The organism is Herbaspirillum sp. alder98 (assembly GCF_020179755.1).
Classification (GTDB): Bacteria; Pseudomonadota; Gammaproteobacteria; order Burkholderiales; family Burkholderiaceae_D; genus Herbaspirillum.
In genome coordinates this window covers 57,672-172,078 of the sequence record NZ_JAIUCY010000004.1, presented here as the reverse complement: position 1 = coordinate 172,078, position 114,407 = coordinate 57,672, and the positions used below count along the sequence as shown (strand labels likewise).

Sequence of the window (114,407 nt, the reverse complement as noted above, 5' to 3'; positions counted from 1 at the left end):
CGCAGGCAGCGCCCGAACCGACCATCCGCGCTGAACTCGAAGCCGGCCTGCTGGCACCGCAGGCGGTGGTCTCTCCCAAATATCTCTACGATGCGCTTGGCAGCAAGCTGTTCGAGGCGATCTGTGAACTGCCCGAATATTATCCGACGCGTACCGAGGCCAGTATTTTCGAGGCCCATGCGTCCAGCATTGCCGCCACCGTCGGCCAGGGCGTCACGCTGATCGACCTGGGGGCGGGCAATTGCGCCAAGGCGGCGCGGCTGTTTCCGTTGTTGCAACCGCGGCAATACGTGCCGGTCGATATTTCGGCCGATTTCCTGCACGAAGCGGTGGCCAGCCTGCGGCAGAAGTTTCCCGGGATTGCCATCGACGCCATTGCCCAGGATTTTTCGAGTTCGCTCAATTTACCGGCCACGGTTTCGCGGGAACGCCGGCTGTTCTTTTACCCCGGCTCGTCGCTGGGTAATTTCGATCCCGACCAGGCACTGCAATTCCTGCGCCGCCTGCGCCAGGCGCTGCAACTGGGTGAGGCCGGTGGGGTGTTGCTGGGTATCGACCTGGTCAAGCCGGCAGCGGTGCTCGATGCCGCCTATGACGATGCCCTGGGCGTGACGGCGGCCTTCAACCTGAACCTGCTCAATCATGTGAACCGCTTGCTGGGGGCCGATTTCAATGCCCGCCACTGGCAGCACCTGGGGTTCTACAATGCCGCGCAGCAGCGGGTCGAGATGCATCTGGAAGCGCGCCGCGACGTGATCGTGCGCTGGGAGGGCGGACGCCGCACCTTCGGCCAGGGCGAACGCATCCATACCGAGAACAGCCATAAGTTCACGCCGGACGGCATCGTCGATCTGCTGCAACGCGCCGGCTTCGGCGACTGCCGCATGTGGTTCGATCCGCAGCGCTGGTTTGCGGTCTGTCACGCACGAGCACGTTGAGCGAACGGCCCTGATATGCCTCAAGTCATCTTCAAGGAACAGGCGCTGGACGCCACCATCGATGCGGTCATCGACGCCGCCATGCATGAGCTCAACCATGAGCACGATCACCGTCCGCGCGATCAGTCGAGTGACCGCTACCGGCGCGTGCGGCGGCAGTCGCAGGTGATCGCCGAACCGCTGTCGGCCGAGGATTGCTGCGCGCAGTCGATGCCCGATGCCAGTCCCGTCAAGTGGCACCTGGCGCACACCACCTGGTTCTTCGAAACCTTCCTGCTGGAGCGTTTCGAGCGCGGCTTCTGCGCCTTCCATCCCCAGTTCAGGGTGCTGTTCAATTCGTACTACGAAGGCGTCGGCGAGCGGTTTCCGCGCCCGCAACGGGGTTTGCTGACACGGCCTTCGCTGGACGAGGTTCAGGCCTACCGCGCCGATGTGGATCAGCGCATGCTGCGGCTGATCGAGGCCATGGGTGCGGCGCCTTCAAGCGAATTCCTGCAATTGCTGGAACTGGGCCTGCAGCACGAGCAACAGCATCAGGAGCTGATGCTGACTGATATCCTGCACCTGCTGTTCGTCAATCCCCTCAAGCCGGCCTATCAACCGCTGCCCGACAACCTGAATGGCGAGTCGGGCGCGTTGCCGCTGGCGTGGCATCGGTTCGACGCCGGCGTGGTCGAGATCGGTCATGCCGGTGACGGCTTCTGTTTCGATAACGAATTGCCGCGCCATCGGCAGTTCGTCGAAGCGTATTCGTGTGCATCGCGATTGGTCAGCAATGGCGAGTACCTGGCCTTCGTCGAAGCGGGCGGTTATCGGGATGTGGCGCTGTGGCTGTCGGAGGGCTGGGACTGGCGCTGCCGTGAAGCAATCGAACACCCGCTGTACTGGCAGTCCGACGGCCAGGGCCACTGGCATGAATTCAGCGAATACGGCCTGCAACGTCTGGATCCGCAGCGCGCCGTCTTGCACCTGTCGTATTACGAAGCCGACGCCTATGCCCGCTGGGCCGGTGCGCGCCTGCCGACCGAAGCCGAATGGGAGCATGCCGCACCCAGGGTGCGAGGTCCTGCGCGTGAATTCTTCGGCGTGGCCTGGCAGTGGACTTCCAGCAGTTACGCGCCGTATCCCGGGTTTGCGGCGGCCCCCGGGGCGGTCGGCGAATACAACGGCAAGTTCATGGTGAACCAGTATGTCTTGCGCGGATCGTCGATGGCTACGCCGCTCAATCATGCCCGCTTGAGCTATCGCAATTTCTTTCCGGCGACGGCGCGCTGGCAATGCGCGGGCGTGCGGCTGGCGCGATCCGAATAGGTTTTTCGATTGGGCGCGCCAAGAAAAATGCCGACCTGTAGGTCGGCATTTTTTTGAGGCTTACATGCCGGGATCGCCGGCAGCATTCCTTTTTCAGGCGGCGCGTTCGGTCGCCGATTGGGCCTGGTTGGCGCTCTGGTCGATGGCGATCTGGCGGTTGATGGCGCTCAGCACGGCCTTGAACGAAGCGGTCACGATGTTGGCGTCGATGCCCACGCCGAAACCGGTAGGGGCTTCATTGAGGCGCAGTTCGATATAGCTGGCCGCGCGCGCATCGGCGCCGGCGCCGATGGCGTGCTCATGGAAGTCCATCAGCTTGATATCGAGGCCCAGCGCATGCACGAAGGCATCGATGGGGCCATTGCCGGTGCCGCGCACGGTGACCTGCTTGCCGTCGCGCACGATATCGACTTCGATGTTGATCGACTCGGCGCGGGCCGTGTCTTCCGACATGCGGTGGGCGCGGTAGACGTAGGGCGTTTCGCGCTCCAGGTATTCGCTCTTGAACACGCCATAGATGTCGCTGGCGTTGATTTCCTTGCCGGTGGCGTCGGCCTGGCGCTGGATGGCGCGCGAGAACTCGATCTGCAGGCGGCGCGGCAAGGCCAGGCCGTATTCCTGTTCCAGCAGGTAGGCCATGCCGCCCTTGCCGGACTGGCTGTTGACGCGAATGACGGCGTCATAGCTGCGGCCCAGGTCGGCCGGGTCGATCGGCAGGTAAGGTACTTCCCACAAGGCGTCGGGCTGTTGCTTGGCGAAGCCCTTCTTGATCGCGTCCTGGTGCGAGCCGGAGAAGGCGGTGAAGACCAGGTCGCCCACGTAGGGGTGACGCGGATGCACCGGGATCTGGTTGCATTCTTCGACCACCTGGCGCACGACGTCGATGTCGGAGAAATCGAGGCCCGGGTTGACGCCCTGGGTGTACAGGTTCAATGCCAGCGTGACCAGGTCGACGTTGCCGGTGCGTTCGCCATTGCCGAACAGGCAGCCTTCGACGCGATCGGCGCCCGCCATCACGGCCAGTTCGGCCGAGGCGACGGCGGTGCCGCGGTCGTTGTGCGGGTGCACGGAGATGATGCTGCTGGCGCGGTGCTTCAGGTTGCGGCACATCCATTCGATCTGGTCGGCGTAGACGTTGGGCGTGGCGCATTCGACCGTCGACGGCAGGTTGAGGATGATCTTGCGTTCGGGTGTGGCGCCCCAGGTTTCACAGACGGCGTCGCAGATATCCTTGGAGAAGTCGAGTTCGGTGGTGCTGAAGGACTCCGGCGAATATTCGAAGCGCCATTGCGTCTCGGGGCGGGCGTCGGTCAGTTCCTTGACCAGGCGGGTGCCGGTGACGGCGATGTTCTTGATCTCGTCGCGCGACATGTTGAAGACGATCTTGCGGAACGCCGGCGCCACCGAGTTGTACAGGTGGACGATGGCCTGCTTGGCGCCGGCCAGCGATTCGACGGTGCGCCGGATCAATTCTTCGCGCGACTGCGTCAGCACGATGATGGTGACGTCATCCGGAATGCGGTTTTCTTCGATCAGCTTGCGCACGAAATCGAAGTCGGTCTGCGATGCCGACGGGAAACCCACTTCGATTTCCTTCAGGCCGGTCTTGAGCAGCAATTCGAAAAAGCGCAGCTTGCGCTCGGCGTTCATCGGCTCGATCAGGGCCTGGTTGCCATCGCGCAAGTCGGTGCTCATCCAGATCGGCGGCGTGTCGATGACCTTGGACGGCCAGGTGCGGTCAGGCAGGTCGATGGCAGGGAAGGCGCGGTATTTGGCGGCGGGATTGCTTAACATCATGATGAACCTCGTTAGTCTTGTATGAGTATGGCGGTAAATGCATCTGCACAGTCTGATGTGGCCATCGGGCTGCCTGGCTGCCACTTGCACGTGGCCAGGCAGCCCGTCATAGAGCCAGAGGGGGCGGCTCCCGGCGCAGGCAGTCAATGACGTTGGCTGCGGTGAATTGTGGTGACTTGAAATGCATGATCGCGTCGCTTCGGTCGTGCTGCAACGAGAAAGTTATCGTTGCTGCTTGATTGGGTCCAGGTACTGCGGATCTGTTTTTGCTTGTCGTGCCGCGATGGTTCAGCGGTGTCGACGGTGGCCGCATTGGCCAGGGGATTAGCGCGAGGCTAGTAGTAGCGAAGCCGATAGCGGCACTAGCAGGGCGCTGGCGCTGGTCGGTAGCAGAGAGATTTTTGCTGCGGAAGTCATTGGAAGACTGTAGAAGATTGCCCTTCGGCTTGTCAAGCGCTATCTTCTTGACATGCGTAAATACGTGCCGCCCCGACATGCCGATGTTGTTAGAATCGGTTTTTGATAACCGGCCGGTCATTAATTATCAGTCATGTCGATTTGATAACTTCCGGCGGTATTGAACGCGGCCGGCGGTTTAGGCTCAAAGCGGGGCAGTGTGCTGCGCCGATCAATAACAACTGCCAGAAAGCCGACTCAACTTCATCCATGCACAAGCGCCCGGACCTGATCGTTTGCGAAGAATGCGATGCCGTCTATCACCGTCCCCAGTTGCGGGCAGGTGAGATAGCGCGCTGCCTGCGCTGCGACGCCGAGCTTGAGCGCGACACCGGTCGCCGTCTCGAGCGCCTGTTGCCGATGACCGTCGGCGCGCTGATCCTGTTTGTCATCGCCAACGCATTTCCGATCGTCACCATCGAGTTGCAGGGGTTGTCCAGCGATACCACGCTGCTGGGCGCGGTGATGGCGCTGGCGCACGATGGCATGTCGGAGGTGGCCCTGCTGGTGCTGGCCACGACGCTGCTCTTTCCGCTGATCCAGATGCTGGTGCTGTTTTACCTGTTGCTGCCGTCGTCGCGCCTGGAGCGCCCGCCCGGTTTCGTGCTCTTGCTGCGGCTGATGCAGGCGGCCCGGCCGTGGGGGATGGTCGAGGTGTTCATGCTGGGCATCCTGGTGGCGCTGATCAAGTTATCCAACATGGCCGAGGTGATTCCCGGCCCGGCGCTCTGGTCATTCGGGGCACTGACGGTGCTGTTGACGGTGGTGGTGTCGTTCAATCCACGCTACATCTGGCATATCTGCGAACAGAAGCAGGCCATGGCTGAGCAACTGCAGGCCAGGGAGCCGGCGCCGTGAAGCGTTATCACAGTGCCGGTGAAGAAACCGGCCCGGTGATCCAGGATGCGGCAGACCTGGGCGTGACCGGTTGTCATCACTGCGGCACCGTGTGGCAGGGCGCGCGCGCCGAAGACCGCTGCGGCGTATGCGATGCGCTGCTGCACCGGCGCAAGCGCGACAGCCTCAATCGTACCTGGGCGTTGCTGATCGCCGCCTGCATCATGTATATCCCGGCCAACCTGATGCCGGTGATGATTACCCGCACCCTGTTCGACGAGCAGCGCGACACCATCATGAGCGGGGTCATCTATTTCTGGACCTCCGGTGAATGGGGCCTGGCGGTGGTGGTCTTCGTGGCCAGCTTCCTGGTGCCGCTGTTCAAGCTGGTGTCGCTGATCGTGCTGGTGATCTCGGCGCGTAGCCGCAGCAGCTGGCAGCGCTTGCAGCGCGCCAAGTTATACCGGGTGATCGAGACCATCGGTCGCTGGTCGATGCTCGACGTATTCGTGGTCTCGGTTTTGACCGGGCTGGTCAAGATCCATGGTTTTGCCGATGTCCACGCCGGTATCGGCATCGCCGCCTTCGGCGCGGTGGTGGTGCTGACGATGCTGGCGTCGCTGGCATTCGACCCGCGCCTGATCTGGGACGATGTCAATCCCGACCACCGGCGCCCGCTTTCCGCTACCCAGGTTGCACCATCCAAAAAGAACGAAGGAACTGCATGACTGATCCGCATGACGAAAAACCGGCACTGCTGCAGCCCAAGCGCGAGCACCGGCGCAACTGGCTGCCATCGCTGGTGTGGCTCATTCCCATCATCGCCGCCATCGTCGGCCTGACGCTGGTGGCCAAGATCCTGGTCGATCGCGGTCCGGTGGTGACGGTCAGCTTCCGCTCCGCCGAAGGGCTGGAGGCGGGCAAGACCAAGGTCAAGTACAAGGATGTCGACATCGGCCAGGTACAAAGCATCAAGCTGGCCGAAGACCGTTCGCATGTGTTGGTATCGATCCAGCTGACCAAGGAAGCCTCGGGCTTCAATGCCGACGACACCCGCTACTGGGTGGTGCGCCCACGCATCGCGGCCTCGGGCATCTCGGGCCTGGGCACCTTGCTGTCGGGCGCCTACATCGGTGTTGACGCCGGCACCTCCGACGAGACCAAGAAGCAGTTCGAAGGACTTGAGCAGCCGCCGATCGTCACCCGCGATGCGTCGGGACGCCAGTTCGTGCTGCACGCCGACGATCTTGGTTCGCTCGATATCGGCACCCCTGTGTACTACCGCCGCATCAAGGTCGGCCAGGTGATGGCGTTTGATCTCGACAGCGATGGTCGTGGCGTGACGATGCGTATTTTCGTCAATGCGCCTTACGACAAGTTCGTGACCCAGGGCACGCGTTTCTGGCATGCCAGCGGTTTCGACGCCGAACTCAATGCCAGTGGCTTCAAGCTGCATACCCAGGCGTTGTCGACGGTGATCCTGGGCGGCATCGCCTTTCGCGAGCGTGACGAAGACGCGCACGACACGCCGGCCAAGGAAGGCGCCGAATACGCGCTGGCCGCCGACGAAGGGGCAGCCATGAAGGACCCGGACGGCGCGCCGGCCACCGTGCTGCTGTATTTCGACCAGTCCTTGCGCGGCCTGCAGCCGGGCGCGACGGTCGACTTCCGGGGCGTGGTGCTGGGCGAGGTCAAGAACATCGGCATCGAATACGACCGCGAGAAGGGCGCCTTCCGCATGCCGGTGCTGGTGACGCTGTATCCCGATCGCCTGGGACGTCGCTTCGCGCAAGAAAATGCCGATCCCCGCTATTCGCCGACGGAGCGCCTGAAGTTCCTGGTCAAGCGCGGCCTGCGGGCGCAACTGCGCAATGGCAACCTGCTGACCGGGCAGTTGTATGTGGCGATCGACTTCTTCCCCAAGGCCAAGGGCGCTCAGATCGATACCAGCAAGACCCCGATCGAATTGCCGACGGTGCCGGGTAGCCTGGACGAATTGCAGGCGCAGTTGTCCGAGATCGCCGGCAAGCTGTCGAAGGTGCCGTTCGACGAGATCGGAAAGGATCTGCAGGTCACCATCAAGAACCTGAACAAGACCCTGACCTCGGCCGAGCAGACGGTGTCGCGCATCAATAACGACATCGCGCCCGAGATGTCGGCCGCCATGAAGGACGCGCGCAAGACCTTGAATGCCGCCGAGCGCACCTTGTCCGATGATGCGCCGCTACAGCAGGATATCCGCCAGACGATGCAGGAGCTGTCACGGGCGGCGGCGTCGATCCGCGTTCTTACCGATTACCTGCAACAGCATCCCGAATCGCTGATCCGGGGCAAACAGGAGCCATGATGCCCGCCAATAAAAAGATCTCCATCATCAGCGCCGCGCTGGCCGCCATGGCATTGTCGGCCTGCAGCAGCACGCCGCCCACGCAGTTCTATACGCTGGCGACGTCGCCGGCGGCGGCCGTCTCGACGGCCGGCAATGCGACACAGCCGGTGTTTATCGAAGTGTTGCCGGTAGCGGTGCCGGAGCGCCTGGCGCGCCCACAGATCGTGGTACGCAATGATGCGACGCGGGTCGATGTGCTGGAAACCGAACGCTGGTCGTCGCCATTCAATAACGAATTGCGTGACGCGCTGGCCAATGGCGTATCACGCCGGCTGGGCGCCATCGACGTATCGCGCAGCGGTCGCCCGGCCGATGGCGTGAGCTATCGCATTGCCGTCGAGCTGCGCGACCTCGATGCGGTGCGCAATGGCCAGGTCCAGGCCGCATTCGGCTGGACCATCACCCGCTCGGATGATCGCAAGACGGCCGTGTGCCGGCTGAGCGTAGCCGAAGCTGTCGGTGGCGGGGCGGTGGCTGATGTGGTGACGGCGATGCAGAAGGTGGCGGATCGCGCGGCCGAGGTGATTGCGGCGAACGTGCGCGGCCTGCAGGCGGGGCAGGGACAGTGCGTGCCGTGACAGGCGCGATCTGGCGCCCCATATGAAAACGCCCGATGAGCAATCATCGGGCGTTTTTTTGTCGCAGCCGCCGGCAGGTGAACCTGCCAGTGCATATCTAATACTAGTTAGCGATTAACGATCGCCATAAGAACGACGTGGGCCGTCGGTACGGGCGCCAGCACCCTTGTAACCGCCACCGCCGCCGCCTTCGCGACGTGGGCCACCAGCGCCGCCGCCAGCACCGGCTGGCTTGCCGCCGCCGAAGCTGCGACCGTCACGGTTGCCGCCGAAACCACCTTCGCGATTGCCGCCGAAGCCGCCTTCACGTTGATGACCGCCGCCTTCGCGGCTGCCGCTGCCGAAGCGGGCACCGCCGCCGCCGGCGTTGTTGCTACGGCCATCGCCTGGACGCCAGTTGCCTGGCTTGCGTGGGCTGCGCGATGCGGATGCAGTCTTCTTTGGTTCGTGACCTTCGACCACGTCGACCGGGATCGATTGCTTGGTGAAGCGCTCGATGCGCTTGACGTGCATGCCTTCTGCGTGATTCACCAGCGAGATCGCGACGCCCTTGCGACCGGCACGGCCGGTACGGCCGATACGGTGCACGTAGTCTTCGGCGAACTTGGGCAGATCGTAGTTGAACACGTGGGTGATGCCTGGCACGTCGATACCGCGAGCGGCGACGTCGGTAGCCACCAGCACGCGCACCTGACCGCGGCGCAGGCTATTCAGGGTGCGGTTACGTGCGCCCTGGTGCATGTCGCCATGCAGCGCGGCGGCAGCGAAACCACCGATGTTGAGGCGGTCGGCGATGGTGTCGGCGTCACGCTTGGTGGCGGTAAACACCACGGCCTGATCCATCGTCACGTCGCGCAGCAGGTGGTCCAGCAGGCGATTCTTGTGCGACAGGTCATCCACGAAGTGGACGCGCTGCATGATGTTTTCATGGCGGGTGGCCGAACCGGCGATCTGGATCGTGGCCGGGTTGTTGGTGATGCGCTTGGCCATGTTGCCAACCACGCCATCCAGCGTGGCCGAGAACAGCATGGTCTGGCGGGTGTCAGGGGTGGCGGCAACGATCTTCTCGATGTCGTCGATGAAACCCATGTCCAGCATGCGGTCGGCTTCGTCCAGCACCAGGATCTGCAGCTGCGAGAAATCGATCTTGCCCGATTCCATGTGGTCGATCAGGCGACCTGGGGTTGCCACCAGGATTTCAGGATTCTTCGACAGCAGTTGCATCTGCTTGGGGTAAGGCATGCCGCCCAGGATCGACACCACGCGCACACGGCGCATGTACGAACCGTACTTGTCGGTGGCAGTGGTGACCTGCAACGCCAGTTCGCGTGTCGGGGTCAGCACCAGCATCTTCGGTTGGGCAGGGGTGAAACGTGGGCGCTCGCCGCGCGAACGGCTGGCCTGGCGTTCCTGATTAGGTGTGCGGGCAGCGCCGGCGCCTTCGGCAACTTGCGGCAATTCAGCCAGCTTGTGCAGCGAAGGCAGCATGAACGCTGCGGTCTTGCCCGAACCGGTCTGCGAGGAAACCAGCAGATCCTGGCCAGCGATGGCGGCAGGGATGGCTTTTTCCTGAACAGGGGTCGGGACGGTGTAGCCGGCTTCGGTCAGTGCTTTGATGATCGAAGGGTTAAGGCCAAGTGCTTCAAAAGTCATAATCTCTTTCGTGAATGTGAAACGTCAGACCCAATCGCTACGGGCGAGCAAAAACGCGCCTGGCTGATATGGCCTGAACGAAAAAAGCAACGCCAACCGACGAAATGACTATGAAAATACAAAGAAATTTCGGCACAAAAGCTTTGCGCCGGGACGGTGTCAATGAGCGACACCAGGGGCGGGAGGGCTTTTACTAAGAACTTGTCTGGATGACAGGTAAGGCTTGCGAAGCTGCTGGGGCAATCTACCGAGCACCATCGTCATGGACGAGAAACCCGGCTGATTCGCCTGTGTGCTGCATATTGCAACGCACAAGTCGAATCATACAGTAAAACATCGACTTTGGCATCATGCCAAAGCGTTAATGTTACACATTATTCTGCGATGCCACCCACCACGCGAGAAAAACCGCCATCGACGTAGGTGATTTCGCCAGTAATGCCCGATGCCAGGTCCGACAGCAGGAAGGCCGACGCATTGCCGACATCGTCAATGGTCACGTTGCGGCGCAGGGGCGCGGTGTCGGCGACGGCGCCGAGGATCTTGCCGAAGCCCTTGATGCCGCTGGCGGCCAGGGTCTTGATCGGGCCGGCCGAGACGCCGTTGACGCGTACGCCGCGCGGGCCCAGGGCTTCGGCCAGGTAGCGTACCGACGCTTCCAGCGAGGCCTTGGCCAGGCCCATGGTGTTGTAGTTCGGCACAACGCGTTCCGAACCGAGATAGGTCAGGGTCAGCAGGGCAGCGTTGGCGCTCAGCATCGGAGCGGCCGCCTTGGCCATGGCCGGGAAGCTGTAGGCCGAGATATCGTGGGCGATCTTGAAGCCTTCGCGCGAGAAACCTTCGAGGAAGTCGCCGGCGATAGCTTCGCTGGGGGCGAAGCCGATGGCGTGCACCAGGCCGTCGAGCTGGGTCCAGGACTTGCCGAGATCGGCGAACAGGGCATTGATCTGCTCATCGCTGCCGACGTCGCAGTCGAAGATGAGTTTGCTGTCGAATTCTTCGGCGAACTTGGTGATGCGGTCCTTGAAGCGTTCGCCGACATAGGTAAATGCCAGTTCGGCGCCTTCGCGCTTGCATGCGGTCGCGATGCCATAGGCAATCGAGCGGTTCGACAGCAGACCGGTGATCAGAATTTTTTTGCCTTGCAGAAATGCCATGATGACTCCGTTGGGTCCGTCGCGAAGGCCGCAACTGCTGCGCGCGCTTGCCGACGTTGATGGGTGCGGCGCCATGCTGCTTTCGCCGGCGCACGCTGGAACAGACCCGGATTGTAGGGGCTTGCGCAGCAGGCGGCAACCTCTGGCGCAGTCACCGCCGGCAAGCGAGGCCGGGAACCGATGCGCGGCGCACGCATCTCGATCATTGAAAATCGCATGAAGCCGGGCGCGGGCCTTGGGTACAATGCCTTCCGATACTTGCCATGCAACCCGCTGCCGGCACGAGACTTGCGTGCCGCCAGCCCGACACTGACATCACCGCCCACAAGAGCCGCCAACAATCGCCCGCATGGTCAAACCGTTTCCCCTCCTACGCCGCGCCCTGTGCTGCGCCAGCCTGCTTGTGGCCAGCCTGGCCGCGCATGCCGAGCACGCCTTTTCGTTGTACGACACGCCCAGGTACGGCCCCGGCTTTACCCATTTCGACTACGTCAATCCCGATGCGCCCCGGCGCGGCACGCTGTACCTGGCCAATCCGGACCGCCGCACCAGTTTCGACAAGTTCAATCCGTTCTCGCTCAAGGGCGTCTCCGCCGCCGGCGTGGCCGAACTGATGTTCGAGACGCTGACGGTGCAATCCTCGGATGAAGTCGCTACCGTCTATGGCCTGCTGGCCGACGATATCCGGCTGGCGCCGGACCGCATGTCGATCGACTTCCATCTCAATGCCCAGGCCCGCTTCAATAATGGCGACAAGGTCACCGCGGACGACGTCAAGTATTCGTTCGATACCCTGATGGCCAAGGGCGCGCCCGGGTTCAAGTCGATATTTGCCGATGTGAAGCGCTGCGTGGTGGTCGATGCGGCCACGGTGCGCTTCGAGTTCGCCAGCCAGAACCACGAGCTGCCGCTCATCGTCGGTAGCGTGCCGGTGTTCTCGAAGAAATGGGCGCAAGGCACGCCGTTCGACCAGATCCAGCTGACCGCACCGATTTCGAGCGGCCCTTACCTGATCGATAGCTACGATCTCGGACGCGCCATCACCTATCGCCGCAATCCCGACTATTGGGGCCGGCAAGTGCCGAGCCGGCGTGGCATGTACAACTTCGAGCGCATCGTCTATCGCTTCTATGCCGATGACGTGGCGCGCCTGCAGGCGTTCAAGGCTGGCGAATTCGACGTGGTGGTGGAATACAGCGCCAAGAACTGGGCCCGCAGTTATACCGGCCCGCAGTTTCGCGATGGCCGCATCATCAAGAAGGAGTTCAAGCACTCCAACGGCGCCGGCATGCAGGGCTTCGTGATGAACCTGCGGCGCGACCAATTCAAGGATGTGCGGGTGCGCCAGGCCATCGGGCTGGCGCTGGACTACGAATGGATGAACCGGCAGCTGTTCTACAGCCAGTACACCCGCATCTATTCGTTCTTCAACAACAGCCAGCTGGCCGCCACGGGCGTGCCGGAAGGCGATGAGCTGGCGCTGCTCAAGTCGATCCAGGCCCGTGGCGGCAAGATCGATCCGGCGGTATTCGGGCCGGCGCCGGTGCCGCCCAACACCAATCCACCAGGCTCGCTGCGCGAGAACCTGCGTAAAGCTCGTGCGCTGCTGGCCGAGGCTGGCTGGGTCTACAAGGATGGCGCGGTACGCAATGTCCAGGGCCAGCCGCTGTCGTTCGAGATCCTCGATGACCAGGGCGCGATGTCGCGCGTGGTCAGCGTGTTCGCCCGCAACCTGCGCACGCTCGGCATCGACGTCTCGCAGCGCACCGCCGACTACGCGCTGGTGGCCAAGCGCATGGAAGAGTTCGACTTCGACATGACCAGCATCCGTTTTCCCGATGTGAGCAGCCCCGGCAACGAGATGTTCGACATGTTCGGTTCCAAGGCGGCCGATGAGAAGGGCTCCAACAATGCATGGGGCCTGAAGGACCCGGTGGTCGACCAGCTGGTGCAGTCGCTGGTGGCGGCCGATTCGCGGGCGCGGCTGACGGCCGCCGCCCGCGCGCTGGACCGGGTGCTGCTGCACAAATACATCGTGGTGCCGCACTGGTACTCGTCGACCCATCGCATCGCCTATCAGAACCGCTTTGGCATTCCGGCCAAGGCGCCGCTGTATTACCAGGCCGATCCCTACGTGATCGCTACCTGGTGGGAAGAGAAGGCGCGATGAAAACACTCCCTGCGGCAAGCCTGGAACGAACATGAATATCTGGACTTATATATTGAAGCGGGTGCTGCTGATGGTGCCCACGCTGTTCGGCGTGATCGCCATCACCTTTGCGGTCATCCAGTTCGTGCCGGGCGGTCCGGTCGAGCAGGCCCTGATCGAGATGAAGGGACGCGGCGGCGCCGGTGAGGCCTCGGGCGGCGGCGTGGCCTCGGGCGCCGCCGGCTATCGCGGTCGCCAGGGCATCGACGAGGTGCGCGTGGCCGAGATCAAGAAGCTGTATGGCTTCGACAAGCCACCGGCCGAACGCTTCTGGAGCATGCTCAAGGGTTTCCTGACGTTCGACCTGGGCAAGAGCTTCTATCATCACGGCGATGTCTGGTCGCTGGTCAAGTCCAAGCTGCCGGTGTCGATCACGATCGGCTTGTGGACCTTCTTCCTGACCTATCTGATTTCGATCCCGCTGGGCATCGCCAAGGCGGTGCGCGAGGGCAGCCGCTTCGACGGTTTCACCAGCGCGCTGGTGCTGGTCGGGTATTCGATCCCCGGATTCGTGTTGGGGGTGTTCCTGCTGGTGGTGTTCGGCGGCGGCAGCTTCCTGCAGTGGTTCCCGCTGCGGGGGCTTACCTCGGATGACTGGCAGAGCCTGTCGCTGGTGGGCAAGGTAACCGACTACCTGTGGCATATCACGCTGCCGGTGACGGCCTCGGTGGCCGGCGCCTTTGCCGTCACCACCATGCTGACCAAGAATACCTTCCTCGAAGAGATCCGCAAGCAGTATGTGCTGACGGCGCGCGCCAAGGGCTTGTCCGAACACCGGGTGCTTTACAAGCACGTGTTTCGCAATGCGCTCATTCCGCTGGTGACCGGCTTTCCGGCCGCCTTCATCGGCGCCTTCTTTGCCGGCAGCCTGCTGATCGAGACGCTGTTCTCGCTCGATGGCCTGGGGCTGCTCTCTTACGAATCGGTGATCCGGCGCGACTATCCGGTCGTCATGGGAACGCTCTATCTCTTCACATTGATCGGCCTGGTGGTCAAGCTGCTGGGCGACCTCTGCTACGTCTGGGCCGATCCACGCGTGCAATTCGAAAGCCTGGACAAATGAGCGCAACACAGATTCCTCCCGCTTCTTCTTCGGCGCCATCGATCTCTCCCGGTCGCCGCATCTGGTTGCGCTTTCGCGCCAGCCGACGCGGCTACTGGAGCCTGGTGATCTTCAGCGTGCTGTTCGTCATCAGCCTGGGCGCCGAGCTGGTCTCCAACGACAAGCCGTTGGTGGCGCGCTATAACGGCCAGTTGATGTTTCCGCTGGTGCACGATTATTCGGACAAGAGCTTCGGCGGCGACTTCGATTCGCCCGCCGATTACCTCGATCCCTTCATTCGCCATCAATTCCAGAAGGACGGCAACTGGGCGATCTATCCACTCAATCACTACAGCTACGACACGCTCAATTACTTCGCCAAGGATCCCAACCCGGCCGCGCCGTCGGCCGAGAACTGGCTGGGCACCGACGATCGCGGGCGCGACGTGGTGGCGCGGCTGCTCTACGGGTTCCGGGTGTCGGTCCTGTTCGGACTGGCGCTGACGGCCATCGGCATCGTGCTCGGCATCGGGTTCGGCGCGCTGCAGGGTTACTTTGCCGGGCGCACCGACCTGTTCGCGCAACGCCTGCTTGAAATCTGGGGCTCGATGCCGGAGCTGTACCTGCTGATCATCTTCTCGTCGATCTTCCAGCCCAGCCTGGGTTTGCTGCTGATCCTGCTGTCGCTGTTCGGGTGGCTGGGCCTGTCGGACTATGTGCGGGCCGATTTCCTGCGCAACCGCAATCTCGAATACGTGCAGGCCGCGCGGGCTTTGGGCTTGCCCAATCGGCTGATCATCTGGCGCCATATCCTGCCCAACAGCCTGACCACGGTAGTGACCTTTCTGCCGTTTCGCATGAGCGGCGCGATCCTGGCGCTGACCAGCCTCGACTTCCTGGGCCTGGGCGTGCCGCCGTCCACCCCCAGCCTGGGCGAGTTGCTGGCGCAGGGCAAGAACAACCTCGACGCGTGGTGGATTGCGCTGTCGACTTTCCTGGTGCTGACGGTGATGCTGCTACTGCTCACCAACATAGGCGACGCCTTGCGTAACGCCCTCGACGTGCGGAGGAAGGCATGAGCCAGCAAGCGACGCAACATTTGCTTCAGGTCGACAACCTGGTGGTGCGGTTTGGCGGCAGCACAGTGGTGGACGACATCAGCTTTTCCATTGCCCCCGGCGAGAAATTCGCGCTGGTGGGCGAATCCGGTTCGGGCAAATCGGTCAGTGCGCTGGCGCTGCTCAAGCTGAACCAGGACGCCCAGTATGGCGGGCGCATCCTGCTCGATGGCCAGGATATCCTGCAGAAGAGCGAGCGCCAGATGCAGCAGGTGCGCGGCAAGGATGTGGCGATGATCTTCCAGGAGCCGATGACGGCCTTGAATCCGTTATTCACCATCGGTAACCAGATCGCCGAGGTGCTGATGCGCCACGAAGGCATCAATGCCCGCCAGGCCGCGTTGCGCACCGTCGAGTTGCTGGACAAGACCGGCATCCCGGAGCCGGCACGACGGGCGCGCGCCTATCCGCACGAGCTCTCGGGCGGACAGCGGCAGCGGGCGATGATCGCCATGGCGCTGGCGTGCAAGCCGCGCCTGCTGATCGCCGACGAGCCGACCACGGCGCTGGACGTGACCATCCAGGTGCAGATCCTTGAATTGCTGAATCAACTGCAACGCGATGACAACATGGCGGTGCTGATGATCTCGCACGACCTGAACCTGGTGCGCCATTTCGCCGACCGGGTCGGCGTGATGGAGAAGGGCAAGTTGCTCGAGAGCGCGGCCACCGCCGAACTGTTTGCCAATCCGCAGCAGCCCTATACCCGCAAGCTGCTGCAAAGCCGTCCGCAACGCAGCGTGGCCGAAGTCGCAGCCGATGCGCCGGTGGTGCTGCAGGCCGAGCAGTTGCGCTGCACCTATGCCATCAAGCAGGGCTGGTTCAGCAAGCGCCTGTTCCATGCAGTCGATGGCGTCGACCTGCAACTGCGGCGCGGCGAGACCCTCGGCATCGTAGGCGAATCAGGCTCGGGCAAGTCGACCCTGGGCATGGCGTTGCTGCGCCTGTCGGGGGCCAGGGTGGCCGGCGCGATCCGCTTCGAAGGCGCCTCCATCGCCGACAGCCGGAGCTCGGAGCTGCGGCCATTGCGGGCGCGCATGCAGGTGGTGTTCCAGGATCCCTATGCCTCGCTGTCGCCACGGCGCACCGTGTTGCAGATCGTCGGCGAAGGCCTGGCCCTGCACCACCAGGACCTGTCGCCAGAGCAGCAGCGCACGCGGGTGGTCGATGCGCTGGCCGAAGTCGGTCTGCCGGCGCATATGCTGGAGCGCTATCCGCACGAGTTCTCCGGCGGCCAGCGTCAGCGCATTGCGATTGCGCGGGCGCTGGTGCTGCAACCCGAACTGCTGTTGCTGGACGAGCCGACCTCGGCGCTCGATGTGACCGTCCAGCAGCAGGTGCTGCAGTTGCTGGCCGAATTGCAGCGCCGCCATGGCCTGGCCTATCTGTTCATCACGCATGACCTGGCGGTGGTGCGCGCCATGGCACATCAGGTGCTGGTGATGAAGGATGGCAAGGTGGTCGAGAGCGGCGAGACGGAAACCTTGATGGCGCAGCCGCGCCAGCCTTATACCCAGCGCTTGCTGGCGGCGGCTTCGTATGCGGCCGATGTGAGCGCATAGCCTCGCCGCCAATAAAAATGCCGTCCGGCGCAAACCGGACGGCATGACATGAAGCGGTACACAACAATATTGTTCTGATAGCGTTGGTGTGATGTTGCATGCAGCCAGGCTGCAGTCTCCTCCGGTATCTCCCGGATTTCTTCGTAATGACTTATTGCTTGCGGCCGCCGTTGCCGGCTGCCAGGGTGATCGGCTTGGCCGCTGCCACCTTGCGTGCCGGCGCGGCCACCTTGCGCACCGGGGCCTTGGCCGCAGCGACCTGGCGTCGTGCCGGGGCCGGTGCTGCGCGGTGCGTTGCCACCCGGGTGGGCGCGGCGCTGTGCACCACGTTCGGTACATTCAGCTGCAGGCTCTGGCCGGCGGCCAGCGTGTCGCGTTTGAGGCCGTTCCATTCGCGCAACTGGGCCACGCTGACGCGATAACGGCCGGCGATGCCTGCCAGGGTGTCACGCTTGCCGGCCTTGACGTAGATGCGGCGCGTCTCCGGCACATCCGGGGCGATCGCCAGGCGGGCATTGTCGGCGATCTCGGGCGTGAGGTCGGTATCGAGCGATGTGGTTTCTTCGGACTTCGGCACCAGGATGGTCGAACCGGCCTTCAACACCATGCGTGGCGGAATCTGGTTGACGCTGCGGATCACTTCCGGCGTGGTGCCGAACTTGCTGGCGATGGTTTCGATGCGCTCGCGGGCGCTGGAGACGGTGTGCGCGGTCCAGCTGGTGAAGGCCTGGGTCCACTTCGACATGTTCGACTTGAACTTCTCGGCATTGGTCTCGGGCAGCAGGATCTTGGTGTCTTCGCCGCCGATGATTACCGGACGGTTGAACTGCGGGTTGAGCGCCTTGAACTCGTCCAGTGACAGCTCGGCCAGTTGCGCCGCTACCTTGACGTCGATATTGCGTGTCTTGCCGATGGTGACGAAGTAAGGCTGGTTGTCGACCTTGGGCAGGGCGATCTCGAACGCGGCCGGATTGGCAATGATGTTCTTGACCGCCTGCAGCTTGGGCACGTAGTTGCGGGTCTCGTTGGGCATCTGCGCCGACAGCGTATTGAAGTCGATCGGCAGGCCCGCGGCCAGGTTGCGGTTGACCGCGCGCTGCACCGAGCCTTCGCCCCAGTTATAGGCAGCCAGCGCCAGTTGCCAGTCGCCGAACATGCCGTACAGCTTCTGCAGGTAGTTCAATGCCGCATCGGTCGAGGCCAGCACATCGCGGCGCTCGTCGGTAAACATGTTCTGCTTGAGGTTGTAGTCGCGACCGGTGGAGGGGATGAACTGCCACATGCCAGCCGCCTTGGCGGTCGACAGCGCCTCTGGATTGAAGGCCGATTCGATGAACGGCAGCAAGGCCAGTTCGGTCGGCATGCCGCGCTTTTCCAGCTCTTGCACTACGTGAAACAGGTAACGCGATGCGCGCACGGTGGTGCGCTGGATGTAGTCGGGGCGCGAGCTGTACCACTGGGTCTGGCTCTCGACCAGGTTGTTGTCCAGGTCGGGAATGCCGAAGCCCTTGCGGATCCGGGTCCAGATGTCGATGTCGTTCATCCCCGGCAGCGCATTGCCAGCCAGTTCGGGATTGATCGCATTGAAGGGAGCAGGGTAGATCGAGATGTCGTTGGCGTGGGAGAGCAGCGGGGTGCCAGCGCAGAGTAGTACGGCTATAGCGAGGGTCTTCAGTGTTCGCTGCATGTGGGCGATGTCCTGTGCCAGGGGCTAAAGAGTTGCAACAATTGCCATGCAGTCGCAGCCTGGCTCCATCGGAGGGCCGGCAAACTGCCGAGAAACAATGTCATCGGGTCAGACGCATAGGATGCGGCATCGAAACTGCTGAGGTCCTGCTGCACGAAACAGTGTCAGCAAGAGGCGAATTCTCACGTAAGAATAAGTAAAAAAACGCGCGCCAAAATGAGGAATTGAGCGAGTGTACGGAAGACCCTTTTCCGCAGTCAAGTAAAAAAATGCCCCTGTTACAAAGGAGTCTGTCGGATCTTCGTGCAATATGCCGCTTTTTTGTTGCAACGGAGGTCTACTTGTAGACATTCTTCCATTCGCGCAGCGCGGCGAAGATGCTAACTTCGTCCATGTTCGTCGAACGACCGCTCTCTTGCAGCGATGTTGCGATTTCGGCCTGGTCGCAGCGGAGGAAGGGATTGGTGGCGTGTTCCAGGGCGATGGTCGACGGCACCGTCGGCAGGTTGCGCTCGCGCTTGGCGCTGTCGGCGGCAATCCGCTGGTGCAGCGCTGCATTGCCGGGCTCGACTGCGGCGGCAAAGCGCAGGTTGGACAACGTATATTCGTGCGCGCAATAGACGGCGGTAGCAGGCGGCAGGCTGGACAGTTTGGCAAGCGACCGGTGCATCTGTGCCGGGGTGCCTTCGAAGATGCGGCCGCAGCCGCCCGCAAACAGGGTGTCGCCGCAAAAGAGCAGCTCGGCCGCTGGCGCGTGATAGGCGATATGGCCCAGCGTATGGCCTGGAACATCGATCACCTCCAGCGTGAGCGGCAACTGCGCCAGCGTGACCTGATCGCCTTCTGCCAGCGGGTGGGTCAGGCCGGCGATGTCTTCGCGCGCCGGGCCATAGACCGGAATGCCCGGGAAAGCGGCGGCCAGCGCCAGCACACCGCCGACATGGTCAGCATGATGATGAGTCAGTAGAATAGCGCCCAGCGTGAGGCGGTTCGCCGCCAGCGCGGCCAGGACCGGGGTGGCGTCGCCCGGGTCGACCACGGCGGCTTGCTGCCCGTCATGGATCAGCCACAAATAGTTGTCGTTGAAGGCCGGTACGGCCAGGACGGCCAATGCAGATTTCGGATCCCGGGTGGCTGGCGTGGCTGGCTGCTCGGTCATAGGCGTGATTGAATGATTGAAAATGCGCAAGCGCAGATTATAGACCTGGCCTCCTGGTTGCAGACTCCCACCGGGACTTACCTGCGCCAGTGGGAGCAGCAGCATCTCAATACCCTCACGGCTGACATCTTCGGTTTCAATGCGGTGCAGATCGGCTCGCCCCAGATTCATGCGTTGCAGGCCAACCGCATGCCCTATCGCTGGCTGACCGATAACGTGATGCCGGGCGAGAACCAGTCGCAACTTGAAATACCGCAGGTGCTGGTGCACGATTTCTGCGAGTTGCCCTTTGCGTCGCAGAGCCTGGACCTGGTGGTGTTGCCCCATGTGCTTGAATTTGCGGCCGAGCCGCACCAGGTATTGCGCGAGGTCGAGCGGGTGTTGATTCCCGAGGGGCAGTTGATCATCTGTGGCTTCAATCCCAGCAGCCTGTGGGGCTTGCGCCAGGCCGGCGGTCGTTTGACCGGCGCGCATTTCCTGCCGCGCGATGGCGAATTCATCCGCCTGCCCCGCCTCAAGGATTGGCTCAAGCTGCTCAACATGGAAGTCAACCGCGGCCATTTCGGCTGCTATGCGCCGCCCTGCGAAACCGAAAAATGGCTGGAACGCTTCGGCTTCATGGAAAAGGCCGGCGACCGCTGGTGGCCTTACTTCGGCGCCGTGTATATCGTGCAGGCGATCAAGCGCGTGCCCGGCATGCGCCTGGTCGGTCCGGCACTGAGCCGGCAGAAGGTCAAGGCGCCGCGCGGCGTGCCGGCCACCAACCGCATTCACAAGTCCGACGGCCGGTGATCGGGTATGATCGCGGCCTCGCATTGATGTATCAACAGGCAAGAGTATGGACAAGGTAGAAATTTATTCGGACGGCGCCTGCAAGGGCAACCCGGGGCTGGGCGGCTGGGGCGCATTGCTGGTGTTCAACGGCCAGGAGAAGGAAATCTTCGGCGGCGAGCGCAATACCACCAACAACCGCATGGAACTGATGGCGGTGATCCAGGCATTGACCGTGCTCAAGCGGCCCTGCGACGTGGTGGTGCACACCGACAGCCAGTACGTGCAAAAGGGCATCAGCGAATGGATCCATGGCTGGAAGGCGCGCGGCTGGAAGACCGCTGCCCGCGAACCGGTCAAGAATGCCGACCTGTGGCAGGCGCTCGACGCCGCCCAGGCCGAGCACAAGGTCGAATGGCGCTGGGTGCGCGGTCACAACGGCCACGCCGGCAACGAGCGCGCCGACCAGTTGGCCAATCGCGGCGTCGAGACCGCGCGCTGAGCCGGTCGCATCATCCCGTCAATCAGTTAGTCATCACCAGAGACAGCCCCATGCGTCAGATCGTCCTCGATACCGAAACCACCGGCCTGTCGCCACGCGCCGGTAACCGCATCCTCGAAATCGGTTGCGTCGAACTGCTCAATCGCCAGCTGTCCGGTCGCAATCTGCACTTCTACATCAATCCCGAGCGTGATTCGGAAGAGGGTGCGCTGGCGGTGCACGGCCTGACCACCGAGTTCCTGTCCGACAAGCCGACCTTCAAGCAGATCGCCGCCGAGTTCCTGGACTACGTGCGCGGGGCGCAGATCATCATCCACAACGCGCCGTTCGACGTCGGCTTCCTCGATGCCGAACTGGCCTTGCTGGGGCTGCCGAAGTTCAGCGAGCACGTCGACAGCGTGATCGATTCGCTGCAAATGGCCAAGGAGCAGCACCCCGGCCGCCGCAATTCGCTCGATGCGCTGTGCGACCGCTATGGCATCTCCAACGCGCACCGTACCCTGCACGGCGGCTTGCTGGATGCGGCGCTGCTGTCCGAGGTGTACCTGGCCATGACGCGTGGCCAGAACACGCTGACGATGGATCTCGGCGGCAGCGAAGACGATGCCGCCGGCGCGCTGGCGCTCGAAGCCACGCCGCTGGCCGACATCATCGTGCTGGCCGCCAGCGACGAAGAACTGGCCCTGCACGAAGGCGTACTGAACCAGTTGGACAAGGAAGTGCGGGGCGCCTGCGTGTGGCGTTTTGAACCGCCGCCACCGGAAGAGGCGACAAGCGCGGCACCTGCCTGACGCTTTGCGTGCGAACTATTTGAGGATTTTTTGAAGAGGACTTGCCCGCTCTGCAAAAATTATGTAATATCTTGCCTCTCGACGCATGAGCAGTAAGCGACGCAGAACAAAAATGGAAGGTTAGCTCAGGGGTAGAGCACTGCATTCACACTGCAGGGGTCGCAAGTTCGAAACTTGCACTTTCCACCAGGATTCGATAAAAAAGCCAGCCTTGCGCTGGCTTTTTTTCGTCCTGAAAAAAGCACTGATGGCTGGCGAACTGGTATATCGGGCCGATGCAGGTGGGTAATCCGAACGAGTCAATACTGCCCGAGCGCTAGCACGATTTGCCAACACCCCACAAAATCGGATATAAATGATAAGCATTATCAATATAACTCCGAGAATCCTTTCGTACCGCCGCCATGCCCGCCGCCGACTCACCCCTGCACCAAGACTTGCACGCGCTCTACAGCGATCATCATGGGTGGTTGTTCAAATGGCTGCGCTGGCGCCTGGGCAATGCCGCCGACGCCGCCGACCTGGCGCAAGATGCCTTCCTGCGGCTGATCGTCAAGCCTGAGCCGACCCGCTTCAATTCGCCGCTGCAGGCGCGTGCCTATCTGCGCACGATGGCGCAGGGACTGTGTACCGATCTATGGCGTCGGCGCGAGGTCGAACAGGCCTGGCTCGACGCGCTCGCGATGCAGCCCGAAGCACACGCCCCCTCCCTGGAGCACCAGGCCATCGTCATCGAAACCCTGATGCAAGTGGGCGCCATGATCGACCGCCTTCCTGAAAAAGCCCGCAAGGCCTTCGTGATGGCGCAGATCCAGGGCTTGCCCACCCCCGAGATCGCGACCGCGCTCGGGGTGTCGCAGCGCATGGTGCAAAAGTATCTGGCGCAGGCGATGCTGCAGCTGGCGCTGATCGACGCCGGCTTGAGCACTTGAACATGGCGCACCTGCACCCCGGGGAGGTCAAGGCGGACTTCGACAGCCTGGAGCAAGCCGCACACTGGTACGCTGCCCTCCATGGCGGTGATGAATCGCCCGAACAACGCGCAGCATGGTCCCGCTGGTTGCACGAAAAACCCGAACACCGCCGCGCCTGGAGCCACATCGAGGCCGTCAGCCTGCGCATGGCTCCGTTGCGCGCCGAGGGCGAGCGTGATGCGGCAGCGGTGGCCATCGAAGTGTCGGCCAAACGTCGTCACGGGCGCCGCCAGGCATTGCGCGGCCTGGCCGTTCTCGGCGCAGGCGGCCTGGCCGGGTGGCTGGCCTGGCGCACCACGCCCTTGCATGACGTGGTCATGGCCCTGAACGCAGATCACCGCACCGGCACCGGGCAATTGCACGACTTCACGCTGGCCGATGGCACGCGGGTCTGGCTCAACACCGGTAGCGCCGTCGATGTGGCGTTCGATCGGGAACATCGTCTGCTGAGGCTCAGGCGCGGTGAAATCCTGGTCGATACCGGCCATGAGGCACAACCCCGGCCCTTCTATGTCGACACCCGGTTCGGACGGCTGCAAGCACTGGGGACGCGTTTTACGGTGCGTCAGGACACGGACCATGTGCTGCTTGCGGTGTTCGATGGGCGGGTGCTGGTGCGTAATCTGGCAGGGCAGGAGGAAGTGGTGCCTGCAGGCAGCCAGCGGCGTTTCTCGGCCGATTCCGTCGGCCCCGAAGAGCCGGCTGAGCGCGCCCGCGAAGCCTGGACCAGGGGTGTCATTCTGGCCGAAGATATCCGCCTCGATGCGTTGCTGTCGGAAGTCCGGCGCTATCAGCTCGGGCACCTCGGTGTCGATCCACGCGTGGCCGACCTGCGCGTGGTGGGGCGCTATCCGGCCAATGATCTGCAGCAGACGCTGACCATGCTGGAACGCGATCTCCCGATCCGGGTGCAGCGTGTCCTGCCATGGTGGATTACGCTCGAACCACGATAGGCCATCACGCCTGAAAAAAATTCTCCGGATCGGTTCGCCTTTGGCGGGCTCGTTCGATTACCCAATCAAAGGAGCGCCGTCATTGCGATGCCGGCCTCCATGGGTCAATCAAACCAAGGGGGAAATCCAGTCATGCCGTCTCACCATTTCAACCGTCCGCCGTCGCGCAAGCATCTGGCGATCGTCATCCATCTGGCATTGGGCAGCCTGGTCACGCTCGGCGCGGTGATGCCGTCCACCGACGCTTATGCACAAGTGGCGGCCAGCGCGCCCGCCATGTATCGCTTCGATGTGCCGGCAGGGCCGCTGGCCGGGGCGCTGAATCGTCTGGCCGACCAGGCCAATGTGTTGCTGGGCGCGCCCGGCGCGCTGACCGGTGGCAAAGCCAGTCCGGGCGTGCAAGGCGCGCTTACGCTGGAGGCTGCGTTTCAGGCAGTGCTGGCCGGCAGCGGCTTGCAAGCGGTGCGCCAGGCCGACGGCAGTTGGTCGGTGCGCGAGGCTGCCAGCGGCGTCCAGGGCAACTTGCCGGCCGTCACGGTGTCCGGTGAGAAGACAGCAGCCACCGACCCCTATGCGGGCGGCCAGGTCACGCGCGGCAGTCGGCTGGGCGTGCTGGGATACAGGGACGCGATGGATACGCCCTTCAATACCTCCGGCTATACCGCCGAGCTGATCGAGAACCAGCAGGCGCGCAGCGTGGTCGATGTGTTGCAGAACGATCCCTCGGTGGTCATCGGCTGGCCGCGTGACAGCTATGTGGACCAGTTCAATGTGCGCGGCTTCAACGTCTTGGGCGAGGACTTCACTTACGATGGCCTGTTCGGCGTGTCACCGCCCGGCAAGGTGCCGGTCGAAATCGTCGAACGGGTCGAGATAGTGCGCGGGACCTCGGCGTTCCTGCGCGGTATCACGCCCATGGCCAGCATCGGCGGCGCCATCAACCTGGTTCCCAAGCGTGCCGCCGATACGCCATTGACCCGCCTCACGGCGACCTACGACGCCACCTCCAATATTGGCACCCACCTCGACCTCGGGCGTCGCTTCGGCGAGCGCAACCAGTTCGGCCTGCGCGTCAATGCCGTCTACCGCGATGGCAATACGGTGCGCAGCGGCAGCGCCAAGGAAATGGGGACGCTGGCCATCGGCACCGACTTCCGGGGCGACAAGGTACGCCTGTCGTTCGACGCCGGATTCGACACCCTGGATGTGAAGCGGGGCGAGTACTGGTACTTTCTCGACTCCAACAGCTTCGCCATTCCGGCGGCGCCGGACACCCGCAGGAACACGTCGCAGCAATGGAACCGCGTTCGCACCGATACCACCTATGCCATGGGGCGGGCGGAGTTCGACCTGGCGCCGCAGAGCACTGTATGGGTGGCCGCCGGTGGCCAGAACAACAAGCTGAAGGCGCATTTGCCGGAGCCGATCATCACCAGCGCGGCCGGCGACTTTACCGAATATTTCCAGTATCGCGCCCAGCAGCGCCGGTCGATCACCGGCGAGGCCGGCCTGCGCACGCAATTCGATACCGGTTCGGTGCGTCATACGATGAGCCTGTCGGCCACCGCCTTGCAGCAGAAGGTGTATGGCGACCGGGTGTTCTCGGGAACGGTGGACTCCAATCTCAATAACCCGGTGTATGTGGCCCAGCCCGACTTCTTTGCCAATCCAACCACCGCGCAATACCTGAACAACCTGCCATTGCAGTCGAAGAGCAACTTGAACAGCGTGGCGCTGGCCGACGACATTTCGCTGTTCGATGGCCGCCTGCTGGTCATGGGCGGGGTGCGCCACCAGAGCGTGGATGTGAAGAATTTCTTCCGTGGTCGCCAGCTCTCGGCCTATGACAAGAGCGCCGTGACGGCCGGCGCCGGCGTGCTGTTCAAGGCGATGGACAACCTCTCGCTCTACGCCAGCTATATGGAGGCACTGAACCAGGGGCCGGTGGCGCCCACCGGCACCAGCAATGAAGGCACCATCTTTGCGCCATACAAGAGTCGCCAATACGAGTTGGGGGTGAAGTACGAACTGGGCCAGCGCCTGATGGCTACCGTAAGCGCGTTCCAGATCGCCAGGCCCAACGGCCAGACCAACCTGCAGACGCTCGAGTACAGCCTTGACGGCGAGCAACGCAACCGTGGCCTGGAAATCGGCATGTCGGGTGAGGTGGTGCGAGGCGTTCGCCTGCTGGGCGGCGCCATGCTGCTCGATGCGCGCCTGACCCATACCGAGGGCGGTCTCAACGAAGGCAAGCGCGCCACGGGCGCACCACGCTATAACATGCGCATCGGCGGCGAATGGGATATCAATGATGCGCCCGGCCTGACGCTGACTTCCCGCGTCAATCACGCCGCCATGCAGTATGTCGATAGCGCCAACCTGCAGAGCATTCCGGCGTGGACCACGGTCGATCTCGGCGGGCGTTACAACTTCAGGCTCAAGACCGGCCAGGCCGTGACCTTGCGTGCTGACATTCGTAATCTGTTCGACAAGGCGTACTGGGCTTCTTCGATCGGTACCTGGTTGAATTCGGGCGCCGGTCGCACGCTGACGTTGTCGGCCGCGATCGACTTTTAAGCGGGGACCGCAGGCTGCATCCTGAACGATGGCGGCAAACGATCTAGAATAGCGGGCATCGCTTCGTCAGAAAGCAGACAACGTCAAGGGGACACGGAAGCGCGCTTCCGTGTCCCCTGATTTTTTTCGCGCCCAATTCCATGCCATCCCCATCGCCCGACTCCGTCACATCCTCCGATCCCGACCGCAGGCAACTCTCGCAGCGCGCGCTGTTGTGGATCGTGGCGTCCGGTTTCTTCATGCAGACGCTCGACACCACCATCGTCAATACGGCATTGCCGGCCATGGCGGGCAGCCTGGGCGAGCCGGTGCTGGCGATGCACCCGGTGGTGGTGGCCTATACCCTGACCATGGCTTCGCTGACCCCCGCCTCGGGCTGGCTGGCCGATCGTTTCGGCACCCGCCGCATGTACTTCGCCACCATCCTGGTGTTCGTGATCGGCTCCATCCTGTGCGCGACCGCCACCACCTTGCCGCAATTGCTGGCCGCGCGCGTGGTGCAGGGCATCGGCGGCTCGATGCTGTTGCCGGTGGGACGCCTGGCGGTGTTGCGCAGCGTGCCCGGTGCGCAATACATCGCGGCGCTGGCGTCGATCTCGATTGCCGGCCAGCTCGGGCCGGTGGTGGGCCCGGTGCTGGGCGGCTGGCTGGTGCAAAGCCTGTCATGGCACTGGATCTTCCTGATCAATGTGCCGATCGGCACCCTCGGCATGATCGCCGTGTTGCGCTACCTGCCCGATGATTCGTTGCCGGCCGCGCCGCGCTTCGATGTCCGGGGCTGCGCCTTGCTCTCGGGCTGCATGGTGGCTTTTTCGCTGGCGCTGGATGTGCCGTTCGATCAGCACCGGCTGGCCTGGAGCGCAGCGTTGATGACGATCGCGACCGTGGCGGTGTGGTGCTATGTCCGGCATGCCCGCCGCGACGCCAATCCCCTGTTCAGGCTGGGCCTGTTCGGCGAGCCCAACTTCAGCATCGGGCTGGTCGGCAACCTGGTCTGCCGCATCGGTTCCTCGGCGGTGCCGTTCCTGCTGCCGTTGCTGTTGCAGGTGCGATTGGGTTATACGCCATTGCAGTCGGGTCTGGTGCTGCTGCCGGCGGCCATTGCCGGCACTATCGCCAAGCCCTGGATTGCGCCACTGGTCAAACGCTATGGCTACGATAACTTTCTGCTGGTCAACACAGCCGTGGTGGGCTTGGCGATCGTCTCGTTTGCGCTGATCACCCCGGGCTGGCCGCTGGCGCTGGGCATCGCCCAACTGGCCATATTCGGCGCTGCCAACTCGATGCAGTTCGCGGCGATGAACAGCGTCACCCTCAAAGGCCTTGGCCGGGCCGATGCCGGCAGCGGCAACAGCCTGTTTTCGATGGTGCAGATGCTGGCCATCGGCCTGGGTGTGACCATCGGCGGCGCAATGGTCAACCAGTTCAAGGATGCCTCGGGTGCGGCCACCAGCCTGTCGTTCCAGATCACGTTCGTGATCGTGGGGCTCATCACGCTGGCGTCGGCGTGGGTATTTCGCCGTATGGATGCCCGCTATTTCACCTGAGTCCCGGGGCAGCGCTGACAAAACGCTGACTGCCATAAAAATGGAACATAATTCCCGGCGTGCGGCGCATGCCAGGAATCCCCTGATTGGCATCGGCGCCGCGCTTGAAATACGATGAACCGTGGCGCCGGATTTGGCGTTTTCCTTTAAGCCTTGAAGCCCTATGAACGTATTGTTGGTCGAAGACGATCCGGTGCTCACCGACGGCCTGTCGCGAGTGCTCAATTCGCACGGATTCACCGTGCATACCGTCAACAACGGCACCGATGCCCTGTCGCAGCGTTTCAATGCGTCGGTGCTGGTGCTCGATATCGGCCTGCCGGATATCGATGGCTTCGAGGTATTGCGACGGATGCGCTCGGCCGGCAACAACACGCCGGTGCTGCTGCTGACGGCACGCGACACGATTCCCGACCGGGTGCATGGGCTGGAGCTGGGGGCCGACGATTACCTGGTCAAGCCCTTTGCCACGCCCGAACTGGTGGCGCGCATCAAGGCGCTGATCCGACGCAGTGCGCCGCAGCCGGCGCAATTGCTGGTGGGCGGGCTGTCGCTCGATAACGCCACCAAGCGCGCCGAGATCAATGGCCGCCGCATCGAGCTGTCGCTGCGCGAATGGACCGTGCTCGAATACCTGATGCAGCACGCCTCGCGCGTGGTGTCGAAACAGCAGATCATCGACGCCGTGCTGCCCTGGGGCGAAGACTTCACCATCAATGCGGTCGAGGTGTATGTCTCGCGCATCCGGCTCAAGATCGCCGACTCGGGCGTCGCCATCCGCACCATTCGCGGGTTCGGCTACATGCTCGAAAAGAGCGACAGTTAAGCCGCCGCCGGCATGTCGGTTCCGCACGCCAGTATCCGGCGCAACCTGCTCAAATGGTTGATCGCGCCGCTGCTGCTGATCAATCTGGTTGGCGGCGGCGTGACCTATTGGCTGGCGTGGCTGCCGGCCCAGCATGCATTCGACCAGAACCTGATGGACTCGACCTGGGCCTTGTACGCCCAGGTGCGGCACCGCCAGGAGCACACCACCGCCGAACTCACCCAGCAGGCCGAACAGATCCTGCGCAGCAACCATTCCGACACCACCTTCTTCGCCGTGCGCGACACCGATGGCCAGATCGTGGTCGGCGACCGCGGCTTTCCGGCCATGGTCGAGAGCGACGTCTTCGACCGCCCGATCAGCTACGACGCCGAGATGCGCGGCGAACCGGTGCGCATCGCCGCGTTGCAGGTGCGGGTCAAGAATGGCGTGATCTCGATGGCCGTGGCCGAAACGGTGCGCAAGCGCAACCGGGCCCACTACACCATCCTGTTGTCGCTGCTCATTACCGAAGGCGTGCTGACCTTCATCTCGGTCACCGTGGTGATGCTGGCGGTGCGGCGCGGGTTGCGGCCGTTGCGCAGCCTGCAGCGCAATCTCGAACAACGCGGCCACGGCAAGCTGGGCGCCATCGATAGCGGCGGCGCGCCGATCGAACTGGTGCCGCTGATCGGCGCCATGAACGAGTTGCTGGCGCGTATCGCCAAGGGCGAGGAGGCGCAGCAGAATTTTCTGGCGGACGTGGCGCATCAGTTGCGCACGCCCCTGACCGGGCTCAAGCTGCAACTGGAACTGCTGCACGCCAAGCATGCCGACGAAGCCGATACCACCCGCTCGGTGACGATGATGAATTCGTCGGTCGAACGCATGATCCGCCAGAGTCGGCAATTGCTGGCCCTGGCGCGTTCCGAGCCGGGCCTGTTCGAGCAGCGCAAGCTCGAGATGCTGTCGCTGGACAAGCTGGTGGAAGAATCGATCCAGCACTTCATCGAGGAAGCCGACAAGAAGAACATCGATCTGGGATTCGACCTGGTCCCGGCGCGCCTGGCGGGCGACCGTTTCCTGTTGCGCGACCTGATCGACAACCTGATCGACAATGCGATCCGCTATTCGCCGGCCGGTGGCAGCGTCACGGTACGCTGCCTGGAACAGGACGACGCCACGCTGCTGACCATCGAAGACAGCGGGCCGGGCATCGCCCCTGAACACCGCGAACGCATCTTCGACCGTTTCTACCGCGCCAACGACAAGGTCGCCGGTAGCGGCCTGGGCCTGGCCATCGTGCGCGAGATCGCCCACGATCATGGCGCCACCATCACCCTGGCCTGCGGCGAGCAGGGGCAGGGTACGGTGATTACGGTGCGGTTTGCGCAGGCGGCCTGAGACCGTATTGCATTTTTGTTAATTATTTCTTCTTGGGAATAATGCGCAACGAGGGCGTCGAACCACCGCAGCACACTTATGTCTAACTGCCACTTTGACCCATCCGATCGGAGGCAGCATGAGCGACAAGGTATTGCAGAGCGGCACCCATATTGCCCGTTACGACGCACAGAAGAATCCCGACGACACCTTCGAGGCGCAAGTCTTCGTGCGGTTGTCCCGCGAGCCAGAGCTGGCCGAGACTTATATTCCCGTCGGCATCTTTCCCACTGAAGCCGAAGCGCTCGCCGGCGCTCGCGAACGCGCCGAGCGCGCCTTGAAGGAGCATGAGTTTTGAGCGCCGCCATCCTCACCCGGGCTGGCTGGCGTCGCGCCCTGGCCGCCGTGGCGGTGCTGGCCGTGGTGGCCGGCTGTGCCAGCAGCGGCGACAAGCTGTCGGCGACGCAGCCGTTCGAATTGCGCGGGGCCACCACGGCTGCGACCGAGGGCTGGATCAAGGCCGGCAGCAGTGATGTTCCCGGCACGGTGGTCTATCTGGCGCCGCGCGCCATCCTGGGCGCGGCCGATGTCGAACGCGCGACCGTGCAGAAGGATGCCGCTGGCCGCTCGGTGTTGCTGCTGCAATTCACGCCCGCCGGCACCGCACGGCTGACGGCCGGCACCCGTGAACTGGTCGGACGCCAGTTGGCCGCCGTGGTCGAAGGCCGGGTGACCAACATCGCCAAGGTGACCGAGCCGATGACCATTAACACCATGGCGCTGACCGGGTTTGCCAGCTTTGACGACGCCACCCGGGTGGCGCATGCCATCTCGGCGCGTCGTTAGGGCCTGTTCACATTAAATCTGCGAGATGCGCTGCCTGGGGGCAACCCTTCGGGAGAGGCCGGCAAGCATCGCCTGCCGTTGTTGCAGCTCCTTGCCGTAGCACCACTACGGCGCGTCGCTACGCCTAGCCAGACAACGCTTGCCGACCTCTCGCACTCGCAGATTTAATGTGAACAGGCCCTGGTACACCGAGGGCAGCTTGAGAACGGCTGAAACATGTTATGTTTCAGCCGTTTCGCCTTGTGCGCCCCCCATCTTCGCTTTCCTGCCGCCGCCCCTATGTCCGTTGCCCGCCATATTGTCCAGGTTCATCCCCGGTTGTTAGTGGCCGCTGCCGCTGGCCTTGTGGCCGGAGCATGCTGGCCATCCGGCTCGGTGGTCTCTCATTGCCTCATCGGGTGGAATGTCGGGGTCTGGCTTTACCTGTTCTTTCTGTGGTCGATGATGCTGCGGGCCGATGCGCAAGCCACCAAGCGCCGCGCCGAGCAGGAAGACGAAAGTGCGCAACTGGTGCTGGCGATGGTGTGCGTGGCGGCCGTCGCCAGCCTGGTCGCGATCCTGCTGGAGCTGGCCGGCGGCCAGGGCGAGCAGGGCAGGCTGGGGCGCTATGTGTTCACGGGCGCCACGGTATTGGGCTCGTGGCTGATGATCGGCACCATCTTCACGGTGCACTATGCACGCCAGTTCTATGCCGACGACGATGACCCATCGGCCTTGCCGTTGCGCTTTGCCGATGGCGTGGCGCGTCCCGACTACTGGGATTTTCTTTATTTTTCATTCACCATCAGCGTGGCCGTGCAAACCTCCGATGTGGGCGTGGCCACCCGTGCGCTGAGAAAGACGGTGCTGGCGCATTCGCTGATCTGTTTTATTTTCAATGCCGCCATCATCGGCTTGTCGATCAATATCGCCGCCAGCCTGGCCGGGGGCTGAGTGGGGACTGGGCGCCGGATTGAACCGAACGTCGCAAGCCCTGTCCTAGCCGGGTTCGGGCCATTGCCGCACTGCATGATGGCAGGCCGTACTGCTAATAAACAAGTATAATTTTTGGCACTTTTTGCCACGCAGAAATGCGTAGGGAGGGGGATCACGGTCCCTCGTCGGCTCATTAGAATCTATTAGAACGGAGCGCACCGTGCCGGTTTTTTCCAGCCAAGCCGAAGAACGCATTGCCACATTCAAGCGCCAGAGCAAGGGCGCATTCTCGGGGCCACCGCTGCCGCCCGGGCCACTGGTGGGGTTCGGCATCGCCATCCTGGCGGTGATCCTGATCTCGATCTTCACGCTGCAAGCCTCGATCACCCGTACCGAAGCGGCCGATGCCGTCTCGCACACCATCGACGTGCGCGAACAGCTGCAGGTGCTGATCTCGGCGATGAAGGATGCCGAAACCAGCCAGCGAGGTTTTTTGCTGACCGGCGCTGAAAGTTACCTGGCGCCGTACAACCAGGCCAAGGCGGCATTGCCCGGCGAATTCGACAAGCTGCGCAAGCTGGTGTCGGATAGCGCCGAGCAGTTGCAGCGGCTGTCGCAGGTCGAATCCATCACCCGTGAAAAGATGGACGAACTGGGTGAAACCATCACCCTGCGTCGCAATGGCGACGCCGCCGGCGCGCTGGCGGTGGTGCAGTCGGACCGCGGCAAGATGGCCATGGATCGCGTGCGGGCGGTCGTGCGCGAGATGGAAAACACCGAACGCAATTTGCTGGCCACGCGCCAGGGCGACTGGCAGGACGCGGTGCTGTTTTCCAGCATCGTCACCTGGGGTGGTTCATCGCTGTTGCTGCTGTTGATCCTGGCGTCGGCCGTGATGACCTCGCGTGACTATCGCAGCCGCGAAAAGCAGACCTGGATCCGTTCCGGGCAGATGGGCCTGGCGCAGCGCCTGCAGGGCGACCAGCGCCTGGAGCTGCTGGGTGAGAACACGCTCAATTTCCTGGCCAATTACCTCAATGCCCAGATCGGCGCGATCTACCTGCGCAAGAGCAGCGGCCAGTTCGAGCGCTTCGGCGGCTATGCCATGCCCGCCGGCGCAGGTGCGCTGGCGTTGCACGACGGCGAGGGCTTGCTGGGCCAGGCGGTCAAGCAGAACCAGGCGATGCATGTGCGCGATGTGCCGCAAGACTATTTCGCGGTGTCGTCGGCCACGGGGCAACTTGCGCCGAAGGAATTGCTGATCGTGCCGGCAGCCGCTGAAGGCCAGGTGCAGGCGGTGTTCGAACTCGGCTTCCTGCGTCGCATCCGGCCTGAAGAAGAAGAATTGCTGGCGCGCCTGTCGGACCAGATCGCGATTGCCGTGCGTTCGTCCAAGGATCGCAGCCGCCTGGAAGAACTGCTGGAAGAAACCCAGCGCCAGGCCGAGGAGCTGCAGGCGCAACAGGAAGAACTGCGGGTCAACAACGAAGAGCTGGAAGAGCAGGGCCAGGCGCTGAAGGCTTCGCAACTGCGACTCGAAACGCAACAGGCCGAACTGGAAGAAACCAACGCCCAGCTGGAAGAGCAGGCGCAACTGCTGGAAACCCAGAAGGACGATCTGGCCAAGACCCAGGTGGTGCTGGTGGACAAGGCCACCGAGCTGGAGCGCGCCAACCAGTACAAGAGCGAGTTCCTGGCCAACATGAGCCACGAACTGCGTACCCCGCTCAACTCGACCCTGATCCTGGCCAAGCTGCTGGCCGACAACAAGCACGGCAACCTGAGCGAAGAGCAGGTGCGTTTTGCCCAGACCATCTCGTCGGCCGGCAACGACCTGCTGGCGCTGATCAACGATATCCTCGACCTGTCGAAGATGGAGGCCGGCAAGCTCGATATCCTGCCCGAGCCGTTCGCGGTGGCCAAGCTGGCCGACGAATTGCGCGCGGTGTTTGCCGTGACCGCCCAGCAGAAGGGCCTGGCGCTGCGCGTGAGCGTCGATCCGGCTGCGCCGCCACAGATCGAAACCGATATCCAGCGCCTGAGCCAGATCCTCAAGAATCTGCTGTCCAACGCCATCAAGTTCACCGAGAAGGGCGAAGTGACCATGACCGTGCGGGATGCCGGGGCCGGTCATGTGGCCTTCGTGGTGCGCGATACCGGCATCGGCATCGGCGCCGAGCAGCACCAGTTCATCTTCGAGGCCTTCCGCCAGGCCGATGGCAGCACTCACCGCAAGTACGGCGGCACCGGGCTGGGATTGTCGATCTCGCGCGATCTCGCGCGCCTGCTGGGCGGCGATATCCAGGTCCAGAGCCGGGAGGGCGAGGGCAGCATCTTCACCCTGACGCTGCCGCGTGTGTATGCCGGCGACGGCGATGCGCCGTCGGGCATGTCCGGTTCGGCTACCCCGACACAGGCGTCGGGACTGCAATGGCCGGCGTCCACATCGACCTTGTCGCCCACCTCGGCCGGCGCGGTGGCCGCTGCCCCCGATGTGCGGTCGAACCAGACGCATCCGGGACGGGCCCTGACCGAGATCGCCATCGAAGACGACCGTCATCGCATCGAACCCAATGCGCGCCTGATCCTGGTGTGCGAGGACGACACGGCGTTCGCCCTGATCCTGCGCGACCTGGTGCATGAGATGGGCTTCCAGTGCGTGATTACCCACTCGGCCAACGACGGCGTGGCCGCGGCCGAGATGTACCGCCCCAGCGCCATCCTGCTCGACATGAACCTGCCCGATTTTTCCGGCCTGGGCGTGCTCGACCAGATCAAGCGCAATCCGCGCACCCGGCATATTCCGGTGCATGTGGTGTCGGTGGCCGACTATGCCCAGGAAGCGATGGAGCGCGGCGCGATCGGCTACGCCCTCAAGCCGGTGCAGCGCGAGGAACTGGTGAGCGCGGTGCGCAAGCTGGAGGCCAAGTTCCTGCAGGACCTGCGTCATGTGCTGGTGGTCGAGGATGATGCCCGCCAGCTCGACAGCATCCGCCAGTTGCTGGCGGGCGAGAACATCAACATCGTCGGCGTCAATACCGCCGGTGACGCGCTGCGCCACTTGCAGCAGGCCACCTTCGACTGCATGGTGATGGACTTGAACCTGCCCGACCTGTCCGGTTACCAGTTGCTGGAGAAGATGGCCGAGCAGGATCAGGTCGCGTTCCCGCCGGTGATCGTCTATACCGGGCGCTCGCTGAAAGCCGAGGAAGAACAGCGCCTGCGCCGCTTCTCGCGCTCCATCATCATCAAGGATGCGCGTTCGCCCGAGCGCCTGCTGGACGAAGTCACGCTGTTCCTGCACCAGGTCGAGACCAAGCTGCCGGCCGAAAGCCAGCGCATGCTGAAGGTGGCGCGCGACCGTGAGACCGTGTTCGAAGGACGCCGGGTGCTGGTGGTGGAAGACGACGTGCGCAATATCTTTGCCCTGTCGTCGGTGCTGGAGCCGAAGGGCATGAAGATCGAGATCGCCCGCAATGGCCTCGAGGCGCTGGCGGCGCTGGAGCGCAGCCGCGCTACCGACGAGGCGGCGATCGACCTGGTACTGATGGACATCATGATGCCCGAGATGGATGGCCTGACCGCCATGCGCGAGATCCGCAAGAAACCCGAATGGAAGAAGCTGGCGATCATCGCGCTGACCGCCAAGGCCATGAAGGACGACCAGGAAAAATGCCTGGTCGCCGGCGCCAATGATTACATCGCCAAACCACTGGATGTGGAAAAGCTGCTATCGCTGGTGCGGGTCTGGATGCCAAAGTAATTATTGGATACGGACATGACTGATAAACACTTCGACATCGAGATGCAATTGCTGCTCGATGCGATCTACCTCAAGTACCACTGCGATTTTCGTGGTTATGCTGGCTCGTCGCTCAAGCGGCGGCTGACCACGGCGCTGGGCCGCTTCGAGTGCGCCACGCTGTCGCAGCTGCAGGACCGGGTGCTGCATGACCCGGCGGTGTTCCCGGCGCTGATGGATTACCTCACGGTGCAGGTCAGCGAGATGTTTCGCGACCCGACTTATTTTTTGTCGTTGCGCGAGAAGGTGGTGCCGTTGCTGCGCACCTATCCTTCGCTGAAGATCTGGGTGGCTGGCTGCAGCACCGGCGAAGAGGTCTATTCGCTGGCGATCCTGCTGCGCGAGGAAGGTCTGCTGGAGCGTACCCTGATCTACGCCACCGACATCAACCAGGCCGCGCTGAAGAAGGCCGAGGCTGGCGTCTACGACCTGGAACGCATCCCAGGATTCACCAGCAATCACCAGAAGTCGGGCGGCACCACCTCGCTTTCGGATTACTATACGGCAGCCTATGGCGCGGTGGTGTTCGACAAGTCGCTGCGCCGCAATGTGGTGTTCTCGGATCACAGCCTGGCCACCGATAGCGTATTTGCCGAAATGCAGCTGGTGTCGTGCCGCAATGTGCTGATCTACTTCAATCGCCAGTTACAGGAACGGGCATTGGGATTGTTTCGCGAGTCGCTCTGCCGCAAGGGTTTCCTGGGACTGGGTTCGAAGGAATCGTTGCGCTTCTCGGCCCACAACAGCGCCTTTGACGAAGTGGTGCGCGAAGACCGTATCTTCCAGAAGAAGGGCGAGCTGTGAGCGCCGCCATCGATTGTTCAGCGGTCGAGGCAGTCGTCATCGGCGCCTCTGCCGGTGGCGTCGAGGCGCTGCTCGAGATATTGCCGGCGCTGCGCGCCGAGGCGGCGCCGCCGACCATGGTGGTGCTGCATATTCCGCGCGAGCGGCCCAGCCTGCTGGCGCAGATATTCGATGCCCGTTGCGCATTGCCGGTGCTGGAGGCGCAGGACAAGGACCCGCTGCAGGCAGCGACGATCTATTTCGCAGCACCGGACTACCACTTGCTGGTCGATGGCAGCCAGGCAGCGCCGCTGCTGGCGATGTCCAATGATGAGGCAGTGAATTATTCGCGGCCGGCGATCGATGTGCTGTTCGAATCGGCCGCAGACCATTTTGGCCCGCGCTTGCTGGGCATCGTGCTGACCGGTGGCAACCAGGACGGCGCGGCGGGCCTGCAGGCCATTCGTGCCGCCGGCGGCATGACGATGGTGCAGGACCCGGAGCACGCGCAGGCACCGTACATGCCCGAGCAGGCATTGGCCGCCGGACCGATAGATTATGTGTTGACGCTGGCGCAGATTGCCGATGTGCTGGCGTCGCTGAGCGTCAAGGGTGAAAGGAAAAGCAGGTGACTGACAATAACAAGGGACAGCCTTTGCCGCGCGTGAAGTTCTTGCTGGTCGATGACCTGGCCGAGAACTTGCTGGCGTTGTCTGCGCTGCTGCAGCGCGACGACGTCGAGCTGCTGCAGGCGCGCTCCGGATTCGAAGCGCTGGAGTTGCTGCTGGTGCATGACGTGGCGCTGGCGTTGATCGACGTCCAGATGCCGATGATGGACGGCTTCGAGCTGGCCGAGCTGATCCGCGGCAGCGAGCGCACCCGCAATATTCCGCTGATCTTCGTGACCGCCGGCACGCGCGACGAGCATCGCATGTTCAAGGGCTACGAGAGCGGTGCGGTTGATTTTCTGTATAAGCCGATCGAACCGCACATCCTGCGCAACAAGGCCGAGGTGTTCTTCCAGCTGTACCGTCAGAAGCAACAACTGGCGCTCGAATTGCGCGAGCGCACCGAAACCTTGCGCACCAACGAAATGTTCGTGGCCATCCTCGGCCACGATCTGCGCAACCCGCTGAGCGCGGTGATGATGGCGGCCACGCTGGTGCAGCGAACCTATAACGAAGAGGTCGCGCAAAAGGCGTCGCAGCAGATCCTCAACAGCGGCAAGCGCATGGCCAAGCTGATCGAGAACATGCTCGATCTTGCCCGCGCCCGCCTGGGCGGCGGCATTGCGCTGGCGCGCGAGCAGATGGCGCTGGGTGAGGTGACGGGCCGGGTGGCGCAGGAATATCGGGCGACTTATCCCGACTGCATCATCGACTGCGGTCGCATCGGCGACGACGCCGGTCATTGGGATCCTGAGCGTCTGGCCCAAGTGGTGGCCAACCTGCTCGGCAATGCCTTGCAGCATGGTGTGGCGGGGCAACCGGTGCGCGTGCACATCGATGGCACCGCTGAGCATGAAGTGCTGTTGCAGGTGTCCAACCGGGGCGTCATTCCGGCCGACGTGCTGCCTTCGATCTTCGACCCGTTCCGGGGCGGCGAAAGAACTTCAGGCGCCCGTAATGGCCTGGGCCTGGGGCTCTATATTGCCCAGCAGATCGTGACCGCGCATGGCGGTCGGGTCGACGTGGTGTCCAGTGAAGAGACGCAGACGGTGGTGACCGTCCACTTGCCGCGCCATTGAAGCAGATCGCCGACGCGGCGCAGAAGAGATCGGAAAGCTCAGACCTGCTCGCCCAGGGCGGTCTGGATCGATGCCACCACGTGGGCGCGCACCAGTTCCTGCAATGAGTGGCCGGAAAGGATGTTGTGCGAGATCGAGCCCACGCGCGACAGCGCTTCCCGCGCACCCCAGCTGACGCTGGCGCTCCACGCGATCGATTCGCCACCGCGATAGTCGGCGTGATACTGGTAGATCTTGCCGTCGCTGATGCTCTTGTAACTGCCTTCGCAGATACCTTCGTGCTGAATTGCGTCCATTGAATTTCCCCGGTTCCGCTGGTATGTCTTTTGGTGAGTTTTTGTTTGATGTCGTGAGATTAACGATCACACGGTGTAGGCACCATCGGGAAAACCCTGAAATTCAAGGTAAAAAAGCTTACCCCTTGCCGAGGGGTAAGCTTTTTGTCTTCTTTTTGTCTTTCATGCGACTTGTTCTAGGTCATCGTCGCGTTATTGCAGGGGGGCGGTGCCTGTTTCAGCGACCTTACTGCCACCCGTAACGCCGCGCATACCAATTCTTCATGACCTGGATCAGCACTGCATACGCCACCAGGATGGCGGCCAGCCAGGCGAAGTACGACAGCGGCAGCGCTTCCAGCTTGAAGTAGTGCGCCAGCGGCGACATCGGCAGGAACACGCCGGCGGCCATGATGATGAGCGTCATGCCCATCAACGGCCAGGCTGCGCGGCTCTGGAAGAACGGCACGCGGCGGGTGCGGATCATGTGCACGATCAGCGTTTGCGACAGCAGGCCTTCGATGAACCAGCCGGATTGGAACAGGGTCTGGTGGTCGGGCGAGTTGGCGCCGAACACGAACCACATCAGGGCAAAGGTGGAGACGTCGAAGATCGAGCTGATCGGGCCGAAGAACACCATGAAGCGACCGATGTCGGCCGGGTCCCAGCGCTGCGGCTTGTCCAGGAATTCGCGGTCGACGTTGTCGAACGGGATGGCGATCTGCGACACGTCATACAGCAGGTTCTGCACCAGCAGATGCAAGGGCAGCATCGGCAGGAAGGGCAGGAAGGCGCTGGCGATCAGGACCGAGAACACATTGCCGAAGTTCGAGCTGGCGGTCATCTTGATGTACTTGAGCATGTTGGCGAAGGTCTTGCGGCCCTCCAGCACGCCTTCTTCCAGCACCATCAGGCTCTTCTCGAGCAGGATCAGGTCGGCCGCTTCCTTGGCGATATCGACGGCGGTATCGACCGAGATGCCGATGTCGGCCGCGCGCAAGGCCGGGGCGTCGTTGATGCCGTCGCCCATGAAGCCGACCACGTGGCCCTGGTCGTGCAGCACGCGCACAATGCGTTCCTTGTGGGCCGGGCTCAGCTTGGCGAACACCGTGACTTTCTCGGCGGCCACGGCGAGTTCCTGGTCATTCATCTTTTCCACATCGCCGCCCAGCAGCATGCCGTCGACTTCGAGTCCCACCTCGCGGCAGATCTTGGCGGTGACCAACTGGTTGTCGCCGGTCAGGATCTTGACTGCCACGCCGTGCGCGCGCAATGCTGCCAGCGCCGGCGCGGTCGACTCCTTCGGCGGATCGAGGAAGGCGATGTAACCGACCAGCACCAGGTCCGATTCGTCGGCCAGGCCGTAGGTTTCCTTGGTGGGCGGCAGGTCCTTGGCGGCGACGCCGACCACGCGCAGGCCTTCGGCATTCAGGCGTGCGGTGGTGGCGTGGATTTCTTCCAGCAACGCGGGGGTCAGCGGCACCACGCGGCCGTCATGGCGGGCATGGGTACAGACCGAGACGATCTCTTCGACCGCGCCCTTGCAGATCAGCTCGTGATGGTCTTCGCGTTCGCTGACGACGACCGACATGCGGCGGCGCTGGAAGTCGAATGGAATCTCGTCCACCTTGCGGTAGGCCGAGGCCACCGACATTTCGCGCTGCAGCTCCGCGTGCTCCAGCACGGCCACGTCCAGCAGGTTCTTCAGGCCGGTCTGGTAGTAGCTGTTCAGGTAGGCGTATTGCAGCACTTCATCGTCGCGCTCGCCACGGATGTCGGTATGACGCTCGAGGAAGATCTTGTCCTGCGTCAGGGTGCCGGTCTTGTCGGTGCACAGCACGTCCATGGCGCCGAAGTTCTGGATCGCATCGAGCCGCTTGACGATCACCTTCTTGCGCGACAGCGCCACTGCCCCCTTGGCCAGGGTCGAGGTGACGATCATGGGCAGCATCTCGGGGGTCAGGCCCACCGCCACCGACAGGCCGAACAGGAAGGCTTCGACCCAATCGCCCTTGGTGAAGCCGTTGAGGAAGAACACCACCGGCGTCATCACCAGCATGAAACGGATCAGCAGCCAGCTGACCTTGTTGACGCCCGACTGGAACGCCGTGGGGCTGCGGTCGGTGGCGGTGACGCGCTCGGCCAGTGCGCCGAAGTAGGTGCGCTTGCCGGTGGTGACGACCACTGCAGTGGCCGAGCCGCTGACCACGTTGGTGCCCATGAAGCACAGGTTGTCCAGCTCCAGCGGGCTGGCCGTGTTGAGGTTGCTGGGGCTGGCGAATTTCTCGACCGGCAGCGATTCGCCGGTCATCGCAGCCTGGCTGACGAACAGGTCCTTGGCGGCCAGCAGGCGCAGGTCGGCCGGCATCATGTCGCCCGCCGACAGCAGCACGATGTCGCCCGGCACCAGTTGCCGGATCGGCACTTCGACCCGGCGTGCGCCGCGCGACTGCAGTTGCACGTCGAAATAACGGCGCGCTTCTTCGGCGATCTCTTCGCGCAGGTCATGGCGCATCACGGTGGCGGTGTTGCTCACCATTTCCTTGAGCTTGTCGGCGGCCGTGTTGGAGCGCGCCTCCTGCACGAAGCGCATCAGGGTCGACACCACCACCATGGTGCCGATGACAATCGCCGCCTTCATGTCTTCGGTATAGAACGAGACCGCCGCCAGCAGCGTCAGCAGCAGGTTGAAGGGGTTCTTGTAGCAGTGCCACAGGTGCACCGGCCAGGACAGCGGCTTTTCGTGCTCGACTTCGTTGGGGCCGACCTCGGCCCGGATCGCGGCAGCTTCGTTTTCAGTCAGGCCATCCGGGCGCGAACCCAGGCGTTGCAGCAGCTCGGCGCTGTCGCAGTGAGCAGCCTGGTTCAGTTGCTCGGCCAGCGTTTGCGGGACCTCGCGGGTCAGCGGGGCGCTACGGAACATGTCCATGCCCAGGCGCCGGAAATGGCGGTCCATGCCGCGGGCGCGGATGAAGGTGACGAAGGTTTCTTTCAACAGGTTCAGATTCATGATGCACTTCTTTTCTTGTTGTTTGCGCACGCTAGTCAATGGTGCGCAGGGCTTGCGATGGAGCGTTCGATTCAACGCTCGTCGTGTCGGCCGGGGCTGGCCTTGCCGGTGGGGTGGTTCATGGTGGTTCCTGTTGCATCACAGCCTCCGCTTAGGATTGGGAGGAGTGCCTGTCGTCGGTACCTGTGACGCGACGCAAGGAGCCGCCAGCACGGCGGATCTGTCAGCTAATCGTCAGCATATTCGTACCCAAGCGGATGCGTTTCCCGGCGCCGGGTTGGCGGGGAAGGCATGAGGCTGCCGCGAGGCAGCAAAGGGCAAGCGAAGCCGTGACGCTGTTTGCGTAGCGGTCGATCGTTGATCTGTCGTTGTGGGGAATGACGATGCGGGTGGGGCGCTGCGCATTGTCGTGCGCGGCCTGCATCGTTATGCCGTCATCTGCCTTGGGCAAAATGACGACAGGAGGGAGTCCTGCGGAAATCTTGCCTGGCTTAACCGGAAATTAACCGGCAACAACTGTCACCCGAACAAGTACCCATGAGAGGGACTCCATTTAATGAGAACGGACGAATTCTACGCTCGTGCTCAAAAATGGGTCAAGGCAATTTAGCCTTTAAAACTAACTTTTGTGCGATCGCAACATCATTCGGCTCGCATCACCCTCGCTGCTATGCAGCAACGAAAGTTGTACGGGATGCTTGTGTTATTGAGCATGCGGCCTATACTCGAATCAACAAGAGCATCGTAAAAGCCAAGTCCAGAGCCGGTTTCAGGCTCCTGTCAGGTTTTGTCAATCAAGTTTGATGACGCATTGTTAGTTACGCGAATCGTCATGCTGATCGATGCTTAGAATAATTCGAGAATGAGACAGGCCAATGAGGAGACGCATCATGCCTAATATCATCATGAACAACCTGGTGTTTTTTGTCCCGATGACGTTGGCGGGTTTGTTACTCTGCGGTGAAGTGCCGGTGGCCTCGCGTGCCATCCGCATGACACTGCGTACGGTCGGCGCGGTAGGTGGCGCGCTGATGGCGCTATTGGTACTGGAGGCTCTGCCGGTACTGATCTGACGGGCTTGATGGGCTCGTCTTGCCGCTAGCCGCGGCCGGCGGGGCATTGGCTACAGACCTGGGATATTCGATGGTCTGATTGAACAAGCCGATTGTCCCGCCTTGATTTCCCTAGGTCGATATCTTCACAGTGGCCTCGTGGCGGCCCCGAAGATGTCGGCCTTTTTTGCGTCCACGCATTCAGTACGCTGGCTGCGGCGAGCCAACGCTGGCTTCATCCCAGGCCACGACGCAGTCGCGGCCGTTCTTCTTGGCGCGATACATCGCATGGTCGGCCCGCTGCAGCCACACGTAGTGGGCTTCCATTTCACGCTCGAACGGGACCAGGCCGGCGCTCACCGTGCATCCGCGCAAGCCTTCCGGGATCATCTGGTGCCGGCGTACTTCATCGACCAGGCGCTGGGTCAGCTGCAGCGCTTCGTTGAAGCCGGTGTCGCGCAGGATCACCACGAATTCTTCACCGCCGTAGCGACCGATCGCATCCTGCTCGCGCAGATTGCTGCGCAGCAGGGCGGCAAATCTGCGCAGCACCTCGTCGCCCACCAAGTGGCCGTGGGTGTCGTTGATCGATTTGAAATGGTCCAGGTCCAGCAGCAACAGGCAGGCTTGGCGTGGGCGCACCCGGTTGCCGCAGCGCTCGAATTCCCAGATCAGCAGGTTTTCCCAGTAACGGCGGTTGAACAGTCCGGTCAGGCCGTCGGTCTGGCTGACGAGCTCGAAGGCGCGCGAGCGTTCGGCCAGCTTGCGCGACATGTCGTAAGTAGTCTTGCCCAATGCCAACGGATACAGCGCCAGCATCGGCAGGCTGGCGAGGATGGTGGTGATATTGGCGTGCGGCGCAAAGCTGAAGCCCAGCACCAGCCAGCCCAATGCAAAACCGGTCAGGTTGGCATAAAGGCCACGCATGAACAGGCGAATGCCGCCGGCGGCGATGTTATCCATCGAGACCATGGTGATGATCACCGCCGCCGGCACCAGGCTGCCCTGCATGGCGGCGACCCAGAAGCCGGCGTAGACCGAGTCGATCACCAGGTTGCGACGTTCGGCACGGTAGGGGATGTGGCAGCGCAGCGCCCACATCCGCGCCACTTGCGGCCACACCAGTGCGTGCATCAGGAGCAGGGTCCAGGCTAGCCAGCCGGCGGCATGTTCGTGCAGTCCGGCGCCGACACACACGAAACCGGTGGCCACGCCCACCATGCGCATGCGGTAGATGCGTTCGACAAACCGTACGCCGCGGCCGATCAGTTCTTCCGGTGGCGGATCGTCGGCACGGGTCGGTCGTTGCGCAAACAAGGTCAGCGGATTGAGCAGCGCCAGCAGCGACGGCAGGTCGGGCCGCCGTCGGCGTGATGGGTCGCGCGCTTTGCTGGTGTCTGTTGGCATATTCTTGATTTACTGCCGCCGCCGTCAGCCCCCTCAGGCTGGCGGATTGCGGGACGCGAATTATCGCATGGCCCCAATGCCGGGCGTGATGGCGTGTCACGGCAGATGGAGCGGCGCATCTCTCCTATAATGCGTGACCCGTCTCTTTGGTTGAATCATGTCACGTCTGTTTCGTATCTCTGGTGTTTCCCGGTTCCTGATCGTTACCCTGTCATTGCTTGCCGGCAACGCGCCGCTGGCGGCGCAAAGCCTGCCGCCGCCGGTGGTGGGCGCACTGCGGGTCGCGCATATCCCGCAACAGAATGTGGGGGTGCTGGTGCTCGATGCCGACAGCGGCACGCGGGCGCTGGTGTCGAACAACGTCAACCAGCCCTTCAATCCGGCCTCGGTCATGAAGCTGGTCACCACCAACGCCGCCCTCGAGTTGCTGGGGCCGACCTTTTCGTGGAAGACCCAGGCCTATGTCGATGGCGTGTTGAGCCAGGGCGTGCTGCAGGGGGATTTGATCATCAAGGGCGGCGGCGATCCCAAGCTGGTAATGGAAAACTTCTGGCTGCTGCTGCGCCAGTTGCGCGCCGCCGGCCTGCGCCAGATCAACGGCAACCTGGTGCTGGATCGTAGTTACTTTGCCGACAATCTCTACGACCCTTCGCAGTTCGACGGCGATCCGCAAAAGCCCTATAACGTCGGCCCGGATGCCTTGTTGCTGAACTACAAGACGATCGCTTATCGCTTTACCCCCGATCCGGCCGCCAACACCGTGACGGTCACCACCGATCCGCCGCTGGCCGGTTATGCGCTGACGCCGCCGCGCCTGACATCAGAGCCGTGCCCGGCTGACTGGCAGAACCGCCTGATGCTGGGCAATGAAGCCAGCGGCGCCTCGTTTGCCGGCAGCTATGCCGCCGATTGCGGTCCGCGCAGCTGGTACGTCAATCCGTATCGGATGTCGCACGTGCAATACGTGGGGCAGGCCTTTCAGCAAATGTGGGCCGATCTGGGCGGCAGTTTTTCGGGGCGCGTGGTCAATGGCGTGGTGACGCCGTCGGCGCGCCCGCTGGCGCAATGGCAATCGCCTACGCTGCCCGAGGTGATTCGCGATATCAACAAGTACAGCAATAACGTGATGGCGCGTCAGGTTTTGCTGACCGTGGCCGCCGAGATGAGCGGCCAGCCGGGCGACACCGTCAATGGCGCGCGGGTGGTGCGCTCGTGGCTCAACGACAAAGGCATCGACACCAGCGCCCTGGCCATCGAGAACGGCGCCGGCCTGTCGCGCATCGAGCGGGTCTCGCCGCTGTTGCTGGGCCGCATGCTGGTGCAGGCCTATCGCTCGCCGCTGATGCCCGAGTTCGTCTCGTCGTTGCCGCTGGTCGGCTATGACGGCACCATGCGGCGCCGCCTGAAGAGCCAGGGTGTGGCTGGCCAGGCGCATATCAAGACCGGCACGCTCAACGACGTGCGCTCGATTGCCGGCTATGTGCAGGCGGCCTCCGGCAAGAGCTATGTCGTGGTGTTTCTGATCAATCATGCGGCAGCGCCCAGTGGTCAGAAGGCCCAGGATGCATTGCTGCAATGGGTGTACGAGAACGGCTGAGAGCGCCGCCACTGGCCGCCGGCGCGATACAATATCGGATCTTTACCATCAAGGCACACCCGTGACATTCATCGACAAGCTCAACGGCGCGTGGAAAACGCGTAACTCCCTGCTGTGCGTGGGGCTGGACCCCGACGTCAAGAAGATTCCCGAGGAGTTGCGCGGCAAGTCCGATGCCATCTTTGAGTTCTGCCGCGCCATCGTCGACGCCACCGCTGACGCGGCCTGTGCCTTCAAGCCCCAGATTGCCTATTTTGCCGCGCTGGGCGCCGAAGACCAGCTGGAGCAGATCTGCGCCTATATTCGCCGCCATTACCCCGATATCCCGCTGGTGCTCGACGCCAAGCGCGGCGACATCGGCGCCACCGCCGAGCAATACGCGCGCGAAGCCTTCGAGCGCTACAACGCCGACGTGGTCACGGTCAGTCCCTACATGGGCTGGGATTCTGTGGCGCCTTATCTGGAATACAAGGATCGTGGCGTGATCGTGCTGTGCCGCACGTCCAATGCGGGCGGTTCCGATCTGCAGTTCCTCGATGTCGCGGGCCGGCCGCTGTACCAGCACGTGGCGCGCCTGGTGGCCGAGAAGTGGAACACCAATGGCCAGTGCGGCCTGGTGGTAGGGGCGACTTTCCCGCAGGAGCTGGCGCAGGTGCGCGCCATCATCGGCGACATGCCGCTGCTGGTGCCCGGCGTGGGCGCCCAGGGCGGCGACGTCGAGGCCACCGTCAAGGCTGGCCGCACCGCAGCCGGCACCGGCATGATGATCAACTCGTCACGCGCCATCCTGTATGCCGCGCGTGAACCGGGTGAAGACTACACCGCCGCTGCGCGCCGGGTAGCGCTCGAGACGCGGGACGCGATCAACAAGTACCGTTGATCGCGGTCGGCTCGACAGCCGACACCGTATGCGTCGGGCGGAGAATCAGGAAAATATTCTTGAGATGAAGCGAAAGACGCTGGGCCCTGACTTTCGTCAGGGCGACGGAATCGGAGTGATAAGTTATTCCGTCGCGCCGGCGGATAACGTTAGTCCGACAGCAACTTCAACAATCCCTTCAGCGAATGCACGACCGTCTGTTCGCGCACTTCGCGGCGGTCGCCCGCAAACACCAATCGTTCGGTATAAGTCTTGTCGCCCACGCGCCAGCCGAAGCAGACGGTGCCGACCGGCTTGCCGGGCACTGCGCCGCCCGGCCCGGCGATGCCGGTGGTCGAGACGGCCACGTGCGAACTGCTGTTGGCCACGGCGCCCTCGGCCATGGCGCCGGCGATTTCCTCACTGACCGCGCCATGCTGGGCGATGAGCGACTCGGCGATGTCGAGCAATTCGTTCTTGGATGCGTTGGAATAAGTGATGAAGCCGCAGTCGAACCATTCGGAAGAACCGGCGATTTCGGTGATGGCGTGCGCCACGCCGCCCCCGGTGCATGATTCGGCAGTGGCTAACAGCAGACCGCGGGCCTTCAGGGCCTGGCCTACGCGGGTGGCTAAGTCGATCGTGGTGTCCATGAATGTCATCCTCGGTTAGGGCCTGGGGCACTCAGGTGGTGACCTGTGGCAGTGATCAGATACATGCATGGTGAAGCATACTCCGGTCGCGGCCATTGTTGAACCGTCAGCCGTAGACGCGCCAGAACGCCAGCACCAGCAAGGTATAGAAGGCGGCCACGATGTCGTCCCACATGACGCCGAAGCCACCTTTGAAATGGCGGTCGAACCAGGCGATCGGCGGCGGCTTGACCATGTCGAAGAAGCGGAACACGACGAAGGCGGCGAACTGCTCTTTCAGGCTGGCCGGCGACACCATCAACAGCACCAGCCAGATGGCGATGATCTCGTCCCACACCATGCTACCGTCATCGGGCGAGTTGAGCGCGCGCCCGGTGCGATGGCAGGCCCAGATGCCGATCACGAAGCCCGCCACCACGATGGCCAGCCAGTTGGCCGTAGTGAATACCTGCGGCCAGCGCGTCGTCAGCACCGCATACGACAGCCAGCCGAACAGGGTGCCGGCGGTGCCGGGCATGATCGGCGACAGGCCGCTGCCGAAGCCCTGCGCAATCCAGTGTGCGGGATGCGCCAGCATGAAGCGGGCGTTGGCGCGACGGCACGGCAGGGTCGGGCCGGCCGTACCGGGAACAGTATCTTGGGTCATGAACGGAAATGATCGAATGAGTCTTGCGCAAGTGGCATCGCCTGGCCGTTGGCGTCAACGATGCGCAGCCCGGCGGCGGCTTCGATGCTGCCGACCCGCGCCACTTCGACGCCAGCTGCGTGGGCCGCCTTCTGGATGGCATCGCGTTGACGCACCGGTGCAGTAAAGCACAGTTCGTAGTCGTCGCCGCCGGTCAGCGTAAAGCGACGGCGCAGGTCGAGTTCGCGCTGTTGCAGGACATTGCCGGGGGGCAGGGCGTCCACCTGGAGCGTGGCGCCCACGCCCGAGCGCGACAGGATATGGCCGAGGTCGCCGGCCAGGCCGTCCGAGATATCGATGGCAGCGTGGGCGATGCCGCGCAGCGCCACGCCGAGCTCGACCCGTGGTGTCGGTTCGTGCATGCGGGGCGCTGCGCGCAGCAATTCGGTGTCCGACAGCGTCAGTTCGTTGCGATAGGCGGCCAGCGCCAGGCGGGCGTCGCCCAGCGAGCCCGAGACCCAGATATCGTCGCCGGCGCGCGCGGCATCGCGGCGCAGCGATTGTTGTGGCGGCACTTCGCCAAAGATCGTGATCGAGATCGTCAGCGGGCCGCGGGTGGTATCGCCCCCGATGAGCTCGCAGCCGTGGCGGTCGGCCAGCGCCAGCATGCCAGCCGAAAACGGCGCCAGCCAGGCCGGATCCGCTTCGGGCAGCGCCAGTGCCAGCGTGAAGGCAATCGGTTGCGCCCCCATCGCCGCCAGGTCCGACAGGTTGACCGCCAGGCATTTATGGCCCAGCGCCTGCGGATCTGCATCGGCAAAGAAGTGACGGCCGCTGACCAGCATGTCGCTGGAAATGGCCAGTTGCATGCCCGGCGCCGGTGTCATCAGCGCGCAATCATCACCCACGCCAAGCGCGGTGCGACTGTCAGGCGCAGGCGGGCGTTGAAAGTAGCGCGCGATGAGTTCGAATTCGGAAAGCATGCGCCGATTGTAACCAATCCGTCATCGCATCTGGCGCACAATATCGCCAGATAACTAAGCACCGGCGCGAACTTTTCTAAATTTTTTTGCAAGCCGAGCGTGAATGCTGCGCTGCAATATGCACTGAAAGAGCGCGGCGGCCTGCGCTTCGGGCACTAAGGAGTATCCACAGTGGGCAACGCCGGGCGCCCCGTTGAGCACGGTGGCAGCGGCATGGCGCTTGCGCGAACATGCTCGCATCAGGTCACGAACAGTCGTCAATTGCACCGTCAAAGGGCATGTTCGCGAACATCACGCACCGCTCGCGGCTGCGCGCAAAGCCCCTACCGGACTGGCTTTGCGCGCAGCAGCATGAGGCAGGCGGCCTATGATTGGGGGGCGACCTCTGCTAGAATCACCGGTCTTCGCAAGTCAATAGAGAGAATACAGAGTTATGGATTCGATGATCAGTAAGAAAGAAGAAGTGCGTCAGCAACTTCGTCAGGCAGCGCTGGATTACCATGAGTTTCCGACGCCGGGCAAGATCAGTGTCACGCCCACCAAGCTGCTGACCAACCAGCGCGATCTCTCCCTGGCTTACTCTCCCGGCGTGGCCGCGGCTTGCGAAGAAATCGTCGCCGATCCGCTCAATGCATTCAAGTACACCGCCCGTGGCAACCTGGTGGCCGTGATCACCAACGGCACCGCCGTTCTGGGCCTGGGCAACATCGGTGCGCTGGCCTCCAAGCCGGTGATGGAAGGCAAGGGCGTGCTGTTCAAGAAGTTCGCCGGCATCGACGTCTTCGACATCGAAATCAACGAGAACGACCCCGACAAGCTGATCGACGTCATCGCGGCCCTCGAGCCGACCTTCGGCGGCATCAACCTGGAAGACATCAAGGCGCCAGAGTGCTTCTACATCGAGCGCAAGCTGCGCGAAAAGATGAAGATCCCGGTCTTCCACGATGACCAGCACGGTACCGCCATCATCGTTGGCGCTGCGATCCTGAACGGCCTCAAGGTGGTCGGCAAGAACATCAAGGAAGTCAAGCTGGTGGTGTCGGGCGCAGGCGCTGCGGCGCTGGCCTGCCTGGACCTGATCGTCGACCTGGGCTTCCCGATCGAGAACATCTACGTGACCGACCTGGCCGGCGTGGTCTACAAGGGCCGCCAGGAACTGATGGATCCGGACAAGGAGCGTTTCGCGCGTGAAACCGACGCCCGCACCCTGGCCGAAGTCATCCCCGATGCCGACATCTTCCTCGGCCTGTCGGCCGCCGGCGTGCTCAAGCAGGACATGGTCAAGCAGATGGCGCCGCGTCCGCTGGTGCTGGCGCTGGCCAACCCGACCCCTGAAATCCTGCCTGAAGATGTGATGGCGGTGCGTGACGACGCCATCATCGCCACCGGCCGTTCGGACTATCCGAACCAGGTCAACAACGTGCTGTGCTTCCCGTACATCTTCCGCGGCGCGCTCGATTCGGGCGCCACCACCATCACCCGCGAGATGGAAATCGCCACCGTGCACGCCATCGCCGAGCTGGCCCAGGCCGAGCAGTCCGACATCGTGGCTGCCACCTATGGCGTGACCAACCTGTCGTTCGGCCCCGAGTACATCATTCCGAAGCCGTTCGATCCGCGCCTGATGATCAAGATCGCGCCGGCCGTAGCGCGCGCAGCCGAGGCCTCGGGCGTGGCCGCCCGTCCGATCCAGGACATGGGCGCCTACATCGAGAAGCTGGAGCAGTTCGTCTATCACAGCGGCACCGTGATGCGCCCGATCTTCCAGGTCGCCAAGAAGGCAGCCGAAGCCCAGAAGCGCATCGTCTACGCCGAAGGCGAAGAAGAGCGCGTGCTGCGCGCGGTGCAGGTGATCGTCGACGAGAAGCTGGCCAAGCCGATCCTGGTGGGCCGTCCGGAAGTGCTGGAACAACGCATCAAGAAGTTCGGCCTGCGCCTGCGCGCCGGCACCGACTTCGAAGTGATCAATCCTAACTTCGACAATCGCTACCGCGATTACTGGCAGAGCTTCCTCGAGCTGTCGCGCCGCAAGGGCGTCACCGAGCAATACGCCAAGCTGGAAATGCGTCGTCGTCATACCCTGATCGGTTCGATGGCGATCCACAAGGGCGACGCCGACGGCATGATCTGCGGCACCTACGGCACCACCCAGCTGCACCTGCACTACATCGACCAGGTGCTGGGCAAGCGTCCGGGCGTGAACGTCTACGCGGCGATGAACATCGTGATCCTGCCGAATCGCCAGCTGGTGCTGGTCGATACGCATGTCAACGAGAACCCGACTGCGCAGGAGCTGGCCGAGATCACCATTCTGGCCGCCGAAGAAATGCGTCGCCTGGGCCTGCAACCGCGCGCCGCGCTGCTGTCGCATTCGAACTTCGGTTCCAGCAACAGCGCATCGGCCATCAAGATGCGCGAAGCGCTGGCGATCATCCGCGAAGTCGCGCCCGACCTGGAAGTGGACGGCGAAATGCACGGCGACACCGCGCTCGACAGCAAGCTGCTGAACGCGGCGATCCCCGATTCGCCATTGAAGGGCGACGCCAACCTGCTGGTGATGCCCAACATCGACGCCGCCAACATCGCCTACAACCTGCTCAAGACCGCATCGGGCAATGGCGTGGCGATCGGCCCGATCCTGCTGGGTTGCGCCAAGCCGGTGCATATCCTGACGCCATCGGCGACGGTTCGCCGCATCATCAACATGACCGCCTTGTGCGTCATGGATGCCTTGTCGGATCGTTGATCGACTGAGTCGTCATTCAAGAAAGTCCGATGAACGGCGCATGCTGCGAGGCATGCGCCGTTTTTCATTTTGCGTGCGGCCAGTGCTTGGCTGGAAATCCGCGCAAGCGCTTTCGGAAGGGATGCGGATATCCGCACAGTTGCTGCGCCGCCGCAATTGATCTATCCAAAAAACATGATAAAAATCAATGACTTGTCTTCTGTCGTGAGGGTGCTCTGCGCTGGCACAAAGCCTGCAATAAGGCTTGCCAACCATTGCTTCCAACATCAAGGCGCGGCCAGCGCCAATACAGGAGATCCCATGACTGCAAAGACCAAGCTCAGCCCGGCTGAGTACCGCAAGCGCATTTTTGCCATCCTCGGCGCCTCGTCCGGCAACCTGGTCGAATGGTTCGACTTCTACGTCTACTCGTTCTGTGCGATCTACTTCGCGCCGGCGTTCTTCCCCAAGGGTGATCCGACTACCCAGTTGCTCAATACGGCCGGCGTGTTCGCCGCAGGCTTCCTGATGCGTCCCATCGGCGGCTGGCTGTTTGGCCGCATCGCCGACAAGCATGGTCGCAAGACATCGATGCTGATCTCGGTGCTGATGATGTGCGGCGGTTCGCTGGCGTTGGCGCTGATGCCGACCTACGCCATGATCGGCGCCTGGGCGCCGGCGCTGCTGCTGCTGGCGCGCCTGATCCAGGGCCTGTCGGTGGGCGGTGAGTACGGCACGTCGGCGACCTACATGAGCGAGATCGCGCCCAATGGCCGACGCGGTTTCTTTGCCTCGTTCCAGTATGTGACGCTGATCGGCGGCCAGTTGCTGGCCGTGCTGGTATTGTTCGGCATGCAGCAGTGGCTGTCGCGCGAAGAACTGATGGCCTGGGGCTGGCGCGTGCCGTTCGCGCTGGGCGCACTGGGCGCACTGGTGGCCATGTATCTGCGCAGCTCGCTGGCCGAGACTGCATCTTCGGATGTGCGCAAGACCAAGGACGCCGGCACCCTGAAGGGCCTGTTGAAGCACAAGCGCGCCTTCATCAACGTGGTCGGCTTTACCGCCGGTGGTTCGCTGATGTTCTACACCTTCACCACCTACATGCAGAAATACCTGGTCAATACTGCCGGCATGGATCCCAAGATCGCCAACGGCGTGATGACCGGCGCGTTGTTCGTCTACATGATCCTGCAGCCGATCTTCGGCGCCATCTCCGACAAGATCGGCCGCCGCAATTCGATGCTGTGCTTTGCCTTCCTGGGCATGCTGTGCACCTTCCCGATCCTGCATCTGCTCAAGGATGTCACCAGCGCCTACGCGGCATTCGGCCTGGCGATCCTGGCGCTGACCATCCTCAGTTTCTATACGTCCATCGGTGGTTTGATCAAGGCCGAGATGTTCCCGGCCGAGGTACGTGCGCTGGGCGTGGGCCTGTCGTATGCGGTGGGCAACGCGATCTTTGGCGGCTCGGCCGAGTTCGTGGCGCTGTCGCTGAAGTCGGCCGGCATGGAATCGGCCTTCTACTGGTACGTCACCGCGATGTGCCTGGTGGCGCTGATCGTCACGCTGCGCATGCCGGACCCGCAACGCGACGGCCATCTGCACGATGATGTGCTGGTCGATGAAGGCAGTGCGGCGCGCAAGCCCGCATAATGCCAGCGCGCAGCCAATGCGCGTTATCATCCTGTCTTTCATGCGGCGCCCGCTGGGCGCCGTTTTCCATTGGCGGCCCTCAAGACGCATGACATGAAGTCCAGAAGAAACCTGCTGTTGACGCTCTTTGTGGCCGCCAGCCTGCTGGTGTGCGGGGCGACCTATCAGCTCGCGCTGCACCGCGCGATGGCCGACCAGCAAAGCCTGGGGGCGGCACAGTTGCAGATCGTGGCGCTGGACCTCGAATCGATCCTGCAGAAGTACGAGACTCTGCCATTCGCGCTGGGTTTCCAGGCCGAGGTGCGGCAGGTCTTGCAGCATCCCGGCGATGCGCCCGCGGTGGACCGGCTGAATCGGGCCTTCAAGATCATCCAGCAGCAATCGCGGGCGGTGCACATCTTCATGCTGGATGCTCGCGGCATGACGCTGGCGTCCAGCAACTGGGACGAGGAATTCAGCTTCGTCGGGCGCGACTTCGGTTTTCGTCCCTATTTTCGCGAGGCCATTCAGGGGCGCGCCGGCCGTTTCTATGGCATCGGCAATATTTCCAGCGAGCCGGGCTACTTCATCGCCCAACCGATCTATCGCAGCCCGGAGCAGGCACCGTCGACCCAGTCGGGGCCGCCGATCGGCGTGGTGGTGGTCAAGGTCGACCTGGCCGAGTTCGAACATACCTGGCGCAGCAGCGAAGTCCCGATTGCCCTGACCGATGCCGGTGGCGTGGTGTTCCTGAGCAATCGCCAGCAATGGAAGTATCACAGCCTGGGCCAGTTGTCCGGCCCCCAGCAGCGTGAACTCGAAGGCACGCACCAATACGCCGACCTGCCGATCACGCCGGTGAGCGCCTTGCCGATGGGCTTGCAGCAGGGCTTCGGGCCGCATGTGGCGCGTCCCGTGGCGCAGCTGGGCTGGCAATTGCGGCTGTTTCCGTCGTCGGCACGGATGGTGCGTTCGGCCACGCTGGCGACCCTGGCCGCGGCCTTGTTCATGGCGGCGCTGGGGATTTCCCTGCTGGCCTGGACCCAGCATCGAAGCCGTATGCAAGAGCGCCTGCAGTCGCGTGCGGCCCTGCAGCGCGCCGCGCTCGAACTGGACCAGAAGATCGCCCAGCGCACCCAGGAATTGACCGCCGCCAACCAGGCCATCGCCGCCCGGTTCGAGAAACTGCAGCAGACCGAATCGCTATTGCGCACCACCCAGAACGAACTGGTGCAGGCCGGCAAGCTGGCCATGCTGGGACAGATGGCGGCCGGCGTGACCCACGAGCTGAATCAGCCGCTGGCCGCCATCCGTGCCTTCGCCGACAATTCGGTGAAGTTCCTGGCGCGCGGGCAGACCGCGCAGGTGGCCGAGAACCTGGAACATATCAGTAGCGCCAGCGCCAGCATGGGCAAGATCATCGGCCAGTTGAAGGGCTTCGCCCGCAAGAGCGGCGGCCAGGTCGTCGAGGTCGAGTTGCGCCAGGCGATCGAAGCGGCGTTGCTGCTGCTGGCGCGCGATGTCGAGCAACAGGGCGCGACCGTGACCCGCGAGATTCGCCATGGCGCGCATATCCTGGGTGATGCGGTACGGATCGAGCAGGTGCTGGTGAACCTGCTGCGCAACGCGCTCGACGCGGTGGAGGAATCGCCCGTCAAGCAACTGCAGGTGCTGCTGGATATCGAGGGCGATCAGGCGGTGTTGCGCATCCGCGATTCGGGCGCCGGCATTTCGGATGCGGTCGCGCCGCACCTGTTCGAGCCGTTTTTCACGACCAAGGCCAGCAGCCGAGGACTCGGCCTGGGACTGGCGATCTCGTCCTCGATCGTGCAAGCGATGAATGGGCAGCTCAGTGCCCACAACCATGAGCAGGGCGGCGCCGAATTCGTGGTGCGGCTGCCCTTGCTGAACCTCACAGCCCCATGAACCAAGAGACCAATAGCGGCAAGAGCGTCAATGGCAGCAAGCGTGCCATCCTGATCGAAGACGAGCAGTCGGTGCGACGCGCCACCACGCAGGCGCTTGAACTGGGCGGCTTCGACGTCACCGCCTGCGAGCGCGCCGAGCCGGCGCTGGCGCTGTTGACGCGTGACTTCGACGGCATCGTGGTGACCGATGTACGGTTGCCGGGCATGTCCGGACTCGAGCTGCTGGCCGCGGCCGTGGCCGTCGATCCCGATCTGCCGGTGATCGTGGTGACCGGGCATGGCGATGTCGGCATGGCGGTCGACGCCATGCGCAGCGGCGCCTACGATTTTGTCGAAAAGCCTTTCGCCAGCGATCGCCTGCTGGAAGTGGCCGAACGCGCCAGTGAAAAACGTCGCCTGGTGATGGAAAACCGGCGCTTGCGCGAGGCCTGGGCCAGCCATCCCGAGTTGCCGCCGCTGATCGGCCAGTCGCCGGCCATGGAGCGGGTGCGCGAACTGATCCACAGCCTCGGCGCGGCCGAGGTCGATGTGCTCATCAATGGCCAGACCGGGACCGGCAAGGAAGTGGTGGCCCGCCAGTTGCACGCCGCCAGCGGTCGGCGCGGCCCGTTCGTGGCGCTCAACTGCGGCGCCTTGCCCGAGTCGGTGTTCGACAGCGAGATCTTCGGCCATGAGGCGGGGGCGTTCACCGGGGCGCAGAAGCGCCGCATCGGCAAGCTCGAGTATGCCAATGGCGGCACGCTGTTCCTGGATGAAATCGAAAGCATGCCGCTGGCCTTGCAGGTGAAGCTGCTGCGGGTGCTGCAAGAGCGGCGGCTGGAGCGGCTGGGCGGCAACGAGTCGATTGCCATTGACTGCCGGGTGCTGGCCGCCAGCAAGGCTGATCTGGTGCAGATGAGCGCGCGCGGCGAGTTTCGCGAAGACCTGTACTACCGCATCGGCGTGGTGAGCCTGGATCTGCCGAGCCTGGCGCAGCGGCGCGACGATATTGCCTTGCTGCTGGCGCATTTCTTCCAGGCTGCGGCCGTGCGCTATCGGCGCGAGGTGCCGCCATGGACTGCGGCGCAGATGCAGCAATGGCAGCAGCGCGAGTGGCCGGGCAATGTGCGCGAACTGCGCAATTTTGCCGATCGCTGGGTATTGGGTGTGGCCGAGGCAGCGGCGCCGGCATCGGCGCCGCTGGTGGCCGAGGCGATGTCGTTGCCGCAGCAGGTGGACGAATTCGAGGCCGGCATGATTGCCTTTGCGCTCAGGGAAAGCGATGGCAGCGTGGCGCTGGCGGCGCAGCGCCTGGGGATTCCCAGGAAGACGCTCTACGACAAGATCAAGAAATACCAGTTGGCAGAGTAGAGCGGCAGGGGGCGGGCGCTAGCGCCCGCTCTTGCAATCGACATTGCCGAACTGGCGCATGCAGGTGTCCTGGGCGCAGGCGGCAATGACGGTGTCGCGCGCCATTTCATTGAGATCGACCGTCACCAGCACGGGCGTGTCGATATAACGGATCTCGCGCAGCGGTTCGCAGATGCTTTCGGTGCGGCCGTTACCGATGTCACGGTTCACGCAGCGGCTGCGGCCGGTGAATACCTCGACCGGGCGGGTGCGGGTTTCCCAGCGCTGCTGGTAGACCACCGGATATTGCTGGTAGGCCGGCGGCCTGCAATAGGCTTCGGCATTGCGGTATTCCTGGGTGGCGCAGCCGACCAGGGCAAGGGCAGTCAAGAGGACAGGCAACAGCGGTTTCATGCAAGACTCAACGTGAGGGCGGCGGGATGCGTATGGGGTTAATCATACGCAATTCCCGCCCGGCCAGGCTTAGTCTTTCTGGTATTGCGGCGAGCGCGGGCCGTACAGCATGCCGTTGGCGCGACCCGCCATCAGCAGGCGATGGCTGGTCATGCCGGCGATCTTGAAGCTGGCGTCGCTGAGCGTGTCGGCGATCTGGTTGATCACCGCCGACACCAGCATGCCGAGCAGGCCATTGTTGTTCTGCTGGTTTTCGGCGCTCGATGCGGTAGCGGTGCCTTGCCACAGCACCTTGCCGGAACGCAGGTCAAGCAGCTTGGCCTCGGCGGTGACCACCGTGCTGCTGCTGATGACCTGGTACGACGTGCCATAGGCCTTGACCTCCACATACAGCCCGGCGTCGGCGCCGAAGATCTCGCGCAGCTTGGCCGGACTGACGTTATGGATATCAGCCGGCGTGACCAGGCCATTCTGCTTGAAGGTCTCGGACGCCAGCGTTACCGGGATCACGTAGTAGCCGGACTCGGCCAGCGGGTAGGTCACCTGCGACAACATGCCGCTGGTGGCAGCCACTTCAGGCGAGCTGTTGAGCGGCGGCAGCACCAGGATCGAGGCCGGGCGCGCCTGCTTGAACTCGGCATAGTCGTAGGGCGTGCGCTGGGTGGCGCAACCGGTGGCCAGCAGGGCGGTTGCCAGCAGCAACGCAAACAGTTTGATCGAACGCATCATTTGGTCACCTGCTTGGTCTGGTATTTACGCAACAGAAAATCCATATAGGGCTGCGACTCGGGAAACAGCCGTTTCTCGGCTTCGAGCTCGCGCATCATCTGGTCTTCCTGTCCCACCGAGGCGTACAGCATGCCCAGATGGGCGTGATAGCCCGGTGGCGCGTTCGCGCCGCGCGCCTGCATGCTTTGCAGGCCCTTTTCCAGCGTCGAGATCTGCTCGACAGGGCTGGCGCCCTCGTCCTTCAGATAGGTATAGACCTGCTGCTGATAGTTATCCCAGCCGTAGAGCGCTGGCACCCGCTTCTGGGCGCAACCGCTGGCAATGATGACTACCCCCGCCAGCACGCCGGCACTGATGAATCTGTTCATGAATCCCCCGTGGTTCCGTGAATGTTATTGCGGCTTCCAGGCGCCGCTGTCGATGGCGCTGACCAGGTTGTTGACCGCTTCGCGGATGGCCAGGTCGAGCACCTTGCCGTTGAGCGTCGAGTCGTAGCTGGCCGTGCTGCCGAAGCCGATGACTTCGCGGTTGTCGAGGCTGTATTCGCCCGCGCCCTGGGTTGAATACACCACCTGCGAGGTGTTCACGTTGACGATGTTCAGGTTGACCTTGGCATAGGCGATCTGCGACTTGCCGCGCCCGAGGATGCCGAACAGCTGGCGGTCGCCCACTTCCTTGCGGCCGAATTCGGTGACGTCGCCGGTGACCACGAATGCGGCGCCCTTGAGGTCCTGCGCCTGGCGGTTCAGCTTGGCCTCCTGGGCGATCTCGGTCATGTTCTCGCGATCCATGACGGAAAAGCGCTGGCTCTGCTGCAGATGCGTGACGAGCACGGTCTTGGCCTGGCTGCCCAGACGGTCATTGCCATCCGAGAACAGGCCGCGCATGTAGCTCGAACGGTTGTCGAACTTGCCCACCGAGATCGGGCTGCGTGCGCCCTGGTAAGGCTGGTTGGCGGTATTGACCTGCGCCACGGGCAGCGAGCGCGATTGCTCCTGGACCGCGCAACCGGCCAGCAGCACGCCGGCCATGGACATGGCGATGATGGTTTTGTTCATGAGAACCCCTTGTCGAACGATGCAAGCCGCAGGCGCGAAGCGCCCGGGGTGGTGGAAAAGAATGGGAAATGAAACCTACGAAAGAGGTCAGTTGCGCCCCCGCGCGCCTGACCCCGGACACCGTTTGCCCGAACTATTTCAGTTCAGGTCAGGTCGGGCCGCAATACCGGCAGCACGTCCTTCAACTGCGTGCCGCGCACGGTGCAGCTCACACGCGTACCGGGAAACGCCGGGTCGCGCGACGCGTCGATCGCAAACACGCGCTCGCCGGCAATCTTGGACTGGTTACGGAAATAATCGAAGCGGGTGGTGCGACGCCAGCTGCGGCCATCGTAGATATCCATGCGCAACTGGGCGCCGCCGACATCTTGCCTGACCTGCTTGTAGCTGGCGATGCGGCTGCCCAACGTCGACGATACAGCAGAGATGGACTCGGGAGAATAGAAGCCCCACGAGATCTTTTCAGTATTGCCGCCGATAACGGTGGCTTCGTCGAAGACGCCGGAGATGGGCAGGCCGAAGACTTGGGTCTGGCTGGCAAGCTTTACGCTGGAACTGCCCGGCGTGGTGCGATCGGCCACGCTGAACGATGCGCCATTGGCCTTGATGACGACCGGCACCTGCGGCTCGAGCTGGGTGACGAATTGCTTCAGCGTTGCCGGCAGGCTGGCGTCGCAATTGCCAAGCGCCTTGAGCACGTTGGCCAGCGGCGTGTCGAGATCGGTGACCGGTTGCGCCGACAATTCGCTAGGCGCCGCCGCGGTCGATGTTTCGTTCATGCGGGCGGTGCGCCGTTCATTCATCTGTTGCGCGCGCAGTTCCAGCCGCTGTTGCTTGATCTGCAGTTTGGCCATCCGTTCTTCCGGTGTGGCGCAGGCGCTGACGAGCAGCACTGTGGAAGCCGCGAGCAGCCATTTGTTTGCGTGTGACATGATTCCCCCGAATACACTAATTTTAGTTGGCATGATGTCAAGCTCGTGGCGCCAGGGCAAAACCCCACGGCGTGGCTTGTTATCACGGTATGCGAATCCTAATTTATTTATTGCTGTAAGTGAACCTTTTCAGTAGCTCTTCCAGCGTTATTTTTTCTGTCTTCACCTCGGTATGGGACGGGCAACACAGCGTCAGATGCATCGCCGCCTCGCGGCTGTAGATCAAGGTCAGGTCAGCGCCAACGCCAACGCCTGGCGCGGCATGGAGGTCGTCGCACTGTAATTGCGGCAGAGCCGATAGCGTAGGTAATCCGGCGTTATTGCCATACTTGTACAACGCTTCCTTGCCGCACCAGAGCTGATAGAACGCTTTCTCGACGTCGATCTGGGCATGCAGCCAGCGACGTTCGGCAGCGCTGAAAGCGGTTTGCGCCAATGCGCTCAGGTCGCGTTCGGCGCGGCTGGTTTCGATATCGAGCCCCAGCGCGAAACCGGTGCCGATCGCGCAGGCGATCCAACCTCCGCCATGCGACAGGCTGGCCTCGATCGTGTCGCCAACTGCAGTGGGCAAGACGATTTGCGGACCTGCGCCAGCGCGTTCGATCACTTCGATCTGATGCATGGGGCACGCCGTCACGCGCGTCACGTCATGACGCAACAGCAGTCGCCCCAGGATGAATTCACGCCGGCGCCGCTGACGAACGAAGCCTGGCAGGAGCGCCTGCTCGGCAGGGCCGAGATGCTGCGCCAGCGACTGCAGCAGCGCATCGTCAACGTCGTCGAGCAGCGCACGGGCGTCCAGCAGCGTGAGCCATGCGGTGGTCATCGACGCCCGCCCGCCATGCTTACTTGTCGCCGATCTTGACGATGTCGCCCTTCAGCGCCACACCCGCCATCACCGCGCCGGCATGGCATTCGAATTTTTCGCTGTCGGCCAGTTCGCTCTTCTTGTAGTAGCTCACCAGGTTGACCACGGCATTGCCGCCCAACTGCTGGGCCTTCTTCTGGAACTGCACCAGCGCCGACAGGAACACCCACTTGCAGGCTTCTTCATCGGACTTGCCGACCGCATTGGTCTTCTGGTTGGAGACATCGGTGGTCAGTTTCTGCAGCACCACGGGATGCTTCTGGCCGGCGAAGTAGAACTTGACCGAGCCATCCAGCACGCCATCCCGGTCTTTCATCTGCATGGCGTCGGCGATGGGCAGCAGGTGCTGGGTATCGCGGGCATGGGCCGAGATCGATGCGACGCACAGGACGATGGTGGCGACAGAGAGGGACAGCGCTTTCATGGAGGCTCCTTGTTATTGGTTAATTAATAAATGATTGGCCGACCGGATTGATTTACGGCCAGCGTTTGAAGATCAGCGATGTATTGATCCCGCCAAAGGCGAAATTGTTCGACATCACATATTCGCAATCGATCTCGCGGCCTTCGCCGGTGAGGTAATCCAGCACCCCGCATTCGGGGTCCGGCTCGCTCAGGTTGATGGTCGGGGCGAACCAGCCATGACGCATCATCTCGATGCTCAGCCAGGCTTCGAGCGCACCGCAGGCGCCCAGCGTATGCCCCATGTAACTCTTGAGTGAACTGATCGGCACCCGCTGGCCGAACACATTGGCCGTGGCGCTCGATTCGGCCACGTCGCCCTGGCGGGTGCCGGTGCCATGCGCATTGATGTAGCCGATGGCATCGGCCGGCAGCCCGGCATCGGCCAGCGCCATCTCGATGGCGATCTGCATGGTGGCCGCGTTCGGGTTGGTCACGTGGCTGCCGTCGCTGTTGGTGCCGAAACCGACGATCTCGGCATAGATGCGGGCGCCGCGCGCCTGCGCATGGTCGAGGTCTTCCAGGATCAGGCTGCCGGCGCCTTCGCCCAGCACGAGGCCATCGCGCTGGCGGTCGAACGGGCTGGGGGTCAAGCGGGGCGTGTCGTTGCGCACGCTGGTGGCGTACAGGGTGTCGAAGACGGCCGCCTCGGTGGCGCACAATTCTTCCGAGCCGCCGGCCACCATGGCCAGCTGGCGGCCACCGCGAATGGCTTCGAACGCATAGCCGATACCCTGGCTGCCCGAGGTGCATGCGCTGGAGGTGGTGATGACGCGGCCGGTGATGCCGAAGAACACGCCCATGTTGACCGGCGCGGTATGCGCCATCATCTTCAGGTAGGTGTTGGCGTTGATGTTGCGGGTGCTCTTTTCGGCGAACATCATGGCGAAATCGGCGATCGCATTGGGGGTACCGGCCGACGAACCATAGGCGATGCCCAGCTTGCCGCTGGCCAGCAGGGGATCGTCCAGCAGGCCGGCGTCGGCCAGCGCCCACTCGCTGGCGCGGGTCGCCATGAGCGCCACGCGTCCCATGCTGCGGGTGGTCTTGCGATTATATTTTTCGGACAGCGAAAAGTCGGCCGCCGGTGCGCCCAGGCGAGTATGCAGGCCGGTGTATTCGTCCCAGCCCGGCATCACCTGCACCGCATTGGAAAACGTCTGCAGATGCGCCAGCGCGCTGCTCCAGTCGTTGCCGATCGGGCTGATGCCGGCCATGCCGGTGACCACTACCCGTCGCGCAGAATGACTTGCACTCATGCCAGGCCTCCGTTGACCGAGATCACTTGCCGCGTGACGTAGGCGGCATCGGGATGCATCAGGAAGGCGACCGCAGCGGCCACCTCTTCGGGTTTGCCGGTGCGCCTTGCCGGGATCATCTTGAGGATTTCGTCCAGTGGCGCGTCATGGGCCATGTCGGTATCGATCAGGCCGGGTGCGACGCAGTTGACGGTGATGTCGCGCTTGGCCAGTTCCAGCGCCAGCGCCTTGGTGGCGCCGATGATGCCGGCCTTGGCGGCGCTGTAGTTGACCTGGCCGCGATTGCCGATCAGGCCCGAGACCGATGCCATGGTGACGATGCGACCTGGCGCGCGTCGCCGCACCATCGGCATCACCAGCGGATTGAGGACGTTGTAGAAACCGTCGAGATTGGTGCGCAGCACGCTGTCCCAATCCTCGGCCGGCATCGCCGGAAAGGCGTTGTCGCGCGAGATGCCGGCATTGCACACCACGCCGTAATAGGCGCCGTGTTGTTCGACGTCGTCCAGCAGTATCTGCGCGGCGAGCTCACGATTGCCGATGTCGAATTGCAGCACCCGTGCGCGCCGACCCAGCGCCTCGATCTCCTGCGCCACCTGGTCGGCTGCGGCGCGTCCCTGGTGGCAATGCACTGCGATGTGATAACCGTCGCGCGCCAGGCGCAGCGCGATGGCGCGGCCGATGCCCCGGCTCGAGCCGGTGACGAGTACGGTGTTTTCCCCCGGTGTTGTCATGCCATGCTTTCTTCAAGATATTGTTTGGCGTCGTGCGGCTGGAACACCGACACGGTGGCTTGCGCCAGTTCTTGTTGTGTATGCGCATCGATGATGGCGCAGTCGAACGAGCCCAGGCCGTTGTCGGCCTGCAGCAGCAAACGGGCCGTGACCCGCAATTGCATCGCGTTGCTGAATTCGGGCACGCTGCACTGATAACGCCGCGCGCCCAGTAAAAAACCGACCTTGGCCGGCTGGCCCTGCTGGCGTCCCTGATAACCGGCCCACGCAGCGATGGCCTGCGCCATGTATTCGATCCCGACCCATGCCCCCACGCCGCTGCCGCTATTGAACAGGCTATGGGCGCCGATGGTGACATGGGCGTCGAGCTGCTCGGCGTCGGCGTGACTGACGCCGTCGAGCAGGATCATGGGCGCCGCATGCGGCAGCAGTTCGGCAATCGGTGGCAGGGGAGTCATGGTCGGCGACATCTCTAGCGGTCCTGGCGGGTCAGCAGCAGCGATACATTGCTGCCGCCGAAGGCAAACGAATTCGATAGTATGGCGCGCGGCGGGTGGCCCAGTGCGCGCCCGGGAGCGACGATGTCGAGCACCGGCAGCGCCGGGTCGGCCACGCCATCCCACAGGTGCGGCGGCAGCAGGCCATCGCCATTGGCGTCCTGCATCGCCAGCCAGCACAGGCCGGCCTCGATGGCGCTGGCCGCACCCAGCGTATGGCCGGTGAAGGGCTTGGTCGAGCTGACCGGGACCGCAGCGCCAAACAGGGCGTGCACCGCCTTTGACTCCATGGCGTCGTTCTGTGGCGTGGCGGTGCCGTGCAGGTTGATGTAGTCGATCTGGTCGGGCGACAGGCCGGCGCGGGCCAGGGCGCCGCGCATGGCGCGCAGGGCGCCGCCACCGCTCGGATCGGGCGCCGAGATGTGATGCGCATCGGACGACTCGCCCCATCCGGCCAGTGCCACCGTGGCAGGCTCGCGGCTCATCAGGAATAGGGCAGCGCCTTCGCCGATGTTGATGCCGCAGCGGTTCTGCGAGAGCGGGTTGCAGCGCGCCGCGCTGACCGATTCGAGCGCCGTGAAGCCGGCAATGGTGAAGTCGCACAAGGTGTCGACGCCGCCGCACAGCACGGCGTCGCACAGCCCCATGTTGATCAGCCGGGCGGCGGCCGCCATCGCCTTGCCGCTCGACGAGCAGGCACTGGAATGCACGTGGGCCGGCCCCATCACGCCCAGTGTCGCGGCCAGCGCGGCGGCGGGGGAGCCCAGCTCCTGCTGGCCGTAATGGAACCCCTCGGGAAAAGCGCCGCTGTGCTGACGCTTACGGAAAGCCGCCTCGCCCTCGGCAATGCCGGAGGTGCTGGTGCCCAGCACGATGCCGATGCGATGCGCGCCGAAGCGGGTCATGGCGGCATCGACCTGATCGCGGATCTGGGACAGGGCCTGCAACGCCAGCCGGTTGTTGCGGCTGCGGTCGCGCAGCGGCAGCGCGGCGTCGCAGGGGAGTGCGGCATCGTCCAGCGTGACCGCCCCCAGCGCCAATGGCGCGCCGTCGGCGGCGCATCGGGTCGGATCGGGGAGCACGCCGCTGCGAGCGTCGAACAGCCGCCCGCGGATGTCGTCATGGGTATGGCCAAGCGGGCAGATCATGCCCAGGGCGTTGAGAAAGAGCGTCATGCAGCTGCGGGCGTGCGTTTCATTGCGGGTTCACGACGGACTGGATGGTCAATTTGTAGCGGTAGCGCAGATTGGTCAGGATCACCCGGCCACCCCACGCCTTGCGGTCGGGATAATCGATCACTGCGATCGTTTCGCCGCCCTGCAAGAGGGTACGTTGCCCCTCGCTTTCGCGCAACTCCCAACCAGCGGGAAGCGCGGCGCGGATGCTGTCGACCGGCCATAGCGTCAGTTGCACATCTTGCAACACATCTTCGCCCTGCACCTGGGCCGGCAGCATGAAGTGACGCCAGGTGGTCAGTTCATGGCCGTCGTAATGCAGCGTCATGACCCGCTGGCCAAAGGCCAGGCCGACCAGGTCGAGCTGGGCGGCGTCGATTTCGAGCACGGTATCGAGCTGGTCGGTGCGGCCTTCGCGCTCCACCGTCAGGTGTTGCTGCAGGCTGATTTCGGCGCCCAGGGCGGCCGGCGCCAGTCGCAGGTGCAGTCGCGCCGAAGGCGCCGGGTCGGGCCTGGTGCTGGCGCAGGCGGCCAGCAGCAGGCTCGCCAGGATCACGATCAGCGTCCGCACAGCGACTCCAGTGCACCCAGCCGGCGGCGGCTTTCGGCGACGAACGGATTGCTGGTGTCCCAGGCGTAGCCGGCCAGGATGGACGAGATCATGCGGCGGATCTGCGGTTCCTGGTGCGGATGGAAGATGACATCCTGGAAACCGCCGGCGTACCACGACTCGACGAAGGTGCGGAAGGTGTCGACCCCGGCCTTGAGCGGACGGGCATAGTCGGCTTCCCAGTCGACCGTTTCACCGGCCAACTGGCGACCCAGCGTGGCGGCGGCCAGCGAAGCCGATTTCATGGCGATGGTCACCCCGGACGAAAAGATCGGATCGAGGAATTCGCCGGCATTGCCCAGCAACGCATAGCCAGGGCCATGCAATGAAACGACATTGGCGGCGTAACCGGTCAGGCGTCGCGCCGGGGTGTCCCAGTCGGCATTGACCAGCAGCGCCCGCAGGGCCGGGTCTTCATGCACCAGGCGTTGCAGGGTGGCGGTTTCGTCGCCGGCCGGCAGGGACTGGATGAAACTGTCGCTGGCCACCACGCCGATCGAGCTGCGTCCGTTGGAAAACGGAATCAGCCAGTACCACACGTCATGGTGCTGCGGGTGCACCGTGATGCGAATCTTGTTGCGGTCGAAGGCGCCGCCCAGGATGCCATCGGCGATATGGGTAAAGTGCGCCGTGCGCACCGGAAAGCCGCTGGGCCGCTCCAGGTCCAGCAGGCGCGGCAACACGCGGCCGAAGCCGCTGGCGTCTAGCACGAAGCGCGCTTGCACCGTGTATTCACGCGGCTGCGCGGCGCTGTCGTCGAGCACCGACAGCTGCGCCTGGGCGCTGCTGAAGTCGGCGTGGGTCACGCGGTGGCGATAGCGCACGATGGCGCCATGGCGCTCGGCCTCGCGCGCCAGGATGTGATCGAATTCGCCCCGCGGGACCTGGTAGGTGGTGCCCCAGCCGGCCGAATGCTTGTCGCGGAAGTCGAAGGCGGTTTGCTCATCGCCGCGCACGAACGATGCGCCATTCTTGAACTGGAAACCGTGCTCGACCACGGCCTGCAACATGCCCGCCTGTTCGATGAATTGCATGCTCTGCGGCAGCAGGCTTTCGCCGATCGAAAAGCGCGGAAACTGTTCGCGCTCGATGATCAACACTTGATGCCCCTGCTGGCGCAGCAGCGCGGCGGCGACCGCGCCGGAAGGGCCGGCACCGATGATGACTACGTCGTGGCGTTCGATATTCATGAGGCAATCTGTGTGTTGTCAGGAGCGAGGAAACAAGGGGCCAGCAGCCACACCAGCAGCATGCCGACCAGCATGGTCAGGCCGAATGCGTGCAACGGCGGGCTGCCGCTGCCGGCCAGCAGGCCGAAGGACAACAGGGCGGCGATGGCCGACAGGCCCACCGTGAGCCAGGCGAAGCGCCGTTCGCGTTGCGACGGCTCCAGCAGGAAGATGCCGTAGTCCACCCCCAGGCCCAGCACCAGCAAGGCCGCCAGCACGTGGAACAGTTGCAGCGGCTGGCCGCTCCAGCCGAACAGCGCCAGCGTCAGCAGCGTGGCCAGCAGGGGCGGCGCAATGGCGCGCCAGGCCTGGCGGCGGTAGCGCAGCGACAGCAGCACGAAGATCGCCAGGTAGGCCGCCGCCAGCGCCCAGCTCATGTACTGCCGGTAATACTTGAGCACCGCCGAGATATCGCCGACCTTGTCGACCCATTGCACGCCGCCGACTTCAGGCGCCACCGCCGCCAGGCGCGGCAGTTGACGGTAGTCGGAGAGGCCGCGAATGGCCATGATGCTGGCGGCGCCCTGACCCTGTTGCAGCCACAGGTGACGCGCGCTGTCACCGGCCGGCGAGGCCAGGAACGCCTCGGGCGTGAGCAACTGGCCATGCGTGCGCAAGCGGGTCTGCATCTCGGCGACCCATGGCGCGCCTTCGTCGATGGCGCGTGCGACCTGTTCGATGGCCGCCGGCTGACCGTTGCGGGCTTGCATCAGCGCGCTGTCGAGCAGCGCCAGATTGGCGCGCTGGGTGCGTTGCGACGGCACCCAGTTCGACACCGCCTGCACGCCGCCGATGATGCGCTCGGCCACCAGCGGTTGCAGCTTCTGGCGCAACAGCTCTTCTTTTTGCAGCACATCTTCGGCCGAGTCGCCGCGCACCAGGTAGAACTGCACCGGTGCGGCCATGTCGAGCAACTTGCCGACGCGGATCTGGTCGTCCAGCAGCGCCTGTGGCGTTTTCTGCAACGCCCGGATGTCATCACTCACGTGCAGTCGCGCCAGCCCCGACACGCAAAAGCCGATGATGAACATGCCCGCCGCCCCCTTGAGGTGCCAGCCGCGCATGCTGGTCAGGCGCGGCCAGCTGTGGATGCTGCGACTGAAGGCATGCGCCAGCGGCGTGGCGCGCAGGCTGTCGGGGCCGACCAGCAGCGGAAACCAGCACACCACCGTGAGCCAGGCGAACACCAGCCCCACGGCCGAGAACACCGCCATCTGCTGCAAGCCCGGGAAGGGAGTGGCGGCCATGCCGAGATAACCGATCACCGCCGCCAGCAGCATCAGGCCCAGGCCCGGCAGCAACTGGCGCAGCAGGCTGCGCGAACCCAGCGTCGCCGGCGAGCCCAGGCGCGCGCACAGGAAGTAGATGGCATAGTCCTGGGCCACGCCGATCAGGCTGGCGCCGAACACCAGCGTGAGCAGGTGCACATGGCCGAACAGCAGCCAGCTGACCGACAGCGCGCCCAGGCAGCCGATGGCGATCGAGGTGGCGATGTAGGCGATCGGTTTGACCGAACGGAAGCTCAACCACATCAGCAGCAGGATGCCGAGCAGCGAGCCGGTGCCGATGGTGGCCATTTCGCCGCTGGCCTGGTCGCTGGCGGCGGCGGCATGCAGCACCACGCCGGCAGTCAGCACCTCGCCACCCGCCAGTTGCGCCAGCGCGGCGCCACGGGCCTGGTCCAGCAAGGGAATCAACTGGCGCTGGGCATTCATCGAAAAGGCCGATGCCTTCAGTTCGAGCAGCAGCAGCACATAGGCGCGGCCGTCGCGTTCGACGAACAGGCGACCATCGCGCGGGCGCACCGGGGTTTCCTGCGCGCGCTCCTGGACCCAGCCGGAAAACAGATTGAACGGATCATCGACCCAGGCGCCCAGGCGCGGACCGGTGAATGCGCCGTACATGCCGGCCAGCGCCTGGCGACTCCATTGTTCGGGCGAGTCATTGGCTAGTTGCGCGCGCTGGGTGTCGGTCAGCAGCACGCTGCGGCTGGCGTCGAGCGCCGCCAGCCATTGCTGCTGCAATTCACCGGCGTTGCCGGTGGCCGGGGCGATCAGCGCGGCGTGCGGCTGCAGGCTGGCGGCATAGGCGTCGGCGGCGCGGGTGGCGCGGGCCCAGTCGGCGTCGCCGACCAGCACCACCACCTTTTGCTGGGCCGAGTCGACCATGTGCGCAAACGCCTGCTGCAGCACCGCGTCATTGCGCGAGGTCGGCAGCAGCGCCAGGATGTCAGTGTCGGGACTGGCGCGTTGCACCACCCACAGCCACGCATTGTGAGCGCCCACCAGCAGCACCACCAGCAGCCAGCAAAGCGCCAGGCCGCGACGCAGGAAAGCAGCGGACTTAGTCAAACAGCGCTCCTTCGGCCGCCGTCATGGCGCCGTCTCCGGTCTTGATGGCGGAGAACACGATGTCGGTGCGGTCACCGCTGGCTTCCTTCATCAGCACCCGCTCGACATAGGCGCCGCCTTCCAGGTTGATGTCGCCGATGGCCTTGGCCAAGGCTGGCTGGCGCGCCTTGAGCGCAACCTGCCAATGGCCGTTGCGGATCTCGCCGTCGAGGGCGAACAGTGAGTCGAGTTGCGACAGGTCGCCCGCCAGCAACGAGAACAACACGCTGTTGATCATCTTGACCACCGGCTCCTGCTGCGCGTCCAGTTTCATCGCCACTCGTCCATCCTGCATCTGGACGATGGCGTCGCGGGTGATGCGCAGGGTGCTGGGGAAAGGCTGTACGGCCTGCCACAGGATGCCGCGACCGGCGATGACGCAGAAGCGGCCATTCGATTGCAGCGGTTTCTTGATGCCGGTCAGCAGCTTGGTCTGGTCGAAGCGGCCGCACATCTGGGCCGGACGCGCCAGCGCTGCCTGGATCTGCTGCACCGGGGCGTCGGCCAGGGCCGGGCCGGCCAGCAACGAGGTCGCCAGCACGGCGGCGAGGATACGGGGGAGTCTGGTCATGGGGAAGGGGGATTCAATCCAAGTTTGTGCCACAGCACGGGAGGCGAGACGAAGCACATCTCGCGCGTGTCGACCCGCACGGCCACCTGGCTGGTGGTGGCGCGGGTCAGGCGCTGGCCGCTCTCGGCGTCGCTCAGCAGGTAGTCGATCTTGAGGCGATTTTCCCATTCGACGATGGCCGCGCGCACGCGCAGCCGCTGGCCGAACAGCGCCGGTTGCGCATAGCGCAGGTGCATCTCGATGATGGGCCAGGCGTAGCCCGACTCCTTCATCGCCGGGTAGTTGTAGCCGATCTGGTCGAGCAGGGCGCAGCGGGCGTCTTCCAGATACTTGACGTAGCGGCCGTGCCAGACGATTTCCATCGGGTCGAGATCATAGAACTGAATCTTCAGCTCGATCTCGGCGCTCCACGGCGAATTGGCCAGGCGGATGCGGCCGTCGGGCAGGACGGTATTACTCATACAGTTGCCAGGCCTGGGCGCGGATCGACGACAGCAGCGCGCGCAGGTCGGGTTCGAGCATGCGGTCTTCGTCGACGGCGGCGATCTGGCCGCTCAGCGCCTGCTGCATGCCGGCCAGCCGTTCGCCCGGCAGCGCCTGCAATGCAGCCTGGCCGTCGGCCTGTGCGCGGGTGCGCAGCCAGACGCCCTGGCGCACCGTGATCAGCATGGCCGCCGTCACCTGTTCGGTCAGCTCCAGCACGCGCAGGCAGTCGCGTGCGGCGATGGTGCCCATGCTGACCTTGTCCTGGTTATGGCATTCGGTCGAGCGCGAGAACACCGAGGCCGGCATGGTCAGCTTGAGCGCCTCTGCAGTCCAGGCCGAGGCGCTGATCTGCAACGCCTTCAAGCCATGGTTGATCGCGGCGCGCTCGCCGACGGCGCCCGACAGGTTGGACGGCAAGCCGTTGTTGTAGCGGCTGTCGACCAGCAAGGCCATCTGGCGGTCGAGCAGGTCGGCAATGTTGGCCACGGCATTCTTCATGCTGTCCATGGCGAAGGCGATGTGACCGCCATAGAAGTGACCGCCATGCAGCACCCGTTCGTTGTCGGGATCGATGATGGGGTTGTCGTTGGCGCTGTTGAGCTCGTTCTCGATCGAGCTGCGCAGCCACGGCAGGGCGTCGGCCAGCACGCCGATGACGTGCGGCGCGCAGCGGATCGAATAACGGTCCTGCAGGCGTTTTTCGTTGCGGTGCGGCTGGTCGCATGACAGGTCTTGCTGCAACCACGATGCCACTCGCTGCTGGCCGGGGTGCGGCTTGACCGAGAACAGCGTGGCGTCGAAGTGGTGGGCATTGCCGTCCAGCGCGAAGCTTGCCATGGCGGTGATGCGGGTGGCCAGTTGGGTCAGGTAGCGGGCGCGGTCAAACGCCAGGCACGCCAGCGCGGTCATGACGGCGGTGCCGTTCATGATCGCCAGGCCTTCCTTGGGACGCAACCGCAAAGGCGTCAGGCCGGCCTCGCTCAAGGCCTGGGCGGCCGGCACCGGCACGCCGTCGCGCCACACGTCGCGTTCGCCGCACAGCACCGCCGCCAGGTAGGACAGCGGCGTGAGATCGCCGCTGGCGCCGACCGAGCCTTCGCTGGGGATCAGCGGCAGCAGGTCGCGTTGCAGCAGCGCCTCGATCTGCTTGAGCAGCGCCACGCTGACGCCGGAATAACCCTGGGTCAGCGAATTGAGACGGGCGGCCAGGATGGCGCGGGTCTGTTCGGGCGAGAACAGCGCGCCCAGTCCGCAACCGTGATAGGTGTACAGGTGATGCGGCAGGTCGGCCACCAGCGAGGCCGGCACGGTCACGGTGCACGAATCGCCGTAGCCGGTGGTGACGCCGTAGATATTGCCGTCTTCGCGCAGCAGGCGATCCAGAAAGTCGGCCCCGCGCTGGATGCGCGCCAGGAAGGCCGCACTGTCCGACAGCGCCGGTTGTGCGCGGCCCTGCGACAGCGCCACCACGTCTTCGATGGAGAGCGCCCGCCCGCCGAAGGTGACATGGGGGGAGGATTCAGTGTTGTGCAGGTCGGTCATCCGTGTGGTCCAGTGTGGGCTGCGCCCAGAAGTGATAGAAGTTGAACCATTGGAACGGCGCTTGCAGGCAATGCGCTTCCAGGCGTGCGGCATAGTCGCCCGCCAGTTGGTCCAGTCGGTGCTGGCGTTCTTTGCGTGGCAGTTCCACGCGGTCGCGGAAAGCTTCGAAATCGAGCCGCGCACCGTCATCGGTGCGACGTGAAAACATCAGGAATACCGGGCATTGCAGCAGGCTGGCCAGCACGAACGGCCCCACCGGGAAAGCCGCCATGCGCCCCATGAAACTGGCTTGCGCCACGCGTGGCGCGGGCGACACCGGCACCCGGTCGCCGGCAATCACCACGAATTCGCCCTGCGCCACCTTGTCGGCCAGCATCATGGCCGTGGCCGGCGACATCTCGGTCACCTGCAGCAGGTTGAGCTGACTGCCCGGGTCGAGCTGCGCCAGCATGCGGTTGAACGCCTGGGCGTGCCTGGTATGCACCAGCACCGTCAGGCGCAGATCAGGATAGCGGCGCGCCATCACCCGGCACAGGTCGAGATTGCCCAGGTGGGTGCAGATCAGCAACCCGCCGCGTCCGGCGGCGATGGCGCCGGCGATATGTTCCTGGCCGTGCAGTTGCACCCGCTCCAGCGGAAACAAGCCACCCCACAGCAACATTTTGTCGAGCAGGCTTTCGCCGAAGGCGCGAAAGTGACGAAACACGTCTGCCAGGTTGCCCCGCGTGCCCAGTTGCGGGCGCCAGGCGGCGACTTGTTGCAGGTAGTCGCGCGAGGCGCTGCGGGCGCGGCCGTTGACGACGACGTACCAGCCCAGCACCGGATACAGCAGCAGCCGGAAGGGCACTCGCCCGAGCAGCTTGTAGACCCAGAACAGCAGGCGCATGCCCGCCACGAAACTGACTTCGTTGATCTGCGCCCAGTGGCGGGTGCGCTGGGAGGAAGTCGATGAATCCTGCATCAGCGCCCCCGCAGGCGGCGCCACAGCAGCAGTGGCGAGCGCAGCAGCATGCCCAGGAACAGGCGCGCATGCATGCGCGAGATCAGCACGTTGTCGAGCCATAACTTGAAATGCGACACCCCATCCAGCGGATAGTGCACGCGGGTGGGGTGGTTGACGATGCGCAAGCCGCGCCAGTGCAGGCGCACCAGGATCTCGGTGTCGAAGTCCATGCGCTGGCCGATATGGGTGCTATCGATCAGGCGCAGCGTGGTCGCCAGCGGGTAGATGCGGAACCCGCACATCGAATCGCGGATGTCGAGCGACAAGGTGTTGATCCATACCCAGACGTGGGTCAGGTAGCGTGCATACAGCCGCCCGCGCGGCACGCTCTGGTCGTAGATCGGCTGGCCGTTGATCACCGCCTGCGGGGCGGCCTGGCTGGCGGCCACGAAGCGGGCGATATCGGCGGCGTCGTGCTGGCCGTCGGCATCGATCTGCAATGCATGACTGTAGCCGGCAGCGGCCGCATGGCGCAGGCCGGTCATCACGGCGCCGCCCTTGCCACGGTTGTGTGCATGCACCAGCAGGCTGACGCGTTCGGCGTGGCGCGCTGCCAGCTGGCGCAGCACCGCAGCGCAACTCGGCTGGCAGCCATCGTCGACCAGCACGCAGTGCAGGTCATGGCGCAGTACGGCGTCGACCACCGTGCCGATGGCGTGCTCATGGTTGTACACGGGGATCACGACGGCCACGCGCAGCGGGTTGCTCATGCGGCTTCTCCCAGCAGGAAGCGACCGCTGGCGTGCTGCTGGCCATCCGAATGCAGCTGGAACGACAGCGCCTGCTTCGTCACATCGTGCTGCAATTCCAGCGTGACGCTGGCGCCGGGCACGATCACGCGCTGGAACTTCAAGGCCTGCAAGCCCAGAAAACGCGGCGGCAATGCAAAGTAGCGCCGGCCCAGCGTCAGTGCCCAATCGGTCTGCACCACGCCCGGCAGGATCGGCGCGCCCGGGAAGTGTCCCTCGAAATAGAGCAGGTCGACCGGCACGTGCAAGGCCAGCACGACCTTGTGCGCGCTGCGTTCGATCTCCTGCACCTGCGGCAGGGTCGGACGTGGCGATGGTGGTGGCGTCGGCGTATCCAGCAAGGCGGTCAGCGCCGCCAGCGTCAGCTTGCCCTGGGCATTGACCGGCATCGCATCGAGATAGCGCCACAGGCGCGGCAGCGCCAGGCCTTCGATAGCGCCGGCCAGCACTGCACGCAAGGCTGCATTGAGCTGCACCCGGCCTTGTTCGAGCAGCGCGCGGCCGGCGGCAGTGGGCACCACGAAGGCGGCAATCAACTGGCGCTGGCGACGCCCCTCATGCACTAGCACGCGGGCCTCGGCCACCAGTGGCGAGGCCAGCAGCAAGCGTTCGATCTGGTCCAGCGAGATGCGTTTTTCTTCCAGCTTGACGATCCGGTCGGCGCGACCGTGCAGCGTGAAACCGTGTTCATCCAGGCTGGCGCGGTCGGCCATGGCAAACCATTGCGCGTCCGGCAAGTGGGGTGAACGGACCTCGAGTGTGGCGTCGGCCCCGGCACGCACTTCGACGCCGGGCATCGCTTGCCAGTGCTCGCGACGGTCGGCATCGAGCTGCGGCTGGCGCCAGGCGATGCCGCCGGTCTCGGAGCTGCCATAGATTTCCAGCGCGCGCTGGCCGAATACCTGTTGCACGCCACGCGCGGCATCCGCCAGTAGTGGCCCGCCAGACGAAAACAGGGCGCGCAGCAACGTGGTGTCGGGCCGCGTGGGTTGTTCGGGAAAACGTTTCAGATGGGCCGGCGACGACAGCAATGCCCACGGGCGCTGCGGCACCAGCCGGCGCAGGTCTTCGGGGAAGAATGCGCTGTGCGCCTGCACCGCGCGCCCGGCCGCCAGCGGCCACAGCACCTTGAACAGCAAACCGTAGATGTGCTGGTGCGAGACAGTCGAGACGATCTCGGCCTGCCCCAGCTGCTGGCCGAACAATGCTTCCAGCGTGGCCACTTCACTGGCCATCTGTGACATGTTCTTGGGGATCGCCTGGGCGTGGCCGGTGCTGCCCGAGGTGCTCACCACCAGTGCCGCGAAGTGCGGCGCCAGCGCCGGCCATTCATTGTCCGGCGCGACCGGCTCGGCGCTGCGAAGCGGCGCGAAGGATGGATCGAAGTCGCCGATGAATCCGTCCACATGGTGCGCCAGTGCGCGGCAGGTGTCGGGCAAGGCGTCGCCCGGGAGGTAGACGGTCTTGCCGGCCAGCCAGGCGCCGAACAGGGCGGCGGCGAAATGCAGGGTGTCGGCGTGGAACAGCGCAAAACGCTGCCCGGGATGAGGCGCCAGCAGGTCGCGCCAGCCCAGCGCCTGGCGCTGGAAGCTGGCGTTGTCCACCGCCACGCCATCGCGCCAGCCGATGATGTGGCTGTCGGCGCGATGGCGCAACGGCCACTGCAGCAAATCGAGAGGGACGGTGTCAGGCATGCTGTTGCCGCTTGAGGTAAAGGCGTACCAGGTATTCGCCCGCGAACAGGATGCCCATGATCAGGTACGACACCAGGCCGGTATACATCGACCAGACCGCCGGCGAGGCCCACAGCGCGGTGCCCAGCGCGATGGCGCCATTGAGCGCGAAGAAGCCGCACCAGACCTGGGTCACGCGGCGGGTATAGGCGATGGCGAAGGGCGGCAGGACCGGATCGCGCAGGCGCGCCAGGCGCTCGATGATCGATGGCGGGCGCACCAGGCTGTAGCCGAACAGCGCCAGCATGCCGAGGCTGATGAGCACCGGGTACAGCTTCAGCGGCAGCAGGTCGTTCCACAGCAGGGCGGGGGCGGCCAGCAGCAGCGCCGCCAGGCCCGGCCACAGCAGCTTGACGGAGAGTCTGGCAGCAAACAGGCGCACCGCACCGATGGCCAGCAGCAGCAAGGCCAGCTGGCGTGGTTCGAGGCGGCCGTGTGCGCTCCAGATCAACAACGGGTAGAGCAGGATCAGCAACGTGCCCAGCAGATTGGGCAGGTCAGGCTTTTTCATCCGCGCCGATCAGCGTTTCGAGCACATCGACCACGTCCTGCACCGTGCGCACGGTGCGGAACACATCGGGCTGGATGCGCTTGCCGGTCATCTGGTTCAGCTTGACGACGATATCGACGGCATCGATGCTGTCGATGTCGAGATCGGTATAGAGGTTGGACTGGGGCGTGATGGCAGCCTTATCGATCTCGAACATCTCGTGCAGCATGTCGATGATCCATACGGTGATCTCGTCCTTGTTCATGGTAGGGGCCAAAGTGGTCATCATGCGCCTTATTGCTTGTGATTGGCGACCAGCGTCGCCAGCGCCTGCACCGATGCGAAGTGCTTGCGGGTTTCTTCCGAATTGGCCGACAGCGTGATGCCGTAGCGTTTTTGCAGGGCCACGCCCAGTTCCAGGGCATCGATGGAATCGAGTCCCAGGCCGTCGCCGAACAGTGGCGCTGCGCTATCGATGTCAGCCGGGCCGATGTCTTCCAGTTGCAGAACCTCGATGATCAGTTCCTTGATGTCTTCTTCGAGCGTTTGCATCGCCTAGCTTTCTTTCATGAAATAGTGTTGCAGGTAATGAGTGAGCTGGCGCGCGGCCGCACTCGGGTTGTCGATCTCGATGGCGGTATTGTTGCAGTCACCGGCGCCGATGGCGTGCCTGAGGTCGATATCCTGGCCGATCTCGATACTGAAGTGGGCCACAGTGGCAGGCACGTCCCACCATTTGCAGCCCTTGCCGAGGGTCGCCGGGGTGCAGCGGATCACCACCGGGGTGATGGCGCAGTCGCCCCGTACCGCCACATTGGCGGCACCGCGCTTGAAGCTGATGCTGCCATCGCGCGGGGTGCGGGTTCCCTCGGGGAAAATGATCAGGTTGCTGCCACGGCGAATCGAATTGATGCAGTCCTCGATCAGCTCCGGCCCCTGGTCGTTGCTGATATAACCGGCCGCCTGCACCGGGCCGCGCGTAAATGGATTGCGCCACAGCGCATTCTTGACGATGCAATCGGCATGCCGCACGAAGGCCATCAGCAGTACCGTGTCGATCAGCGTCGGGTGGTTGGCCAGGATCAGCAGGCCATTGCGCTGCAGGCGTTCGAGGCCGGTGATGCGGTAGCGGATCACGCCGGTGGCGCGCATCAGTTCGACGAAGCCGCGCATGGCCAGCTGGATCAGCCGGCGCGCGGCCAGCATGCGACGTTGCCGATCCCGCACCAGCAGCGCCAGCAGCGGAAATGCAAACAGCCGCATCATCAGTCCGCCCACGCCGAACACGGCAAAGCAGAGGCCGGTGGCGCCGATGCGCCACATGCGGTCCAGCCGTTGCTCGATCAATTTATGCATGGCGGATCCAGTGCCAGCGGCGGCCATTGGCGCGGCGAACCAGGCCGGCCTGGTCTGGCGCCGACAGGAAGAAGCGCAACACGTCGAGTCCGCCCGGTTCGATGGCGTCAGGTGCTTGCGGCGGTTGCTCGTCGGCGCTCCATTGCAGCGACAGTACCGGCAGGGCAGCCTGCTCGTCGGCGCCCTGGATCAGCCAGGCCCAGCCGAACGGCTGATCATCGCAGTCGCGAAAACCATCGAAGATCGATGGCAGCGGGCCGTCGGCCATCACCACCAGCACTTGCGCGGCGCCATCGGCCAGCAGGCCGCAGGCTTCGATCAGCGCGTGCTCGACCGTGCTGGCGCCGGCGGCGACCGCAATGCCGTTGCCGCGCATGCCGCGCGCAATCGAGAACAGGCCGACGTTGGCGTTATGGACCGACAGACTGAACGAGGTCGGTGACAAGGCGCTGCCGGCGACCAGCTCTTGCAGCAATTCGACAGAGCGGGCGCATTCGCCATGGCGCGAAGCAAATACGAGGGGGATATCATCAGCACCGGCGCCGTCGTCCAAAGGCGACAACGGATGCGCCGCATAGGCGGTTTCGAGAGCAATCTTGCCGGCCGGGCTGGCGCGGCGGCGGAGCATGGGCGGCATGCTCTTGACGGCAGGTTCTCCCGAACCTGCTGCCGCAACATGGCCGTTGATCCATTGCTGCCAGGCTTCTGCGGAATCGATTCCCGGAACCCATGCCGCATGCGATGCAACTGAAAAGCTGACATCCCCAAAAAGCATATTCTCTAAAAGCCCTGAGGCTTTTGTATATGGCTATGTGTTACCCGGACCCCGCTCTTGCGACTGCTTGCACATGCGCAAACTGCGCGCTGTGCGATGCGGCCATTCGGTCGAGCCCCCCACCTGCTTTTTTTGTTGGCTGTGCAGGCTGGATCCGGCGGCGTATATATATGTGAAGCTGCGTTATCAAAGACAGATGCTACGGCATCATGCCTTAAATATACGCAAATTTACATTTGATTCATGGTCGAAAAAAAAGGCGGGAACGAGTTCATCGTACCCACCTGATTTTGTGTGGCTGGCGCACCACGGAGGCGAGCATTTGCATGACATCTCGACCGTTGTTGCAACCCACCATTACTTCTGGAACCAAACCTCTGGTGCCGGGAGCCGGAATCGAACCGGCACGCCTTGCGGCGCGGGATTTTGAGTCCCGTGCGTCTACCTATTCCGCCATCCCGGCAACGCAAGCCCGCGATTATGACGACTTTTTTGATAATCGGCAAGACCCGGCCATAGAGAATTTACTTGCCGCACACCGCATCGATGGCACGCTCGCCGGTGGAGCCGGGCGGCGGGTCGGACAGCTTGACGTCCGAATACGAAAGTTGCGGCGCCAGCAGCACCTGGCCCTTTCCATCCGGCTGCGCATACATCTTGCGGCTGCCAAAGCCTAACTGGTGATTGGCGCAGTCGAAATAGGCGGTCGAGACCTCTGAGGTGTAATAGGTCTTGCTGCCCTGGCCCATCAACAATTGCGGGCGCGTCCAGTTCAGCAGGATCTGCGCCTGGCGTATGCCGCGAGTGGCGACGATGCTGCTCTTGTCGATGAAGAAGCTGCCGATGCTGTTGTCGCCCAGCGGCAGCCACTCGGCATGCGCCGGCAGCGCCGCGCCGCCCAGCAGGGCCAGCAGGGTAGTGGCCACCAGGCGCCTGGTGGATGGCAGGAAGGAAGAGGTGTTAATCAAGGCAAGTGCGCGATCAGCTGAACATGCAGGCCAGCATGGCCACATCGTCTTCCAGCAGCAAGGTCAGCATGACGCTCCAGAACAAGGTGCTCGCCAAGATGCGGTGACCGGCGCCGCGCAGCCGGGGATGCATGTTCGCCACAGTGATCATGTTAGTTACAGTTGTCAGCATCCTAACACGTCAGGCCAATGGCTCGCCTGTGAGTGTTACCCCCAGGGTATGTTCCTCGCCGGGCGCCAGTTCGACCAGGTCCTTCATCACGTTGGCGGTCTCGATGCACAGCATGTGCTGCCAGGCGTCATCGGCAAACTGCGACAGCCGGCGCGCCTTGCTGACCCAGGGATTCCAGACCACCGCCGAGGTCGAACCGCGGGCGTCGATATGGATGCGGCGGTTCCAGCCCTCGTCGCGCAGCGTCAGGCGCGGCGGCAGGTCGAGATAGATGCGGTCGGTTTCGCTGCTGACCACCAGGTCGCGTTTCTGCTGGCGCTCGGCCCAGCCTTCTAGCGTCTCGATGTAGTTCTGGCCTTCCAGCCCTTCGACCGTCACGTTGATGATGTTGGAGACCGCAAAGTAGCTGTGCAGCGCCTGGGTCAGCGCCAGGTGCTGCTCGCTGCCGTTGCGGGTGGTCAGGTTCAGGTGCAGCCGGTCGTCCAGCACGATCTCCAGCAGCAGCTCCAGCCCATGCGGCAGATGGCGCAGGCTGGGCGAGTCAGTGGTGGCGGGAATGGCCAGCAGCAGCCGCACGCGGTCGCCTTCGATGGCGCTTTCCTGCAGCGTCCATTCGATACTGCGTACCAGGCCGTGCGCCGGCAGGCGGCCGCCCGAATGCAGCGCCTGCACCTGTGGCGGATTGCGCATCAGGTCGCCGAACCAGGGCCAGCAGACCGGGATGCCACCGCGCACCGCGTGGCCGGCTTCGAAGGCGGCTTCGTCGCTCAGCCAGATCAAGGGTTCCTGGCCATGCGGCTGGTAGCGCAACACCTGCGCGCCCTGCAACGCCAGCAGCAATTCGCCGCGGCTGTTCTGTACCCGCAGGCATTGCAGCTGGTTCACTTCGATCTGCTGGATATGCGGAATTTCCAGCGGGGCAACGTCGCTTTCGGTGAGGCTCATGCCAGACAACTCCAGAGAATTAATTGAGATGGCGCAAGCCTGCCACATTTCGGCAGCTTGCGGAATGGCCGCGACGGGATTCAGTCCGGCCACGGTGTGTCAGTGCTTGTCGTTTTTATATTAGGCAATTACGCCGACGCGCCATCAACGTCCCGCCACCCGGCTCTTGATGAGGCGTTCCAATGCCTGCGCGACCTGCTCGACGGCATCGTCGCCGTCGCTGCGGCGGTGGCGCAGCAAGTGCAGTGGCAGGCCCGGCAGCGGCAGCGGCGGACGCAGGCAGGCCAGCGCCACCGGATGGGCGGCGGTCGCGGCCGGGACGCAATGCATGGGCATCATGGCGATCAGGTCCGAGTTGTGCAGCAGCGGCGGCACCATCAGGAACTGCGGCACCACCATGGCCACGCGGCGGGTTTGTCCGTGCGCGGCCAGTTGCGTGTCGACCGCGCGATTGAGTTCATCCAGGCTCGACACCACCAGGTGCGGATAGGTCAGCCAGCGCTGCAGGGTCAACTGGTGTGCTGCCGGATGGTCGTGGCGCATCACCACCACGCAGCGCTCCTGCAGGACTTCGCGGCTGCGCAGGTTGCCATGGGTGCGCGCGACCGAACCGATGGCGACGTCGCAAGTTCCGGTTTCGAGAGCGCTGGCGGCATCGGCCTGGTTCAGCCAGGGTTGAAAGACGATCTCCAGATGCGGTGCGCTGGCGCTCAGTTCTTCATACAGCGGTTGGGCCAGCATCTGCGCCGGATAGTCCGGCATCGCGATGCGCACCTGGCGCGGGAGCGCAGCCTCTGTTGCGGCCTGTGCGGTGCGCGCGGCCAGCACCTGGCGCAGCGGTTCGCGCAGGGCCTGGGCGGTGGCGGTCAGTTGCATGGCTTGGCCGCCGTCTTCCAGCAACGGGTCGGCAAACAACTGCCGGCAACGTTCCAGCGCGGCGGCGGCCGCCGCCAGCGGCAGGCCTACACGGGCGGCGGCACGCGCCAGGTGGGTTTCGTCGAGGACGGCGTCGAGCAGGGAGAGAAGCTTGGGATCGAGGGCGGCGAGGTTCATGAAGCGACGGCAAGAGAAGGCATGATCCGCTGCGACCAGGGTGTCGCAGGAAGGGCGCGAAGTGTAGCCTCTTCGCTGCCGCCGGACAAGCAATCGCGCGCAGTCGCTGTCAGCCGAAGGCTTCCTTGAGGGTGATGATGCGACCGGTATCGGTGGCGTCGTAGCCGGCCAGGTTGTTGACCACGCCGCGGAAGGCATTCGACTGCAGGGTGTCGATCACCGCCCGGATCAAGGGATCGTGCAGGGACGCCGCCGGCAGCGCAAAGAAGTAGCGCTCGCGCACCAGCGGGATGAATTCCAGCCCGAAGCGTTGCGATGCGGTCTGCACCCCGAAGCCGACATCGCCCATGCCGCTGGCGATGAAGGCGGCCACCGCCGAGTGGGTGAACTCGGTGTTTTCGAAGCCGTTGATGTTCTTGGGCGAGATGCCGGCGTCGGCCAGCATCAGTTCCAGCAGCATGCGCGTGCCGGAGCCGGCTTCGCGATTGACGAAGCGCAATTCATTGCGGGTCAGGTCGGCCAGCGAACGCACGCCCTTTGGGTTGCCCGGCGGGACAAACAGTCCCTGGCTGCGCACCGCCAGGTGGATCAGGCAGTCGCTGCGACCGTTGAGCCACTTGGCGTAGGCGGCAATGGCGGGGCGCTCGAATTCGCCCAGCGGCACATGAAAGCCGGCCAGGTCGCATTCCTGGCGCGACAACGCCGCCACCGCATCGGTGCTGTGGCGATAACGCACTTCCACCGGCAAGCGCGCTGCGTTCAGTTTGTCGAGCAGCGCGGCTACCGCAAAACCGTGGCTGGCGTTGAGGCGAATGGTTTGCGCGCTGCCGTTGACCGTCTTGCCCAGTTCGGTCTCGAGCTCCGAGGCCAGGCTGTCGAGGGTGGGCGACAGCCGTGCCGTCACCAGCCGGTCGGCCCACAGCAATTTGTTGGCGAAAGCGGTCAGCGTGGTGCCGCGTCCGCGGCCGCTGTCGATCAGGTTGTTGTCGAAGATGCGCTCGGCATCGCGCAGCAGGCCCCAGGCATGCCGGTACGAATAACGGATCTGCTGGGCGGCCTGCGCAATCGATCCGCTCTGCTGGATTGCCGTTAGCAAAGTCAGCAGGTTGGTGGTGTCGAGAGGGGTCTCGTTATCGTGGGAAATCTCCCAGTGAGGCTTGATGTGGACTTTATACATTTATGCAAAATATAGCATATTGATCCAGGTCAATTTGGAGGATAATTCGCCCGCAACCCACGTAATTTGATAAAAATATATGTGGTGTTGTTCATATATAAAGGGGAGGGGCCTCTTGCAAGGGTGAACCGTAACGCGGTTCCACCGGGTTTGCCACGGGTTTCTCCGATTCACATCATTAAATAAGTATTCGGAGGAATAATGGCTTTCGATTTCCTGCAAAAGGAACATACGGTTGCCAAGCCCGGATTCAACCGTTGGTTGGTCCCGCCGGCTGCACTCGCAATCCATCTTTGTATTGGCATGGCCTACGGTTTTTCCGTGTTCTGGCTGCCCTTGTCCAAGGCGCTGGGCGTCACCGCCCCGATCGCCTGCGGAGCCGATATCGGCTTCTTCGCCCAGATTTTCTCGTCCACCTGTGACTGGAAGATCTCGATGCTGGGCTGGATGTACACCATGTTCTTCGTGCTGCTGGGTATCTCGGCGGCGATCTGGGGTGGCTGGCTGGAACATGCCGGTCCGCGCAAGGCCGGTGTGGTGGCTGCATTGTGCTGGTGCGGCGGTCTGCTGATCTCGGCCATCGGCGTCAAGACCCACCAGCTGTGGCTGATGTGGGTGGGCTCGGGCGTGATCGGCGGTATCGGTCTGGGCCTGGGTTACATCTCGCCGGTGTCGACCCTGATCAAGTGGTTCCCTGACCGTCGTGGCATGGCCACCGGCATGGCCATCATGGGCTTCGGTGGCGGCGCGCTGGTGGGTAGCCCGCTGGCCGACATGCTGATGCGCCATTTCGCCACCCCGACCTCGGTCGGCGTGTGGGAAACCTTCGTCGCCATGGCCGCGATCTACTTCGTGTTCATGATGGCCGGCGCCTTCGGCTACCGGGTGCCGCCTTCGGGCTGGAAGCCGGCCGGCTGGACGCCACCGGCGACCCAGGCCAGCAACACCATGATCACGCAGAACCACGTGCACGTCAGCAAGGTGTGGGGCATTCCCCAGTTCTGGCTGGTGTGGCTGGTGCTGTGCCTGAACGTGTCGGCCGGTATCGGCGTCATCGGCATCTCCTCGCCGATGCTGCAGGAAGTGTTCGGCGGTCACCTGCTGGGCGTCAATGTCGGCTTCAACGACCTGTCGGTCGAACAGAAGGCCGCCATCGCCGCACTGGCAGCGGGCTTTACCGGCCTGATCAGCCTGTTCAACATCGGTGGTCGTTTTGCCTGGGCGTCGTGCTCGGACTTCTTCGGTCGCAAGCTGACCTACGTGATCTTCTTCGTGCTGGGCTTCGTGTTGTACGTGAGCCTGCCATGGTCGGCCCAGGCCGGCAGCGTGGCGCTGTTCGTCGGCGCGGTGTGCATCATCCTGTCGATGTACGGCGGCGGTTTCGCCACCGTGCCGGCTTACCTGGCCGACCTGTTCGGCACCCAGATGGTGGGCGCCATCCACGGTCGCCTGCTGACCGCGTGGGCGACCGCCGGCATCCTGGGTCCGGTGGTGGTGAACTACATGCGCGAATACCAGCTGTCGCTGGGCATGCCGCGTGAGCAGGTCTACAACACCACGATGTACATCCTGGCCGGCATGCTGGTGCTGGGCCTGATCTGCAACCTGCTGATCCGTCCGGTGGCCGCCAAGCACTTCATGACGCCGGAAGAGTTGGCGCGTGAAAAGCAACTGGCGCACGAGAAATCGGCCGCCGACGCTGCCGCCACCGCATCGGGCGCCGACCTGTCCAAGATCGGCAGCGGCGGCAACCCGGTCCTGATCGGCGCAGCATGGCTGGCAGTGGGTATCCCGCTGGTGTGGGGCATCACCCTGACATTGCAGAAGACGGCCGTGCTGTTCCGTTGATCGCATTGAAGGTGTAAGCGCCGGGTCCTGCGGGATCCGGCGCGGTGGCGAAAGCCACTGACAAAAACTGCACTGCATGCAGGCGGTTTTTGTCAGTGACTATCAAGAAAAGGCGGGCATCGATCCGCCATGTCTGTTCTGTACCAACCCGCAAAGGCAGGGAGAACATGCAATCACGGAGACCCGTTGTACCCGTTCGCGCGGCCATCGTCGATGGCCCGATGACCTGGCTGTCGCCAGCGTTTTCCCGTCTCTCCTCCTTTGTCCTTCATCCGAATTTTTTGTGCGGCAGGCCAGCAGATCCCGAAGGGACGACTGCCGCTTCATGGCAAGCCAGGAGACTTCAATGGAAAGGCAACAGGTTTTCGACGTGGCAGCGGTGCGCGGCATCATCGCCGAGCGTGGGCAGATGGCGGGCGCGATGCTACCCATCCTGCACGGGATTCAGGATCGCATCGGCTACATCCCTTCGGACGCGGTAGCGCTGATCGCCGCCGAGCTCAATGTCTCGCGCGCCGAGGTGCACGGCGTGATCTCGTTCTACCACTACTTCCGCCAGCAGGCGCCGGCGCGCCATGTGGTGCAGGTGTGCCGGGCCGAGGCTTGCCAGGCGCGCGGCGGCGAGGCGCTGGCCGACGCGGCGCAGAACCTGCTGGGTTGCGGTTTTCATGAAAGCAGCGGCGATGGCCAGTTCATGCTGGAGCCGGTCTATTGCCTGGGCCAGTGCGCCTGCGGGCCCAACGTCACCATCGACGACCAGTTGCATGCGCGGGTCGATGCGGCAAAACTGCAGCGTCTGGTGCAGGCCAAGCGGGGGACATGATGAACCATCTTTCCTATCCTGATCCGGTGACCGTCTACGTGCCACGCGACTCTACCGCGCTGGCGCTGGGCGCCGATGACGTCGCCGCCGCCATCGTGCGCGAAGCCGAGTCGCGCGGCGTGCGCGTCAAGCTGGTGCGCAATGGCTCGCGCGGCATGTTCTGGCTGGAGCCGCTGGTGGAAGTGGCGCTGGAGGCCGGTCGCATAGGTTATGGCCCGGTCGCCGCCGAGGACGTGCCAGGCCTGTTCGACGCCGGTCTGCTGGAGGGCGGGACGCACCGTCTGCGGCAAGGCCCGGTCGACGACATGGCGTATCTGAAAAACCAGCAGCGCCTGACCTTTGCCCGCGTCGGCATCACCGACCCACTCTCGCTGGACGATTACCTGGCCTATGAAGGCTACGTCGGCCTGCGCCAGGCGCTGTCGATGACGCCGGCGGCGGTGGTGCAGCAAGTGCTCGATTCCGGCCTGCGCGGTCGCGGCGGCGCGGCCTTCCCCACCGGGATCAAATGGCAGACGGTGGCCGGCGCGACCGCGGCGCAGAAGTACGTGGTGTGCAACGCCGATGAAGGCGACTCGGGCACCTTCTCGGACCGCATGGTGATGGAAGACGATCCCTTCATGCTGATCGAGGGCATGACCATCGCCGGCATCGCCGTGGGCGCCACGCAGGGCTACGTCTACGTGCGTTCCGAATACCCGCATGCGATCGCCACGCTGCAGCAGGCGATCGCCATTGCTACCGAAAAAGGCTATCTCGGCCGCAACGTGCTGGGCAGCGGGCACAGCTTCCAGCTGGAGGTGAGAAAGGGCGCCGGGGCCTACATCTGCGGCGAAGAAACCGCCATGCTCGAAAGCCTGGAAGGCAAGCGCGGGGTGGTGCGGGCCAAGCCGCCACTGCCGGCCTTGCAGGGGTTGTTCGGCAAGCCGACGGTGATCAACAACCTGATCTCGCTGGCCTCGGTGCCGATCATCCTGGCGCGCGGCGCGGCGTTCTACAAGAACTATGGCGTGGGGCGTTCCAGCGGCACGCTGCCGTTTCAACTGGCCGGCAACATCAGGCAGGGCGGCCTGGTCGAGAAAGCCTTCGGCCTGACGCTGCGCCAGTTGCTGGACGACTTCGGCGGCGGCAGCGACAGCGGGCGGCCGATTCGGGCGGTGCAGATGGGCGGCCCGCTGGGCGCCTATATCGCCCCGCACCAGTTCGATACCCCGCTCGACTACGAAGCCTTCGCGGCCATTGGTGCCATGATCGGCCACGGCGGCCTGGTGGCGTTTGACGACACGGTCGACATGGCACGCCAGGCGCGCTATGCGATGGCGTTCTGCGCGGTCGAATCGTGCGGCAAGTGCACGCCTTGCCGCATCGGTTCCACCCGCGGCGTCGAGGTGATCGACAAGATCATCGCCAACAACGATCGGCCACAGCAGATCCGCTTGTTGCGCAGCCTGTGCGACACCATGGTCAATGGCTCGTTGTGCGCCATGGGCGGCATGACGCCGTTTCCGGTGTTGTCGGCGCTGACGCATTTTCCTGAAGACTTCGGCACCCCCGGCGAACAGGCCGCCTGAGCCGGGTATCCCCTATCGACATCGAGGAGTTCAGCATGAACCATCTCAACCAAACCGATTACGGTACGCCGGCACGTGTTGCCGAACAGCAGATCACGCTGGAAATCGACGGCATGACCATCACGGTCCCGGCCGGCACCTCGGTCATGCGGGCCGCCGTCGAGGCCGGCGTCAATGTGCCCAAGCTGTGCGCCACCGACAGCCTGGAGCCGTTCGGCTCGTGCCGGCTGTGCCTGGTCGAGATCGAAAAGGACGGTCGCCGCATGAAGGGCTATCCGGCTTCCTGCACCACGCCCTGCGAGCCAGGCATGAAGGTGCAGACGCAAACGCCGAAGTTGGCCGAGATCCGGCGCGGCGTGATGGAGCTTTATATCTCGGACCATCCGCTGGATTGCCTGACCTGCCCCACCAACGGTAACTGCGAGTTGCAGGACATGGCAGGGGTGGTTGGCCTGCGCGAGGTGCGCTATGACCCGGAAGGCGAGAACCATACGAAGATGAAGAAGGATGAATCGAATCCTTACTTCACCTACGATCCCTCGAAATGCATCGTCTGCAACCGTTGCGTGCGGGCTTGCGAAGAGACGCAGGGCACCTTCGCCCTCACCATCGACGGACGCGGCTTTGCCTCGCGCGTGTCGGCCGGCCAGATGGAAAGCTTCATGGAATCCGAATGCGTCTCGTGCGGCGCCTGCGTGCAGGCCTGCCCCACCGCCACGCTGACCGAGAAGAGCGTGATCATGTTGGGCCAGGCCGAGCATAGCCATGTGACCACCTGCGCCTATTGCGGCGTCGGCTGCGCCTTCAAGGCCGAGATGAAGGGCAATGAAGTGGTGCGCATGGTGCCCTACAAGGATGGCCGCGCCAACCATGGTCACTCGTGCGTGAAGGGGCGTTTTGCCTGGGGCTATGCGACCCACAAGGACCGCATCCTCAACCCGATGATCCGCAAGAGCATCAATGATCCCTGGCAGGAAGTCTCGTGGGAGCAGGCGCTGGCATATGCGGCCAGTGAATTCCGCCGCATCCAGCAACAGCATGGCAAGGATTCGATCGGCGGCATCACCTCGTCACGCTGCACCAACGAAGAAACCTACCTGGTGCAGAAGCTGGTGCGCGCCGCCTTCGGCAACAACAATGTCGACACCTGCGCCCGGGTCTGTCACTCGCCCACCGGTTATGGCCTGAAGCAGACGCTGGGCGAATCGGCCGGCACCCAGACCTTCGATTCGGTGATGAAGTCAGACGTGATCCTGATCATGGGTGCCAATCCGGCCTCGGGCCACCCGGTGTTCGCATCGCAGATCAAGCGCCGGGTGCGCCAGGGCGCACGGCTGATCGTGATCGATCCGCGCAGCACCGAGATGGTCAAGTCGCCCCACGTGCAGGCCGATTTTCACCTCAAGCTGCGCCCCGGCACCAACGTGGCGATCATCACCGCGCTGGCGCATGTGATTCTGTCCGAAGGCCTGCAGCAGGAAGACTACATCCATGAACGCTGCGACCTGCAATCGTACGAAGACTGGAAACAGTTCGTGCTGCGCCCGGACAACTCGCCCGAAGCGATGGCCGCCGTCACCGGCGTGCCGGCCGAGGATATCCGGGGCGCGGCGCGCCTGTTCGCCACCGGCGGCAACGCGGCCATCTATTACGGCCTGGGCGTGACCGAGCATGCGCAGGGCTCGACCACCGTGATCGGCATCGCCAACCTGGCCATGTGCACCGGCAACGTCGGCCGTGAAGGCGTGGGGGTGAACCCGTTGCGCGGCCAGAACAACGTGCAGGGTTCATGCGACATGGGCTCGTTCCCGCACGAGTTGCCGGGCTATCGCCATATCTCGGATTCGACCGTGCGCTCCACCTTCGAGCAGGCCTGGGGCGTATCCCTCAATCCCGAGCCGGGCTTGCGCATTCCCAACATGTTCGACGCTGCGCTGGACGGCAGCTTCAAGGGCCTGTACTGCGAAGGCGAGGATATCGTGCAGTCCGACCCCAATACCCAGCACGTGGCGGCGGCATTGCAGGCGATGGAATGCATCGTGGTGCAAGACCTGTTTCTTAACGAAACGGCCAAGTATGCGCACGTATTTTTGCCGGGCTCGTCGTTCCTGGAGAAGGATGGCACCTTCACCAATGCCGAGCGCCGCATCTCGCGCGTGCGCAAGGTGATGCCGCCTGCGGCCGGCAAGTCGGACTGGGAAGTCACGGTGGCCCTGGCCGCTGCGCTCGGATACCCGATGCCGTACAATCACCCGTCGGAAATCATGGATGAAATCGCCGCCCTGACGCCCAGTTTCAATGGCGTCAACTATGCCCGCCTGGAGCAACTGGGCAGTATCCAGTGGCCCTGCAATGCCGCCGCCCCCGAGGGCACGCCGATCATGCATGTGGGCAGTTTCATCCGCGGCAAGGGCAAGTTTCTCAACACCCAGTATTTCGCCACCGACGAGAAGGTGACGCAGCGTTATCCGTTGATCCTGACCACCGGTCGCATTCTGTCGCAGTACAACGTCGGGGCCCAGACGCGTCGCACCGAGAACTCGCAGTGGCATAGCGAAGACCGCCTTGAGATCCACCCGCACGATGCCGAGGACCGTGGCATTCGCGAAGGCGACTGGGTCGGCATCGAGTCGCGCGCAGGGCAGACCGTGTTGCGCGCCACGGTGACCGAAAAGGTGCAGCCGGGGGTGGTCTACACCACCTTCCACTTCCCCGAGTCGGGCGCCAACGTGATCACCACCGACAACTCGGACTGGGCCACCAATTGCCCCGAGTACAAGGTGACGGCGGTGCAGGTGTTGCCGGTGACGCAGCCTTCGCAGTGGCAGCAGCAATACCAGCAGTTCAATCGCGAGCAGCTGGAGTTGCTGGGCGGCGAGAAGCAGGGCGAGCCGTTGGTGACCAAGTGATCGAGCCGGCAAAAAAATAACTTTATACCCGTCGTCCCAGCTTTTGCAGGGACGACGCAACGAATGAATTGATCAGCATGAACGCACGCACCCCGCAGTCTCCCCAACTCGATGCCGTCACCGGTGACTACGCCACCTCGGCCCGCGTCAGCGTCGAGCGCTGGCGCGACGGTCAGCGTGAAACGGTGGACGACGTGGTGGCCGAAGAAGTCCCCATCGCGCTCGAATACAACGGCATCTCGCACGCCGTGATGATGGCCACGCCGGCCGACCTGGAAGACTTTGCGTTAGGCTTTTCGCTGACCGAAGGCATCGTGGCCGACCCCGGCGAGTTATACGAATGCGAGATCGTGCCCGGATGCGAAGGGGTGCAGGTGCAGATGCGCATCGCCACCGAGCGCTTCGTGGCCTTGAAGGAGAAGCGTCGCAACCTGACCGGTCGCACCGGTTGCGGCCTGTGCGGCGCCGAGACGCTGGAACAGGCAGTGCGTCATCCCAAGGCAGTAGCAGCTGACGGTGCGCGCTTCACGATGGCGCAGATCCATGCCGCGCTGGAACAGATGCAGGGCGGCCAGCAATTGCAGCAGGTCACCGGCGCCACCCATGCCGCCGCCTGGCTGGGCGAGGACGGCCGGATTGCGCTGGTGCGCGAAGACGTGGGCCGGCATAACGCGCTGGACAAGTTGATCGGCGCACTGGCCGAAGAGGGCGCCGATTTCGCCCGCGGCGCGGCCATCATCACCAGTCGCGCCAGTTATGAAATGGTGCAGAAGGCGGCCACGGTCGGCATCGGTTTCATCGCCGCCATCTCGGCCCCGACTGCGCTGGCGATCCGCCTGGCCGAAGAGACCGATGTGACGCTGCTGGGGTTTGTGCGCAAGCAGGGGCATGTGGTGTATGCCCGGCCGCATCGTTTGATCTGAACCGCAACGAGGAGACAGTCGTGAATGCAGCGAACCTGATCAAGATGGCCAACCAGATCGGCAGTTTCTTTTCGACCATGCCCGACCACGAGCAGGCGGTGGCCGACCTGGCAGCGCACATCAAGCGCTTCTGGGAACCGCGCATGCGCCGCGCCTTGCTGGCGCATGTCGAGCAGACCCAGGGCGCTGGCCTGTCGCCGATCGTGCTGGAAGCGCTGGAGCGGCACGCAGGATTGTTGGCGGCTTAGTCATTGCGCCTGCTCATTGCAGATCGGCAGAGGCGTGGCAGGCCTTGTGCGTACAGCACCGACGATCGAGTTCGTGTTCGAGGAGTGCATTTTTGTATCGCACCGCAGCAAACGCCATCCTGTGTTGCCGCGTCTTGACGCCGAGGATCGACGCTCATCCCATCGCAGTCCTGGCACCTGAGAAAAATTAAAAAGCTTTGACTCGCATTCATTTTGAATGTTGTTGGTGGACATCCCCCTTCATCGAAATTCATCAAACTTTTCATCTGAAATTGTTTGCTAAAGGATTTTCTCGCTGATATCTTGGAACCGGTTCCAAAAGATTCAAAAATGAACAGCCCGGAACCGAAGGCAGTACAAATCGAACGATCACTATCATCTGATTTGGCGGGCAACAGTGAGACAAAGCATAAGAACCGGCACCGACCGGGTCACCATCGCGCAGGTTGCGCGTGAGGCCGGCGTGTCGAAAACCAGCGTATCGCGATTTCTCGGCGGCGAGTTCGACGCCCTGTCGCAGCATTTGCGCGAACAGATCGACGCCACCATCAAACGGCTCGGCTATCAGCCCAGCCAGATGGCGCGCGGTCTCAAGGGCGGTCGTACGCGGCTCATCGGGATGCTGGTGGCCGACATCCTGAATCCGTATTCGGTGGCGGTGCTGCATGGCGCCGAAGCGGCATGCCAGAAGCATGGTTACACGCTGATGCTGTGCAATACCGGCAATGATGAAAAGCGCGAGAAGCAATCGCTGGCGGCCTTGCATTCGTACAGTGTCGAAGGGCTGCTGTTCAATACCCAGGGGCGCAGCGTGGCGCCGCTCAAGGAGTTGGGGCAGGCGGCTTTCCCGGTGGTGCTGCTGGACCGCCGCATCGATGGTTGCGACTTCGACCTGGTCGGTCTCGATAACGTCAATGCCGCGCGGCTGGCGACGCAACATCTGCTGGCGCAGGGGTATACCGATATCGCACTGGTGGTGCAGCCGCTCTACGGCGTGAGTTCACGCCAGGGACGACAGGCGGGTTTTCTGCAGGCGATGGCGGGATGCGCCAATGGTCATGGCGAAACCCTCGAAGTGCATCTCGACCAGCCGGGGCATGTGGCCACGGTGTTGCGCGAGTTCTTCGAGCGGCGGCGCCACAGCAGTGGACGCATTGCGATCCTGGCCGGTAACGGCATGGTCTCGTTGCAGATCGCGCTGGCGTTGCAAAGCATGAAGCTGCAGTTTCCCGACGATGTCGGCCTGCTGTGTTTCGATGAGTTGGCCTGGTCGCCGCTGGTGGGATGCGGTATCAGCACCATCGAACAACCTACTTATGAAATCGGTTTTACTGCCATCGAGCGGTTGCTGGTGCGGATCAATGGCGAGCGCTCGGTGCGCATGGAGATCCTGCTCGACGGCCGCCTGATTCATCGCAAGTCGAGTTGCAGCGTGGCCGATGACGAGGCACTGGCGCTGTGCAGCCGGATTGCAGGGAAGATCGGCGGCGGCACCGGCGCGCCTTTATAAGTCCAGTGATGGAACCGGTCCCAGTGCGCAGTACTGGTAAGACCCTAAAACAGTTCAGCAGTAGCAAGAAGACCTGGGCAGCATCAGGCCAGCAGCAAAGAGGGTGAAGAACCTGTTCGATGCGAACGGGAAATCGCGCCAGACCGACTGCCGTACACCTGTGCGGCACATTTTCAGGAGACTAGGATGAACATCAGGAAACTTTTCGGCACCAAATTCATTGCGTTGACTCTGGCCGCGACCTGCGCTGCGGGCGCCGCCGTCAGCGCCAGCGCGCAGAGCATTTCGGAATTGACCAAGAAGGGCAAGATCACCATCGGCGTGGTCAGCGGCACGCCGCCCTTCGGCAGCGTCGATGCCAAGGGCGTTCCGATCGGTTACGACGTCGACGTCGCCAATCTGATCGGCAAGTATCTGGGCCTGCCGGTCGAGATCGTGCCACTGGTGCCGCCCGCCCGCATCCCGGCGCTGGAGTCCGGCAAGGTCGACATGCTGGCCGCTACCCTGGCGCCGACACCTGAGCGCGCCAAGGCGGTGCTGTTCACCATGCCTTACAGCGGTTTCGAATTGTCCATCGTGGGCCCGGTCGGCAGCAACTTCAAGAAGCTCGACGACCTGGTGAAGAAGAAGGTCGGCGTCTCGCGCGGCAGCACCAACGACACCGCGCTGACCCGTCTGGCGCCTGCCGGCACGGTGCTGGTGCGCTTCGAGGATGACTCGACCGTGACCCAGGCCTTGCTGTCGAACCAGGTCGATGCGATTTCGATTCCTAACACCATGGCGACCGAGATCGTGAAGACCCGTGGCCAGGGCAAGATCGAAGTCAAGTTCCCGTACTCGGTGCAGCCTAACTCGATGACCGTGCGCAAGGGTTCGTATGAACTGCGCGAATGGCTCAACAACTTCATCTACTACGTCAAGCTGAACGGCGAACTGGATGCCATCTCGCGCAAGTGGTCCGGCCCGTTGCCAAACCTGCCAGTGTTCTAAAACTTACCCGGGATCCTACTGCGAGACCGTGATCGGCGCGCATGCGCTGCTCGGCATCCTCATGTACTGAAGTACATTCCGGTACCTGCGCTGCTCTGCGCACCGCTGACGGTCTCTCGCTACGGATCTCGGGCAAGTTTGATAATAATGGGTGAAGTTCTTGTTATCCCATGACATAAAGCAAAGCTGGCGTTGGGTTGTCTTGAGTACCTGATTGCCAGACTTGTAACTCCCGGGTTCACCGGGTGAAGGCAAGGAGCACACAATGCATTACGAATTTCAGTTTGCGTTCATCTTCCAGCATCTGGATCAGTTGCTGATGGGCGCGCTGCTCACCATCCGCTTGAGCGCGCTGTCGATGATCTGCGGTTTGGCCGTGGGCATCTTCGGGGCGATCGTGAGCATTCACGGTACCCGGCCGGCCCGCTTTGCGGTCACCTCCTATGTCGAGCTGATCCGCAGCACGCCTTTCCTGGTGCAGTTGTTCATTATTTTCTTTGGCTTGCCTGCCGCCGGCATCCAGGTCGATGCCAATATCGCGGCGCTGGTGGCGATGACGGTCAACCTGGGCGCTTATTCGACCGAGATCGTGCGCGCCGGCATGATGGCGATCCACCCGTCCCAGATCGAGGCGGCGCATGCGCTGGCCATGACGCGCGGGCAGATCATCCGTCACGTGGTGCTGACCCCGGCGCTGGAGAAAGTCTACCCGGCGCTGGCCAGCCAGTTCACGCTGATGATGCTGGCCTCCAGCGTGGTCTCGGCGATCTCGGCCGAAGAGCTCACGGCCACCGCCAACCTGCTCGATGCCGAGACCTTCCGCAGCTTCGAGATTTACCTGGTGGTGATGGTGATGTACATCCTGCTGGCCTTGCTGTTCCGCCTGGCTTTCTGGCTGATCGGCCTGGTCGTGTTCAAACGTCGCCGCCGTCTGGGCGTACCCCGTCCGAGGAGAATGTAAATGATTGCCGAATTTTCCCTCGACCAGTTCATCTTCCTGCTGGAAGCGGCGCAATGGACGGTCCTGCTATCGCTGCTGGCTTTCGTGGTGGGTGGCGCCGCCGGTTTCCTGGTGGCGCTGATGCGCACCTCGCACCTGCAGGTCCTGCGCACCCTGTCGGCGATCTATATCCAGATCGTGCAGGGCACGCCGGTGCTGATCATCCTGTTCCTGTCGTTCTACGGCCTGGCGATCTATGGTTTCAAGCTGCCGCCGATGGTGGCCGCCACCATCGCCATGACGATCTATTCCAGCGCTTACCTGGGCGAGATCTGGCGCGGTTGCATCGAAGCGGTTCCGGTGCCGCAGTGGGAGGCCTCCACGGCGCTGGCCATGACCCGCTGGCAGCAGCTGCGTTATGTGATCCTGCCGCAGGCGGTGCGTATCTCGCTGCCGCCGACCGTGGGTTTCCTGGTGCAGATCGTCAAGAACACCTCGATTGCCTCGATCATCGGACTGGTCGAACTGACCCAGGCCGGCAAGCTGGTCAGCAACGCGACCTTCCAGCCGTTCCTGGTGTTCCCGATCGTGGCCGCCATCTACTTCGTTTTCTGTTACCCGCTGTCGCGGTTCAGCTTCGCCCTTGAGAGGAAATACCATGCCCATCGTTGAGATCGACAACATCACCAAGAGCTTCGGCAGCAACCAGGTCCTCAACGGCATTTCGCTGTCGGTGGAACGTGGCCAGGTGGTGGCCGTCATCGGCCGCAGCGGTTCGGGAAAAAGCACCATGCTCCGTTGCATCAACGGCCTGGAAAGCATCGACGGCGGCAGCATCACCGTCGCCGGCCACAAGCTGACCAATCGCCACGAACACCTCATCGAGCTGCGCAAGGACGTGGGTATGGTGTTCCAGCACTACAACCTGTTTCCGCACCTGACGGTCGAAGAGAACGTGATGCTGTCGCCGCGCATCGTCAAGAAGATCGCCACCGACACCAGCCGCGCCACCGCTACCCGGGTGTTGACCCAGGTCGGGCTGGAGCACAAGCGCGACGCCTATCCCGAGCAACTCTCGGGTGGCCAGCAGCAGCGGGTGGCGATTGCCCGTTCGCTGGCCATGGAGCCGCAGGTGATGCTGTTCGACGAAGTCACCTCCGCGCTCGATCCCGAGCTCACCGCCGAAGTGCTGAAGGTGATGGAAGAACTGGCGCGCGGCGGCATGACCATGCTGCTGGTGACGCACGAAATGGAGTTCGCCCGCCGGGTGGCCGACATCACCGTGTTCATGCACCAGGGCAAGGTGTGGGAGGCGCGTCCGTCCAAGGAATTCTTCGCCGATCCGCAGACTGCTGAAGCCAAGCAGTTCATCGGCGCGGGAAATATCAAATGACGCCGGTGCTGGTCGCCGCGTCGGCCTACGGGGCTGATCTGGTGCGCCGGGTAGGCCATGCGGACCTGGTGCACATGGTGGCCAATGCCGGCGCCGCCGGGCTGGAGATTCGGCGCGAGCTGTTCGATGGCCCGCAGGACCTGCAGGCGCTGCGGGCGCTGATCGCGCGGCACCGTCTGTTTTCGGTCTATTCGGCGCCGTTCGAGCTGTTCGGCACTGATGGTCGTTTTGATCGCGACCAGATCGACCTGGCCATGAATGAGGCCGAACAGGTGGGGGCGCGTTACCTGAAGGTGTCGCTCGGGCATTTCTCGGGCGCCAGCGACCTACAGAACCTGCTGCGCTACCTGGCGCAGGCGCCGGTCGAGGTGCTGCTCGAAAACGACCAGACCGCGCAAGGCGGGCGGCTGGAGCCGATCGTCAGTTTTCTGTCGCTGTGCACCGGCAATGGTTATACCTTCGGCTTGACCTTCGATATCGGCAACTGGCGCTGGAACGGGGTCGATCCCGAACTGGCCGCACGCACCCTGGCGCCGCATGTCCGCTATGTGCATTGCAAGGGCGTGCGCGACGATCACGGCAAGCTCAAGGCGGTGCCGCTGGAGGCGCAGGATACCTACTGGCCCAGCCTGATGTCGCATTTCCCGCAGGGCATACAGCGCGCCATCGAGTTTCCGCTGGTCGGCAGCGACCTGGAAGAAGTCACGCGCCGCTATGTGGCCCTGCTGGCCACCGTTTGACGAAAGACCATCATGACATCAACCGCAGTGCAGCTGGATGTGGCCGCCTATGGCGAGTCGCTGGCCTTGCTGGTGGCTGACCAGGTCGGCGCCTTCGAGGACGTCGAGAAATACACCCGCCGCCTGGCCGGGGCCGAGACCAATGTGGCCATCGGCCTGGCGCGACTGGGCCTGAAGGTGGGCTGGGTCAGCCGGGTCGGCAACGATTCGTTCGGCCGCTTCATCTGCAAGCGGGTGGCGCAAGAGGGCGTCGATGTCAGCCGGGTGGTGACCGATCCCGACTTCCGCACGGCGATCCAGCTCAAGGCCCGGGCCGTCGGCGGCGCCGATCCGGCCATCGAGTATTACCGCAAGGGATCGGCGGCCAGTCATCTGTCACCGGCCGATTTCGATGAAGCTTATTTTGGCGGCGCGCGCCATCTGCATGCCACCGGCATCGCGCCGGCCCTGTCGGCGACCACCATGGCGCTGGCGCATCATGCGCTGGACTTCATGCGGGCGCGGGGCAAGACCATTTCGTTCGACCCTAACCTGCGGCCGATGCTGTGGCCTTCGCAGCAAGTCATGGCACAGCAGCTCAACGCCCTGGCGTTCAAGGCCGACTGGGTCTTGCCGGGGCTGTCTGAAGGAAAAATCCTGACGGGTTACACTGAGCCCCGCGATATCGCCGCCTTCTATCTGGATCGCGGCGTTTCGTTAGTCGTGGTCAAGCTCGGCGAGCAGGGTGCCTATTATCGCAATGCGCAAGGCGAAGGCGTGGTGCAGGGCGTGCCGGTCAAGGAAGTGGTGGACACGGTGGGCGCCGGCGACGGCTTTGCCGTGGGCGTCATCAGCGGCTTGCTGGAAGGACTGACGATAGAGCAGGCCGTGTTGCGCGGCAACCGTATCGGCGCCTTCGCCATCCAGGTGGTGGGCGACATGGAAGGCTTGCCGACCCGGGCCGAGCTGGACGCGGCAGGTTAGATGGACTAATTCAACCAGGATGGAGTGTCGATGAAGCAGCGCGTGGTGGTGTACAAGAAATTACCCGAACACCTGATGGAGCGGCTGCGCGCCGAGTTCGATGTGACCGCCTTCGATCGCGTCGATGCCGGCAATCGCGACGCCTTCGCCGAGGCCCTCAAGAGCGCGCACGGCATGATCGGCGCCAGCCTGCAGATTTCCAACGATTTGCTGGAGGCCGCCCCCGACCTGCGCATCGCCTCCACCGTCTCGGTCGGCGTCGACCAGTTCGACCTGAATTACTTCCGGCAGCGCGGCCTGCAACTGGCGCATACCCCGGGCGTGCTCAACGAAGCCACCGCCGACACCATCTTCGCCCTGATCCTGTCCAGCGCGCGGCGCGTGGTGGAACTGGCCGAACTGGTCAAGGCCGGGCAGTGGAAGGGCAGCATCGGCGAGGCCCAGTTCGGCGTCAATGTCCACGGCAAGACGCTGGGCATGATCGGCATGGGGCGTATCGGCTCGGCCGTGGCGCGCCGTGCCCATCATGGCTTCGGCATGAAGATCCTGTATAACAACACGCGTCCCAACCCGGAAGCCGAGCGCGAGCTCGACGCTACTTTCGTCAGCAAGGAAGACCTGCTGGCGCAATCCGACTTCGTCTGCCTGATGCTGCCGCTGACGGCGCAGACCGAACGCATGTTCGGGGCCCGCGAATTCGGGCTGATGAAGCGCAGCGCCATCTTCATCAATGCTTCCCGCGGACGCATCGTCGACGAGGCGGCCCTGGTGCGCGCCTTGCAGGACAAGACCATTCACGCCGCCGGGCTCGACGTGTTCGAGGTCGAGCCGTTGCCGGCCGATTCGCCGTTGTTGAGCCTGTCCAATGTGGTGGCCCTGCCGCACATCGGTTCGGCCACCCACGAGACCCGCCTGGCGATGGCCGAGCTGGCCGTCGACAACCTGATTGCCGGCCTGCGCGGCGAGACCGTGCCGCATCTGGCGCTCTAAGTCGCCCGGCTGGTGACAGTCCGGTTTGCTTATTGCGGCGCAGCACGGCGCGCAGCGCTTTCCCCTTCCGTTTGCCACCTTTAATGTGTATGCTGCGAACTTAAATAGAACGACCGTGCTAAATAAAAGTCGTTTTGTCAATTTGCACTTATAATCCGGCAAAAGCTTTACGTTTACGTCAATTCGTTTTTTCAAAGGCCATGCGATGAAAGTATTAGTACCAGTCAAGCGCGTCGTGGATTACAACGTCAAGGTGCGCGTCAAGAGCGACGGCAGTGGCGTGGACATTGCCAACGTCAAGATGTCGATGAACCCGTTCGACGAAATCGCCGTGGAAGAAGCGGTGCGCCTGAAAGAAGGCGGTAAAGTGACCGAGGTGATCGCGGTCTCGGCCGGTGTGACGCAATGCCAGGAAACCCTGCGCACGGCCATGGCCATCGGCGCCGATCGCGCGATCCTGGCCGAAGTGGGCGCCGAGGTCGAACTGCAACCGCTGGCGGTAGCCAAGATCCTCAAGGCCCTGGCCGAGAAAGAGCAGCCGCAACTGATCATCCTGGGCAAGCAGGCCATCGATGACGACTGCAACCAGACCGGCCAGATGCTGGCCGCGCTGTTGGGCTGGCCGCAAGCCACCTTCGCCTCCAAGGTCGTGCTGGAAGACGGCCGTGTCACGGTCACCCGCGAAGTCGACGGCGGCCTGGAAACCCTGGCCCTGACGCTGCCGGCCATCATCACCACCGACCTGCGCCTGAACGAGCCGCGTTATGTGACGCTGCCCAACATCATGAAGGCCAAGAAGAAGACGCTCGACACCGTCAAGCCCGACGAACTGGGCGTGGACGTGACGCCTCGCGTGAAGACGCTCAAGGTGGTCGAGCCTGCCAAGCGCAGCGCCGGCGTGAAGGTGCCCGATGTGGCCACACTCGTGGCCAAGTTGAAAAATGAAGCCAAGGTGATCTAACCATGACCGCACTCGTTATTGCAGAACACGACAATGCCAGCCTGAAGGGCAGCACCCTCAACACCATCACCGCGGCCGTGCAGGCCGGTGGTGAGGTCCACGTGCTGGTCGCCGGTTCCAATGCCAAGGCGGCCGCCGACGCCGCTGCGCAAGTCGCGGGCGTGGCCAAGGTCCTGCTGGCCGATGGCGCGCAGTTTGCCGATGGCCTGGCCGAGAACGTCGCCGCCCAGGTGCTGGCGATTGCCAAGGACTACAGCCACATCCTGGCGCCGGCCACCGCCTACGGCAAGAACATCCTGCCGCGCGTGGCGGCCCTGCTCGATGTGGGTCAGATCTCGGACATCACCAAGGTCGATGCGCCGGATACCTTCGAGCGTCCGATCTATGCCGGCAACGCCATTGCCACCGTGCAGTCGACCGACGCCATCAAGGTGATCACCGTGCGCACCACCGGTTTCGATCCGGCGGGCACGGGTGGCAGCGCGGCTGTTGAAAGCATCACGGCAGTGGCTGATTCGGGCAAGTCCAGCTTCGTCGGTCGTGAAGTGGCCAAGTCGGATCGTCCTGAACTGACCGCTGCCAAGATCATCGTGTCGGGCGGTCGCGGCATGGGTTCGTCGGAAAGCTTCAAGATTCTGGAACCACTGGCCGACAAGCTCAATGCCGCCATGGGCGCCTCGCGTGCGGCAGTCGACGCCGGCTACGTGCCCAACGACTGGCAGGTCGGCCAGACCGGCAAGATCGTCGCGCCGCAGCTGTACATCGCCGTCGGTATCTCGGGCGCGATCCAGCACCTGGCCGGGATGAAAGACTCCAAGGTCATCGTCGCCATCAACAAGGACGAAGAAGCGCCGATCTTCTCGGTGGCCGACTACGGCATCGTGGGCGATCTGTTCGAGATCGTGCCGGAGCTGGTCAAGCAGCTCGGCTGAGTAGTGACAATCGTTTGACCTTTACCCCGGCTGATGCCGGGGTAATTCCATCCGCCAGCGCTTTTGCTGCGGACGCATTTTTTTGAGCCCGAGCGACGCCAGATCGCTAGTGAGAGGAGAGACAAGAATGACTTATGCCGCGCCCCTGAAAGACATGCTGTTCGTCATGAACGAACTGGCCGGACTGGCCGCGATCAACGCCTTGCCAGGCTGCGAAGACGCCTCGCCCGAGACCGCCGAGGCGATCCTCGAAGAAAATGCGCGCTTTTGCAGCGAAGTGGTGGCGCCGCTGAACCATTCGGGCGACAAGGAACCCAGTTCCTGGGCCGATGGACGTGTCACCACCAGCGCCGGGTTCAAGGAAGCCTTCCACCAGTTCGGCGCAGCCGGCTGGCAGGGCGTGCAGCATCCGGTCGAGTTCGGCGGTCAGGGCTTGCCCAAGTTGCTGGCCACGCCCTGCATCGAGATGCTCAATTCGGCCAACCTGGCGTTTGCCCTGTGCCCGCTGCTCACCGATGGCACCATCGAGGCCCTGATCACGGCCGGCAGCCATGCGCAGCAAGAGGCCTTCATCGCCAATTTCATCTCGGGCAAGTGGACCGGCACCATGAACCTGACCGAGCCGCAAGCCGGCTCCGACCTGGCGCTGGTGCGCACGCGGGCAGTGCCCGAGGGCGACGGCACCTACAAGATATTCGGCACCAAGATCTTCATCACCTATGGTGAGCACGACATGGCAGAGAACATCGTGCACCTGGTGCTGGCCCGCACGCCCAATGCGCCCGAGGGCGTCAAGGGCATCTCGCTGTTCGTGGTGCCCAAGTTCCTGGTCAAGGACGACGGCAGCCTGGGCGAGCGCAACGACGTGCACTGCGTTTCGATCGAACACAAGCTGGGCATCAAGGCCAGCCCGACGGCGGTGCTGCAGTTCGGCGACCATGGCGGCGCCATCGGCACGCTGGTCGGCGAAGAAAATCGCGGACTGGAATACATGTTCATCATGATGAACGCGGCCCGCTTCGCGGTCGGCATCCAGGGCCTGGCGGTGTCCGAACGTGCTTATCAACAGGCCGTGGCGTACGCCAAGGACCGCGTGCAATCCCGGGACCTGGCCGGCTCGCCCGGGCCCGTCACCATCATCCATCAACCCGATGTGCGGCGCATGCTGCTGATGATGCGGGCCCAGATCGAGGCCGCGCGCGCGCTGGCGTATGTGGCGGCCGCCAGTTCGGATGCCGCGCATCACCATGCGGACGAGGCCACGCGCCGGGCCAACCAGGCCTGTTATGAATACCTGGTGCCGATCGTCAAGGGCTGGTCGACCGAGCTGGCCATCGACGTCACCTCGACCGGCGTGCAGGTGCACGGCGGCATGGGCTTCATCGAAGAGACGGGCGCCGCGCAGCACTATCGCGATGCGCGCATCCTCTCGATCTATGAGGGCACCACCGCGATCCAGGCCAATGACCTGGTCGGCCGCAAGACCGCGCGCGACGGTGGGGCGGTGGCCAAGGGCCTGATCGGCCAAGTGCGCAAGACCGTGGGCGAACTGCAGGGTGATGCCCAGTTGCAGGCCATCGGTGCGCGGCTGGACGAAGCGGCCACGGCGCTGGAGCAGGTGGTCGATTTCGTGGTGGCCAATATCAAGGGCGATATCAAGTCGGTGTTCGCCGGCAGCGTGACGTATCTGAAGATGGCCGGCGTGGTGCTGGGCGGCTGGCAGATGGCGCGTGCTGCGCTGGTGGCGGTCGACAAGATCAAGGCCGGCGAGGGCGACATCAAGTTCTATCAGGCCAAGCTGGTGACGGCGCGCTTCTTTGTCGACCAGATCCTGCCGCAGGCGCTGGCCTATCGGACCGCCATCGTGGAAGGCGCGGCGTCGGTGATGGCGCTGGAAGAAGACCAGTTCTGAGGGGTTGAAGTCGCTGGGTGCCGGCCTTGGCCGGCACGACGGGGGCAATGAATAACTTGATCCCGTCGCCCTGACGAAAGTCAGGGGCCAGCGTCGTTTGCAGGTTTAGCCAAACGCCCCGCCCGTAAATAACAGGTCGAAACTGCGCGCCAGCAAGGCAATCAAGCCCATCGCGCCCGCGCCGGCCGTCAATACCAGGATCACCGCCAGTATCCAGTGCGATTCGGACTGGCGCGTGCTGCCGGTGTTATGCCGCAGGTCCCACTTCTCGTCCGGGGTCAGGCCGATCACCAGCGCTTCGAGCGCCCCGACCAATATCGACAGCACCAGCGGCAACGCCGTAAATAAAGCGGGCGCAGCAGGGAAAGCCTGCGCCAGCGCCAATGACAGCGGCACCGACAGCACATGCAACCAGCCGAAGCGGTCGCGCAATCCATGGAGATAGAAGCGGTGGACGCCGATGCCGCCCAGCACGGCGGCCAGAAAGGTGCTGAAGGTCTTGTTCTTGTGCGGTGTCGCCAATGGTGTCTCCCGGGGTGGACGGACCAGTATAGTCGAAGGCTGGCCACTTACCGAGTGGCAACCTGATCTGCAGATTTTGTTAGTTCTTTGACACTTATTGATACTGGCGATGGCCGCAGCACGTTGGATGTGCACACAAAAGCGGTAATCTGGTTGCCGCACCGGGGCGAATCCCGTTATAATCTGCGGCTTTTCCGTGTCCGTATTCTTACTGGAATCATTATGGTCGTTATTCGTTTAGCACGTGGCGGCGCCAAAAAGCGTCCCTTCTACAACATCGTTGCAACTGATTCGCGCAATCGTCGCGATGGCCGTTTCATCGAGCGTATCGGCTTCTACAACCCGGTTGCATCGGGCAAGGAAGAAATCGTCCGTATCGCTGCAGATCGTCTGGCTCACTGGCAAGGCGTTGGCGCACAACTGTCGCCGACCGTTGCTCGTCTGGTGGCCGACGCTGGCAAAAAGGCAGCAGCCTGATCAGTATCGACCGGTGCCTTCGGGCACAGGGCGTGAATCAGTTTGGTCTCATCCGTGAATAATTCAGTACAGCCAGGTTTCTCCGCTCCCGACGACCTCGTGACCGTCGGGTATGTGACGGGAGCCTACGGCATCCAGGGATGGGTCAGGGTCAAGCCGTATTCGTCCGACGCCGATGCCCTGCTCAGCGCCAAGACCTGGTGGTTGGACAAGCCAGGTACGCCTAAGCAGGATATTGAAGTCATGCAGTCCAAGGGGCACAGCGGCGATGTCGTGGCGCGCCTGGTCGGCGTGGCTGACCGCAATGCGGCCGAGGCGATGAAAGGCCATGTCGTTCATATCTCGCGCCGGCATTTTCCGGCGCTCGATGACGGCGAGTTCTACTGGGTTGACCTGATCGGTTTGTCGGTCGAAAACCTGCAGGGTGTGCAACTGGGCGTGGTGTCCGACATGATGGACAACGGCGCGCATCCCATCCTCAAGGTGGCGCGGGCATTGCCCGAAGCGCCAGCCGATGGCAAGCCGGGCGCGAACCAGACTGAGCAGTTGATTCCGTACGTCGACCAGTTCGTCAAGACGGTGCAGCTGCAAGAGAAAAAAATCATCGTCGACTGGGACCTGGATTACTGACTGCGGTCAGTTTTTTCATTTCCGGCCCGGCGGTAACAGGATTCATGGAAATGGAGGCGTGATGCAGTTCGATGTCGTCACTCTGTTTCCCGAGATGTTTGCGGCCTTGTCGCAGTCCGGCATTACCCGTCGGGCGCTGGAGCAGAAGCGTTGGGGGCTGTCGTTGTGGAATCCGCGTGATTTCACCACCGACAACCACCGCACCGTGGATGACCGGCCCTATGGTGGCGGCCCCGGCATGGTGATGTTGGCCAAGCCGCTGGAAGCAGCCATCGAGGCCGCTTGCGCGCGCCAGCAGCAGCAGGGGCTGGCCCGGCCACGGGTGATCTACCTGTCGCCGCAGGGCGCGCCGCTGACGCATGAGCGGGTGGTGCGCCTGTCGCAGGATAGTGGGGCCGTCTTGTTGTGCGGTCGCTATGAAGCGATCGACCAGCGGTTGCTCGACAAGTGCGTGGATGAAGAAATCAGCATCGGCGATTTCGTGTTGTCCGGTGGCGAGCTGCCGGCCATGGCGTTGATGGATGCGGTGATCCGGCTGTTGCCGGGCGCGCTCAACGACGGCGCTTCGGCGGTTGAAGACAGCTTCGTCAACGGCTTGCTCGACTGTCCGCACTATACGCGCCCGGAAGAGTACGATGGCGTGGCGGTGCCGCCGGTCCTGATGGGCGGGCATCACGCAGAAATACAGAAATGGCGTCGCCAGCGTGCGCTGGAGGCGACCGTGGCCAAGCGCCCGGACCTGATCGTGAAAGCACGCGAACAGGCCTTGTTGAGCAAAGCCGATGAAAAGTTCTTGCGCGACCTGCCGCCAGCGGCGGGTGGCGCGATACCGAAGTAGCAAAGCAGTACCCGCAGTAACGTGCAGCGGCATATGCCGCTGTGAGTCAACCCCATCCTCTACTGGGCAATAGGGTGCGCCGCAAGGCGCCGGCGCCAGCAAGATGGTTACAGGAGCATCAAATGGATCTGATCCAGCAACTCGAGCAAGAAGAGATCGCGCGTCTCAACAAGAACATCCCAGCTTTCGCCCCCGGTGACACCGTGATCGTGAGCGTCAACGTGGTCGAAGGCACCCGCAAGCGCGCCCAGGCCTACGAAGGTGTGGTGATTTCGCGTCGTAACCGTGGCCTGAACTCGAACTTCATCGTTCGCAAGATCTCGTCCGGCGAAGGCGTCGAGCGTACTTTCCAGTTGTACTCGCCGCTGATCGCTTCGATCGAAGTCAAGCGTCGTGGTGACGTGCGTCGCGCCAAGCTGTACTACCTGCGCGAACGTTCGGGCAAGTCGGCACGTATCAAGGAAAAGCTGCCAAGCCGCGCTGCCAAGGCTGCCGCTGCTGCTGCAGCAGAGTAATTTCCTGCATGCATGTGCTTCAAGAAAAAGAGGTGTCGCGAGACACCTCTTTTTTTATGTCCGGGGCGCCCCCAATTCTTCAATATCCTTTCTTGAATCAATAACACCGTGGCCAGTTTCGATCCTGTCAGCCTTCCCATCGACGCCGTCGCCGGCGAGGATGCGCTCGTGAGCGAACGACTGGCCGCCGATTGGCTGCGTCACCGCTTTGCCAATCCGCCGCGTTGGGAACCGGAGAACAGCGGCGACCAGGCCGCGCGCATGGCCGACCCCAAGGCGCGCTTCCGGGCGGCTTCGGTATTGATGCCGATCGTGCTGCGTCCGGAAGGACCGACCCTTTTATTCACCCAGCGCACCGCCGACCTGAAGGATCATGCCGGGCAGATCAGCTTTCCGGGCGGGCGGCGTGAAGACTATGATGCTTCAGCCATCGATACCGCCCTGCGCGAGACCGAGGAAGAGATCGGCCTGGCGCGCAGCCATATCGAAGTGATCGGCACGCTGCCCGATTATTTCACCGGTACCGGTTATCGGGTCACGCCCGTGGCCGGGCTGATCATGCCGCCCTTCGAGACGGTGGCCGAGACCCGCGAGGTGGCCGAGATCTTCGAGGTGCCGCTGGCCTTCCTGATGGATGGCGTGAACCACCAGCGTCGTTCGGTCGACCTGCCCGAGCCGGTGGGGCGTCGCAGCTTCTACACCATGCCTTACCAGCGCTATTTCATCTGGGGCGCCACCGCCGGCATGTTGCGCAATCTGTTCCACTTCCTGCGCGGCTGAATCGGCTGCTTGAGCCGCATCGACCATCATTTGTTTGATTCCCATCAGGCACTGCGCTATCGTATGCCCCACGAGACCCCTTAAGGCTGCTTGATGACATTTCTTTCTATTCTCTTTGCGCTGTTAATCGAACAACTCAAACCACTGCGTGCGGATAATCCGATTTATGCATCGATCAAGTCCTTCGCCGGCAGCATAGAAGGCTGGTTCAACGCCGGCCATGCACACCATGGCCGCCTTGGATGGGCCGTGATGGTGGGCGCGCTGACGATTCCCGCCGCGCTGATCTATTGGCTGTGCCTGCGCATCAGCCCGGTGGCCGCCTTTGCCTGGAACGTGCTGATCGTCTACCTGACACTGGGTTTCCGCCACTACAGCCACTATTTCACGTCGATCCAGCTGGCCTTGAACAGCGGCGACGAAATCACCGCCCGTGCGCTGCTGAGCGAATGGACCAAGCAGGACACCACCGGCATGGATGTGAGCGAAATCGCCCGCATCGCCTCCGAGCGCGCCCTGATCACCACCCATCGCCACGTCTTCGGCGTGTTCTTCTGGTTCCTGATGCCGGCCGGACCGGCGCTGGCGGTGATGTACCGCGTGGCCGAGTACCTCTCGCGCGCCTGGAACGAGCCCGATCACATGCGCACCGAGGCCTTTGGCCGTTTCGCGGCCCGCGCCTTCTACTGGATCGACTGGATCCCGGCACGCCTGACCGCCGCCGCCTTTGCGGTGGTCGGCAACTTCGAAGACGCCATCTACGCCTGGCGCAATTTCGCCAGTCGCTGGGACGATGAAGCCGTCGGCATCATTCTCGCCTCCGGTGGCGGCGCCATGGGCGTGCGCTTCGGCACCCCCAAGGAAGCCGCCGCCGGCATCATCCTGCCGGCCGACGCCGCCACGGTCGACACGCTGCCCGAGGAAACCGACGGCCTGCCCGGCGACACGCCATCGCCACGCACCCTGCAAAGCACGGTGGGCCTGGTCTGGCGCGCCTTGTTGCTGTGGATGTTCGTGCTGCTGCTGCTGTCGGTGGCAGTCTGGATGGGGTAGTAGTTGCGATAGGGAAATAAACGGGCTTCGGCCCGTTTTTTCTTTGCAGCGCAAGCAGGCGCGGCCCGGTATACTCGGTCGCATCTTCGGAAGCATGGCCGCAGCGCTACCAAGCCAAGTCTTCTATAAGATATAATACTCAGCGTCATTGGCACCCACGCAGCGATGCGAAGGCACCATGGCGTCAAGGGCTCCCGTCCCACCAGGACCAGGGCATTCGGTTGCAAGGGCTTTAGAAGAATTGCATGTATGGCTGATCCCATCAAACCCGACAACGCGCCAGCGCACGAATTCATCATCCTCGGCAAGACCTCCGACGGCCGGCAGTTTCGTCCGAGCGACTGGGCCGAGCGGTTGTGCGGCGTCATGTCGTGCTTTCGGCCAGCAGGGTCCGGCGGACGCAATGCACACCTGAAGTATTCCCCCTATGTGCTGCCGACGATGATCGACGGCGTGCGCTCGGTGGTGGTCAACCAGGCGCTGCGCGAGCTCGAGCCGCTGGCCTATCACTTCGTGGTCAGCTTCGCCAAGGATAACGACCTGCAGGTCATCGACGCCTGTGTGCTGCCCGATCCGGGCGCCCGCAGCAAGTAACGACAGTGTTCAAGGGCCGCGCACCGCCAGGTGACGCGGCCCTGTTTTCAAGCATCTCCTATTGCTCAGCCGGCAGTGCCAAGCCAGAGCCGTACGGGGTTATCGGGCCGGATGGCCCATGAACCCGTTTCGCTAACAGGCCGCCTGCGCTCCGATCCGGAGCCGGGCCATGCAAGCATCGTCCTGTTGGCGTGACAGGTTCTCCAACTTACGGAGAAATACGCAATGAAACATCGCATGGAGCGCGACACCTTTGGCCTGATCGAAGTCCCTGATGACCGGCTGTGGGGGGCGCAGACCGAACGCTCGCTGCATCATTTCCATATCTCCACCGAACGCATGCCGACCGAGCTGATCGTCGCGCTGGCGGCCGTCAAGCGCGCCTGTGCCACGGTCAACCGCGACCTCGGCAAGCTCGACGCCAAGAAGGCCGATGCCATCATCGCCGCCGCCGACGAGGTCATTGCCGGCCGCCATCCGCTCGAGTTTCCGCTGTCGGTCTGGCAGACCGGTTCCGGCACCCAGAGCAACATGAACATGAACGAGGTGCTGGCCAACCGCGCCTCCGAGATCCTGGGTGGCGTGCGCGGCGAAGAGCGCCTGATCCACCCCAATGACGATGTCAACCGCAGCCAGTCGTCCAACGATATCTTCCCGACCGCCATGCACGTGGCTGCCTGCATGGCGGTGGCGACCGCGCTGATCCCGTCGATCCACAAGTTGCGCGCCACCCTCGACGAGAAGTCGACCCGCTTCGCCGATGTGGTCAAGATCGGCCGTACCCACCTGCAGGACGCCACGCCGTTGACGCTGGGCCAGGAATTCTCGGGCTATGTGGCCCAGCTGTCGCATGCCGAAGGCGCCATCATCGCCACCCTCAACGGCGTGTCCGAACTGGCCGCCGGCGGCACCGCCGTCGGTACCGGGCTCAATGCCCACCCTGAATTCGGTGAGCGGGTGGCTGCCGAGCTGGCCCGCCACTTCGGTTTTCCGTTCAAGACGGCGCCCAACAAGTTCGCCGCGCTGGCCGGTCACGATGCGCTGGTGGCGGCCCACGGCGGCCTCAAGACGCTGTCGGCGGCATTGATGAAGATCGCCAACGACGTGCGCTGGCTGGCCTCTGGCCCGCGCTCCGGGCTGGGCGAGATCACCATCCCCGAAAACGAACCGGGCAGCTCGATCATGCCGGGCAAGGTCAACCCGACCCAGTGCGAGGCGCTGACCATGCTGTGCGCCCAGGTGTTCGGAAATGACGTCGCGCTCAACATCGGCGGCGCCTCGGGCAACTTCGAGCTGAACGTGTTCAAGCCGCTGATCGTGCATAACTTCCTGCAGAGCGTGCGGCTGCTGGCCGACGGCATGGCCAGTTTCGAAGAGCACTGCGCGCGCGGCATCGAAGCCAATCACGCCCGTATCGCCGACCTGATGGAACGCTCGTTGATGCTGGTGACGGCGCTGGCGCCGCATATCGGCTACGACAAGGCCGCCAAGATCGCCAAGCAGGCCCACCACGACGGCACCACCCTCAAGGAGACCGCGCTGGCGCTGGGGTATGTCACCGAGCAACAGTTCAACGACTGGATCAAGCCGGCCGACATGACGCGTCCGGGCTGATCGGGCGCAGCGCTGAGCAGGCGGGCAGGGCGCGATGCCCCGGCCCGCTTTTTTATTGGCTGCCGTCGCGCTTGAAAAGGGCGGCCGCGGTCATCCGCAGGCGGCGGCCGACCGTTGAATGCAAAGACGTGACAACGGCATGTATAACAATATTGCGGTGAGTTACGAATTGAAACATCTTGCCGGGCCGGGCGAGCCGCGGCGTATATTGTTCACATGCGCGCAATGCGGCTACAGGCCGCGCCAGGGCTGGACCTGATCATTGACGATGGTCCCGCTGGAGCCAAGCATACAGAGACATTCCCAGAGGCAAAAAAATGAAGAAACTGGCTGCAATCGGAATTTGTGGCGTACTTGCCGTGGCGGGCCTGATGGCGTCCGGCAGCACCTACGCCCATCCGCGCTTTTATGGTGGCGTGGTCATTGGCGGTCCGATCTACTACCCCCCGCCGGTCTATTACCCGCCGCCGGTGTATGTCGAGCGCGCGCCGCCGCCGGTCTACATCGAGCAGCCGCGCCAGGATTTCTGGTATTACTGCGCCGATACCCGTTCGTACTATCCGTATGTCCAGAACTGCCCCACCCAGTGGATGAAGGTCGTGCCGCACACGCCGGGTGCACCGGGCGGGCCGCCACCGCAGTAAGCAGTCCAGTGTGCGTACGGATCCCCCAGTCAAAGGACAACAAGTGAAACCGATCTACAAGACAGCCACCACGGTGGCCACGCTGGGCGCCTTGCTGGCGCTGGGCGGTTGCGTGAGCGTACCGACCGGCCCGTCGGTGATGGCGATGCCGGGCAAGGACAAGAACTACGAGCAGTTCCGCGCCGAGCAGGCGCAGTGCCAGGCCTATGCCCAGGAAGCCATCGGCGGCCAGGCGCAGCAGACCCAGAACAATGCCGCCAACAGCGCCGCCGTCGGCACCGCCGTGGGCGCGGTGGCCGGCGCCCTGATCGGCGCGGCCTCGGGCAATGCCGGCGCCGGTGCGGCCATCGGCGCCGGTGGCGGCTTGCTGGTCGGCAGCGCTGCGGGCAGCAATGCCTCCGCCGGCGGCAACTATTCGATGCAGCAGCGCTACGACATGACCTATACCCAGTGCATGTACAGCAAGGGCAACCAGGTCGAGCAGCCGCGCCAGGCCACCGTCACCACCTACAGCTATCACCCGCGGCGTTACTACTACGCACCGCCGCCGCCACCGGGCTATTACGGCCCGCCGCCGGCCTACTACGGTCCACCCCCGGGCGCCTGGTAAGCCGGCCCGACAGACCGCATCTCCGGATGCGGTTTTTTATTGGCCGCGCGCCGCGTGCGGCGCACCATCCCGGGCGGCGATGCTATACTCGCGGCCATGCTTTTCCGACTTCAACCTGCACAACTCCAGCATTGGTGGCGCGCCTGACTTGGGCGGCCCGTTTTCACGCAGTTTGACAATGTGAGGCCGCCGGTTCCGGCGGCTTTTTTGCGCGCGGTCCGGTGGCGTTCCAGATAATCGATACGACCAGGAATGACCATGTCCCAGAACGACACGAATCCCCAGCCAGCTCAGCCCGCGTCCAGCACCCCGGCCACCCGGCCCGTGGTGCTCACCGGCGACCGTCCGACCGGCCCCTTGCACCTGGGCCATTACATCGGTTCGCTCAAGTCGCGCGTGGCATTGCAGGAGACGGCGCAGCAGTTCCTGCTGCTGGCCGATACCCAGGCCATGACCGACAACGTCGGCCGCCACCAGAAAGTGACCGACAACGTCCTCGAAGTGGCGCTGGACTACCTGGCCGTCGGGATCGACCCTGACAAGACCACCATCTTCATCCAGTCGCAGGTGCGCGAGCTGTACGAACTGTCGATGGTGCTGCTCAACCTGGTGACGGTGTCGCGCCTGGAGCGCAATCCGACCATCAAGGAAGAAATCCGCCTGCGCGGTTTCGAGCGCGACATCCCGGCCGGCTTCCTGACCTATCCGGTCAGCCAGGCCGCCGACATCACCGCCTTCAAGGGCCAACTGGTGCCGGTGGGCAGCGACCAGTTGCCGATGATCGAGCAAACCAATGAGTTGGTGCGCAAGTTCAACGCCACGGTCGAGCGCGAGGTGCTGGTCGAGTGCAAGGAAGTGCTGTCGGACATGGCGCGCCTGCCGGGCATCGATGGCAAGGCCAAGATGAGCAAGTCGCTGGGCAATGCGATCCAGCTGGGGTCGAGCGCGGACGAGATCAAGCAGGCGGTGCACCGCATGTACACCGATCCGAATCACCTGCGGGTGGCCGATCCGGGCCAGGTCGAAGGCAACGTGGTGTTCACGTTCCTGGACGCCTTCGACCCCGATCGCGCCGCCGTCGAAGAACTCAAGGACCACTACCGTCGCGGCGGACTGGGCGACAGCGTCGTGAAGCGCCGCCTGGAGGGCATCCTGCAAGAGCTGATCGCGCCGATCCGTGAGCGTCGGCAGCATTTTGCCCAGGACCGCGGCGAAGTGCTGGCCATGCTCAAGCGCGGCACCGAGCGCGCCAGCGCCGTGGCGGCGCAGACCATGTCCGAGGTCAATGCGGCATTGGGGTTGAATTACTTCGGTCGGTAACTAACGTCGCTGGGCCCTGACTTTCGTCAGGGCGACGGCGGTGGGGGATTGGGCGGAGCTTGAGTTATAAGTACCCCCGGCTTGAGTTATAAGTCCCCCCGTCGTGCCGGCGAAGGCCGGTACCCAGCGACTTTAGCGGTGTCTGCCGCATCTCCGCGTATCGACGTTCGCGCGTGCTCGACACTCCTGGGCCGTCTGCTCTTGCTGCATGCCGATGAAGTGGTTTAAACCCTGTCACTCTTCGGTCGACGGTGCGCGCCGGGAGTCCGCCCGGCAGCGGACCCTCTTTCTTGCACGCCAAGAAAGAGGGGCAAAGAAGGCGCCCCAGCAACCCAGCCCCTTCGGGGTTCCCGGTGGCACGAACCGAAAAGGGGGGAAGGCCAGAGTCGCTTCGCTCCGGCTGTCCTTCTGATCCCCCTTTTCGGTCCGCGCCACCGGCTGGTCTGAATGGGGAAGGCCGGACCGCCTCGCCTTCGGCATCGGGCTTGGGCTTGGTTTTGGTCTTGGTCGGCTTATTTTTTCGCTGGCGTCATCACCGGCAATTCCAGCAACACTTCCAGGCCGCCCTCGGGCAGATTGCGCAGCTTCAGTTGCCCATGGTGGTTCTCGGCGATATTGAGGGCGATCGTCAGCCCCAGGCCGGTGCCGCCGGTGTCGCGCGAGCGCGAGGCTTCCAGGCGGTAGAACGGCTCGAACACCGACTCCAGCTCGGCCTCGGGAATCCCCGGACCCTGGTCGCAGATGCGAATGGCCACCCGCTGCGCTTCCAGCACGATCGACACCCGCGCCAGCTGGCCGTACTTGCAGGCGTTGTCGAGCAGGTTGGTCAGGCAGCGCCGCAAGGCGCCCGGCTGCGCCAGCACGAAGGCGCGGGTGCTGCCGGTGAGGGTCACGTCCTGGCCCGCATCGGCGGCGTCGGCGCAGACGCTGTCGAGCAGCGAGTCGATATCAAGCGCCTGCATCTTCTCGGATGAATCCATGCTGCGCGCCAGGTCCAGCCCCTCCCGCACCATCCCCTGCATCACCGCCAGGTCATCGATCAGCTTCTGCCGCAATTGGTCATCGCCGACCTTCTCCAGCCGCAGGCGCAGCCGCGTCAACGGTGTCTGCAGGTCATGCGTGATGGCGGCCAGCATGTGGGTGCGATGCTGGATCTGGCGCCGGATGCGGCCCTGCATGGCATTGAAGGCATGCGCCGCCCGGCGGATTTCGGTAGGGCCGGTCTCGGCCAGCGGTGCGCGGTCGATGTCGCCGCCCAGCTCAGTGGCGGCTTGCGCCAGCTTGCGGATGGGGCTGGTCGCCATGCGCGCCACCAGATAGGCCAGGATCGCGATCAGGATCAGGAACAGCGCAATGTACTGCAAGCCGTAAGGCCCGCCCTGGCCATGTCCGCGCAGCACCGGCGGCTCGCTCGGCTGGTGCAGGCGCAGGCGCATCAGCGCGTGGTCGTGCAGGCTGACGTAGACCACCCGGCACGACTCGCGCCGGGGACCGTCACGGGTCCCGGGGCGGGGCGCGCATTCGGTCTCGCGCTGCACTGCGATGCGGCGCTCGGCGCCCAGGCGCGCCTGCAGCATCTCCTGCACCGGGCTGGCGCTGGCATTGGCGCCGACGGCATCGTTCATGTCATCCACCATGCGCGCTTCGAAACCGAAGTTGGCGGCCGCCTGCAGCACGATCGGACGCTGTTCGGGCGGAATGTCATCCACCGCCTGGACGATCTGCTCGATGCGGTCGGCCAGGTGCGCAAAGCGCAATTCGCGCAGTGAGCTCTTGCGTTCGTTGGTGGCCAGCCAGGTGGTGGCGACCACCGCCAGCACCACGCCGGCCAGCAGCAGCACGAACATGCGATTGCCGATGGAACCGATGAAATTCTTCATGCCGAATGTCCCGCGCCCTCGGCCGTGACGGCGGTCGACAATACGTAGCCTTCGTTGCGCACGGTCTTGATGATCACCGGGGTGCGGGCATCATCGCCCAGCTTCTGGCGCAGGCGGCTGATCTGGATATCCACCGAGCGGTCGAACGGATCGGACTCGCGACCCTGCGTCAGCTCCAGCAACTGGTCGCGGTTGAGCACCCGGTTGGGATGGTCGAGAAACACCTTCAGCAAGCGGAACTCGGCGCCCGACAGCGCCACCACCACGCCCTGCGGGCTCAGCAGGTGGCGCGCGGTCAGGTCCAGGGTCCATTGGGCGAAGCGCATCGTCACCACATCGGCCTGGGTCATGTTGGGCGGCAGGGCCTGGGTCCGGCGCAGCACGCTGCGGATGCGCGCAAACAGCTCGCGCGGCTCGAACGGCTTGGCCAGGTAATCGTCGGCGCCCATTTCCAGCCCCAGGATGCGGTCCAGTGGTTCGCCGCGCGCCGTCAGCATGATCACCGGCACGTTCGAGGTGGCGCGCAGGTTGCGGCACAGCGTCAGGCCGTCCTCGCCGGGCAGGGTCAGGTCGAGCACGATCAGGTCGACCTTGGATTCTTCCAGCGTGCGGCGCATTTCGGCGCCATTGGTGGCCGTGAGCGTGCGCAGGCCATTGCTGTCGAGGTACTCGGCCAGCAAGGTGCGGATTTCGCGGTCATCGTCGACCACCAGGATGTGAGTATTTGTATCCATGAGAACCCTCTTCGATAAAGCACAACCGCATTATGCCCAAAGACCCCGGGCCGTAATGACGGCTTTGTATCGCCTCTTAACAAGGGGGCGGTTGGACATAAAACGATACCTGGCGGGCCCCCGCATATACAAAACGATACAAATGCATCGGCTCGGGAAAGATTGGCGATACACGCCGCCGGTTTAATGGGAACCGTGCAAAGACAGCACGACATTCAAAGGAGCAAATCATGTTGAAGATCAAGACCCACATCCTGGCCGGCATCGCCGCCGTGAGCATCAGTGCCGTGACCGTGGCGGCGTTCGCCCAGACACCGCCGCCGCCGGATGGCCCGCACGGTCGAGCTCCCAGCGCCGAGCAGATTGCCAAGTTCGAGCAGATGCGCACCAAGCACCAGGCCCAACTGCACGACAAGCTCAAGATCACCGCCGCGCAGGAGGCTGGCTGGAAGCTGTTCCTGGACAAGACCAAGCCGGCCCCGTTCGACCCTGCCGGCCGCCCCAGCAAGGAAGAATATGCCAAGCTGACCACCCCGGAACGCCTGGACAAGAAGCTGGAGCAGATCCGCAAGCGCGAGAGCTTCGCCGAACAGCGTATCGCCGCCACCAAGGAGTTCTACGCCACCTTGTCGCCTGAGCAGCAAAAGACCTTCGATGCCGAGTTCGAGAAGATGGAACATCGTCGCTTCGAGCAAATGCGTCACGGCCATGACGGTCGCAAGGGCCCGCCGCACGGCCCGGGCAAGCCAGGCGCCGACGCCCCGGCACCGGCCCCGAAGTAAGCACGCAGTTGTTACAGCAA

Annotated in this window: 106 protein-coding genes and 2 tRNA genes (1 of these 108 only partly in view); 63 read left to right on the top strand and 45 right to left on the bottom strand. The window is 63.6% G+C overall.

The features are described 5' to 3' along the window. Positions 1-938 carry the 3' portion of an L-histidine N(alpha)-methyltransferase gene (gene egtD / locus LBW87_RS11320; RefSeq protein WP_413927639.1) on the top strand. 37 nt of this gene lie to the left of the window's left edge, so the window shows 938 of its 975 coding nt (coding positions 38-975); its start codon lies beyond the left edge, outside the window; it ends in the stop codon at positions 936-938. A gap of 15 nt (positions 939-953) precedes the next feature. Next, on the top strand, positions 954-2,249 hold the full coding sequence (egtB, locus tag LBW87_RS11315) for an ergothioneine biosynthesis protein EgtB (RefSeq protein WP_225201569.1): 1,296 nt from the start codon (positions 954-956) through the stop codon (positions 2,247-2,249). Positions 2,250-2,342: 93 nt separating this feature from the next. Here egtB and leuA read toward each other — a convergent pair whose 3' ends face one another. Continuing rightward, entirely contained in the window at positions 2,343-4,046 is a 1,704-nt protein-coding gene (gene leuA, locus LBW87_RS11310) for a 2-isopropylmalate synthase (RefSeq protein ID WP_225201568.1), read from the bottom strand. 666 nt (positions 4,047-4,712) lie between these two features. Here leuA and LBW87_RS11305 point away from each other — a divergent pair. The 4 genes from LBW87_RS11305 to LBW87_RS11290 are packed head-to-tail and all read left to right on the top strand — an operon-like array spanning position 4,713 to position 8,306. Beyond that, positions 4,713-5,360, top strand: coding sequence for a paraquat-inducible protein A (locus LBW87_RS11305; protein WP_225201567.1), 648 nt, complete (start codon positions 4,713-4,715; stop codon positions 5,358-5,360). Continuing rightward, complete coding sequence (locus tag LBW87_RS11300; protein ID WP_225201566.1) at positions 5,357-6,067, top strand: paraquat-inducible protein A; 711 nt, start codon at positions 5,357-5,359, stop codon at positions 6,065-6,067. Before LBW87_RS11305 ends, LBW87_RS11300 begins: the two co-directional genes overlap by 4 nt. Next, positions 6,064-7,686, top strand: coding sequence for an intermembrane transport protein PqiB (locus LBW87_RS11295; protein ID WP_225201565.1), 1,623 nt, complete (start codon positions 6,064-6,066; stop codon positions 7,684-7,686). The genes LBW87_RS11300 and LBW87_RS11295 overlap by 4 nt, the downstream gene beginning before the upstream one ends. After that, positions 7,686-8,306 (top strand): membrane integrity-associated transporter subunit PqiC, encoded by a 621-nt coding sequence (locus tag LBW87_RS11290; RefSeq protein WP_225201564.1) that lies wholly within the window; start codon positions 7,686-7,688, stop codon positions 8,304-8,306. The genes LBW87_RS11295 and LBW87_RS11290 overlap by 1 nt, the downstream gene beginning before the upstream one ends. Positions 8,307-8,420: 114 nt before the next feature. Here the strand turns inward: LBW87_RS11290 and LBW87_RS11285 are convergent, their stop codons facing one another. After that, complete coding sequence (locus LBW87_RS11285; RefSeq protein WP_225201563.1) at positions 8,421-9,959, bottom strand: DEAD/DEAH box helicase; 1,539 nt, start codon at positions 9,957-9,959, stop codon at positions 8,421-8,423. Between the two features lie 374 nt (positions 9,960-10,333). Further along, complete coding sequence (fabI, locus tag LBW87_RS11280) at positions 10,334-11,116, bottom strand: enoyl-ACP reductase FabI (protein WP_225201562.1); 783 nt, start codon at positions 11,114-11,116, stop codon at positions 10,334-10,336. Positions 11,117-11,465: 349 nt separating this feature from the next. Here fabI and LBW87_RS11275 point away from each other — a divergent pair, with 349 nt between their 5' ends. Genes LBW87_RS11275 through LBW87_RS11260 form a run of 4 tightly spaced genes read left to right on the top strand, consistent with a single transcriptional unit; the run spans position 11,466 to position 17,047 of the window. After that, positions 11,466-13,286 (top strand): extracellular solute-binding protein, encoded by a 1,821-nt coding sequence (locus LBW87_RS11275; protein ID WP_225201561.1) that lies wholly within the window; start codon positions 11,466-11,468, stop codon positions 13,284-13,286. 31 nt (positions 13,287-13,317) lie between these two features. Then, positions 13,318-14,388, top strand: a complete 1,071-nt coding sequence (locus LBW87_RS11270) for a microcin C ABC transporter permease YejB (protein ID WP_225201560.1) — start codon at positions 13,318-13,320, stop codon at positions 14,386-14,388. Next, positions 14,385-15,446, top strand: coding sequence for an ABC transporter permease (locus LBW87_RS11265; protein ID WP_225201559.1), 1,062 nt, complete (start codon positions 14,385-14,387; stop codon positions 15,444-15,446). Before LBW87_RS11270 ends, LBW87_RS11265 begins: the two co-directional genes overlap by 4 nt. Beyond that, entirely contained in the window at positions 15,443-17,047 is a 1,605-nt protein-coding gene (locus LBW87_RS11260; protein ID WP_225201558.1) for an ABC transporter ATP-binding protein, read from the top strand. The genes LBW87_RS11265 and LBW87_RS11260 overlap by 4 nt, the downstream gene beginning before the upstream one ends. Before the next feature lie 151 nt (positions 17,048-17,198). Here LBW87_RS11260 and LBW87_RS11255 read toward each other — a convergent pair whose 3' ends face one another. Further along, positions 17,199-18,734 carry a transglycosylase SLT domain-containing protein gene (locus LBW87_RS11255; RefSeq protein WP_225201557.1) on the bottom strand — a complete coding sequence of 512 codons (1,536 nt, stop codon included), beginning with the start codon at positions 18,732-18,734 and terminating at the stop codon, positions 17,199-17,201. Between the two features lie 337 nt (positions 18,735-19,071). Continuing rightward, on the bottom strand, positions 19,072-19,893 hold the full coding sequence (gene gloB / locus LBW87_RS11250; RefSeq protein ID WP_225201556.1) for a hydroxyacylglutathione hydrolase: 822 nt from the start codon (positions 19,891-19,893) through the stop codon (positions 19,072-19,074). A gap of 12 nt (positions 19,894-19,905) precedes the next feature. Here gloB and LBW87_RS11245 point away from each other — a divergent pair, with 12 nt between their 5' ends. The 17 genes from LBW87_RS11245 to LBW87_RS11165 all read left to right on the top strand — a co-directional run bounded on the left by LBW87_RS11245 (position 19,906) and on the right by LBW87_RS11165 (position 38,289). After that, a complete protein-coding gene (locus tag LBW87_RS11245; RefSeq protein WP_225201555.1) occupies positions 19,906-20,685 on the top strand; it encodes a class I SAM-dependent methyltransferase in 780 nt (259 codons plus the stop codon). 46 nt (positions 20,686-20,731) lie between these two features. Continuing rightward, the gene (rnhA, locus tag LBW87_RS11240) at positions 20,732-21,166 is read left to right on the top strand and encodes a ribonuclease HI (protein WP_225201554.1); all 435 of its coding nucleotides are present in this window, start codon (positions 20,732-20,734) and stop codon (positions 21,164-21,166) included. Positions 21,167-21,216: 50 nt separating this feature from the next. Beyond that, positions 21,217-21,957: a DNA polymerase III subunit epsilon gene (gene dnaQ / locus LBW87_RS11235; RefSeq protein ID WP_225201553.1), complete on the top strand. Its 741-nt coding sequence runs from the start codon at positions 21,217-21,219 to the stop codon at positions 21,955-21,957. Positions 21,958-22,071: 114 nt separating this feature from the next. Beyond that, positions 22,072-22,146 (top strand) — tRNA-Val (locus tag LBW87_RS11230). Between the two features lie 215 nt (positions 22,147-22,361). Beyond that, positions 22,362-22,889 carry a sigma-70 family RNA polymerase sigma factor gene (locus LBW87_RS11225; protein WP_225201552.1) on the top strand — a complete coding sequence of 176 codons (528 nt, stop codon included), beginning with the start codon at positions 22,362-22,364 and terminating at the stop codon, positions 22,887-22,889. 2 nt (positions 22,890-22,891) lie between these two features. Continuing rightward, on the top strand, positions 22,892-23,884 hold the full coding sequence (locus LBW87_RS11220) for a FecR domain-containing protein (protein WP_225201551.1): 993 nt from the start codon (positions 22,892-22,894) through the stop codon (positions 23,882-23,884). A 132-nt stretch (positions 23,885-24,016) separates the two neighbouring features. Then, positions 24,017-26,461, top strand: coding sequence for a TonB-dependent receptor (locus LBW87_RS11215; protein ID WP_225201550.1), 2,445 nt, complete (start codon positions 24,017-24,019; stop codon positions 26,459-26,461). Between the two features lie 140 nt (positions 26,462-26,601). Continuing rightward, on the top strand, positions 26,602-28,008 hold the full coding sequence (locus tag LBW87_RS11210) for a DHA2 family efflux MFS transporter permease subunit (protein WP_225201549.1): 1,407 nt from the start codon (positions 26,602-26,604) through the stop codon (positions 28,006-28,008). Between the two features lie 163 nt (positions 28,009-28,171). Beyond that, on the top strand, positions 28,172-28,834 hold the full coding sequence (locus LBW87_RS11205) for a response regulator transcription factor (RefSeq protein WP_225201548.1): 663 nt from the start codon (positions 28,172-28,174) through the stop codon (positions 28,832-28,834). 12 nt (positions 28,835-28,846) lie between these two features. Continuing rightward, positions 28,847-30,217 carry a sensor histidine kinase gene (locus tag LBW87_RS11200; protein ID WP_225201547.1) on the top strand — a complete coding sequence of 457 codons (1,371 nt, stop codon included), beginning with the start codon at positions 28,847-28,849 and terminating at the stop codon, positions 30,215-30,217. Between the two features lie 118 nt (positions 30,218-30,335). After that, on the top strand, positions 30,336-30,554 hold the full coding sequence (locus LBW87_RS11195; protein WP_008112157.1) for a hypothetical protein: 219 nt from the start codon (positions 30,336-30,338) through the stop codon (positions 30,552-30,554). Continuing rightward, entirely contained in the window at positions 30,551-31,042 is a 492-nt protein-coding gene (locus LBW87_RS11190; RefSeq protein ID WP_225201546.1) for a SecDF P1 head subdomain-containing protein, read from the top strand. The genes LBW87_RS11195 and LBW87_RS11190 overlap by 4 nt, the downstream gene beginning before the upstream one ends. 279 nt (positions 31,043-31,321) lie before the next feature. Further along, complete coding sequence (locus LBW87_RS11185; RefSeq protein WP_225201545.1) at positions 31,322-31,975, top strand: DUF1345 domain-containing protein; 654 nt, start codon at positions 31,322-31,324, stop codon at positions 31,973-31,975. 202 nt (positions 31,976-32,177) lie between these two features. Beyond that, positions 32,178-35,720 carry a response regulator gene (locus tag LBW87_RS11180; RefSeq protein ID WP_225201544.1) on the top strand — a complete coding sequence of 1,181 codons (3,543 nt, stop codon included), beginning with the start codon at positions 32,178-32,180 and terminating at the stop codon, positions 35,718-35,720. Positions 35,721-35,735: 15 nt separating this feature from the next. Further along, the gene (locus LBW87_RS11175; protein WP_225201543.1) at positions 35,736-36,563 is read left to right on the top strand and encodes a CheR family methyltransferase; all 828 of its coding nucleotides are present in this window, start codon (positions 35,736-35,738) and stop codon (positions 36,561-36,563) included. Beyond that, entirely contained in the window at positions 36,560-37,174 is a 615-nt protein-coding gene (locus LBW87_RS11170; protein WP_225201542.1) for a chemotaxis protein CheB, read from the top strand. The genes LBW87_RS11175 and LBW87_RS11170 overlap by 4 nt, the downstream gene beginning before the upstream one ends. After that, complete coding sequence (locus LBW87_RS11165) at positions 37,171-38,289, top strand: ATP-binding protein (RefSeq protein WP_225201541.1); 1,119 nt, start codon at positions 37,171-37,173, stop codon at positions 38,287-38,289. The genes LBW87_RS11170 and LBW87_RS11165 overlap by 4 nt, the downstream gene beginning before the upstream one ends. Before the next feature lie 38 nt (positions 38,290-38,327). Here the strand turns inward: LBW87_RS11165 and LBW87_RS11160 are convergent, their stop codons facing one another. Then, positions 38,328-38,585 (bottom strand): hypothetical protein, encoded by a 258-nt coding sequence (locus tag LBW87_RS11160; protein ID WP_225201540.1) that lies wholly within the window; start codon positions 38,583-38,585, stop codon positions 38,328-38,330. Positions 38,586-38,811: 226 nt separating this feature from the next. Beyond that, entirely contained in the window at positions 38,812-41,574 is a 2,763-nt protein-coding gene (mgtA, locus tag LBW87_RS11155) for a magnesium-translocating P-type ATPase (RefSeq protein ID WP_225201539.1), read from the bottom strand. 890 nt (positions 41,575-42,464) lie between these two features. Here mgtA and LBW87_RS11150 point away from each other — a divergent pair. After that, positions 42,465-42,647 carry a hypothetical protein gene (locus LBW87_RS11150; RefSeq protein ID WP_225201538.1) on the top strand — a complete coding sequence of 61 codons (183 nt, stop codon included), beginning with the start codon at positions 42,465-42,467 and terminating at the stop codon, positions 42,645-42,647. Positions 42,648-42,827: 180 nt separating this feature from the next. Here the strand turns inward: LBW87_RS11150 and LBW87_RS11145 are convergent, their stop codons facing one another. Further along, complete coding sequence (locus LBW87_RS11145) at positions 42,828-44,033, bottom strand: diguanylate cyclase (protein ID WP_225201537.1); 1,206 nt, start codon at positions 44,031-44,033, stop codon at positions 42,828-42,830. Positions 44,034-44,190: 157 nt separating this feature from the next. Here LBW87_RS11145 and dacB point away from each other — a divergent pair, with 157 nt between their 5' ends. Both dacB and pyrF read left to right on the top strand, forming a co-directional pair. Next, complete coding sequence (gene dacB / locus LBW87_RS11140) at positions 44,191-45,630, top strand: D-alanyl-D-alanine carboxypeptidase/D-alanyl-D-alanine-endopeptidase (protein WP_225201536.1); 1,440 nt, start codon at positions 44,191-44,193, stop codon at positions 45,628-45,630. A 61-nt stretch (positions 45,631-45,691) separates the two neighbouring features. After that, positions 45,692-46,510, top strand: coding sequence for an orotidine-5'-phosphate decarboxylase (gene pyrF, locus LBW87_RS11135; RefSeq protein WP_225201535.1), 819 nt, complete (start codon positions 45,692-45,694; stop codon positions 46,508-46,510). Between the two features lie 149 nt (positions 46,511-46,659). On the opposite strand, the gene LBW87_RS11130 is transcribed toward pyrF, so the two are convergent. From LBW87_RS11130 to thiL, 3 genes are all read right to left on the bottom strand, one after another. Next, positions 46,660-47,142, bottom strand: coding sequence for a CinA family protein (locus LBW87_RS11130; protein ID WP_225201534.1), 483 nt, complete (start codon positions 47,140-47,142; stop codon positions 46,660-46,662). Positions 47,143-47,248: 106 nt separating this feature from the next. Beyond that, entirely contained in the window at positions 47,249-47,788 is a 540-nt protein-coding gene (locus LBW87_RS11125) for a phosphatidylglycerophosphatase A (RefSeq protein WP_225201533.1), read from the bottom strand. Beyond that, positions 47,785-48,750, bottom strand: a complete 966-nt coding sequence (gene thiL / locus LBW87_RS11120) for a thiamine-phosphate kinase (protein WP_225201532.1) — start codon at positions 48,748-48,750, stop codon at positions 47,785-47,787. Before thiL ends, LBW87_RS11125 begins: the two co-directional genes overlap by 4 nt. A 433-nt stretch (positions 48,751-49,183) precedes the next feature. Between thiL and LBW87_RS11115 the strand changes: the two genes are divergently transcribed. From LBW87_RS11115 to LBW87_RS11100, 4 genes are all read left to right on the top strand, one after another. Then, positions 49,184-51,496, top strand: coding sequence for an NADP-dependent malic enzyme (locus LBW87_RS11115; RefSeq protein ID WP_265112924.1), 2,313 nt, complete (start codon positions 49,184-49,186; stop codon positions 51,494-51,496). A gap of 300 nt (positions 51,497-51,796) precedes the next feature. Then, entirely contained in the window at positions 51,797-53,128 is a 1,332-nt protein-coding gene (locus tag LBW87_RS11110) for an MFS family transporter (protein ID WP_225201531.1), read from the top strand. Between the two features lie 93 nt (positions 53,129-53,221). Continuing rightward, a complete protein-coding gene (locus LBW87_RS11105; protein ID WP_225201530.1) occupies positions 53,222-55,033 on the top strand; it encodes a sensor histidine kinase in 1,812 nt (603 codons plus the stop codon). Beyond that, positions 55,030-56,385: a sigma-54-dependent transcriptional regulator gene (locus tag LBW87_RS11100; RefSeq protein WP_225201529.1), complete on the top strand. Its 1,356-nt coding sequence runs from the start codon at positions 55,030-55,032 to the stop codon at positions 56,383-56,385. Before LBW87_RS11105 ends, LBW87_RS11100 begins: the two co-directional genes overlap by 4 nt. An 18-nt stretch (positions 56,386-56,403) precedes the next feature. Here LBW87_RS11100 and LBW87_RS11095 read toward each other — a convergent pair whose 3' ends face one another. The 31 genes from LBW87_RS11095 to LBW87_RS10945 all read right to left on the bottom strand — a co-directional run bounded on the left by LBW87_RS11095 (position 56,404) and on the right by LBW87_RS10945 (position 81,741). Further along, the gene (locus LBW87_RS11095; RefSeq protein ID WP_225201528.1) at positions 56,404-56,778 is read right to left on the bottom strand and encodes a hypothetical protein; all 375 of its coding nucleotides are present in this window, start codon (positions 56,776-56,778) and stop codon (positions 56,404-56,406) included. 69 nt (positions 56,779-56,847) lie between these two features. Next, complete coding sequence (locus tag LBW87_RS11090; protein ID WP_225201527.1) at positions 56,848-57,507, bottom strand: DUF799 domain-containing protein; 660 nt, start codon at positions 57,505-57,507, stop codon at positions 56,848-56,850. Further along, on the bottom strand, positions 57,504-57,875 hold the full coding sequence (locus LBW87_RS11085; protein WP_225201526.1) for a DUF4810 domain-containing protein: 372 nt from the start codon (positions 57,873-57,875) through the stop codon (positions 57,504-57,506). Before LBW87_RS11085 ends, LBW87_RS11090 begins: the two co-directional genes overlap by 4 nt. A gap of 24 nt (positions 57,876-57,899) precedes the next feature. Then, entirely contained in the window at positions 57,900-58,565 is a 666-nt protein-coding gene (locus LBW87_RS11080; protein ID WP_225201525.1) for a CsgG/HfaB family protein, read from the bottom strand. 143 nt (positions 58,566-58,708) lie between these two features. Further along, the gene (locus LBW87_RS11075) at positions 58,709-59,419 is read right to left on the bottom strand and encodes a hypothetical protein (RefSeq protein ID WP_225201524.1); all 711 of its coding nucleotides are present in this window, start codon (positions 59,417-59,419) and stop codon (positions 58,709-58,711) included. Between the two features lie 181 nt (positions 59,420-59,600). Further along, positions 59,601-60,323 (bottom strand): 4'-phosphopantetheinyl transferase family protein, encoded by a 723-nt coding sequence (locus tag LBW87_RS11070; RefSeq protein ID WP_225201523.1) that lies wholly within the window; start codon positions 60,321-60,323, stop codon positions 59,601-59,603. A 19-nt stretch (positions 60,324-60,342) separates the two neighbouring features. After that, positions 60,343-60,789, bottom strand: a complete 447-nt coding sequence (locus LBW87_RS11065; RefSeq protein ID WP_225201522.1) for an excinuclease ATPase subunit — start codon at positions 60,787-60,789, stop codon at positions 60,343-60,345. A 52-nt stretch (positions 60,790-60,841) separates the two neighbouring features. Then, positions 60,842-62,086, bottom strand: a complete 1,245-nt coding sequence (locus LBW87_RS11060; protein WP_225201521.1) for a beta-ketoacyl-ACP synthase — start codon at positions 62,084-62,086, stop codon at positions 60,842-60,844. Beyond that, entirely contained in the window at positions 62,083-62,820 is a 738-nt protein-coding gene (gene fabG, locus LBW87_RS11055) for a 3-oxoacyl-ACP reductase FabG (RefSeq protein WP_225201520.1), read from the bottom strand. The genes LBW87_RS11060 and fabG overlap by 4 nt, the downstream gene beginning before the upstream one ends. Continuing rightward, complete coding sequence (locus tag LBW87_RS11050; protein WP_225201519.1) at positions 62,817-63,290, bottom strand: hotdog family protein; 474 nt, start codon at positions 63,288-63,290, stop codon at positions 62,817-62,819. The genes fabG and LBW87_RS11050 overlap by 4 nt, the downstream gene beginning before the upstream one ends. Positions 63,291-63,292: 2 nt before the next feature. After that, positions 63,293-64,492, bottom strand: coding sequence for a beta-ketoacyl-[acyl-carrier-protein] synthase family protein (locus LBW87_RS11045; RefSeq protein WP_225201518.1), 1,200 nt, complete (start codon positions 64,490-64,492; stop codon positions 63,293-63,295). A 19-nt stretch (positions 64,493-64,511) separates the two neighbouring features. After that, on the bottom strand, positions 64,512-65,063 hold the full coding sequence (locus LBW87_RS11040) for a DUF3261 domain-containing protein (protein WP_225201517.1): 552 nt from the start codon (positions 65,061-65,063) through the stop codon (positions 64,512-64,514). Further along, positions 65,051-66,292, bottom strand: a complete 1,242-nt coding sequence (locus LBW87_RS11035; protein WP_225201516.1) for an NAD(P)/FAD-dependent oxidoreductase — start codon at positions 66,290-66,292, stop codon at positions 65,051-65,053. Before LBW87_RS11035 ends, LBW87_RS11040 begins: the two co-directional genes overlap by 13 nt. Continuing rightward, positions 66,289-68,682, bottom strand: a complete 2,394-nt coding sequence (locus LBW87_RS11030) for an MMPL family transporter (protein WP_225201515.1) — start codon at positions 68,680-68,682, stop codon at positions 66,289-66,291. Before LBW87_RS11030 ends, LBW87_RS11035 begins: the two co-directional genes overlap by 4 nt. After that, a complete protein-coding gene (locus LBW87_RS11025; RefSeq protein ID WP_225201514.1) occupies positions 68,675-69,292 on the bottom strand; it encodes an outer membrane lipoprotein carrier protein LolA in 618 nt (205 codons plus the stop codon). The genes LBW87_RS11030 and LBW87_RS11025 overlap by 8 nt, the downstream gene beginning before the upstream one ends. Further along, positions 69,289-69,753, bottom strand: a complete 465-nt coding sequence (locus LBW87_RS11020; protein ID WP_225201513.1) for an acyl-CoA thioesterase — start codon at positions 69,751-69,753, stop codon at positions 69,289-69,291. Before LBW87_RS11020 ends, LBW87_RS11025 begins: the two co-directional genes overlap by 4 nt. Further along, a complete protein-coding gene (locus tag LBW87_RS11015) occupies positions 69,746-71,320 on the bottom strand; it encodes an HAL/PAL/TAL family ammonia-lyase (RefSeq protein WP_225201512.1) in 1,575 nt (524 codons plus the stop codon). The genes LBW87_RS11020 and LBW87_RS11015 overlap by 8 nt, the downstream gene beginning before the upstream one ends. Continuing rightward, positions 71,298-72,281, bottom strand: coding sequence for an acyltransferase (locus LBW87_RS11010; protein ID WP_225201511.1), 984 nt, complete (start codon positions 72,279-72,281; stop codon positions 71,298-71,300). The genes LBW87_RS11015 and LBW87_RS11010 overlap by 23 nt, the downstream gene beginning before the upstream one ends. Beyond that, positions 72,281-73,033, bottom strand: coding sequence for a glycosyltransferase family 2 protein (locus LBW87_RS11005; protein WP_225201510.1), 753 nt, complete (start codon positions 73,031-73,033; stop codon positions 72,281-72,283). The genes LBW87_RS11010 and LBW87_RS11005 overlap by 1 nt, the downstream gene beginning before the upstream one ends. Then, complete coding sequence (locus tag LBW87_RS11000) at positions 73,030-74,766, bottom strand: AMP-binding protein (protein ID WP_225201509.1); 1,737 nt, start codon at positions 74,764-74,766, stop codon at positions 73,030-73,032. The genes LBW87_RS11005 and LBW87_RS11000 overlap by 4 nt, the downstream gene beginning before the upstream one ends. Then, positions 74,759-75,316 (bottom strand): hypothetical protein, encoded by a 558-nt coding sequence (locus LBW87_RS10995; RefSeq protein ID WP_225201508.1) that lies wholly within the window; start codon positions 75,314-75,316, stop codon positions 74,759-74,761. The genes LBW87_RS11000 and LBW87_RS10995 overlap by 8 nt, the downstream gene beginning before the upstream one ends. Beyond that, complete coding sequence (locus tag LBW87_RS10990) at positions 75,303-75,581, bottom strand: acyl carrier protein (protein WP_225201871.1); 279 nt, start codon at positions 75,579-75,581, stop codon at positions 75,303-75,305. Before LBW87_RS10990 ends, LBW87_RS10995 begins: the two co-directional genes overlap by 14 nt. Before the next feature lie 8 nt (positions 75,582-75,589). Next, complete coding sequence (locus LBW87_RS10985) at positions 75,590-75,847, bottom strand: phosphopantetheine-binding protein (protein ID WP_225201507.1); 258 nt, start codon at positions 75,845-75,847, stop codon at positions 75,590-75,592. A gap of 3 nt (positions 75,848-75,850) precedes the next feature. After that, positions 75,851-76,651: a lysophospholipid acyltransferase family protein gene (locus LBW87_RS10980; RefSeq protein ID WP_225201506.1), complete on the bottom strand. Its 801-nt coding sequence runs from the start codon at positions 76,649-76,651 to the stop codon at positions 75,851-75,853. Continuing rightward, positions 76,644-77,426 (bottom strand): beta-ketoacyl synthase chain length factor, encoded by a 783-nt coding sequence (locus LBW87_RS10975; protein WP_225201505.1) that lies wholly within the window; start codon positions 77,424-77,426, stop codon positions 76,644-76,646. Before LBW87_RS10975 ends, LBW87_RS10980 begins: the two co-directional genes overlap by 8 nt. A 378-nt stretch (positions 77,427-77,804) precedes the next feature. Then, positions 77,805-77,889, bottom strand: a tRNA-Leu gene (locus LBW87_RS10970). Positions 77,890-77,950: 61 nt separating this feature from the next. Then, on the bottom strand, positions 77,951-78,355 hold the full coding sequence (locus tag LBW87_RS10965; protein WP_225201870.1) for a surface-adhesin E family protein: 405 nt from the start codon (positions 78,353-78,355) through the stop codon (positions 77,951-77,953). Positions 78,356-78,407: 52 nt separating this feature from the next. Then, positions 78,408-78,545 carry a hypothetical protein gene (locus LBW87_RS10960; RefSeq protein ID WP_225201504.1) on the bottom strand — a complete coding sequence of 46 codons (138 nt, stop codon included), beginning with the start codon at positions 78,543-78,545 and terminating at the stop codon, positions 78,408-78,410. A 30-nt stretch (positions 78,546-78,575) separates the two neighbouring features. After that, positions 78,576-79,511, bottom strand: a complete 936-nt coding sequence (locus LBW87_RS10955) for a D-hexose-6-phosphate mutarotase (RefSeq protein WP_225201503.1) — start codon at positions 79,509-79,511, stop codon at positions 78,576-78,578. Between the two features lie 144 nt (positions 79,512-79,655). Then, complete coding sequence (locus LBW87_RS10950; protein ID WP_225201502.1) at positions 79,656-80,564, bottom strand: LysR family transcriptional regulator; 909 nt, start codon at positions 80,562-80,564, stop codon at positions 79,656-79,658. Between the two features lie 109 nt (positions 80,565-80,673). After that, complete coding sequence (locus LBW87_RS10945) at positions 80,674-81,741, bottom strand: substrate-binding domain-containing protein (protein WP_225201501.1); 1,068 nt, start codon at positions 81,739-81,741, stop codon at positions 80,674-80,676. A 201-nt stretch (positions 81,742-81,942) separates the two neighbouring features. Between LBW87_RS10945 and LBW87_RS10940 the strand changes: the two genes are divergently transcribed. The 17 genes from LBW87_RS10940 (at position 81,943) to LBW87_RS10860 (ending at position 101,394) form a co-directional block, all read left to right on the top strand. Then, a complete protein-coding gene (locus tag LBW87_RS10940; RefSeq protein WP_225201500.1) occupies positions 81,943-83,589 on the top strand; it encodes an OFA family MFS transporter in 1,647 nt (548 codons plus the stop codon). 346 nt (positions 83,590-83,935) lie between these two features. Continuing rightward, positions 83,936-84,412, top strand: coding sequence for a formate dehydrogenase subunit gamma (locus tag LBW87_RS10935; protein WP_225201499.1), 477 nt, complete (start codon positions 83,936-83,938; stop codon positions 84,410-84,412). Beyond that, complete coding sequence (locus LBW87_RS10930; protein WP_225201498.1) at positions 84,409-85,983, top strand: formate dehydrogenase beta subunit; 1,575 nt, start codon at positions 84,409-84,411, stop codon at positions 85,981-85,983. The genes LBW87_RS10935 and LBW87_RS10930 overlap by 4 nt, the downstream gene beginning before the upstream one ends. Positions 85,984-86,018: 35 nt before the next feature. Continuing rightward, on the top strand, positions 86,019-88,892 hold the full coding sequence (gene fdhF / locus LBW87_RS10925) for a formate dehydrogenase subunit alpha (RefSeq protein ID WP_225201497.1): 2,874 nt from the start codon (positions 86,019-86,021) through the stop codon (positions 88,890-88,892). Between the two features lie 77 nt (positions 88,893-88,969). Then, positions 88,970-89,815, top strand: a complete 846-nt coding sequence (fdhD, locus tag LBW87_RS10920) for a formate dehydrogenase accessory sulfurtransferase FdhD (protein WP_225201496.1) — start codon at positions 88,970-88,972, stop codon at positions 89,813-89,815. A gap of 20 nt (positions 89,816-89,835) precedes the next feature. Beyond that, positions 89,836-90,063 (top strand): formate dehydrogenase subunit delta, encoded by a 228-nt coding sequence (locus LBW87_RS10915; RefSeq protein WP_225201495.1) that lies wholly within the window; start codon positions 89,836-89,838, stop codon positions 90,061-90,063. 397 nt (positions 90,064-90,460) lie between these two features. Continuing rightward, positions 90,461-91,573 (top strand): LacI family DNA-binding transcriptional regulator, encoded by a 1,113-nt coding sequence (locus LBW87_RS10910; protein WP_225201494.1) that lies wholly within the window; start codon positions 90,461-90,463, stop codon positions 91,571-91,573. 186 nt (positions 91,574-91,759) lie between these two features. After that, positions 91,760-92,563 (top strand): transporter substrate-binding domain-containing protein, encoded by an 804-nt coding sequence (locus LBW87_RS10905; RefSeq protein ID WP_225201493.1) that lies wholly within the window; start codon positions 91,760-91,762, stop codon positions 92,561-92,563. A 265-nt stretch (positions 92,564-92,828) separates the two neighbouring features. Beyond that, positions 92,829-93,524 carry an amino acid ABC transporter permease gene (locus LBW87_RS10900; protein ID WP_225201492.1) on the top strand — a complete coding sequence of 232 codons (696 nt, stop codon included), beginning with the start codon at positions 92,829-92,831 and terminating at the stop codon, positions 93,522-93,524. Then, on the top strand, positions 93,525-94,175 hold the full coding sequence (locus LBW87_RS10895; protein ID WP_225201491.1) for an amino acid ABC transporter permease: 651 nt from the start codon (positions 93,525-93,527) through the stop codon (positions 94,173-94,175). Further along, positions 94,162-94,896 (top strand): amino acid ABC transporter ATP-binding protein, encoded by a 735-nt coding sequence (locus LBW87_RS10890; RefSeq protein WP_225201490.1) that lies wholly within the window; start codon positions 94,162-94,164, stop codon positions 94,894-94,896. Before LBW87_RS10895 ends, LBW87_RS10890 begins: the two co-directional genes overlap by 14 nt. Then, positions 94,893-95,636, top strand: a complete 744-nt coding sequence (locus tag LBW87_RS10885) for a sugar phosphate isomerase/epimerase family protein (RefSeq protein WP_225201489.1) — start codon at positions 94,893-94,895, stop codon at positions 95,634-95,636. The genes LBW87_RS10890 and LBW87_RS10885 overlap by 4 nt, the downstream gene beginning before the upstream one ends. A 12-nt stretch (positions 95,637-95,648) precedes the next feature. Beyond that, entirely contained in the window at positions 95,649-96,599 is a 951-nt protein-coding gene (locus LBW87_RS10880; protein WP_225201488.1) for a sugar kinase, read from the top strand. 30 nt (positions 96,600-96,629) lie between these two features. Next, positions 96,630-97,589, top strand: a complete 960-nt coding sequence (locus tag LBW87_RS10875) for a 2-hydroxyacid dehydrogenase (protein ID WP_225201487.1) — start codon at positions 96,630-96,632, stop codon at positions 97,587-97,589. A gap of 205 nt (positions 97,590-97,794) precedes the next feature. Next, positions 97,795-98,550, top strand: a complete 756-nt coding sequence (locus LBW87_RS10870; protein WP_225201486.1) for an electron transfer flavoprotein subunit beta/FixA family protein — start codon at positions 97,795-97,797, stop codon at positions 98,548-98,550. A 2-nt stretch (positions 98,551-98,552) separates the two neighbouring features. After that, on the top strand, positions 98,553-99,482 hold the full coding sequence (locus LBW87_RS10865) for an electron transfer flavoprotein subunit alpha/FixB family protein (RefSeq protein WP_225201485.1): 930 nt from the start codon (positions 98,553-98,555) through the stop codon (positions 99,480-99,482). 127 nt (positions 99,483-99,609) lie between these two features. Beyond that, entirely contained in the window at positions 99,610-101,394 is a 1,785-nt protein-coding gene (locus tag LBW87_RS10860; protein ID WP_225201484.1) for an acyl-CoA dehydrogenase, read from the top strand. A 105-nt stretch (positions 101,395-101,499) separates the two neighbouring features. On the opposite strand, the gene LBW87_RS10855 is transcribed toward LBW87_RS10860, so the two are convergent. Further along, a complete protein-coding gene (locus LBW87_RS10855) occupies positions 101,500-101,916 on the bottom strand; it encodes an NINE protein (protein WP_225201483.1) in 417 nt (138 codons plus the stop codon). Between the two features lie 222 nt (positions 101,917-102,138). On the opposite strand from LBW87_RS10855, the gene rpsP reads away from it, so the two are divergent. The 11 genes from rpsP (at position 102,139) to trpS (ending at position 110,991) form a co-directional block, all read left to right on the top strand. Further along, positions 102,139-102,393 (top strand): 30S ribosomal protein S16, encoded by a 255-nt coding sequence (gene rpsP / locus LBW87_RS10850; protein ID WP_008116712.1) that lies wholly within the window; start codon positions 102,139-102,141, stop codon positions 102,391-102,393. Between the two features lie 54 nt (positions 102,394-102,447). Then, on the top strand, positions 102,448-103,023 hold the full coding sequence (gene rimM / locus LBW87_RS10845) for a ribosome maturation factor RimM (protein WP_225201482.1): 576 nt from the start codon (positions 102,448-102,450) through the stop codon (positions 103,021-103,023). A 61-nt stretch (positions 103,024-103,084) separates the two neighbouring features. After that, positions 103,085-103,861 (top strand): tRNA (guanosine(37)-N1)-methyltransferase TrmD, encoded by a 777-nt coding sequence (gene trmD / locus LBW87_RS10840; protein WP_225201481.1) that lies wholly within the window; start codon positions 103,085-103,087, stop codon positions 103,859-103,861. Between the two features lie 122 nt (positions 103,862-103,983). Continuing rightward, positions 103,984-104,376 (top strand): 50S ribosomal protein L19, encoded by a 393-nt coding sequence (gene rplS, locus LBW87_RS10835; RefSeq protein WP_008116718.1) that lies wholly within the window; start codon positions 103,984-103,986, stop codon positions 104,374-104,376. 108 nt (positions 104,377-104,484) lie between these two features. Beyond that, a complete protein-coding gene (locus tag LBW87_RS10830) occupies positions 104,485-105,156 on the top strand; it encodes a CoA pyrophosphatase (RefSeq protein ID WP_225201480.1) in 672 nt (223 codons plus the stop codon). Positions 105,157-105,249: 93 nt separating this feature from the next. Next, on the top strand, positions 105,250-106,209 hold the full coding sequence (locus tag LBW87_RS10825) for a CobD/CbiB family protein (RefSeq protein ID WP_225201479.1): 960 nt from the start codon (positions 105,250-105,252) through the stop codon (positions 106,207-106,209). A 249-nt stretch (positions 106,210-106,458) separates the two neighbouring features. Continuing rightward, a complete protein-coding gene (locus tag LBW87_RS10820) occupies positions 106,459-106,803 on the top strand; it encodes a DUF3579 domain-containing protein (protein WP_225201477.1) in 345 nt (114 codons plus the stop codon). Positions 106,804-107,028: 225 nt separating this feature from the next. Next, positions 107,029-108,417 carry a class II fumarate hydratase gene (gene fumC / locus LBW87_RS10815; RefSeq protein WP_225201476.1) on the top strand — a complete coding sequence of 463 codons (1,389 nt, stop codon included), beginning with the start codon at positions 107,029-107,031 and terminating at the stop codon, positions 108,415-108,417. Positions 108,418-108,734: 317 nt separating this feature from the next. Beyond that, complete coding sequence (locus LBW87_RS10810) at positions 108,735-109,061, top strand: hypothetical protein (RefSeq protein WP_225201474.1); 327 nt, start codon at positions 108,735-108,737, stop codon at positions 109,059-109,061. 43 nt (positions 109,062-109,104) lie between these two features. Further along, positions 109,105-109,671 carry a glycine zipper family protein gene (locus LBW87_RS10805; RefSeq protein ID WP_225201473.1) on the top strand — a complete coding sequence of 189 codons (567 nt, stop codon included), beginning with the start codon at positions 109,105-109,107 and terminating at the stop codon, positions 109,669-109,671. Between the two features lie 258 nt (positions 109,672-109,929). Continuing rightward, complete coding sequence (trpS, locus tag LBW87_RS10800) at positions 109,930-110,991, top strand: tryptophan--tRNA ligase (protein ID WP_225201472.1); 1,062 nt, start codon at positions 109,930-109,932, stop codon at positions 110,989-110,991. A gap of 512 nt (positions 110,992-111,503) precedes the next feature. On the opposite strand, the gene LBW87_RS10795 is transcribed toward trpS, so the two are convergent. Both LBW87_RS10795 and LBW87_RS10790 read right to left on the bottom strand, forming a co-directional pair. Beyond that, positions 111,504-112,871, bottom strand: coding sequence for an ATP-binding protein (locus LBW87_RS10795; RefSeq protein ID WP_225201471.1), 1,368 nt, complete (start codon positions 112,869-112,871; stop codon positions 111,504-111,506). Next, positions 112,868-113,605: a response regulator gene (locus tag LBW87_RS10790; RefSeq protein WP_225201470.1), complete on the bottom strand. Its 738-nt coding sequence runs from the start codon at positions 113,603-113,605 to the stop codon at positions 112,868-112,870. Before LBW87_RS10790 ends, LBW87_RS10795 begins: the two co-directional genes overlap by 4 nt. A gap of 230 nt (positions 113,606-113,835) precedes the next feature. On the opposite strand from LBW87_RS10790, the gene LBW87_RS10785 reads away from it, so the two are divergent. Then, positions 113,836-114,387 carry a Spy/CpxP family protein refolding chaperone gene (locus LBW87_RS10785; protein WP_225201469.1) on the top strand — a complete coding sequence of 184 codons (552 nt, stop codon included), beginning with the start codon at positions 113,836-113,838 and terminating at the stop codon, positions 114,385-114,387. Positions 114,388-114,407: the final 20 nt, after the last annotated feature.

What these genes read in the sequence shown, in the direction of transcription:
- egtB (WP_225201569.1), top strand. Translation starts at nt 954, where the DNA reads ATGCCTCAAGTCATCTTCAAGGAACAGGCGCTGGACGCCACCATCGAT.
- leuA (WP_225201568.1), bottom strand. Translation starts at nt 4,046, where the DNA reads ATGATGTTAAGCAATCCCGCCGCCAAATACCGCGCCTTCCCTGCCATC.
- LBW87_RS11305 (WP_225201567.1), top strand. Translation starts at nt 4,713, where the DNA reads ATGCACAAGCGCCCGGACCTGATCGTTTGCGAAGAATGCGATGCCGTC.
- LBW87_RS11295 (WP_225201565.1), top strand. Translation starts at nt 6,064, where the DNA reads ATGACTGATCCGCATGACGAAAAACCGGCACTGCTGCAGCCCAAGCGC.
- LBW87_RS11290 (WP_225201564.1), top strand. Translation starts at nt 7,686, where the DNA reads ATGCCCGCCAATAAAAAGATCTCCATCATCAGCGCCGCGCTGGCCGCC.
- LBW87_RS11285 (WP_225201563.1), bottom strand. Translation starts at nt 9,959, where the DNA reads ATGACTTTTGAAGCACTTGGCCTTAACCCTTCGATCATCAAAGCACTG.
- fabI (WP_225201562.1), bottom strand. Translation starts at nt 11,116, where the DNA reads ATGGCATTTCTGCAAGGCAAAAAAATTCTGATCACCGGTCTGCTGTCG.
- LBW87_RS11275 (WP_225201561.1), top strand. Translation starts at nt 11,466, where the DNA reads ATGGTCAAACCGTTTCCCCTCCTACGCCGCGCCCTGTGCTGCGCCAGC.
- LBW87_RS11270 (WP_225201560.1), top strand. Translation starts at nt 13,318, where the DNA reads ATGAATATCTGGACTTATATATTGAAGCGGGTGCTGCTGATGGTGCCC.
- LBW87_RS11265 (WP_225201559.1), top strand. Translation starts at nt 14,385, where the DNA reads ATGAGCGCAACACAGATTCCTCCCGCTTCTTCTTCGGCGCCATCGATC.
- LBW87_RS11260 (WP_225201558.1), top strand. Translation starts at nt 15,443, where the DNA reads ATGAGCCAGCAAGCGACGCAACATTTGCTTCAGGTCGACAACCTGGTG.
- LBW87_RS11255 (WP_225201557.1), bottom strand. Translation starts at nt 18,734, where the DNA reads ATGCAGCGAACACTGAAGACCCTCGCTATAGCCGTACTACTCTGCGCT.
- gloB (WP_225201556.1), bottom strand. Translation starts at nt 19,893, where the DNA reads ATGACCGAGCAGCCAGCCACGCCAGCCACCCGGGATCCGAAATCTGCA.
- LBW87_RS11245 (WP_225201555.1), top strand. Translation starts at nt 19,906, where the DNA reads ATGATTGAAAATGCGCAAGCGCAGATTATAGACCTGGCCTCCTGGTTG.
- rnhA (WP_225201554.1), top strand. Translation starts at nt 20,732, where the DNA reads ATGGACAAGGTAGAAATTTATTCGGACGGCGCCTGCAAGGGCAACCCG.
- dnaQ (WP_225201553.1), top strand. Translation starts at nt 21,217, where the DNA reads ATGCGTCAGATCGTCCTCGATACCGAAACCACCGGCCTGTCGCCACGC.
- LBW87_RS11225 (WP_225201552.1), top strand. Translation starts at nt 22,362, where the DNA reads ATGCCCGCCGCCGACTCACCCCTGCACCAAGACTTGCACGCGCTCTAC.
- LBW87_RS11220 (WP_225201551.1), top strand. Translation starts at nt 22,892, where the DNA reads ATGGCGCACCTGCACCCCGGGGAGGTCAAGGCGGACTTCGACAGCCTG.
- LBW87_RS11215 (WP_225201550.1), top strand. Translation starts at nt 24,017, where the DNA reads ATGCCGTCTCACCATTTCAACCGTCCGCCGTCGCGCAAGCATCTGGCG.
- LBW87_RS11210 (WP_225201549.1), top strand. Translation starts at nt 26,602, where the DNA reads ATGCCATCCCCATCGCCCGACTCCGTCACATCCTCCGATCCCGACCGC.
- LBW87_RS11205 (WP_225201548.1), top strand. Translation starts at nt 28,172, where the DNA reads ATGAACGTATTGTTGGTCGAAGACGATCCGGTGCTCACCGACGGCCTG.
- LBW87_RS11200 (WP_225201547.1), top strand. Translation starts at nt 28,847, where the DNA reads ATGTCGGTTCCGCACGCCAGTATCCGGCGCAACCTGCTCAAATGGTTG.
- LBW87_RS11195 (WP_008112157.1), top strand. Translation starts at nt 30,336, where the DNA reads ATGAGCGACAAGGTATTGCAGAGCGGCACCCATATTGCCCGTTACGAC.
- LBW87_RS11185 (WP_225201545.1), top strand. Translation starts at nt 31,322, where the DNA reads ATGTCCGTTGCCCGCCATATTGTCCAGGTTCATCCCCGGTTGTTAGTG.
- LBW87_RS11175 (WP_225201543.1), top strand. Translation starts at nt 35,736, where the DNA reads ATGACTGATAAACACTTCGACATCGAGATGCAATTGCTGCTCGATGCG.
- LBW87_RS11160 (WP_225201540.1), bottom strand. Translation starts at nt 38,585, where the DNA reads ATGGACGCAATTCAGCACGAAGGTATCTGCGAAGGCAGTTACAAGAGC.
- mgtA (WP_225201539.1), bottom strand. Translation starts at nt 41,574, where the DNA reads ATGAATCTGAACCTGTTGAAAGAAACCTTCGTCACCTTCATCCGCGCC.
- LBW87_RS11150 (WP_225201538.1), top strand. Translation starts at nt 42,465, where the DNA reads ATGCCTAATATCATCATGAACAACCTGGTGTTTTTTGTCCCGATGACG.
- LBW87_RS11145 (WP_225201537.1), bottom strand. Translation starts at nt 44,033, where the DNA reads ATGCCAACAGACACCAGCAAAGCGCGCGACCCATCACGCCGACGGCGG.
- dacB (WP_225201536.1), top strand. Translation starts at nt 44,191, where the DNA reads ATGTCACGTCTGTTTCGTATCTCTGGTGTTTCCCGGTTCCTGATCGTT.
- LBW87_RS11130 (WP_225201534.1), bottom strand. Translation starts at nt 47,142, where the DNA reads ATGGACACCACGATCGACTTAGCCACCCGCGTAGGCCAGGCCCTGAAG.
- LBW87_RS11125 (WP_225201533.1), bottom strand. Translation starts at nt 47,788, where the DNA reads ATGACCCAAGATACTGTTCCCGGTACGGCCGGCCCGACCCTGCCGTGC.
- thiL (WP_225201532.1), bottom strand. Translation starts at nt 48,750, where the DNA reads ATGCTTTCCGAATTCGAACTCATCGCGCGCTACTTTCAACGCCCGCCT.
- LBW87_RS11115 (WP_265112924.1), top strand. Translation starts at nt 49,184, where the DNA reads ATGGATTCGATGATCAGTAAGAAAGAAGAAGTGCGTCAGCAACTTCGT.
- LBW87_RS11110 (WP_225201531.1), top strand. Translation starts at nt 51,797, where the DNA reads ATGACTGCAAAGACCAAGCTCAGCCCGGCTGAGTACCGCAAGCGCATT.
- LBW87_RS11105 (WP_225201530.1), top strand. Translation starts at nt 53,222, where the DNA reads ATGAAGTCCAGAAGAAACCTGCTGTTGACGCTCTTTGTGGCCGCCAGC.
- LBW87_RS11100 (WP_225201529.1), top strand. Translation starts at nt 55,030, where the DNA reads ATGAACCAAGAGACCAATAGCGGCAAGAGCGTCAATGGCAGCAAGCGT.
- LBW87_RS11095 (WP_225201528.1), bottom strand. Translation starts at nt 56,778, where the DNA reads ATGAAACCGCTGTTGCCTGTCCTCTTGACTGCCCTTGCCCTGGTCGGC.
- LBW87_RS11090 (WP_225201527.1), bottom strand. Translation starts at nt 57,507, where the DNA reads ATGATGCGTTCGATCAAACTGTTTGCGTTGCTGCTGGCAACCGCCCTG.
- LBW87_RS11085 (WP_225201526.1), bottom strand. Translation starts at nt 57,875, where the DNA reads ATGAACAGATTCATCAGTGCCGGCGTGCTGGCGGGGGTAGTCATCATT.
- LBW87_RS11080 (WP_225201525.1), bottom strand. Translation starts at nt 58,565, where the DNA reads ATGAACAAAACCATCATCGCCATGTCCATGGCCGGCGTGCTGCTGGCC.
- LBW87_RS11075 (WP_225201524.1), bottom strand. Translation starts at nt 59,419, where the DNA reads ATGGCCAAACTGCAGATCAAGCAACAGCGGCTGGAACTGCGCGCGCAA.
- LBW87_RS11070 (WP_225201523.1), bottom strand. Translation starts at nt 60,323, where the DNA reads ATGACCACCGCATGGCTCACGCTGCTGGACGCCCGTGCGCTGCTCGAC.
- LBW87_RS11065 (WP_225201522.1), bottom strand. Translation starts at nt 60,789, where the DNA reads ATGAAAGCGCTGTCCCTCTCTGTCGCCACCATCGTCCTGTGCGTCGCA.
- LBW87_RS11060 (WP_225201521.1), bottom strand. Translation starts at nt 62,086, where the DNA reads ATGAGTGCAAGTCATTCTGCGCGACGGGTAGTGGTCACCGGCATGGCC.
- fabG (WP_225201520.1), bottom strand. Translation starts at nt 62,820, where the DNA reads ATGACAACACCGGGGGAAAACACCGTACTCGTCACCGGCTCGAGCCGG.
- LBW87_RS11050 (WP_225201519.1), bottom strand. Translation starts at nt 63,290, where the DNA reads ATGTCGCCGACCATGACTCCCCTGCCACCGATTGCCGAACTGCTGCCG.
- LBW87_RS11045 (WP_225201518.1), bottom strand. Translation starts at nt 64,492, where the DNA reads ATGACGCTCTTTCTCAACGCCCTGGGCATGATCTGCCCGCTTGGCCAT.
- LBW87_RS11035 (WP_225201516.1), bottom strand. Translation starts at nt 66,292, where the DNA reads ATGAATATCGAACGCCACGACGTAGTCATCATCGGTGCCGGCCCTTCC.
- LBW87_RS11025 (WP_225201514.1), bottom strand. Translation starts at nt 69,292, where the DNA reads ATGACCAGACTCCCCCGTATCCTCGCCGCCGTGCTGGCGACCTCGTTG.
- LBW87_RS11020 (WP_225201513.1), bottom strand. Translation starts at nt 69,753, where the DNA reads ATGAGTAATACCGTCCTGCCCGACGGCCGCATCCGCCTGGCCAATTCG.
- LBW87_RS11015 (WP_225201512.1), bottom strand. Translation starts at nt 71,320, where the DNA reads ATGACCGACCTGCACAACACTGAATCCTCCCCCCATGTCACCTTCGGC.
- LBW87_RS11010 (WP_225201511.1), bottom strand. Translation starts at nt 72,281, where the DNA reads ATGCAGGATTCATCGACTTCCTCCCAGCGCACCCGCCACTGGGCGCAG.
- LBW87_RS11005 (WP_225201510.1), bottom strand. Translation starts at nt 73,033, where the DNA reads ATGAGCAACCCGCTGCGCGTGGCCGTCGTGATCCCCGTGTACAACCAT.
- LBW87_RS11000 (WP_225201509.1), bottom strand. Translation starts at nt 74,766, where the DNA reads ATGCCTGACACCGTCCCTCTCGATTTGCTGCAGTGGCCGTTGCGCCAT.
- LBW87_RS10995 (WP_225201508.1), bottom strand. Translation starts at nt 75,316, where the DNA reads ATGAAAAAGCCTGACCTGCCCAATCTGCTGGGCACGTTGCTGATCCTG.
- LBW87_RS10990 (WP_225201871.1), bottom strand. Translation starts at nt 75,581, where the DNA reads ATGACCACTTTGGCCCCTACCATGAACAAGGACGAGATCACCGTATGG.
- LBW87_RS10985 (WP_225201507.1), bottom strand. Translation starts at nt 75,847, where the DNA reads ATGCAAACGCTCGAAGAAGACATCAAGGAACTGATCATCGAGGTTCTG.
- LBW87_RS10980 (WP_225201506.1), bottom strand. Translation starts at nt 76,651, where the DNA reads ATGCATAAATTGATCGAGCAACGGCTGGACCGCATGTGGCGCATCGGC.
- LBW87_RS10975 (WP_225201505.1), bottom strand. Translation starts at nt 77,426, where the DNA reads ATGCTTTTTGGGGATGTCAGCTTTTCAGTTGCATCGCATGCGGCATGG.
- LBW87_RS10960 (WP_225201504.1), bottom strand. Translation starts at nt 78,545, where the DNA reads ATGATCACTGTGGCGAACATGCATCCCCGGCTGCGCGGCGCCGGTCAC.
- LBW87_RS10955 (WP_225201503.1), bottom strand. Translation starts at nt 79,511, where the DNA reads ATGAGCCTCACCGAAAGCGACGTTGCCCCGCTGGAAATTCCGCATATC.
- LBW87_RS10950 (WP_225201502.1), bottom strand. Translation starts at nt 80,564, where the DNA reads ATGAACCTCGCCGCCCTCGATCCCAAGCTTCTCTCCCTGCTCGACGCC.
- LBW87_RS10945 (WP_225201501.1), bottom strand. Translation starts at nt 81,741, where the DNA reads ATGTATAAAGTCCACATCAAGCCTCACTGGGAGATTTCCCACGATAAC.
- LBW87_RS10940 (WP_225201500.1), top strand. Translation starts at nt 81,943, where the DNA reads ATGGCTTTCGATTTCCTGCAAAAGGAACATACGGTTGCCAAGCCCGGA.
- LBW87_RS10935 (WP_225201499.1), top strand. Translation starts at nt 83,936, where the DNA reads ATGGAAAGGCAACAGGTTTTCGACGTGGCAGCGGTGCGCGGCATCATC.
- LBW87_RS10930 (WP_225201498.1), top strand. Translation starts at nt 84,409, where the DNA reads ATGATGAACCATCTTTCCTATCCTGATCCGGTGACCGTCTACGTGCCA.
- fdhF (WP_225201497.1), top strand. Translation starts at nt 86,019, where the DNA reads ATGAACCATCTCAACCAAACCGATTACGGTACGCCGGCACGTGTTGCC.
- fdhD (WP_225201496.1), top strand. Translation starts at nt 88,970, where the DNA reads ATGAACGCACGCACCCCGCAGTCTCCCCAACTCGATGCCGTCACCGGT.
- LBW87_RS10905 (WP_225201493.1), top strand. Translation starts at nt 91,760, where the DNA reads ATGAACATCAGGAAACTTTTCGGCACCAAATTCATTGCGTTGACTCTG.
- LBW87_RS10900 (WP_225201492.1), top strand. Translation starts at nt 92,829, where the DNA reads ATGCATTACGAATTTCAGTTTGCGTTCATCTTCCAGCATCTGGATCAG.
- LBW87_RS10895 (WP_225201491.1), top strand. Translation starts at nt 93,525, where the DNA reads ATGATTGCCGAATTTTCCCTCGACCAGTTCATCTTCCTGCTGGAAGCG.
- LBW87_RS10890 (WP_225201490.1), top strand. Translation starts at nt 94,162, where the DNA reads ATGCCCATCGTTGAGATCGACAACATCACCAAGAGCTTCGGCAGCAAC.
- LBW87_RS10885 (WP_225201489.1), top strand. Translation starts at nt 94,893, where the DNA reads ATGACGCCGGTGCTGGTCGCCGCGTCGGCCTACGGGGCTGATCTGGTG.
- LBW87_RS10880 (WP_225201488.1), top strand. Translation starts at nt 95,649, where the DNA reads ATGACATCAACCGCAGTGCAGCTGGATGTGGCCGCCTATGGCGAGTCG.
- LBW87_RS10875 (WP_225201487.1), top strand. Translation starts at nt 96,630, where the DNA reads ATGAAGCAGCGCGTGGTGGTGTACAAGAAATTACCCGAACACCTGATG.
- LBW87_RS10870 (WP_225201486.1), top strand. Translation starts at nt 97,795, where the DNA reads ATGAAAGTATTAGTACCAGTCAAGCGCGTCGTGGATTACAACGTCAAG.
- LBW87_RS10865 (WP_225201485.1), top strand. Translation starts at nt 98,553, where the DNA reads ATGACCGCACTCGTTATTGCAGAACACGACAATGCCAGCCTGAAGGGC.
- LBW87_RS10860 (WP_225201484.1), top strand. Translation starts at nt 99,610, where the DNA reads ATGACTTATGCCGCGCCCCTGAAAGACATGCTGTTCGTCATGAACGAA.
- rpsP (WP_008116712.1), top strand. Translation starts at nt 102,139, where the DNA reads ATGGTCGTTATTCGTTTAGCACGTGGCGGCGCCAAAAAGCGTCCCTTC.
- trmD (WP_225201481.1), top strand. Translation starts at nt 103,085, where the DNA reads ATGCAGTTCGATGTCGTCACTCTGTTTCCCGAGATGTTTGCGGCCTTG.
- rplS (WP_008116718.1), top strand. Translation starts at nt 103,984, where the DNA reads ATGGATCTGATCCAGCAACTCGAGCAAGAAGAGATCGCGCGTCTCAAC.
- LBW87_RS10825 (WP_225201479.1), top strand. Translation starts at nt 105,250, where the DNA reads ATGACATTTCTTTCTATTCTCTTTGCGCTGTTAATCGAACAACTCAAA.
- LBW87_RS10820 (WP_225201477.1), top strand. Translation starts at nt 106,459, where the DNA reads ATGGCTGATCCCATCAAACCCGACAACGCGCCAGCGCACGAATTCATC.
- fumC (WP_225201476.1), top strand. Translation starts at nt 107,029, where the DNA reads ATGAAACATCGCATGGAGCGCGACACCTTTGGCCTGATCGAAGTCCCT.
- LBW87_RS10810 (WP_225201474.1), top strand. Translation starts at nt 108,735, where the DNA reads ATGAAGAAACTGGCTGCAATCGGAATTTGTGGCGTACTTGCCGTGGCG.
- trpS (WP_225201472.1), top strand. Translation starts at nt 109,930, where the DNA reads ATGTCCCAGAACGACACGAATCCCCAGCCAGCTCAGCCCGCGTCCAGC.
- LBW87_RS10795 (WP_225201471.1), bottom strand. Translation starts at nt 112,871, where the DNA reads ATGAAGAATTTCATCGGTTCCATCGGCAATCGCATGTTCGTGCTGCTG.
- LBW87_RS10790 (WP_225201470.1), bottom strand. Translation starts at nt 113,605, where the DNA reads ATGGATACAAATACTCACATCCTGGTGGTCGACGATGACCGCGAAATC.
- LBW87_RS10785 (WP_225201469.1), top strand. Translation starts at nt 113,836, where the DNA reads ATGTTGAAGATCAAGACCCACATCCTGGCCGGCATCGCCGCCGTGAGC.